We start from the raw sequence: 115343 nt of genomic DNA, 5'->3' as shown, positions 1-115343 counted from the left end.
AAAATCCGTTTCCGTTAACATAAACAATTGTATCACCTTCCCTGATTCCGGCGTTATATCCCGCTCCGCCTTCTTTTACATCAATGACAAGAGCTCCTTTTTCAAGCTTCTTGCCGTCATATTCAAATGTTTTTGTTATGTCATCAATAGTAAGACGGTCGGTAAATGTAGCTTTAATAAACACAATGCCGATAATAATCACGCAATAAAGTGTTATTGTGATTATAATGCCTCGTAAATAATTATCGGGTAGCTTATTGAGGAATCTCAATTAAAGTATTGATTTAATAACGTTATAATACGGGAAAAGTATTCATAAAGTTACTAAATTTACAAATCATAACCTATGGAATAATAAAATGTGTAGGGACCAAAAAGAAATGAATCCGATGCCAAACCGCGATTAATAAGGAAAGTTTTTCCGACTGAAAAGGATGCCTCACCTATCGGGGAATCAAATGCAATTGATAGACCGATTCCATGACGTAAATCTTTCAGGCGAATATCTTCTGCATTTTCCCAAACTTTGCCTATGTCATAACGGATTTTAGCATATGTATCGAAAAAGATTTTAACAGGGAATAAATATCTGAGTTCAAATGATGTTTCAAGAATTTGTCTCCCCCGCAGCTGATTTTCCACCATTCCAAAAAAAGATGATTCGCCGCCCATTGAAAATTGGTCCTGGTAGGGGGTTGTCTTATCGGCAAATCCGAAAATAAATCTTGGTTTTAAAGTAAAAGATTTTTTTAAAGAAAAATTCTGCTCATAATTTAAAAATAATCTTGAGTAACTATTGTTGCTTCCCAAATTACTCTGGCTTGTTTCATAAAATAAATTAAGTTTAGTACCTCGTGTAGGAAAAGGAATCTTATCCTGTGAGTCTATAAAACTTCCGACTCTTATTTTTAAAATGCGCAAATCATCTGAAATTACATTACTGCCCGATATTGTCTCCAGCTTATAAAAATCATAAAAAAACTGTCCATATAACATACCAAGCTTTTCCAGCTGCGTCCCCAGTAAAAAGCTTAAACCTCTCCTTAAGTCACGGTATGTTCCGGTTTTTTCACGCTGGAAACTATTCGCCTCGTTATCTGTTATCTCAATATAAGTATTCAGATCATTAGCTCCGTAATATGCAGATAAATTATATGTTAGATAAGTATCAAAAAACCTGTTTGACCTGAACTCACCTCTGAATTCATATCCAATGACACTTGCGCTGGCATTAAACCCGATTTCATTTCCCGTGCCGAGAAAATTTTCATCTCTTAAGTCAATTAGTCCCTGAACTTTCCTTTCATTATCCGATCTTATTGCAAGACGTATATTTCTTGTATTCTTTTCAACTAAATCAACTATCAAATTTTTGTAATAATTATTTATTGTATAATTTAAACTGACTTGCCTGAATAAGTTCATACTGCCAAGGTTCTTCATGCTTTGGGAGAGTTCTGAGCTTGTTACAGGCTTATTCGCGTTTAAAGTCAGTTCACGCATAATTAAAGAATTATTTGTTCTTGAATTTCCTGTTATAATCATTGTATCAATTTTCCCTTCATCTATAATTAAGTCCAAAATTCCGGTATCATACTCAAGATAAAACTTATCAATGTTTGCAAAGCTAAAATTGTTTTCACGAAATTTTGTGAGTATATCTTCATAAAGCCGGAATGCAGAATCAGAATTAATATTAGAACCACCAAAGTTCTGTTTGAAATTCGTTAACAAGGAATCTAAAAAACTATATTCTTGATTAATTTTAATTTCCTTTAAAACGGGATTCATATTTCCATAAAACCTTATATATGCGCCTGTCTCATCTCTTCCGGTAACTGCATATACATTTTTGTAATACCCTGTTTTATAAATAATCTTTAGTGCTTTTTCTATTTCGGTAAACCTGACAAAGTTTTTGTTTAGTAAATTAAATACTTCGTCATTTATATTCTGGGGAAAATAATTTAAATCGTATTCCAATCTCGGATTTGTAACAAAATTATTGAAGTATTTTGACGTGGTTGTTTCAAGCGAATCAATAATATGCAAAAGCTCATTAACTTTTAACTCTGCTGCCTGTTCTCCTTTATTTATTAAAAAATCTATTTTACTGAAATCATTTGATGAATAGTCTCCTAAATCGGGTGTGATAATGAAATCAGCTTTTGATAACTGTATATCGTTCAGTTTATCCATAGTTATCGAAAGTATCTGGTCTGCGGTATTAAGAGGGTTAATTAATTCTTTTGCATCTCTTAATGGACTTGTTGTATTGACGACTATTGTAAAATTACTGCCAAGCTCATCAGCAACATCTGTGGGAATGTTTGCAGTTAATCCTCCGTCAACAAGATTTTTATCGCCAACTTTGGTAGGAGAATAAATTATAGGAAATGTCAATGATGCCTTTATGCTTTCGCTCAAATTTCCCTTTGTTAAAACCTCTCTTTCTCCATTGTCTATATTTGTAGCAACTGTTGCAAAGGGAATTTTTAATTTAGTGAAGTCATTTTTATCATTATAAAGTGAATTAAGAACCTGGAGGTTAATAAGTTCTAAAATGTTTTGTCCATTTGAAAGAGAAGTTGGTATTACAGGTGAGAACCCCTCAAGAGAAATTGTCAAAAGGCTCTTATCCTGGATTCGTTTTTGTTCAAAATATAAGTTCTCACGAACGGAAGAATTTGAAAGGCGTAAAGTATTCTCCCAATCAATTTTAGCAAACATTTTTTCAAGTTCAACAGGTTTATAACCGCTTGAATATAAACCTCCGACTAAGCTTCCTATGCTGGTTCCTACAATTAAATCAACCGGAACGTCGTGTTTCTCCAAAATTTTTAGCACACCGATTTGTGATATTCCTCTTGCGCCGCCTCCGCTGAGCACAAGTGCATATTTGTTTTTGTTTATTTTTCCGGGAAATACATTAAAGAGAACAGAATCAAATTGATACTTTGGTTTTAATTCCAATTCAATTATTGAAGTTGTAGAATCTTGTGCTCTGAGAAAGCTGCACGAAAGAAACAAAAAACCAATTATAAATATTTTAGAAAAACTTTTAAGCATTATTAAGCTTAGACTTTCTTTGAATTAAATATCCTGTTAAATAAATAAGCAATCCTGCAAACAACCCCGGATACATCGGTTCCAGATTTAATGGATAAACCGGGTAACCTCCATTTATATTAATATTTCCGTATAAAAATGAAACAAGCGAAATAAAAAACGAGGCAAGCATTGCAAAGAAAATAAATTTCCCCTCCACTTGCAACTTATTCGAATAAGAAGTTACAACACCTATAAGCAAAGCGGGTATCACAAGACTGCCTATTGTGTACCACATTGCTACCACTGATGGAATAAGAAAAATAATTAATAATGAAATAATACTCGTGATTAAAATTCCTGCCTGAGTATATAAATTCTTGTCGCCTTTCATCTTAATGTTCCATTTAGAAATTTTTGAAAATACATCATTGCCCAACGTAGAAGCAGAAACGAATACATAAGAATGAAGCGTCGACATAATCGTTGCAATTAATCCCAGAAAAAATAATGCTTTTATTCCCTGAGGCAAAATCGCATCAGCAAGAACAGGATAAGCAAATGTCGGGTTTTCGAGATTTGAAAAATATGCCGCCGCATAAAGTCCTGTTAGTAATGTCAGCATGTCAAATATAAACCAAAAAATTAAGCTGATGAACACACCATTTCTTGCAACCTTTTCTGTCTTTGCTGCATAACATCTTTGATGAAAAGACGGGTCAACGATTGCCCATGCCCCTATAAAAAACCAAACCAAAATATATTGAAGTGAATTTCCCCCTGTTAAATCAAGATGCAAGTCTGACAAATTTTCACTCAAATAGTTTAAGCCGCCGATATTTGCGAAACAAAAAGGTATGATGACCGCAAACCCGACATACATTAGTATGAATTCAAATTTATTTACGTTCACATCTGCTTTCAGTCCACCCTTAAACAAAAATAATATTGATACCAGCAGCGACACAATTACCGAAAGCAATAAAGACCATCCAAAAATTAATTGCATCAAAATCCCCATCATGAAAATATACGGGGCAGGTGTTGTAAGTAAAAAAATAAAAAACGCTCCGAGCAAGCTCACGCTTTTCCCATATGTAGCTTCGAGCTTGTCAGGAATTGTGAACATATTTGTCTTTTTAATTTTGGATGCAAAGAACAAAGCAAATATTATTATAAAAAAATAATACGGGAATGCGTTCAGAAACCAGCTTGAAATCCCGAATGTGTAAACAAATTCACCAACTCCTAAAACACCTCCGTAAAAAGTCGAAACTAATGTCGCCACAAACGCAGGCAGAGTCAAAGTTCTTCCCGCAACTAAATAATCAACTTTGGAATTTTCAGTGTTCTTGGATTTTAAACCAATGTATATAGCGATTAAAAAATATACAACAATTATAATGTAATCTAATATCGTGAATTGAATCATCATTCCCAAAAATGTCTTTTAAACAACAATAAATCACCTTTCTTAAATTTAATCTTCACTTCATCTGAAACAGATTCATTTAAAGTTCCTTCACGAATTCCAAAATACAGAGTTTCATTTTTAAGAGGATACTTTAAGCCTTCTGTTGTTACATCCGTTGCATAAGGTATGCCCAAAAATGAAACTATCTTATTTTTTTTGTATTTAAAGGATAAGGATTTGCCACAGTAAAACGATTCGTATTTATTATCGTATAAAGTTATACTGCTATTTTTGTAATATCGTTTTAGAACGCTAAGATTGTTCAAAGTATGGTCATAACGTCGGCTCATTGCACCAAAAACCGAGATTTTTTTAATTTTTAGACTAATAATATAATTTAAAGCTTTTTCAAAATCGGTCGTTTCTTGTTCTTCAAGCTTAATAATTTTAACTTTTTTTTTGGAAAAATATTTTAAGTTTTTCGCAGTGATAGAATCAAGGTCACCTATGATAATATCGGGAATGATTTTTAGCTTCCTAAGATAGTTCGAAGCACCGTCGGCACTGACTTTTAATGACTTTTTACTTAAAAACTTATTGATAATTTTGATATTCGTTTTATTACCGTTGAGGAATAAAACAGCAGAATTTTTGCTCATCTGAATAATTTTGTGAAAAAAATAAACTAATAAAATTCAAATTAATGTCTTTCCTTAACGTTGCGGCTTTGTGGGGGTTAATTGCGGTCAGCATTCCCATATTAATTCATCTTTTTAATCTGCGCAAAGTTAAAAAAGTTGAGTTCTCGACATTAATGTTCCTCAAAGAACTGCAAAAATCCAAGCTCCGAAGAATAAAACTGAAACAGTTGCTGCTTCTTGCATGCCGCATTTTGATTATTACATTTGCCGTTCTTGCTTTTGCAAAACCTGTTGTTAATAACCTTTCTGCAGGAAATTCATCCGCAACTAAAACTGCTTTGATATTCATAGATGATTCGTTCAGCATGAACATAAAAAATGCAAATGGAACATATCTCGACCAGGCAAAAACATATGTTAGTAATATTCTTGCAAATTACAAAGAAACCGACAACGTTTATTTAATTCCTGCATCTAATATTTATCTCAAAGACAAAAATTTTATTTTTTCGAGCTTTAAAGAGTTTAATGATAATCTCGCAAATATAAATTATTCTTATGTGAAAACAGATTTTCCCGCAATGATGAATTTTGCAAATGAAATTTTAAGTAACTCCAATACTGTGAACAACGACGTTTTTGTTATCTCTGATTTTCAGGATGTTAATTTTTCAGCAAACGCAGAACAAACATTAAGCGATAAATTTAAAAATGCAAATTTGTATTTGCTGAGTTTTGACAGAAGACAGGCAAATAATCTCAGTATTGAAAACTTAAAATTTTCTTCGCCTGTAATCGAAAAGGGAAGCAGTGTAAAGCTCAAAATAGATTTTAAAAATAATTCTAATATTGATGTTAAGAACAAACAAATAAATTTGTTCCTAAATAATCAAAGAGTCGCAGAGCGTTATGCTGATGTTATATCGGGTTCAACTCAGTCCGTCGAGTTTTCTTTTCCGGTTAATCAATCGGGTATAAACTCAGGTTATCTTGAACTTGTGCAAAATGATTTTTCGGAAGATGAGTTAAAAGAAGATAATTATATTTATTTCACGCTCGATGTTCCTGAAAATTATAATTTTTTGATTTATGAACAGGAACCAGGAAGTAGTAAGTACGTTGAGTTAGTACTGAATTCAGTAAATCAATTGAGCGCTGATTCACTTAAAAATACTTATGCTATAAATTTTAATAAGACAAATAATCTTAGTCAGAACTTGAATAATTTTGATGCTGTTATTTTAACAGGCGTAAATAATATAAATGAAAGCGATGCAAATGCTTTATATGATTATGCAATTAAAGGAGGCGGTTTTTTTGTTTTTCCGGGAAATTCTCCTGATTTAAATAATCTCAACTCAAATTATTTTTCAAGATTCAATAACATAAAAATTAATCAGGAAATCAGCGGTAATCCTGAATTGAAATTTGAAAATCTAAATTACAGTCATCCCGCATTAACGGGAATTTTCAGAGATGAATCAAATCAGGTTGAGTCACCGTCAATCAGGAGCTTTTATGAAATTTTAAAATCGGAAAACTCAAATGCTCTCATAACTCTGAACAACCAGAAAGATTTTCTGATTGAGTCGATAACAGGAGAAGGAAAAATTATTGTGTCATCGGTTCCGGCAGATTTAGTTAAATCAAATTTTCCGATGAACTCAATTTTTGCCCCACTTATGATGAGAAGCTTATTATATCTAAGTTCAGAGTTCAATCCTAATACATATTATGAAGTCGGGAAGGTTAATATCATTCCTTTGCAATCTACATCGACACAATTAAATATTAAATCATCACAGCAAAATATTTTAAACATAAATAATTCTTCAGGCTCAGGTTATCTTATGGTTCCGTTCTCAAAAGAAACTGCGATGATAGGGAACTATGAAGTTCTTGACTCGGCAAACAATTTGGTAACTTCATTTGCTTTAAACAAAAATTCAGTTGAGAGTAATTTATCTTTTACGGAAGAAAGTTCTGTTGAGGATTATTTTAATAATGCGGGTATCAATAATGTAACTTCAATCAACGAGGGGGAAGCAATTTCATTTAAAATCCAGCAAGCCGGAACAGGAATGGAACTCTGGAGCTATTTCTTAATCCTTGCTTTGCTTTTAATAGGAGTGGAATATTTTTTATCAAAAAATATTGAGGAGAGTTGAAAATTAATTCCTAATAATAGGAAGTCATTCCCGCGCAGGCGGGAATCCCAGTCTATTAAATAAAAATCACACTTCACTATAATCACCCAGCGTCATAGTTCCTTTGTAATTTTTCACCTTACAGTTAAATCCAACCAGCGAATCGTTAATCTCGGAATTATCAATTTCGCATTTATCATTCACGATTGAATTTTTTATAATCGTATTTTCAATGATGCAATCTTTCGAAATCGAAACATTAGGGCCAATCGTGCAATTTTTTATTTTGCATCCGTCAGCTATATAAACCGGAGCCATAATAATTGTATTTTCAAACTCATAGTTCTTATTGGCATATAATTTATCAAGTAGGTAAGCATTTGTTTCTAAAATCGTCTCGATTTTTCCGCAGTCAAGCCACCCTTGAACATCATAAGTCGTCATCTTTTTACCATCAGCAATCATTTTTGCAAGTGCATCGGTGAGCTGGTATTCATCTTTAGTTTTTATTTCATTCTTAAAAATATATTCAAGCGCTCCGAAAAGATTATCTGAATTTTTTATGTAATACAATCCGACAATTGCATCGTTCGACGGTGAAACTTCCTTTGAAGCGGGTTTTTCAACGAGTCTTGTAATAATTTTATCATTATTAGTTTCAACAACACCGAATCTTCTCGGGTCATCGACTTTCTTTACACCGATTACGGATAAATCATTAGAAACTAACTTCTTCAAATCAACATCGAACAATGTATCGCCAAGAATGATAAAAGCTTCCTTATCATCATCCGTGAACGCGGGCTTTGCGCAATGAACAGCATGTCCGAGTCCTTTCGGTTCATCCTGGACTAAAAACTCAAACTTGATGTCTTTATTATGAACAAACTCTTTTAAAATATATTTTTCAATTCTATCACCGAGATATCCAACAACAAAAACTATGTGATTGGAAATTTTTTCTTTGATGATTTGCTCGACGATAAAATAAATCATCGGCTTGCCTGCAACAGTCATTAAAACTTTCGGATGAAGCAGCGTATGCGGTCGCAGCCGCGTCCCAAATCCCGCAACAGGTATGATTACTTTCATTTTAGTTTTTCTTTTAAAAACTCTTCAAAACCGTTCTTAACTTCTTCAACTTTTGAAGCATCTTTCAATCCCGCGGTCGCAACATTCGCTTTACCGCCGCCTCCTCCGCCGAATTTCTTTGCATATTCACCGACAAGCTTTCCCGCATTTAAACCATGATTTGAAGAAACAATATCACCGACATATAATAATAAATTAACCTTATCATCTTGATTTAAAATCATAAATGCAACACCGTCTTTGAAATTTGAATTCACAAAATCACTTATCTCTTTCAATTCATCTTTTGAATAAATCTTTTCTTCAGAAATAAGATATTTCACATCATTAATCGACTTCGCAGAATCAATTTCATTTTTAATTTTTTCGAATATTACTGATAGGTTCTTCTTTAAATTTTCTTTTTCTTCTTTTTTCTTTGACTCAAGGTATTCATCATTTACTTTATTGTAAATTTCAAGAGCTTCATCTAATGTTTTTGAAGCGTCTTTCAAAGCTTTGCCGTCATCGTATGAAGTTTTATTAATTTTGTCTGCAATTTTATCAACTGATAAATTCTCAGGAATATTTTTCTTAAAAGGCTCAGGCCAAGCAGTATAAATAGCTTTTACTTTTTCATTTTGCTCATTCAGCCATTTCTTTGTTCCTTCACCTGTCGCAGCAAAAATTCTGCGAACACCCGATGAAATACTTTCTTCTTTTGTAATCTTAAACAACCCAATTTCATCGGTCTTTTTTACATGTGTTCCTCCGCAGAACTCAACACTAAAATTCTCATCTATAATAACAACACGGACTTTCTCTCCGTATTTCTCACCAAAGAATTTTTTAACATTTGGAATTTCATTTGCTTCTTCAATCGGAATATCAACAAGCGTATTAACAAGAATATTCTGGAATATCTTATCATTCACTTCATCTTCAATTCTTCTCAGTTCATCATCAGTAACTTTTTGAAAGTGTGGAAAATCAAACCGCAGATATTCATCCGATACAAGAGAACCCATTTGTTTTATGTGGCTTCCCAAAACTCTTTTCAAAACTTCGTGCACAATATGTGTGGCAGAGTGATTGCGTTGAATCGCTAAGCGTCTTTCCAAATCAATTATTGCCTTTGGATTTTTATCTATAATTCTATTGCCATCATAATCTTTTACATAAATAAAATATTTATTCTTGCTGTCGATGACTTCAAGCTCACTGCCATTAAAAATTAATTTACCTGTATCGCTAATCTGCCCGCCCGACTCCGAATAAAAAGGATTTTCTTTAAGCACAATTAAATCAATATCCGAGCTCGGAATTCTCTTAACTGATAGAATCTCCGTTGCAATTCCTTTGGGACTTAAATCGTAAGGATTATAAATAATATTTTTACCTGCAATCAACTCATTCAAAGAATCATCACCGTCTTCTGCAAGAACAAGCTCACTTTTTCTTGCGCTTCTTGCACGTTCTTTCTGATTCTCCATTTCAGAATTGAAAATATTCGTATCAACTTTAAAACCTTTTTCCTCAGCTATTACCTCTGTCAAATCAAGAGGGAAGCCGTAAGTATCATAAAGCTTAAACGCATCTTCACCGGGAAAAATTTTATCTTTGTTATTCTTTATCTTCTCATAAACATTATTAAACAGCTCAATACCCTTATCGAGCGTTACGTTAAAGCTTTCTTCTTCTGCTTTTATGATTTTTGAAACATAATCTTTCTTATCGACAATCTCAGGAAAAACTTTGCCGTTTTTCTCGACAACTACATCGATAAGTTTATATAAAAACGGTTCTTTTAAATCAAGCTTTCTTGCAAGTCGCGAAGCGCGGCGCAAAATTCTGCGAAGAACATAGCCGCGTCCTTCGTTTGAAGGAATTGCTCCATCACTTATCGCAAACACAAGCGTTCTTATATGATCAGCTATAGCATTGATGGCAGAAATATTTTCGCCTTCATGCTTCTTCCCTGAAATTTCACATATCTTTTTTATAATCTCCTCGAAAACATCTGTATCATAATTCGATTTCTTGTTCTGCATCACGCGAACCATTCGCTCAAAGCCCATTCCTGTATCTATATGTTTTTTCGGAAGCGGCTCAAGCTCGCCTTTTTCGTTTCTGTTATATTGAATGAAAACCAAATTCCAAATTTCCATAACGTCATCGATTCCTGCGTTCACATCTTCCGGCTTGCATCCCATTTCGGTAAAGTCATAATGAATCTCCGAGCACGGACCGCACGGCCCCGTTTCACCCATTTCCCAGAAATTATCTTTTTCGTCAAATCTTAAAATATGGCTATGATCAATATCGGTTTCAGTTTTCCATAAATTATATGCTTCATCATCATCTCTGTAAACTGTAACCCATAAACGATTTTTGTCAAGCTTCCATTTTTTTGTCAGCAGTTCCCATGCCCATGTGATTGCTTCTTTTTTATAGTAATCTCCAAACGACCAGTTGCCAAGCATCTCAAAAAAAGTGTGATGCGTGCCATCACGACCGACGTCTTCCAAATCGTTATGCTTGCCGCCTGCGCGAATGCATTTCTGCGTGTCCGCGGCGCGTGTATAGTCACGTGTTCCTGTCCCTAGGAAAACATCCTTGAACTGGTTCATTCCCGCGTTGGTAAAAAGCAAAGTTGGGTCTTCAAACGGCACAGTCGGTGCCGAAGGCACGATTTTATGCTCGCGTTCCTTAAAAAAGTCTAAAAATGATTGTCTAATTTCTGATGAATTCATATTTACAAAAATACTCATTATAAAATTTAATTTATGTGTCGAAAATTGGACATAATTATCTGTTTAAAAATTTTTATAAATGTTATTTTAAGATAAATCTTACTTTTATATTAATGAAAATTTTATTTTTAATTCTTGGGTTCTCTTTTTTATTCTGCAAATCAAATCACAGCTCAAATACACCTGTTCAAGATTCAAAAACAAATACGTCAATTAAATCAGATGACACTCTTGAAGTAGTAAAAGAATGGGATATGTATTACCGCGGAAATGGCTTTGACGGATGTTTTGTATTGTATGATTTGAATAATAATAAATACAAAGTCTTCAATCCCGGTAGAGCAGAAATGCAGTTCACTCCTGCTTCAACTTTCAAAATTCCAAACTCGCTCATTGCATTGCAGGAAAAAGCTATTGCTGATGAAAATGAAATTATAAAATGGGATGGAGTTGACAGAAAAAATCCAAATTGGAATCAGGACCAGACTCTTAAATCAGCTTTTAAATATTCAACCGTTTGGTTTTATCAGGAACTTGCACGAAGAGTCGGGACAAAAGAAAAATATGAAGAATGGCTTGAGAAAATTCGATATGGAAATATGAAGACCGGTTCTAAGGTCGATGACTTCTGGCTTCAGGGCGATATTGCGATTTCTCCTTATGAGCAAATTGATTTCCTCAAGAGATTTCAAAGTAACAATTTACCTTTTGACCAAAGCGTTATGGATAAAGTAAAAGGCATTATGTTGTTCGAAGAAGGGGATGGTTATAAAATATATGCAAAGACCGGCTGGTCAATCAGGGTGCAGCCGTCAGTCGGCTGGTTTGTGGGTTTTGTCGAAACAAACGATAATGTCTATTTCTTTGTTAATAATATGGTCGTTGATAATGAAGAAAATATAAAATACCGCATTGAGATAACTAAAGATATTCTTAAAGCGGAAGGAATAATAAAATAAATTATAAAGCAAAATTATGAATAAAGTAAAAGAACATTATGATAACCATCTCGGAAGATTTTATTCCTGGATGATTGGTGATTTCCAAACATTGGTTGATTTTCATAAAGAATTTTATTTAAGAAAGGGAATTGTTCCCCAAAGCACAAAACTCGCAATTGATTTGGGTGCGGCTAATGGTGTGCACACAATTGCTTTATCAGACTTGGGTTTTGACGTATTTGCAATAGATTCCAACGACACTTTGCTTAACGAATTACACGAAAAAGCAGGAAACAGAAACATCAAAATTATTTACGATGACATTAAGACAATTAAAAATTATGAAAGCTATAAACCTGAATTAATTGTCTGCGTTGGAGATACGATTTCTCATCTGGAAACCTTAAATGAAATAGAAAAATTAATTGAAGATTCATACGAGATCCTTATTGAGAATGGGAAACTTGTTCTCTCGTTCAGGGATTATACGGATGAACCTTCCGCAGAGCAAAGGTTTATCCCTGTAAAAAGCGATAAAGATAGAATTCTCACTTGTTATCTGGACTACCAGCCGGACAAAATAATTACTTCGGATATGATTTATGAAAACATAAATGGTGAATGGAAATTCAGCCTAAGTTCATATTCCAAATACCGCGTTAAGAAACAATTAATGATTGACATTCTCAAAAACACAGACTTTGAGGTGTTAAATGAGGAAACAATTAACGGGATGTGCTATATAGTTTGTAAGAAAGTTTAGAATAGCCATCATAAATCCAATTGAAAAAAACCTAAATTTTAGGTATTTTTAATGTTCAATTTTAAACCATAATTTTATAATGAATATACCAGCCGATTTAAAATATACCAAAGAGCACGAATGGATCAGAGTTGACAGCGAAGGAATTGTAGAAATTGGAGTTACCGATTATGCGCAGGGAGAGCTTGGAGACGTAATATATGTTGAAATCAATTACTCTTTAGGCGGTCAGGTTGCAAAAGGCGAGGTTATAGGAACAATCGAGGCGGTGAAAACAGTTGCTGAAATTTTCAGTCCCGTATCAGGATCGATTTATGATATAAACATCGGATTGAATGACAATCCGTCTGATGCAAATGTTGACCCTTATGGCAAGGGATGGCTCATAAAAATTAAGCCTGATAATACTGCTGAACTTGATGAGCTTCTTGATGAAGCTGCTTATAAGCAATTAATCGGAGAGTAATACATTATTATAAGTTAATAAAGTTTTAAGTTTTTTTCGAAACGTTCTTTTACGAAAATGGAAATCAAAATATCAAATCTTGGTGAAGGTGAACGCATTTATGAATTCGATACTAATGTAGAAGAGCTTGAAATTCCTGATTTAAACTTTGACGGTAATATAAAAGTCAAAGTTGTTTTGAACAAAGTCGGAACACAGCTTAACCTCGATGTAAATCTCAAAGGAACATTTGTATTTGAATGTGAAAGATGCCTTGAAGAAATGAGACAGCCGTTCGATGTAAGCTTCGAGCTGATTTACAGATATGATTACTCGGGGGAATTAATAAACTCCGATGAAATCAATGAGGATAACATAAAATACATAGACCCTCATACACACAAGATTGACATAACAAATGATGTGCGGGATTATTTGATATTAAACGTGCCTATGAAACGGACACACGATGAAAATGATGAAAATTGCAAGCAGATAGGAAAGCCGGATTCCACAGATCCAAATGAAAACAAAGAAATAAATCCTGTCTGGGAAAAATTAACAAAGAATAAAAATAATTAAAACAATATGCCAAATCCAAAACGCAGACACTCTAAAACGCGCGGAAGAAAAAGAAGAACTCATTACAAAGCCGCTACACCGGGCATGATGGCTTGTCCTAATTGCGGTGAGCTTAAGCTTACTCACAGAGTATGTTCTTCATGCGGTTTTTATGACGGTAAGAGTGTAACTATCCCCAAAAAATAATTCCGGTTTTGTTTATATATTATGAGCGGAAAGATTAGAATATCTGTTGACGCTATGGGCGGTGATTTTGCACCGGGAAATGAAATTGACGGCTCGATTTTAGCAGTTACCGAAACCCCCTCGCTTGAAATAATTCTCGTCGGAAAAGAAGACGTAATAAAAAACGAGCTTTCCAAAAGAAAGAACGTTCCTTCAGGCATCAGTGTAGTTAATGCTGATGAAGTTATTACGATGGAAGACTCTCCGACAGATACTTATAAGACGAAGCCAAACTCCTCACTTGCAGTTGCGTTAACTCTTCAGAAAAACAAAGAAGCGGAAGGAACCATCAGCGCAGGAAATACAGGTGCTGTGCTTACCAATTCGCTTTTAAAGCTTGGAAGACTTAAGGGAGTAGGAAGACCGACCATCGGTTCGATATTTCCGACATCGGGTGAAACAACCATGGTGTTCGATGTCGGCGCATCGGTTGATTGCAAGCCGAAACATCTTTATGAGTTTGCAGTAATGGGAAGTGTTTATATGGAAATTATATATAACATTCAAAATCCCAAAGTCGCACTGCTGAGTGTCGGTGAAGAAAAAAGCAAAGGCAAGGAAGTAACATTTGAAGCTTATGAGTTTCTTGAAAAATCAAAGCTGAATTTTGTCGGCAATGTTGAAGGAAGTGATATTTTAAAAGGCAAAGTTAATTTAATTATCTGCGACGGTTTTGAAGGCAATGTGATTTTAAAATTCGCAGAAGGTGTTTTAACATTTTTAAAAAGTTCTTTTAAAGATTTTGCGGAAAAAAGTTTTATCAATAAGCTCAAAATGGGAGCTATGCAGGGAACTCTCAGAACAATTTTATCTGAGTTTGATTATCAGAAATACGGAGGTGTTCCGCTGCTTGGTGTCAACGGAGTATCGATTATCGGGCATGGCAAATCCACACCTCTTGCCATTAAAAATATGATTTTTAAGGCAGAGGAAATGATTAGAAAAGATGTAAACAAGAAAATTGAGCAGGAATTAGCAGATTTTAGCTAAAAATGCCGTCTTTCTGTCTTTATTTTTTATTACTAAATAATTAAATTTTATAAATTTAGAAATTATGGCTAAACAGCAATCATTTATAGACAAAGCCGCTAAGGGCTCGAAAAAGCAGGATCTAATTGTAATGTGTCCTGATACTAAAAAAGAAACAAAAATTATTACAGTTCGTCTCATTGATTCAGTAAAAACTGAAAAAGGAACTTACAAATTTCTTGACAGAAATATGAGAGTTTACGAGTCGACTTACAAACCTTACAGAGGATAAGAGGAGAATAAAATGTCAAAAGTTTGCGCATTAACAGGAAAAAAACCGTTAACAGGAAACAACGTTTCTCACGCCAATAACAGAACCAAGAGAAGACAATTACCTAATCTTAAAAAGAAAAGGATTTGGATGGAGAGTGAGAAAAAATGGGTAACAGTCCGCCTTTCAGCAAGAGCAATAAAAACAGTTAACAAAAAAGGCACTCAAATACTTCAAAATATTTAATTAAGTCTGATGAAGAGTGCTTCATCTTCTTTGAATAAAAGAAGAGTCAGTATTATTATTCCTACTTTAAACGAGGAAAAATTAATACAAAAAACACTCTCGCAGTTTGATAAGAAGTTAAAAGATAGTTTGAATTTCGATTTTGAAGTTATCGTAAGTGACGGCGGAAGCTGGGATAACACACTCGAGAAAATTGATGAGATAAAGGGAACAGAATACGTTCCCGACAAGATTACAGTTCACAAAGAAAAATACAGGCAGAACATTTCCATGGGACGCAATAGAGGCGCCCAAGAATCAGAAGGAGATGTTCTGATTTTTTTTAATGCAGATACTTATGTGAACGATATGGGTTCTTTCATAAATACTGCTTTGAGAGTTCTCGAAGATGAAAAAATTGCAGCAATTGCATGCCCGATATATGTTTTTCCCGAAGAAGAGATTTTTATGGATAAACTCTTTCACGGAACATATAACAGATATGTTGAACTGCTTGATAAGTTTTTCATGGGAATGGGAAGAGGCGAATGCCATATTGTGAAAAAAAAATTATTCGATAAAATTGGCGGATATGATGAGAAGTTATTTGCAGGCGAAGATTATGATTTATATAAACGACTGAAAAAATATGGCAAAATTCATTTTGCAAAAGAAATGGTAGTTTATGAGTCGCCCAGAAGATACAGAAAATTTGGGTATGCAAGGGTATTCTGGGATTGGTATTTAAATTCTGTTGCAGTTACGTTTTTACATAAATCAAGCTCCGATGAATGGGAGCCTGTTAGGTAACGGAATAAATTGATAATAAATGAGTTTCTTTAAAGTTCTTTGTAATAACAACGGTTCAAAAGCAAGAACGGGAATAGTCAAAACCGACAGTTCTGAAATTGAGACTCCGGTTTTTATGCCTGTCGGTACTCTCGGCACAGTAAAAGCAGTTGATAAGCAGTATCTGAATGACTTCGATTGCAGAATTTTATTGGGAAATACGTATCATTTATATCTGCGTCCCGGTACCGAAGTTCTCGAAAGTTTCGGAGGGCTGCATAAGTTTATGAACTGGGATAAGAGCATTTTAACCGATAGTGGCGGATTTCAGGTTTTCAGCTTGTCAGCATTGAAGAAAATATCAAACGAAGGAGTTGAGTTTTCTTCGCATTTAGACGGTTCAAAGCATTTGTTCACTCCCGAGAAAGTGATTGATATTCAGCGTTCAATTGGTTCAGACATAATGATGCCGCTTGATGAATGCATGCCTCATCCGATTGAGTATAATGATGCTGTTAAGTCGCTTGACATAACTCATAAGTGGGAAAAAAGATGCTTCGAACATTTTAAAAATACTTCTCCGAAGTATGGCAGAAAACAGTTTTTGTTTTCCATAAACCAGGGAAGTGTTTATCTTGACTTGCGGAAGCAAAGTATTTACAAGCTCGATGAAATTGATTTTGACGGCAATGCAATCGGCGGTCTGGCAGTAGGAGAGCCGAAAGAATTGATGTATAACACAGTTGACTTCTGCACTGATTTTATGAACGTTGCAAAGCCGAGATATTTAATGGGAGTTGGGACTCCTGAGGACTTGCTTGAGTGTGTTGACAGGGGAGTTGATATGTTTGATTGTGTTCTCCCGACTAGAAATGCAAGACACGGACGGCTTTACACAACGAACGGAGAGATTAACATAAGAAACACGAGATTTAAGTTTGATAATAACAGCCCCGATGAAGAATGTAAGACTTATACTTCAGAAAATTACTCCTTAGGATATTTAAGACATCTTGTTATTTCAGGAGAAATTTTAGGAAGTATTTTGTTATCGATACATAATATTGGATTTTATCTTGAGCTTATGAAGAAAATAAGAACAGCTATTAAAGAGGATAGATTCTTTCAGTTCAAAAAAGAATTTTTAGAAAAGTATAACAAAAACAAATAAAATGGAATTAATATTATTGTTACAGGGTGCGCCGGGCGGAGGAATGGAATCATTACTCTCGTCTATATTGCCGTTTGTGTTAATCATTGCGATTTTTTATTTTTTGATTTTAAGACCTCAGCAAAAGAAACAGAAGGAAAGACAAAAGCTTCTTGAATCTGTTAAGAAAGGTGATAAAGTTGTAACTGCAGGCGGAATTTACGGAACCGTTGACGGCATCGAAGATAATTTATTGCTTGTCAAAATTGCAGAAGGCGTTAAAGTTAAGATGGATAGAAGCGCAATTTCTACCATAATTGGTGTTACAGACGTTACCCCGGCAAAAAAATAATTTTAGTTTTTTTGATATGAAAACGAAAAGGGAAAATATTAAATTGGATTCAATTGAATCGGCAATAAAAGATTATAAAGCCGGAAAGGTTGTAATCGTTGTCGATGATGAAGACCGTGAGAATGAAGGGGACATGATTTTTTCAGCAGAAAAATGCACTCCCGAGCTTGTGAACTTTGTCCGCAAAAATGCAGGCGGTTTAATGTGCGTTCCGATGGAAGAAGAGCGCTTGAAAGAACTTGATCTTGATATGATGACGAGTGTAAATACAGCTCTTCACGAAACAGCATTTACCGTGAGTGTGGATTATAAATTCGGGACGACAACTGGTATTTCTGCTGCTGACAGGGATAAAACAATTAAAGCTTTAATTGATCCGGATACAAAACCTTCTGATTTGGGAAGACCTGGACATATATTCCCATTGAAGTCAACTCCGGGCGGAGTATTAAGACGCGCAGGTCATACCGAAGCAGTTGTTGACCTTGCAAAGTTTGCAGGACATTATCCTGCGGGAGTTCTTTGTGAAGTAATGAAAGATAATGGTGAAATGGCTCGCTTGCCGGAACTTTTGAAGCTCGCAAAGAAGTTAAAGATAAAATTAATAAGCATTAAAGATTTAATCGAGTACCGCTTACAAAGAGAAAATCTTGTTCATAAGATAGTTGAAACACGATTGCCGACCAGATTCGGTGATTTCAAAATTCATATGTACAAGAGCGAAGTTGATTCAAAGGAACATATTGCTCTTGTAAAAGGTAAGATAAATCCTAATGAGTCTGTACTTACACGCGTTCATTCTGAATGCTTAACAGGAGATATATTTGGTTCGCTCAAATGCGATTGCAGAGACCAGCTTGCGCAGTCAATGCGAATGATTGAAAAAGAAGGAACGGGCGTTGTGCTTTACATGAGACAGGAAGGCAGAGGAATAGGCTTGCTTAACAAGCTGAAAGCTTATGAGCTTCAGGAAAAAGGAAAAGACACCGTTGAGGCAAACCTTGAACTTGGCTTTAAGGCAGACTTGAGAGATTATGGAATTGGTGCGCAGATACTTAGAGACTTGGGTGTAAGAAAAATAAAATTATTAACAAATAATCCTAAAAAAGTTGTCGGCTTAAAAGGATACGGACTTGAAATAATCGAACGTGTTCCGATTGAAATGCCGTCAAATCCTGAAAACGAAAACTATCTCGCAACAAAGAGAGATAAGTTAGGTCATTTAATATTGGTAAATAAGTAAAAATTATGGAACAAAATACAGGTGCAGTTTATCTCACAAGACAGAGATTAACAGAAATTGAAAACGAACTTATTGATTTAAAAACAAACCACCGCAAATCAATTGCTGAACGTATTGCTGAAGCACGCGCACAGGGTGACCTCAGTGAAAATGCTGAATATGATGCAGCAAAAGAAGCGCAGGGACATCTTGAGTTGAAAATTGCAAAGCTTGAAAATCTTCTATCAAGAGTTACGATTTTAAATCCGGAGGATATAACGGCCGATGAAGTGAGAATATTATCTTGTGTTACCATAAAAGATATGAGTATAAAGGAAGAAATTACCTATACATTAGTCTCACCCGAGGAAGCTGATTTCGAAATGGATAAAATATCCGTCACTTCTCCTGTTGGAAAATCTTTATTGAATAAAAAAGTCGGCGATGTTGTTATTGTGGAAGTTCCTGCCGGAACAGTTAAATATGAGGTTCTTGAAATTACAAAATCGATATAATGACAAAAACTAAGTTCTCTGAATTTAAGGTTGGTATATTTGTTCTGGTAGCAATTATTCTTGTTTTGTTCGTTGTGTTCTGGACGAAGGGATTTATTGAAGAAAAAGACATGCGCCACATGAAAGTTTACTTTCAAAATGTTTCAGGTCTGAATAACGGCGACCCTGTTACCGTTAAAGGCGTAAAAATGGGAAAGGTTAATTCCATCGAAGTACGCGGAGATTCAGTTGAAATAAATTTCAGTGTTGCGGAAGATATAAAAATAACAAACGACTATAGCATAGAAATAGCGGTTCTTGAGCTAATGGGAGGAAAAGCCGTTAACATTGACCCCGGCAAAGGAACTGTTGAAATTGATTATAATCAGCCGTTAAAAGGCGGAAGAAATGCCGATGTCGGAATGATGTTCAGGCAGGTTAATGATTTAATGGATGAAGTTCGTGCGCTTGTGGCTAAGTTTGGGGAAAACTCGGATAAAATTAACCAGGTACTTACTAATGTCAACAGTCTTGTTTCTGATGAAAATGTAGAAGGAAGTTTAAAAACGACTTTACGTAATTTTGAAAAAACCTCGGTAGATTTAAATGTTCTTGTTAACGAAAACCGTGTTTCATTAAGCAATCTTCAGGGAAAAGTCGGCAATACAATTGACAACGTTAATACATTAATCGATGAGAGCAGTCCTGAATTCAAACAAACCTTCCAGAATATTGAAACGCTTACAGCAAAAGTTGACAGCTTAATAAATAATTTGAACGTTATCGTTACAGATGTAAAAGATCAAAAGAGCGGAATGGGAAAATTTATTTATGATGAAAAGTTTTATGATAACATAAATAAAACTCTTCTCGAAATTGAAAAGCTGACAAGAAAAATCAGAACTGACGGAGTTAAGATAAACTTATTTTAATTATAAATCGAAGTTAACGTTAATTCTGTGTGTTGAGCCGATATTACCCATCGAGTTAAATCCATAATCAAGACGGTATCTGTTAACTTTTATTCCTAAACCTGCTGAAAAACCTGCAAGACCTATACCGCTTCCGGTTTTTAAATCCTGCCGCTGCTGATTGCTGTAACCTACCCTTAAATTAACATAATCATTTAAAACAAATTCACCCCCAACAGCGAAGTTTTTGAACCTGTCAAAAAAATTATCCTGTTCTTCTGTAAGATTTACGAATGCAACACTTACTGTTAAAGGAAGGTAATCAAGAGCTTTTGACGCTCCGACTGTAAGATTCAAAGGCAAATCTTCTTTTGTAGATGCATATTTACTGAGCTGCGTTCCGAGATTCATTATGCTGATTCCTGCGCTTAATTTATCCAGCGGTGAGTTATAAAGCATTCCTAAATCTGTTGCAATTGCGGTTGAGCTAAACTCATCTATGTTCGAATAAATAAATTTTAGATTTACTCCATAACTTAATTTCTCGGTAAAGTTTTTTGCAAAACCTAAAGAGAGTGCAAGGTCATTTGCTCCAAATGTTCCTACTTCATTTGATTGCTCATCGAACTTTTTAAAGTTTCCGTAATTAACATATCGCACGCCAACACCGACGTATCCGATGTCTTTGTATTGTTGTCCGTATGCGGCATTGCCGGAATTTATGTCGAGCAGATATTTGAAAAATCCTACTGATGCCTGAGAAGTTGTAATGGTGCTTAGTCCTGCAGGATTATAAAAAATCGAATTTACGTCATCTTGCGCTGAGACAAAGCTGTTTGCAAGGGCGGATGACCGTGCATCAACACCAAGATTCAGGAAATTATAGATTTTATCTGATTGGGAAAAAGCGGGTGAAAAAAAACTGCATAAAACAAGCGTTAAAAATATTCTTTGGAGTCGCATAGATAATTTTTAGTTTAAAATCGTAACCTAAGTATTTTGTTCCGTCTCCTTTTAAAGTTTATGTAAAATAGCCGATGAACAGCATTTCAAAAAGGAAAAAATAATCCCTATTTGATTTCAAATTCTTCATATTTTCCGGTCAACTCAAGCTCCAGGACAACCAAATCCGCCACCTTTGAGCTTCTCGGACCTATTTTCAAATCTTTCATAAAATCGTTTATTAAACCTTCATCTCCCTCAACTTCGATTTCGACGTTTCCGTTGTGCAGATTCCTGACATAACCTTTCAATCCGTAACTTACGGCTTTTTTCAAAGTAAAATATCTGAAGCCAACTCCCTGCACTAATCCTTTAACCGTTATTGCGTATCGCTTCATTTTTGGGTTTTATTAATTCCGTCAGAATAAATCCTGTTAGCATAATGCATGCACCGATAATCTGTATAAAACTTAACGATTCGCTTAGTAAAATAAAAGAAAAAATTACAGCGAAAACCTGTTCCATGCTGTATATCAATCCCGCTCTCACAGGGGTTGTATATTTCTGATATTTGTTGATTAAAAATATTCCCATAAATGTTGAGAATATTGAATTAATCAGTAACGATATTGTTGATGAAAACGTCGGTTGAAATAAAAACTTATCAGGCGACCATTCAAATATAAATGTTGAAATCAAACATAATACTGCCGCTCCGGTAAACTGTCCGAATACAAGAGAGTGAAAATCAGCTTTTTTCTCGTTTGTATATAAATCAATAAAAACTATATGCATTGCAAAAGCTGCTGCGCAGATAATCGTGAGCAAATCGCCTATGTTACCTCTTAGTTCGTGCACACCTGTTAAAAGCGCCATGCCGGCAGTTACAATAAGTATCGCAAGAATATTAATCTTTGTTGGTAACTTTCTTACAATAAAATATTGAGCAAACGGAAGCAGAACAATATATGCACCGGTAATAAATGCAGAAGTAGAAGCTGATGTATAAACAAGTCCGACAGTCTGAGTTATAAATCCAATATATAAAAATGAAGATAAGATTAATCCGTAATAGTAATCACGCTTTTGAATTGTTTTAAGTTTATTAAAACAAAAAACCACAAATAAAACTATTGTGATTAGAAATCTTATGACTACGGAAAATTGAGGTGAATAACCTTCGAAAACGAATTTTGATAAAGGAAATGACAGCCCCCAGCTTATCGTAACGAACAATAAAATAAATTCATATTTATAAGTCGGATTTTTGATGACTTAAAAACCTATCCTCGATTTATAAATTATCAAAAACGATATTATAAGCCAGAGTATTGAGTTAATGATGATTGGAGGGTCTTTTGTTACAATTTGAGTAGGGCTTTCTCCCAGATTCTTTTTGTGAATCAGGTACATGTAACGGAAAATGCCGTAAATAACAAATGGTGTCGTATATATCAGCTTATCTGTATTGAAAGTATTAATAGTTGTCCCTGCAACAGTATATAAGGCATATGCAATTATGGTTCCGGTAGCAGCAATGGTATTAAGCTGGTCTGTGAATGCAATTGAATAATGGTGAAGTACTTTTCTCTGTTTGCCGATGCGTTCAATATCATGTGTCTGTGAAAGCTCTGCTCTTCGTTTTGAGATTGCAAGAAAAAGTGAAATGAAAATAGTAGTTAAAAGCATCCAGCTTGAGACTGAAACATCAATTGCAACTGCGCCCCCGACTACACGGAGTATAAATCCGAATGAAATAAAAAACACATCAAGTAATACTATGTTTTTTATCTTAAATGTATAAATCAAATTAGTAATAAGATAAAGAAGTATTACGATTTTAAAGCGGTCATTTAAAAATAAACAGATACCAACAGTTATAATAAATAAAACAACAGCGAGTATTATTGCCTCTTTTTTAGTAACGTCGCCGGCTGCGAGCGGACGGAATCTTTTTCGTTTATGAACTTTATCCGCTTCAATGTCTGCAATGTCATTTATTATGTAAACAATACTCGAAATGAAACAAAATGCAGCGAATGCGAGAATATTTAATGATAGGAGATATTTATTTGTAAGCTGAAGTGCAAAAAGAATAGCTGCAAAACAAAAAAGGTTTTTAACCCATTGCTTCGGTCTGCATAACTGAATCAGTTTTATTAATTTCATTAAATAGTTTTAATCAATTAATATGTAATCTTGTACACTTTCATTTCATCTCCTCCGCAAATCGTATTTCGCTCAAGTTTTGCCGAAGTTATAAATGTCAATTTATCTTTATACTTATTGATAAAATCAGGATACCATTCATCATAAATAACCAAATGAGAAACGTTATTTTTTTTAAGCAGGTTAATTGTTGAATCTAACCGCGTATTAATATCATACTTCCTGAATCTTAAAATATCCGAATTCACAAGTCCTTCCATATCGATAATTTTATTTCCGTTAAAATATTTTATTGCTCCTATGTCATTTATCGCAATTGCTTCGTTTTCCGGAACATTTTCCTTAACCCACATTGCAAGTTTTACCTGCTGGTCGTTAATGTTTTGTGTGTTAAGACCGATATAAGCCATATATACAAAATAGTAAGGCAGACTGAAAAATAATATAATATAATAAATCGTTTTTGATTTTAAGAATGAAGTGAATTTATTCTGCTTAATCGAGACGGCTAAAAAATTTAATGTTATTATTCCTATTAAAGTAAAAAAAGGTATAAGAGGAATTAAATATCTTAGATGATGTCTGTGATTTGGGATTGCAATAGAATAGACCAGAGGCAGCAAATATACCCAGATGAAAATTAAATTTAAATCTCCCAGCTTTTCCCTGAATTTTTTAAAGTTAATGATGTAAACAATAAGTCCGGCAAGCCATAAGACTCCAAGCACTGCATTATCCCGGAAGAAATAAACCCCAACAATCCTCAAATAATTTAAATTCGGTAAATAACTTCTTCCTCCTCCATGCCCTTCGAATGTATTCGGTAAAATATTTCCTCTGATTAAATAAGAAAATAAAAGATATGGTGCAGAAATTATTAAAAACAAAAATATACCGATGAGGAGATTAGCAGAAATCTTCCTTTCTTTAAATAATATGTAACTCAGCATTATCAAAGACAGCAAATAGCCTTCAGGTCTTGTTGCTGAAGCAAGTCCCAGCAAAACAAAAATTAAAATTTTGTTGTCGGGTTTTGTCAAGAAATAATAAACCGCCGTCAGGCAAAACAAACAGAATAAATTTGTTTCCATTCCCGATAGCGCTGCCCAGTTTAATCTTCCTGAAAAGACAACCAACAGCGAGGAAACAAAAATCAGGAACTTTGCATTTTCAAATTGAAGTGTATTAAATGAAAATTGGAATAGCTTATATGAGTAGACAACAACAAATAAAAATGAAATAAACGAAAGAAAGATTGCATTAAAGATTAAATTGGGAATGATAAAGAATAACCCGCTTATAAGCACAACCCATAACGGGGAAGTCGTGCCTGCGGTTGGATCGCCGATATTATATTGAAAGAAATACCCCTGATGGAAAGTTTTTACGAACTGTAAATGAATCCAAGAGTCATCGAGCGGAAATCCAAGCTGACCGTTTGTAAAATAAAACTCAGATGCTAAATATAAAACCTGACTTGCGCAGGTTAATATTATAAGTACTATAATATTTTTATCTCTGAACATTTGTTTAATGTCGACTATAAACAAAAAAGGACGATTGCCTCGTCCTTTTATTTTACATTTTACGTTTTACATTTTACGTTTAAAAAACTGCTTGTTCCTCATAAACTCCAAACGGAACTTTCAGTTCGTTGCACATTTCTCCAAGCGTTACATATTTCCTCGCGCATTCAAGAGCTCTCGGCATCAAATTCGTTCCGTCTTCTGCAGCTTTGCGTAATTCTTTAAGCGCATTTTTAACATCATCCTGATTTCTTGAAGCTTTCATTTCTTTCAATCTCTTTACTTGTTTCTCTTCAACTTCTTTTGAAATCAATAAAATCGGAATATCAATTTTTTCTTCTTCTTCAACAAAATCATTTACACCAACAACTATTTTTTCTTTTCTGTCAAGTTCCTGCTGATACTTATAAGCTGAATCTGCAATCTCTCTCTGGAAGAAACCGTTCTCGATACAAGCCACAACTCCGCCTTGTGAATCAATCATCTCAAAATATCTCTCTGCTTCGGCTTCCATGTCATCGGTAAGCTTCTCAACATAATAGCTTCCGCCAAGCGGGTCGGCTACGTTGATAACTCCGTGTTCATAAGCCAAAATCTGCTGAGTTCTTAAAGCAATTTTAACAGCTTTGTCCGATGGCAATGCAAGAGTTTCATCCATTGAGTTCGTATGCAAGCTTTGTGTTCCGCCAAGAACCGCTGCAAGTGCTTCGATGGCTGTTCTAACAATATTATTTTCCGGCTGTTGTGCTGTCAATGAGCATCCTGCGGTCTGTGTGTGGAATCTCAATGTCCAGCTCTTAGGGTTTTTCGCGCCGTATTTGTTCTTCATTCTCTTTGCATAAATTCTTCTTGCAGCTCTATACTTTGCAATCTCTTCAAAGAAATCTAAATGAGCATTAAAGAAGTGAGAAATTCTCGGAGCAAACGAATCGACGTCCATTCCTCGTTTAATACAATCTTCAACATAAGCAAAACCATCTGCAAGAGTGAATGCAAGCTCCTGCGCAGCAGTCGAACCTGCTTCACGAATATGATATCCGCTTACGCTGACAGGATTGAACTGCGGAACTTCGTTTGTGCAGAACTCAATCATGTCGGTTATAATTCTCATCGACTCCTTCGGAGGATAAATAAATTCTTTTTGCGCAATGTATTCTTTTAAAATATCATTCTGTAATGTTCCACGAAGCTTATTGAAAGGCACTCCCTGTTTTTCTGCAACTGCTAAGTAATATGCAAAAACTACAAAAGCAGGGGAGTTGATTGTCATCGAAGTAGAGACTTTATCGAGCGGAATTCCACTGAACAAAAGCTCCATATCTTGAAGAGATGAAATAGATACACCGCAGATTCCGACTTCACCTTCTGAAAGTGGTGCATCTGCATCCCAGCCCATTAGGGTTGGCATATCGAATGCAGTCGAGAGACCTGTCTGCCCGTGCTCTAATAAATATTTGAAACGCTGATTTGTATCCTCTGGAGTTCCAAATCCCGCGAACTGTCGCATTGTCCATATTTTCCCGCGGTACATATTGTGGTGAATGCCTCTTGTGTAAGGATATTCGCCCGGATATCCGACTTCCTTATAATAATTAAGCTCTTTTATATCTTCAGGTGTATAGCATATATCAAGTTCTTTACCGCTTAGAGAAGTGAACTTCATTCCTGAAGTTTTCACTTTCTCCGCATCCATCATCCACTCTTTTTTGGAAGTGCTTTTCTTTGGTTCCGTGCTCATAAAGGTATAATTAAATTATTGTTTAATTTAAGCTTTTATAACTATTTAATAATATATTACAATAAACCCGCAAAAAAAATTCAATAAAAAGGATATAATACCCTTAATTGAAATACTTTAAACATTGATTTTGGAAACTTTGTTTGAGAATTTTAGTTAGCGAAAGGATAATAAAATATATCCTGCCGAAAATGAAAAAATTTCTTTATAATTTATTTATTTTAATTGTTTGTTTATTCTCTTTCTATTCTTGCTCCGAAAGTCCAAACAATCCCAATAATGTGTTAGGCTTTGATTCGGCAAGGTATAATTGGAAGACTTACGAGATTAAAAATAGTGGGTTCTCAACAATAAATAAAATTTTCGCAGTAGATACAAACGTTATGTATCTTGTAAATATTGGAGAGGGTAATATTTTAAAAGTAAATTATGATGGATTTCAAGAAATAATAACTATAACCAACTTTATCCCTGTCACTATTTCAGGTAACAGTAATTCTGATATTTATTTTTCGGGTAATAAAGTGATAAATGGTAATTTTTATGTGTCTATATATAAATGGAATGGTTTTACTTATGAAGAATTAAATATCTCTGATTTTAAAAATTACCCTGGTGAGTTTACACAAAATTCAGTAATTGAAAATAACTACTTATGGGTTATTACTACAACAAAAATTTTAAAAATTAATTTGATAAATAAAAATTTAGAATCTTTTGATAGAAATGATCCAAATACATCTGCACTTAAATTTTATCTATATAATGGGCTTCCATATTACTTTTCTGAAGATTTTATTGTATTCACAGACGTTAAATATCGCCTATATAAATTTTTAGATAAAAATTGGAATAAAGAATTATTTTATACCTACACTTCATCCAATGAAAAATTAATTATACTAAATGGTCTATTAGTGGGTGCTCTACAAAATCAAATTTATAGATATGAAAACGGTTCTTTTGTTGAACTTTTTAAATCTAATAATTTTAATTTTTATCATACACCTGATGCAACTTCGTTAGATAATTTTACAACTTTTGGAACCTCATCTGAAAATAACTGTCTTTTGTATAACTGGAATAATATAAAATGGAGCAAAGAACTTCATCATCTTCACTTAGATATATCTTATGTAAAATATATAAACCCACAATTACTTTATGCTGTAGACCAATCTTTATTTGGACTTCAAACCTATATACATAGAGGTATTAAAAAGTAATAAACTTTTTAAGATTATAATTTTCTTAATTCAAAAGCCATCTTCGCAGTGGCTTTTTTTGTTTTTACCCCGAAATTGACTCTTGACATTTAAAATAAAATAATAAATATTGTCTTAGATTCAACCTAATACAATTTTGGAGATAAAGCCAAACGACATAATTCTTAAACTGAGGTTGTTAGGATTCACCGAATATGAATCTCGTGTATTTCTTGCCGTTCTCAAGGGTAATCTTTTAAGTGCTTCGGAAATTGCTGACGATGCCGGAATCAGAAGAACAGATGTTTACAATATTTTAAAGTCATTTGTTGATAAAGGTTATGTAAACGAAATCGAAACCAATTCCGTCACGAAGTATGAAATGATTGACCCTGACATAATTCTCGACAAAATAGAAAAAAACATTCTCTTATCCCGCCAGAAAGAGCTTGATAATCTAAAGGATACATTTAAATCCTTAAAACCCCTGCATAAGACTAAGGAATCCGAGAAAAGCAAGATTGTAAACGTGGAGCTAATCCGCGGTTACAATCAGCATCGGGAGGCAAAATTTATTGAGTTGCTAAAAAATGCCAAGAAGGAGATTTTATTTATGGTCAGGCTGGAGCATTATGTTTCCGATGAAATAGATGAAACAGCCAGAAAGTTTTTCAAAAACGGAGGAGTGATTAAATCCGTTTATGAAACAAGCTTAAACTTCAGAGTTAAGAAAGGAAATTCGTGGGGAAACGGAACTCTTGAAGATTTAATCAGCACCGTAGAAAAATTTGAGGGCTACGGTGAGCAGATTCGCCTGAGTGAGGAACAGGTGCCTAATGTTACTGTTTTCGATGATGAAATAGTTTTCATGAACATCAACGACAAAACAGTGCCGAAACATAACGAAGCCGACATTATAATCCGCAGTAAAGATTTTGCAAATAACATGAAGTTCGTATTCGAAAAATATTGGAATACTTCATCAACAATAAAAGATTTTAAGAAGAAGTCTCTTAAAAAAACATTAGAAAAAAGTTTATCGGTAAATTAAAACCCGCCATTTGTTAAACTATAAACAAATTGGAGAATGAAACCGAATAGAATATTATCGAGCGCAGTTTTACTTCTTATCTTTTCAAATTTTGCCTTTTCGCAATCCGGCTGGCAGTGGTTAAATCCCAAACCCGAGTCTAACGTTTATTGTAATCTAAATTTTTTCGATGGCATGAAAGGTGTCGCCGGAAGTTCCGGCGGAACTGTCCTTTTAACTACTGATGGAGGTTTAACCTGGAAAAAAAGCTTAGTGAAAATTGAGTCTGCAATTAAAGATGTTTCTTTTATAGACTCAAATTTGATAGTCGCAGTTACCTACAGTTCAAACAATATAGGTTCAATATTGCTTTCAGACAATCTCGGGCAAAACTGGAAAACATTTAGCAATAATTTAAAAAGCCAGAATTATTTAGGAATGAAGTTTATAAATAGCTGGACAGGATTTATTTTATCTTCTTCAGGTTCAATTTTAAAAACAAACGATAGATGCCAGTCATGGAATACTTACCCTGAGCGGTATGATTTCAATTACAACAGCGAGATAATTTTTGCAGATAATGCGACCGGCTTTATTAATACTCAATCAGGAGTCCTCAAGACAACTAATAGCGGTAACACATGGTCTAAGCTTAAAAATGCTCCGGGAGGATTAACAAGCATATATTATAACGGTGATAATTTATATGCGGTTAGCAATAATAATTGTTATGTATCCTCAAACTTCGGACATAACTGGGCAAGCAAAGAGCTCAGCTTTACTTCAAACATTTCATCGAAAATAAGAGCTTATGGTGATATGCTGTTTTTATTTTTCAATAATGTAATTTATAAGTCAATTGACAACGGTACAAGTTGGACTTCTGTCCTTGTGGAAAATGAGTATGAAGCAAGTTTTGTTGATGGTGAATTTATAAATGATAAGCTTATACTTGCAGGAAACAGTTTATATTCATTCATACCTCAATCGGGGGCATTCCAGCCATTGCTACCCGGAATCAGAAACAATATTAAAGCAGGCAAATCGGTGAATGTCAACACAAGCTTTGCGGTTGGCAATAAAGGTTTGTTGATGAAAACTATTGACGGCGGAACGACCTGGAACAAAATAAATCTGAACACTAAGGCAAATCTGTCTTCAATTGTTATCAAAGGAAATCATATTCATATCGCAGGTGATTCAGGAGTATATATTTACAGCAACGATCTCGGCAGCACATGGACAAAGTCCCGGTTGATATTCCAGTCGAGGAATAATAACATCCATAGTATTAATTTTCTAAATGAATTATCTGGTATAATTTGCGCAGAAGGAGGACAACTAAAAACCACTACCGACGGCGGACGCATATGGTTTGATAAAAGCGCGTCACAAGTGAATGGAATATTCAAATATATTAATAATAATCTTATTGCGGGTGTTTCGGATTTATTTTATAAATCCAGCAATAACGGTAATAATTGGGTTAGCTTTCCCATGGATAACGGACGAAATTTTTATGATATAAACTTTCTGAATGAAAATATCGGATTCATTGCATCGGATTCCGGAACTATATATAAAACAACAAATGGAGGTTTAAGCTGGAATAAAAAAATTGTAGATAATAACAACACTCCGAATATTAAGCTCAATAAAATAGTATTTGTAAATGCACAGACAGGGTATTGTGCGGGTAATAATGGAAGATTTTATTATACAAAAACAGGTGGTGAAAGCTGGGTTCAGCAGATGTTTTATTCTGCCAGTAATATCTCCGATATCGAGATTTTAAATTGGAGAGCTTGCATGATTTATGGCGATAATGGCTTAGTGATGAAAAATGAAAATGTAACAGATGCTGAAAGCATATCAATATCGGGAAAAGTTTTTTATAAAGATAACGGTAAACCTGTTACATCCGGACATGTTAAAGCACTCAATTTTGATTATAATTCAGGAATAACAACTTTATTCGATTCAAGTAATATCAGCAGTGACGGCTCATATTTTTTGGCAAATGTGCGGGCTGACAGTTCGTATATCGTAGCGTATCCGAATTCGGAATTGGTACATGATTTTATTCCGACTTACTATCCGTCATCTATAATGTGGATGCAAGCCGTTCTTTTATATCCGACAACAAATCTGGAGAACATAAACATAGATGCGCACCGTATTGTAGCAACTGAAGGTTCGGCGTCTATAACTGGAAATGTTTTTTATACATTTTTGTCTAACCCCGTTCCGGATGTTACGATTGCTGCAAAACTGAATAATAGTTTTTCCAAAATGGATTATTCAACTGTTCAGGGAACTTATACATTAAATCAGCTTTCATCAGGAAATTATAAAATATATTTTGACAAGCTCGGATATAAAAACGACAGCATTTATGTCTCTTTAACGCAGCACCAAAATGTTACGGTCAATATTAATTTGAATAATGCCATAACAAGTCTGACAGGAACTTTAGTGCCGACAGAGTATATGCTTTATCAGAATTATCCAAATCCCTTCAACCCGGTAACAAAAATTGAATTTGACCTTCCTGAACTTAGCTTTGTGAAACTTGCAGTATATGATATTCTCGGAAGAGAAGTTTCAGTATTAATAAATAAAGAGTTAACCCGCGGTAAGTACGCTTACTCATGGAATGCAATTAATACCCCGTCAGGTATATATTTTTGCAGAATGCAAACCGAAGGATACTCATCAGTAAAGAAAATGTTGCTGTTAAAATAAAAACCCCGCTATAGGATGAGAAAAATTTTTCTTTTTATATTAATTTTTTTCAGCAGCAGTCTGGGGGCACAGCCCTTGTCGCCTCAATATACCGTGACAAGTGGTTTTACAGATTTGAACCCTCGTTTCGGAAATAAAAGATTTTTTAATAATTTTCCATTAAGATATGAGTTGATTGTTTTTGAGAGACATATTCCGTCAGGTTCAAACATTTGTATGCTAAGAGCAGGAAGTGACACCATTAGCACACAAGTAACTTATGTAACAAACGATTCATACATGAACACGAACCCTGCAATTGCATACACAAGGGTTTCTTCTTTTGGGGACACAATAGCAAGAGCATTAATTGTTTGGGAATCATTTCGAAATGGAAAATCCTGGATATATGCAAAAGCTTTTAACTCTGCAGGGTGGAGTGAAGTCTTTGCTATCGATACTTCGGAAGGTAATAAGTATAAACCAGATGTTTATAATTATGGTGCTGATTTATTTGCGGTTGTATATGAAAATAACGGCGATATACAGTATAAGCATATAAATGTTCAGAATTTACAAACAACATATTCATTTAATCTTACACAAGCTGACACAGCTTATTGTTCTGCCCCGAGAATTGGTGGAAAAGCTGAGGGCAGCGGTTCAAAAATTCTTATCTCGTATAACCGCAGAAAGGCAAACAATCAGAATGATGTTTATTGTCATAGAATGCTCGCTTATTCTGTGTGGTTAGGTCCCGATACTGTTTCTGCAACTTATGATAATAAAACTTCAATTATTTTCGGAAATCATTGGGGAAATCTTGTAGCAGTATATGAAAGAATTGAAAATGGCAAATCACATATAAGAGGAACAATTATTAATATGTACAATAATTCTGCTTCGCAGAAAGAAACAGAGATTGTACCTCAATCTCCATATGCTACTCAAAATTTCGATAATTATTTTTATCCTATCATTACCGATAATATGGGTGAGGCAGCAATTTATAATCTTGGCTCCTATTCATATAAAACAAATGATAGCCTCAAACTAAAATTATTAAGAGGCAATTTTAATTCTGCATCTGATTCCGTTACTTTGGGCGATTCATCAAAGAATACAACTTTAACCATTAATAATGGAATTTATAATTCACCTTATTCTATGGCAATGTGGGTTGTTTATTCAAAGGATAGTCTGACATTTTCTAATATATGCGCTAAAAGAACCGTTATCTATACAAACAGAATCGAGCAACTCGGTTTAATCAATCCGAATAGATATAATTTATATCAAAACTTCCCGAACCCATTCAATCCATCAACTAATATTGAGTTTGACGTTCCCAAAACGGGATTTGTTAATATAACGGTTTTTGATTTACTCGGAAGGGAAATAGCAGTTCTGGTAAATCAGGAAATGAGAAACGGAAGGTTCAACGTTACATGGAATGCAAATCATACCCCGTCAGGTATATATTTTTGCAGAATGACTGCAGGTGATTATTTAAAAACAATGAGAATGCTGCTTATCAAATAATGTAAATAATTTGAGCAACGAAATTTCCATATTTCATTTCACAAAGCTAAGGGATTCTGATTTCGGATTATTTCTTGATAGAATCCCTTTGTCTGAAAGATTGACTGTTTGCGTGGATATAGAAGACAGTATTACGGATTTTTTTAACCCTCAAAATTCCTTCAATATAAAGAAAGAGTACAGGCGTTTGCTGTATTCTTTCTTTTCTTCTTTTAATTCAAAATTAAAGTTCGGTATTAGAGTAAACTCTATATTAAGTCCGGAATTTAATGAAGATTTGGAATTATTGACAAGTCTCAGAAATAAATTTAATTCGGTATTCGTTCCTAAATGTAAGAGCCATGATGAGGTATCCGCAACTATTTTTGAATTTGAAAAAAATAAAATAGGCGTGAATAATTTTATTCCGATAATCGAATGTTCGGAGGGATTGCAAAATCTTAATGACATAGTATCGAAAAAAAATCCCAAAGTTAAAATGATTGCGTTCGGACATTGTGATTATAATCTTAATCAAAATATTTTTCCTTTTAAACATCAGGAGGACGAACAATACTGGAAATGGGTTAATAATTTTTATGATACTTTGAAAAACACTGAATTAGGATTTATTAATTCCCCATACCTTAAACTTGAACATAACTATGGATTCATAAGAAATTTGAAAAGATTTACCGGATATAATTTTTCCCAGAAAGGACAAATCACGCTAACCACCGCACAGATTAATTTGTGTCTTAATTTAAACAATCATAAATCGGAAGATATATCCTTTACAAAATCTAAAAAACTTAACAGAGGTGTATTTGCTAAATCATTATTGAATAATTTCAAAAAAGATTTTAATATCCGGAAAGGTTTTTCTATCAAAAATAATTTTGGCGAGTTAATTTCCCCTCAGGAATACATTGCGGCAAAAAAATTTATGAATGTAAATTATTAGCTATGAATATATCTATTGCGGGTGGATGTTTTTTATTTCAGCAAAATGTTGATGAATTATATCATTCAATGTTAAAAACACGGCTTCAAAGTGAGCTTCAACAGGAAGTAAATATAGATTTGATAAGATATGAGAGACTTTCAAGCTGTTTTAACAAAATAATTATCTCAGCACTTGAAGCAAATCCTGATATTCTGATTTTTCATCTGCGAGCCGAACCCTTTATCCACTTGTGCAAATTATATTATAAGTTTGAATCGGAAAATAAGATAGAGAAAAGAATTAATCTTTTTATTGCAGGAATGTCTGATGCCGATGAAACGGAATTGAAAGTTGTTCATAAAATATCAAACAAACCCCGCCAGGTTAATAATTCATTGCTTAATTTGAGCAACCTCAATTATATTGTTGGGGTTGCTTTAGGCAATGCATATTTTTCGATGAAACGATATTTGAATCTTATAAAAAAAATTAATGAGTATTGTTTTCAGAAAAATATACGGCTTATAGTTGCCGGCGCTGTTCCGCGTCCTAATAATTTTTTTGAAGATATGCTTGCAAAAAAATTTAATGCATTTGTCATGAAAAAACTGCAGAAAGAAAATATTACCTTTGTTGATTTTATGTCACTCTTTAACGAAGATACTTTAAGTTATTATTGCGGTGATTTAACTCATGTAAATGAAAAAGGACATAAAATATTTGCAGATGTTTTAACTAATTATATTAAAAATACACATCGAATAAAAAGAATTTCCCTTCCAATTGCCATTTAACCACTCTTTTAATTTTCGTATCTTTAGTTCTACATCAATTTTGACTGAATTTATTTTGATTAATATTAATGAAAAAAGAAACTAAAGCTAAATCTACAAAGAAAAAAGTTTCGTTCGAAGATTATAAAAAGGAAGTTCTTGCCGATTTCAAGCTTGCAAATGAAAGCCGTCAGGCATCTTTGCTCGGAAGAAAAGAAGTGCTTACAGGTAAAGCAAAGTTCGGAATTTTCGGCGACGGAAAGGAAGTGCCTCAGATTGCAATGGCAAAGGCATTCAAGAACGGAGATTTCCGTTCCGGATATTACCGTGACCAGACATTTATGTTCGCAATCGGGCAGTCAAGCGTTAAAGATTTTTTTGCGCAGCTTTATGCAACTCCCGATGTTGAGCTTGAGCCGTCATCTGCAGGGCGTTCGATGAACGGGCATTTTTCAACACGCTTGCTTGATGAAAACGGTAACTGGAAGAATTTAATGCAGATGAAAAACTCATCGGCTGATATTTCACCTACCGGAAGCCAGATGCAGAGATTAGTCGGATTGGCATACGCTTCTAAATTATATAGAAACAATCCAGAGCTTCATCAATATAAACAATTTTCAAATAAAGGAAACGAAGTTGCATTCGGAACAATCGGAAATGCAAGCTGTGCCGAAGGAATGTTCTTCGAAGCAATAAACGCAGCGGGAGTTTTGATGATTCCGATGGCGATTTCTGTTTGGGATGACGGTTACGGAATTTCAGTTCCAAACTCATATCAGATTACGAAGCAAAATATTTCAGAAATTCTCAAGGGCTTTGAATATGATGATGTATCAAAGCAGGGATATTATATTTTTAAATGCAAAGGTTGGGATTATGAAGGTCTTGTAAAAATGTACACTGAAGGAATCGAGCTTGTTCGCAAAAATCACATACCTGCCTTGTTCCACATATATGAAGTGACACAACCACAGGGACATTCAACTTCCGGTTCACATGAGCGTTATAAAGATAAAGTGCGTCTCGATTGGGAAAATGAATATTGCTGTATTCGACAGATGCGGTTATGGATTCTTGCAAATGCAATTGCAACCGAAGAAGAGCTTGCTAAAATCGAAGATGATGCGAAAAAGTATGTTAAGAAAATGCAGGAGGAAGCATGGAAAGAATATATTACTCCTATTAATGATGAGAAAAAACAAGTATGTGCTTTGTTCGAGAGGATTGCTTCATCAAGTTCCGAATCTGAAAAGATTTTATCAATAAAAACTTCTTTGGAAAAAAGTCTCGATTTTAACAGAAAGCCGATTGTTCAGGCGATATATGATGTTCTGAGAATCACGAGAAATCAAGATACCGAATCACGAAATGAATTGATTGAATGGAATAAAAAATATGCTGAAGCAAATTTTGAAAAATATAGCTCATACTTATACAGCGAATCTTCTGAGAATGCTTTAAAAGTTAATGAGGTAAAGCCGGTATATAAAGATGATTCTCCTGTTTTAAACGGTTATGAAATTTTGAATAAATTTTTTGACGGAATGTTTGCAAAGTATCCGAATGTTTTTGCAATTGGCGAAGACATAGGAAACATCGGCGACGTTAATCAGGGTATGATGGGTATGCAAAAGAAATATGGTGATTTGCGGATTACAGATACGGGAATTCGTGAAGCTACAATCATAGGTCAGGGTATCGGAGCTGCTGAACGCGGTTTAAGACCGATTGCTGAAATTCAGTATCTTGATTATTTATTTTATGCTCTTCAAATATTAAGTGATGATGTTGCGTGTCTTCAATATAGAACCAAAGGAGGACAAAAAGCTCCGTTAATCGTGCGGACCCGCGGGCATCGTCTCGAAGGTATCTGGCACTCCGGCTCGCCAATGGGAACAGTGATTAACTGTCTGCGCGGAATGTATGTATGCGTTCCGAGAAACATGACGCAAGCAGCAGGATTTTATAATACACTTTTACAATCCGATGAACCCGGACTTATTGTAGAGAGATTAAACGCTTACCGTTTGAAAGAAAGGTTACCTGAAAACATTTCCGAGATGACAATTCCGCTCGGAATGCCTGAAGTTCTTGAGCAGGGAACGGATATTACTCTCGTTACTTACGGTGCATGTGTGGACATTGCTAAAGCTGCAATCGAAAAGCTAAAAGAAGTTGATATATCAGTCGAGCTAATCGACGTTCAGACCTTAATTCCGTTTGATAGATTCGGGGTTATCATAGAATCATTAAAGAAAACCAACAGAGTTTTATTCTTTGATGAAGACGTTCCCGGAGGTTCATCTGCTTTTATGATGCAGCAGATAATCGACGAGCAGGGAGGTTATCAATATCTGGATTCACCTCCGAAATGTCTTGCAGCTCAGGCGCATCGTCCGGCTTATGGAACAGACGGAGATTATTTCTCTAAGCCAAGCTCTGAAGATGTGTTCAAGGCAGTTTATGAAATCATGAACGAAACAGCCCCTCATTCATACCCTAAGTTTTATTAAAATAAAATTTTATGATAGCTGACTTAACATCCTTATTCGAAAAGCACTTAGAACAATTAGTTGAAGAAATAAATGCATACAAAAATGAGGAAAATTTATGGTTGGTAAAAGGCGATATCAAAAACTCTCCCGGTAATCTAACATTGCACATCTGCGGTAATCTCAACCATTATATCGGCGCTACTTTAATGCATACAGATTATGAAAGAAAGCGTGATAATGAATTTTCTGATAAGGGAGTTAGCAGGGAAGAGCTGATAAAGAAAATCAATGATACGAAATCTATGCTGAATGATTTTTTTACTAAGACTGATGTTGAGATTCTGTTTACGGTTTATCCCAAGGATTATTTTGGTGAGCATAAAGACATTGGTTATGTTACAAGCATACTAATTGCGCACCTTGCATATCACATCGGACAAATAAATTATCATCGAAGACTGCTCGATGCGTGACCGGGGATTCCCGCCTTCGCGGGAATGACTTCAGTTGTTCAAAAACTCACACAACAACCTATGAAAATGATGCACGCCTTTTTCGCGTTTTGGTGAGTATCTTCCTCTTGAATAAAAACTCGAATTCATTCCTTTCTGAACTGCCTCGACTATAGATTCATCCTCTCTTTCAACTCTATCCAATCCTGAACCGGCACCTTTCTCCAATTTCGACGGATCTGATACATAAGTAAGGAACGAAACCTTAGTCAAATCCACTGCCAGAGGCCGGATTATGTTAATAGAAAGTCCCCAAGGATAAAAATTAAACATCATATTAGGGAATACCCAGAAATAATAAGCGGAAACATTTTTATCTTTGTCTTCACTTGAATCCGGAAGCTTAAAATTCTCTCCGCTTGCTTTGCCGATGCCAAGCTGAAGATTGCTTAATGGATAAAGCTCGCTATAATATTCCCCGTAATTCAAAACATCATTCAAAGAGCTATGAACAAACGGAATATGAAATCCTTCTAAATAATTTTCCACATACAATGCCCAATTAGCACGAACAATATAATCTTTTGAGCGTGAAGGTTCGAAAATTAACCTGTCAAAATCAAACCAATGAACTTTCATTTGCATGTCATTAATAAAGCTTTTCATAGGCGCGCTTGGATTAAGCGAAACAAAAATAAAATTCTGCCAGATATCGAAGGGAATTTGATTGAGGTTATCCTTTTCGCTTGGAAAATTTTTGCATTCATCGAATTCAGGCATGAATCTGAATTTGCCGTCTAAGTCAAACCTGCGTCCATGATAACGGCATTTCAATGCTTTTAAATTCGATGGAGCTTCTATCAATAAATTACCTCTATGCGTGCAGACATTTGAAATGCAATGAAGCTTGTCGTCATAATCTCGAGTAAGCAAAATCGGTTCATTGAGGTATTCTTCAAGCAAACTCACAGGATGACATTGACCCGGGATTTTTATCATCTCGGTATCACCAACAAACTGCCAGGTTCGTGCAAAGATTTTTTCTTTTGACAAATCAAAAATCTCTTTGCTTCTGTAAAACTCAGCAGGCAAAGTCTCGGCAAGTGTTATGTCCGCATCAATTTTTAAATCAAGCATAGTTGTGAATTAAAAGGTTAAACACGAAATCACAAAAACACAAAATAAGTTTAAAAGATTTGTGGTTTAGTGCTTTTGTGTTAAAAGCAAATATTTACTTTTTGTAATAACTTTAAATTATGTGCGACTAAAACGTCTGTCTAATTCGTCCGTGGTGATTCTGATGACCGTGGGTCTTCCGTGGGGGCATACGTATGGCATTTTGCATGCAAAAAGATTATCTACAAGGGTTGTCATTTCGGGAACCGTGAGTCTATCTCCCGTTTTTATCGCGCTTCTGCAAGAAAATGATTTCGCAAGATTATCACGTTTCTCGAGATTTAATTTTAGTTCGTAGTCTTTATATTGGTCAAGCAATTCCTGAAAAATCTTTCTTTCGTCGCCAAGTCGAACGTCAGAAGGCAAACCGATTAATTCAATGACATCATTTTTAAGTGAATTAAAATTAAATCCAAGATTTTGTAACTCGTATTTCAATTCTTGCGCAATTTGATAATCAATTTTTGTCAGTTCAACTTTAATGGGAATCAGCAATTGCTGTGAAAACGACGACTGCGATTCCAGCCAAAGCAACGCTTTTTCATATAAGACTCTTTCATGTGCCGCGTGTTGGTCGATTATCATTAATCCCGTTTCAGTCTGGCACATAACATACTTTAACTGATACTGCCAGATATTAAATGCTTCTTCTTCAGGTTTTCTTTGATGAATTTTTGTGTTTTCATCAAGCGGCTGTTCGGTAAAAGTATCCGGTTTTTCTTCAAACTTCTTTGTTGCGTCAAAAATGGAATGAATATTTACACCTGATTTTTTATTTGAAAAATTTTCAGCAGGCTGCGACGATGTTTTTGCAAAAGTAAATCGCGATTCAGTAAAATCATTTGCAGGTTTAAAACCTGAATTTTGTTTCGATAAAACCTCATTCGAATTTTGTAAATTCAATGTATCATCGAACTTAACTTCAAAAACCAAATCCGCTTTTCGCAAAGCTTCTTTCACTGAGTTTCTTATGAAGCCAAATACCGCTCCTTCATTATCAAATTTTACTTCGAGCTTCGATGGATGGACATTTACATCAACCTTGGATGGAATTATATCAATAAACAAAAAGAAAGAAGGATAATCTCCTTTTTCAATCAAGTCATCGTATCCAGAATAAACTGCAAAATTCAAATTTTTGCTGTTTATAATTCTGTTATTGAGATAAAAATACTGGTCCTGCTTTGCTTTTTTTGTGAAGTTTGGTTTTGAAATAAACCCGTTTACTTTGATTATGGAATGATTATTCTCAACGGGAATTAACTCGTTTGTAAGATTCTTCGTGAAAATATTTTCGAGTCTTTCAATTAAAATCGATGGTTTTAAGTCAAATAAAACGTCGTCGTTATTTATAAACTGAAACGCCACCTGCGGTTTTGAAATCGCGAGCTTAATGAATGACTCATAAATATGTTTAAACTCAGTCTGGTTGGACTTTAAAAAATTTCTTCTGCCGGGTGTATTAAAAAATAAATTCTTAATCGAAATCGATGTTCCGTTTTCACATGAAACTTTTGTAGTTTCAACAATTTCATTACCATCGATTTTTATAATTGTTCCAAGTTCCTGCTCTGCAGTTTTTGTTTTTAGCTCAACCTGTGAAACAGAGCAAATCGATGCAAGCGCTTCGCCCCTGAAGCCGAACGATAAAAGATTTTCCAAATCTTCATAAGCAGAAATCTTTGAAGTAGAATGCCTTTGGAAAGCCATCAACGCATCTTCTTCACTCATTCCCGAGCCGTTGTCGATAATCTGAATTAAAGATTTACCCGCTTCTTTTATAACCAGAGTGATTTCAGTTGCGCCTGCATCAAGAGAGTTTTCAATAAGTTCTTTTACAACTGACTCAGGTCTGTTCACAACCTCTCCGGCAGCAATTTTATTTGATAAAGACTGGGATAATATTTTTATTTTGTTTTCCAAATATTTCTATCAAGCTTCTTGTTTTTCGAATAATGCATTCACGTAATTATCATGGTCAAATAACTGTAAATCGTCAATCTGTTCACCGACACCGATAAACCGAACTGGAATTTTCAAATCGTGATTTATTTTTATTACTATGCCGCCTTTTGCAGTGCCATCGAGTTTTGTAAGAATAATTCCTGTCAAACCGCCGAGTGCCTGTGAAAATTCTTTTGCCTGGTTCAAACCATTTTGTCCTGTCGTTGCATCGATAACCAAAAACGTCTCGTGCGGAGCATCGGGAATTAATTTTTGCATGACACGCTTAACTTTTTTCAACTCTTCCATTAAATGTGATTTGTTATGCAATCGTCCTGCAGTATCAATAATCGCAACATCAGTATTTTTATCGATTGCTTCTTTAACCGTATCAAATGCAACCGATGCAGGATCTTTTGTCTGCGGTTTCTGAACAATCTCAACTCCTGCGCGCTTAGCCCAAACATCAAGCTGGTCATTTGCTGCCGCACGGAATGTATCTGCAGAACCAATCACAACCGATTTTCCTGCATTCTTAAAATTATAAGCAAGCTTTCCTATTGAAGTTGTTTTGCCGACTCCGTTCACTCCTACAATCATTATTACATAAGGTTTTTTATCTGTATTAAAATCAAATGTTTTAAAGTCCGAAAGATTTTCTGCAAAAACATCTTTGATGGCATTATTAATCAATGCATTAAGCTCTTCATCAGAATCGTATCTTTCTTTCTTTGCGCGTTCTTTAATGTTTTCAATTAATTTTTCTGTTGTATCATACCCGATATCCGAAGAAATAAAAATCGCTTCAAGTTCCTGCAGAAACTCGTCATCAATAGTCCGTTTTGCATTAACTAAACGGTTAACTTTTCCGAATAAATCGTCCTTCGTTTTAGTTAGTGAATCTTTTAATTTTTTAAACTTATCAAAAAAAGCCATTATATATTTTCTGTGTTAATAATATAAATAAAAAAAGCCCGTGAAACATCTGACGGGCTTCTAAAAAATAAAATCTCTATTAAAACATCGTCAGAATTTTTCTTGCAATAACCATTTTCTGAACTTCCGAAGTCCCTTCTCCGATTGTCATAAGCTTAACATCACGGTAAAGTTTTTCAACCGGGAACTCTTTGATAAACCCATATCCGCCGTGAATCTGGATTGCTTCGTTAGTTGCTTTCGTAGCAATCTCACTTGCAAAATACTTTGCCATTGATGCGGCGAGTGAAATATCTTGTCCCTGCTCTCTAAGCCAGGCTGCCCGGTAAGTAAGCAATCTTGCTGCATCGATTTCAGTAGCCATGTCTGAAAGCTTGAATTGTATTCCCTGAAAATCCGAAAGCGGCTTGCCAAACTGTTTTCTTTCTTTTGCATATTTAATTGATGCATCAAAAGCACCTTGCGCAATACCGACTGATAAAGCTGCAATTGCAATTCTTCCGCCGTCAAGAATCTGCAATGCTTGTTTGTAACCTTGACCTTCTTCACCGATTAAATTTTCTGCAGGAACTTCCACGTTTTCAAAAATCAACTCCGCTGTATCAGATGAACGCATTCCAAGCTTGTTTTCTTTTTTCCCGACATTAAAACCTTTCCATCCTTTTTCTAAAATAAAAGCTGAAATACCATTGTTGCCTTTTGATTTATCGGTTACCGCAGTAACAACTGCAGTTTCGCCGACGCTTCCGTGAGTAATAAATAATTTGCTGCCGTTGATTACATAATGTCCGTCTTTCTTAGCCGCTGTTGTTGCCATTCCGCCTGCATCGCTGCCCGAAACGTTTTCAGTCAAACCCCATGCACCAAGTTTTTTACCAGAAGTTAAATCAGGTAAATATTTTTTCTTTAACTCATCATTTGCGAAACTGTAAATATGGTTTGTACATAAGCCGTTATGAGCGGCAATTGTTAATCCCATTGACGGGTCAATTCTTGAAATCTCTTCTATTATGATGCAATACTCGAGCGGTGAAAAATTTGCTCCGCCATATTCCTCGGGAAAAATAATTCCAAGAAATCCCATCTCACCGAGTTTATTTGCAATGTCCATGGGAAATTCCTGCGATTCATCATATTGCATTATTACGGGAGCAATCTCATTTTCCGCAAAATCACGCGCAAGCTTCTTTACTTCAAGCTCTCTTTCTGAAAGTTTAAAATCCATTATGCTGTTATGTTAACGATTATAGTAAGGATTATAAATTAATTAATTAAGACGTGATTAAAAACTCAAATTTTTGAGAAATATTTCCGTGTCATTCTGAGCTATGCGAAGAATCTCTTTTTTTAAAAAATAATGGGATCCTTCACTGCGTTCAGGATGACACGATGACGTTATTTCAGGCTTCTGCTGCCCGGTTTCGTTACAGGAATTTCTTTCAACCAGTCAGGTATTTCATCTTCTTTGTATTTTATCACATCTATTTTTGTAAGCGAAAACTGTTCAACACCGAAGTTTACTTTACCATTGCTTCTGTCAATAATGTAACCCACTCCTGTTAGTTTGCCTCCTGCTTCTTTAACGCAGTCGATTACTTCAAATACGCTTCCTCCGGTTGTTACAACATCTTCGCAGACAAGCACATTATCACCTTTGTTTATTTCAAATCCGCGGCGAAGCTTCATTTTTCCATTTTCTCGTTCGGCAAAAATACTTCTGCAATTTAGCTGTCTTCCGACTTCAGTTCCGAGAACAATTCCTCCAACCGCGGGTGTAACGACAACGTTAATTTTTTTGTCTTTGAAATTCTGAGCGATGTGAGATGCAAATAAAGAATTGTATTCAGGGTACTGAAGAACTTTCGCGCATTGAAAATAATGTGGACTGTGGTGTCCGGAAGTAAGAATGAAATGACCCTCAAGAAACGCTCCCGTTTGCCTGAAGATTTTTAATACTTCTTCCTCTTGCATTTTATTTAGTTTAGTTTGATTTTTTTAACGTCTCGAATATTTTTTCCTAAAAATCTTTCGGAAATTTCTTTGAATTTATTGGGGAAGTCAGTAACATAAAATTTATGATAGCCGATTTTTTTGCTTGGGTTCTGTATATTGGTTTTCTCAAGAATTTTTTTCACTTCTTTTGCCGCTTCGTTTCCTGAGTCAATCAATTTTATGTTTTTACCGAGAACTTTTGAAATTGTATTTTTAAGCACCGGATAATGCGTGCATCCGAGAATCACAGTATCGATTTTTGATTTTTTAAAATCCGCAAGATATTCGTTTGCTACCATCTCTGCAATTTTGTTATCGGTCCAGCCGTCTTCAGCTAGCTGCACAAACAAACTGCATGCCTGTGATTTTATATCCGCTTTTTTATTATACCGCTGAATAAATTTATCATATGCTTTGCTTTTGACCGTTCCTAAAGTTCCGATGACTCCTATTTTGTTATTGCGCGTGTTTTCGGATGCTGCTTTTGAGCCCGGCTCTATTACACCGATAACCGGAATCTTTGTTATCTTGCTAATAAAAGGCAGCGCAACGGAAGAAGCCGTATTGCAGGCAACAACTATCATCTTAACTTTTTTCTTAAGCAGAAATTTTACACACTCTATGGAGTAAAGTATTATTGTCTCGCGTGATTTTGTTCCATACGGAAGACGTGCTGTGTCGCCAAGATATATGATATTTTCAGACGGGAGTTGTTCAAAAACAGCTTTTGCAACGGTCAAACCGCCGATTCCTGAGTCGAATATTCCAATGGGATTTTTAGGAGAGATATTGTCTATCAAAACACTCTAAAATAAGCATTTGCATGCTTATTTTAAAGTGATATTTTACTAAAATGAGGGTTTAAAATTATGCTGTTTTTCTTCTTTCGACTAAAAGTTCGTTTGCCTTTTCCTTAAACCAGCTGCCATATAGCAAAGTCGGAGTCGCTTTTATATCCTCAATGAACCTGTTGATATAAATAAAGTTTCTGTAGCCGTTAAGTTTGTTCAGCCTGTCTAAGAAAGAATTGAATGTAAGGTAGAATTTCTTCCTGTCTTTTGAAAGAAGTGTATTGCGCTTGAAATATTTTTTGTGAGCCGGTAATAAATAATCAAGATTCTGAAAGTTTCCAAGTTCATAGTTGATTATGAGAGCCATATTCTTTTCATCGTTTCTTAAGTTAGCATCGTTTGTCTGCAGCTGATTAAAATAAGTCAATGCTTTTGCATAGTCTTTTTGTGCAAAATGCAATCTTCCGTAAGAATAATTAACAGCGTCTTCTTTTTGTTTTGGATTAAGCTTGTCCGAGTAAATCTTGATAAACTTCTGCGCCCATTTTATTTTTCCGGAATTTATTGCAATGATTAAAATATTTCTGAATATGTTCAATGATAAATAAGGTGAAGCACCTGTTGCATAGTACTTTTTCTTAAGAGTAAGCTCATATAAATATATCAGTTCATCATCAAACTGCTCTTTCATTTTAGGATTATCAGGATGGTTCCTCATTACGTCGCAATATGCGATTAAAGATTTGACTAAATATTGTCGTTCATAAATGATAAATTTATCGATGTTCTTATTAAGTAAGGATTTCAGCTCAAAATAATGTCCTTTTTCGTTCGGATATGCAAAAGCTTTGAATAAGTGCAAATATATAGTGTAAATGAAAGAATAATCATAATTTTTGATGATGAAGTATTTCTTAATTTCTTCCTCACCATATAGATTGAAAATTCTTTCTATTGTAGCTTTAATATCATCAGCATTTGTGCTTGTTGAATATAAAGATTGGTAGTTTTTTATGTTAATAAATAACTTTATATTTCTTATAAGAAAATAAATAAATAAATAATTTGCTGAATTGGAGAGGTTTTCAATTTCAGAGCGAACTTTACCTGTTTTTATAAGCTTTTTATTTATATATGAGAATACGGAATTATCGGCTTCAAAATTCGAACGATATAAGAAGTAAAGGTCTTCGAACATCCCATTTTGGTTAAACATATTCTCCATTTCGAACGTATTTGCAGCTTGGAGCTCTGATAATGCTCTTCCGGTTAACTCTTCCCTGTAAATTTCATTAACTCTGAAGGCATTTTTCTCGTAATTTACATATTTAAGGAATTCCTTAAGAACTTTATCGCAATCGGAAAATAACCTTCTCATCGTAGAATCATTATATTCTAAATGAGGAAAGACCCGTTTGTGAATTTCTTCGGAGGTTATGTTGTTATAATCAGGGTGGATTTTAACAAGCTCTCTGAAAAGTTTGATTAAACGTTCGCTTTTGTTGAAATATGGCGAATCGACGAATAAAAGCAGGTTTTTTACCTCGTCTTTGTTTAAAGTTCTGAGGATGTCAATAAATTGATTTTTCATAGTTTTGCTACAAGGAGCATTTTAATTAAAAACCTTTATGAAATTCAGCATAATTATTTAAAAAAGCAATAGAAAAATGCAGCTTTCAGAAACTTTTTTTGTTGGAAAACGAGGAGCATTTCAGGTTTTTTTTCCTTTGCTTTGATATTTCAGTATCTTTAACTTTGTATAAGTTTATTAAATGAAACAAAATTTTAAAAATAAAATCATTAAAAAAGCGGGGGCTATCAAAATGAAAAATTTAATATTAGGTTTAATCTTAACTGTAGTTTCAATCAGCGGTTTAACCGGATTCGTGAATACTGCTACTGCAGCAGAAACAACTACTTCAGTTGTTAATACTGTTTCTCAATACAGATATGAATACAAAAGACTTAACAGCCAATGGGTGTTAAGAATGACTTACAGAGAATCTGATAACAGATTAGTTGACATCGATATAATCCACGAGGATAACTAATTAACACACAATTTAAAATTAAATGAAAAGCATCACAAAAATGAAAAAAGTAATATTAGGAATAGTTTTAACAATTATCTCAGTAACCGGTTTCGGATTAAACACCGGCTATGCAGACCAATATATTTATGAATACAGAGATATAGGAAATGATATGGTATTGAAGACCACTTATGATTCAGAAGATGATATGAGAATAGTTGAAGTTGAAATTATCCATGAGGATAATTAAATCTTAAAAGTTTAAAGCCATGAAAAAAATAATATTAGGTTTAATCTTAACAATAATTTCAGTAACAGGCATTGGCTTAAATAACAGCTATGCTGAGGATTGTTACTATACATATCATCCGATTGGAAATGATAGAGTTTTGGTGAAAACATACAGATGTTCCGATGATAGATTAATCGCTGTTGACATAATCCACGAAGACAATTAATTCGTATATAAAACTAAAAAGTTTATAAATTAAGAAAGGGCAAAAATGAAAACTCTATTATTCTCATTACTCTTGACAATCATCTCATTAGTCGGCATTAAAAGTTCTTTTGCTACTCAATATATTTATGAGTACAGAGACCTCGGCAATGATACAACCATGATTCTTACTTATGAAGAACAAGATATGACATTGGTTGATGTTGAGATTGTTGAAAATCCGTAATTCAAATTAGTTAATTGAATAAGCTTTTCACAGTTATTTAATGTAACCGTGATAACCCCCAACCCCTCTTTTTTAGAGCAAAAAGAGGGGATATTTTTATTTTGAAAGGCAACATATTCAAAACGAAACAAAAATAAATAAAATATACTTCACCCTGCACTCTATAATATGATGTATAATGGAGACAGGGATTTTGTGTCTAATGCCGTTTTTTAAAGAATTATTGAATTGAGAGATTTAAAAAAATATATCGGTTATACATATTGCGGTCTGACAAATGATATTCAGTCCGAAAAACAATTGCATAATAATCCGTCTGATTTTACTGTATTTAAATTTAACTCTCAAAAAATCGCCAAATCCTGGATAAGAACAATGCTGAAGATGAATTACAGCATAGGTGAACAAAATCATATTGACTGGCAATATGGTTATCTCTACACTGTTTCAGAACGCACGAGCGAACTGAACCGCCGCACACAATTAGCAGATTAATCTTATTCACACCTCCATTTTATTACTTTATTTCCTCCACTCTTTCATAACAAAGATTTGTTTTTAAATTTTATTTAGGACTTCAAAACCCTAAATTGCATCATGATTGAAATTAAAAATCTCAAAAAAAGCTTCGGTAAAAATAAAGTTCTGGATGGAGTGAACCTTAAGATTACTGATGGGGAAACCCTGGTAATTATCGGAAGAAGCGGATGCGGAAAATCTGTTCTGTTAAAGCATATAATAGGGTTGTTAAAACCTGATGAAGGTGAAGTCCTCATAGAAGGAAAAAATATCGTTACGATGGGCGAAAAAGAATTATATGCCGTAAGAAAAAAATTCGGTTTTCTTTTTCAGGGAGCTGCTCTTTTTGACTCAATGTCAGTTGGTGAAAACGTAGGGTTATTTCTTAAAGAAAATACAAGCATGTCTCCTGATGAAATAGAAAAAGTAATCGAGGAAAAGCTTGATATTGTGGGCTTAAAAAAAATAGAACATATGATGCCTGCTGATTTATCAGGCGGTATGAAAAAAAGAGTTTCCTTGGCTCGCTCGCTTGCTTCTGACCCGGAATATATTCTTTATGATGAACCGACTACTGGACTCGATCCGGTCATGAGCGACCAGATTGACGACCTTATTAAAGACCTTGCTGAAAAACTTAAAGTAACTTCTATTGTAGTAACACATGATATCTTCAGCGTATATGACGTTGCGGATAGGGTAGCAATGATGCATGAAGGAAAGATTTATTTTGAGGGAACTCCGCAGGAACTTACGGATTCGAAAGATGAACTAATTAGAAATTTCCTCCATAGAACAAAGAAAACTCTTTAATCAGAACTTCGAAATTACATATGACATATTCACTATGTCGCTAACTTCACAACCTCTTGATAAGTCCATAACAGGTTTTGCAAGCCCCTGAACAATAGGTCCTGTTGCGATGGCTCCTCCGATTCTTTCTGTAATTTTATATGCGATATTACCTGCATTCAAATCAGGAAATATAAATACATTTGCGTCACCTTTAATTGATCCCTTTGGATTTTTTCTCTTCGCAACATTTGGAACAAACGCCGCATCGAACTGGAGCTCTGCATCTGCAATCAATTTCGGTTCACGCTTTTTAGTCAGTTCATAAGCTTGAAGGATTTTATCAAGACTTGCATCTTTTGCACTTCCTTTTGTTGAGAAAGAAAGAAATGCAATTTTTGGAGTTATCGATGTTAATTTCTTATAATTCTTTGCGGTTTGAATTGCAATATCTGACAACTGCTCAACCGTCGGATTTGGAATCACCCCGCTGTCAGCATAAGCAAGAATTTTATCTTTATGCGGACTAGTCTTCGGAAAATGAAAAAGAAAAAATGATGAAACTGTTTTGTTGTTTTCAGCAAGCCCGACAACCGAAATCGATGCCCTCAAAACATCAGTGGTAGAATAAATGCTTCCTGCAATCACTCCATCAGCATAGCCGTTTCTCAAAAGCATGCATGAAAAAATCAGCGGGTCGCTCAAATCTCGTTTGCATTGTTCAATAGTAATCTCAGGTCTTTTTGCTTTCTTTAAGGCAAAATAATCATCTAAAAACTGTTCATTAAAATTAATGTCTATTATATCTAATAACTCAGAATCATTGAAATGCTTTGATAAATCTTTCCCGGTATTTATTAAAATGACCTTTGCAGATTTCTCTTTTAATATAACTCTCGTAGCCCAGATAATTCTTTCATCATACGATTCGGGAAAGATTATCGTCTTAATTTTTCTACCGGATTTAAGATGAAGTATGTTTTTAAGAGTCATAAAAATTGAAGTCATTCCCGCGAAAGCGCGGGGGGAACCCTTTGGGTCATCCCAAGCGTTGACCCTGAATAAAGTTCAGGGTGACAAAATTTGAACTATTTCAAAATTCTATCAATTATCCCGCCACCAATAACATCATCGTCGTCATAAAAAACTGCCGATTGCCCGGGTGTAATTGACTTCTTCGGTTCGGAAAACGTTACTTTTATATGTGTATCATCAATTTGCTCTATAATAGCAGATGCACCGTCGTCTTTATAACGGATTTTTACACGAACTTCCATCGGTTTATCTAATTTATCGATTTTCATCAGGTTAATTTCTCGAACAATAAATGAAGAATTATATAAATTTTCTTCATCATCTATTACAACGATATTATGCTCAGGGTCGATTTTAGAAACATATACCGGCTTGCCAAGCGCAACATTAAGACCGCGTCTTTGACCAATTGTATAATTTGGAAATCCTTTGTGTGTTCCAATTTTTTTATCTTTATAAACTAAATCACCCTCTTTAAATTTTTCTGCAAAATCAGGAATGCGGATTTGCAGAAGCTCACGGTAGTTATCATTTGGTACAAAACATATTTCCTGTGAGTCGGGAGTATTCGCCGGCTTCAATCCAAGTTCCCCGGCAATTTTCCTTATTTCAGGTTTTGTGTATCCGCCGAGAGGGAAGAGTGTCTTGCTCAATGCTTCCTGTGAAACTCTCCACAATGCATAAGACTGGTCTTTTTGTTTATCGACTGCAACACTCACAAAATGTCTTTTTGTGTTTTCGTCGTAATCCAGTTTTGCATAATGTCCCGTTGCAATATATGAAGCGCCGAGTGATTCTGCTTTTCTCAAAAGCGCACCCCACTTGATTTCTTTGTTGCAAAGGACACAAGGGTTTGGAGTATTACCTTTCATATATTCATCGACAAAATTACTTATAACTATATCATTAAAAGTATCAGTAAAATCCAGAGTATAATGCGGAAAGCCAAGCTCAGTTGCAACGTTTCGCGCACTATAAATAGTTTCAAGCGAACAGCATCCTGAATCTTTTTCGGGAATGTCATCATATCCCCAGGTCTTCATAGTAATCCCGATAAGGTTATAACCCTGCTCCTTCAATAAATAAGCCGCAACGGAAGAATCAACCCCACCGCTCATCGCCACTACTACAGTAATCCCCTTTTGAGAAGGGTGTCCCGCAGGGACGGGGTGTGTAATATTTTTATTCTTTTCTGTCATTTACTGATTATACAAAAATACTCATAATTAAGTTTTATTTTGAGGCAGAAAAATGCGTTAATTCACAAATAAGGAAATTTGTCTTTTGAAGATAAGAATTAATGTATTATTTTTATAAAAAGCACTAATTGATGAGATTTTTAATCATATTATTATTTTGTTCATTATTACCCAAAGCAATATTTCCCCAATCTAACTGGAATGAAATTTTAAATTTAGAAACTACAGTTAATATTACTGGCATTCATTTTTTAAATAATGATACAGGCTGGGTATGCGCAGATGCAAATTCTCACATAAAAGTTTTAAAAACGTATGATAACGGTAAAAATTGGGACACAAGTTTAATACAATCTAGCTATACACCGGAAGATATTTACTTTATTAATATTAATACGGGATTTATTGCCTGTAATAGCGGTAAAATTTATAAAACAACTAATGGAGGAGATGATTGGTTTTTATCAAGCTGTATTGAATGCGGGACTGAAGATGATTTTCTTCAAGTTATTTTCATAAATGAAAACACAGGTTTTGCACCCGGAGGTTCTCTTTATAAAACAGTAGATGCTGGTAATAATTGGTATAAAATTCCTGAGGTGCCTAATGCTTTATTTGGATTTTTCCATCCGCTATATAATGATTGGTTATTCAGTTATAATAGTTATAAATCAACAGACAATGGAAGCAATTGGATTAATTCAGTAACAATTCCTCCACTAACGCAGGGTTGGTTTATAAATAATACATCAGGATGGGCTATTGGTGGCCATTCAAGCACACAACATATTTATAAAACCATAAATGGTGGAGAAAGCTGGACACTAATTAAAAGTCCTCAAATTCAATACGCAAAACTTCAGTCGATTTCATCTGATACAGTTTGGGTTGCATCTGAAAATAAAATTTTAAGAACATATAACTCTGGAGTTAACTGGACATTATTTGAATTTCCATACTTTGGATATTATCATTCAGATTTTCAATTTGTAAGTGGAAAAACCGGATGGGTTGCATCAAAAAATAAATTGTTTTATACAGATAACGGAGGTAGTGTCAGTATTAATTTGATTTCAAACGAAATTCCTTCTCAATACCATCTCTCTCAAAACTATCCAAATCCATTTAACCCTATTACTAAAATTCAATATCAAATTCCTAAATCCGGATTTGTGAGTATCAAAGTTTATGATATTAACGGTAAAGAAATAGTCACACTCGTTAATGAAAATCATCAGGCAGGGACTTTTGAAGCAATATTCGACGGCAGCAATTCTGCAAGCGGAATTTATTTTTACAGGATTCAGGCAGGGGATTTTGTCGAAACTAAGAAAATGATGCTAACAAAATAGCTTAAATTCCATTTATTCAATAAATTAGGATGAAAATTAACATTGTTTTTACTTCTTGAATACCTTAATTTTAAGCTAATTTTTTAAATAAAGCTACAGGGAGCTAAAAAATGATCAAAAAACTATTAGTAATTTTCTCTCTTGCGTTTGCTTTTTCGTTCGGCAGTGTGCTCGCAGATTTCTCAGAGGCGTTTGCTAAGAATGAGAATAAAACCGAGCAGACTAACAGAAGAAAGAAAAAGAAAAGCAGCAAGAAAAAAACCAAAAAATCTTCAGGAAAAAAGAAATCTACAGGAAAGAAAAAATATTCCTCAAAGAAGAAAACCGGAAAAAAATACACGGGTAAAAAGAAATATTCCGGAAAGAAGAAATACACTTCCAAAAAGAAAAAAGGAAAAAGATACGCTTCTAAGAAAAGAAAAAGTTCAAGAAAATACACTTCAAGAAGCTATACACCGAGATATTCAAACACAACTTCAGGACCAAACACATACACTCCTCCAAAAACTTACGGGTCAGATGACAATAGTAATGTAGGAAGAGAATATCAGAGAAGTTCTGATGAAAGCGGTTTCAAAAAAGAACCAAAGAAAGACGATTAATTAATTTGGTGTGATGATTTTACAGAAAAGGTTATCCTGAGAAATCGGGATAACCTTTTTTTATTTAAATTTAATCTGTCAAACCGATTAAGTATATTTGTTAAATAAATATTAAGATAATAGAAATAAGTGAAGATAAGTTTAAACTGGCTTAAAGATTACATACCGGATTTAAAGCTTGATAACCTCGATAAATTCGTTGATGACCTTGTCGAATTGGGTTTTGACATAGAATCAATTGAGAATGAAGGCGATATTTTCAAGAATTTCGTCGTTGGGGAAGTTATTGAAAAAGCTAAGCATCCTGATGCAGATAAATTGAGCTTATGCAAGGTAAATGTGGGCGGGAGCGAACTTTTGAACATCGTTTGCGGCGCTCCGAACGTTGAAGCCGGACAAAAGGTCTGTGTTGCTATGATTGGCGCAATTGTGCCGAACGGACAGTTTGAAATCAAAAAATCCAAAATCCGCGGAGCAGTTTCTGAAGGAATGATTTGCTCTGCAAAAGAGCTTAACTTAACCGACGACCATTCGGGAATAATGGTGCTTGATGCTAACGCAAAACCCGGGACTCCATTTTCAGATTTTTTAGATAAGAACGATTATATATTCGATATCTGGGTTCCCCCAAATCGCGGTGACCTTTCTTCTCATATCGGCATGGCTCGCGAAATTGCCGCATTGTATAATTTAAAGCTTAATATTCCTAAAACTGATAAAAATTATAAAGACGGTGTTGGTCAGACTCAAGACTTTATAAAAATCTCAATTGAGGACAAAGAAAATTGCAAAAGATTTACAGGCAGGTTAATCAAAGATATTAAAGTCGGTGAATCTCCCGACTGGCTCAAGAAAAAACTTATTGCAGTCGGACTTCGTCCTATAAATAATATTGTTGATATCACGAACTATGTAATGTTTGAAACAGGTCAGCCGCTTCATGCATTCGATTACGATAAAATTCGCGGTAAAGAAATAATCGTTAAACGCGCAAACAAAGGCGATAAATTCACGACTCTTGACTCAAAACAGCGTGAGTTAAATGAAAACTCGCTTATGATTTGCGATAAAAACGGTTATGTAGGCATTGCAGGAATAATGGGCGGGGAAAACTCTGAAATCACAAGTGACACAAAGAATTTCTTTCTTGAAGTAGCTTATTTCAATCCAATCAGCATCCGCAAGAATGCAAAACGCTTGGGAATGCTGACAGATGCTTCGACAAGATTCGAGAAAGGTGTTGACATAAACGGAGTTGAACAAGCTTCACTACGGGCAACACACTTAATAAAAGAACTTGCAAACGGGAAAGTATCGGATGACTTATATGATGTTTACCCTGAAAAATTTGCTTCTATTGAAATCGGCATAAGAGCGCAAATGGCATCAAAAGTTATTGGAGTTGATATAACCGAAGATGAAATTAAAAGCTTGCTTGAGAAAATCGAAATTAAGTTCATCAAGAAAGACGGTGACAACTTAATTTTTGCTATTCCTGAATTCCGAAGATATGATATTGAAAGAGAATATGACCTTATAGAAGAAGTTATGCGATTAAAAGGTTACAATACCGTTCGGGCAGAAGAACGGGTGACAATGAGTTTTTCTTCAGATGATAAATACACCGAAGAGTATTTAAAGACGTTGGACATTAAAGATTACCTCACAGGTCGTGGATTTAATGAGATAATTACACAGACAATCCAGAACAGCGAGTTGATAAAAATTTTTGGTATCAACCCTGTGCTTTTGGAAAATCCGCAATCAGCAGAGCTTAATGCACTTAGAGTAAATCTTGATATAGGATTGCTTAGAGTTGTTAAGAATAACATAAATCATTCAGGTAAAGAGATTTCACTTAAGCTTTATGAAGCCGGGAAGATATTCAGAAATGGAAATAAGTACATTGAGAATAATGAGTTAACAATGGCATTTTATGGACTTTATGACTTTAAAACACATAAGTTGCAGAAAAGACGGTATGATATATTCGATGTTAAAGGTGAAATCGAAATGTTCTTGCAAAGAATGAATATTGAAAATGTTAAATTATTTTATTATAATGACTTAGCTTATAGTTCTAATTTCATTGAAGTTAGGATTTCTGACAGGACGATAGGAAAAATTTACAAAGCTAACGCTGATTTACTGAATAAATTTGAGATTGAAGGTGATGTATTCATAGGTTCTTTGAATTTAGATTTGATAATTCCACCAAGCTTTAGGAAGAATTATTACCGGGAAATATCAAAATTCCCTGTTGTTAAGCGTGACCTGGCAATTGTGGTTGACAAAAAGACGAAGTATGAAGAACTGGTGAAGATTTTGAATAGCAAAAATGCTGAAAATCTGAAATCGGTTGAGTTATTTGACATATATGAAGATGATAAGCTTGGTAAAGATAAAAAAAGTCTGGCATTTTCATTGGAGTTTTTATCTAAAGACAAAACTTTAAGCGATGAAGAAGTTAATGCCCAGATAAAAAAGCTGGTTAAAAAACTTGAGAGTGAAACAGGAGCTGTTTTAAGAAACTAAAATATGAAAAATAACTTGTTCGATTCCAATCGTGATAATCTCAGCTACTTAAAGGAAGTTGAGTTAAGCGCATTGGATAATCTTTATAATAAAGTTAAGCTTTTGATTGGACGGCTTAACGAAAGCAAGCAGGAAAATTTCAATCTTGCAGATGCGAACAAGGAGTTGAACATAAAAATCAACGATTTGAAATTACAGCTGACGAAACTGAATTCATCGTTGGTATTAAAGGATAAAGAATTATCCGAATTAAAGAGTTTGTTATTGAAAACCAATACAAGTACGGGTTATTCACAAGACAAAGACGTAATTAAGTCAAGAATTAAAGAATTAATATCAAGAATTGATGTACATCTTGATAGTTATGGTAATAATCGTGAGTACGATGAGTAGTAGTTTGACCGTTTAAAAATCAAATTTAAACAACTTAATGCAAAATCAGGGAATCAAGGTCAGAATATTTAACAGCGAGTACAATCTCCAGGGGGAAAATGCCGCTGAGGTCGAAAGATTGGCAAATTATGTTGATAACATGATGCAGAAAATAAATTACGAATCACCCAATCAGTCAGTTGAAACAATTGCGGTGGTTTCTGCATTAAATGCAGCAGAGACTATGTTTAAGGAAAAGGATAATGCGAAAAAGATTGAACATGAACAGCTTTCACATATCGACAAATGTTCTGATAAAATTGATGAGATTTCCAGATTAATAGATGAGAATTTGTAATCGTTCTTTACATAAATAGCTCAGAGTCTAACCGCACGGACTCCCTACGGTCAAACATTATAAAAAACCAATTACTATAGTTATTGGGAGGCAAGCTTTCGCAGATGTCAATTACAGGCCTCGTCTCACTTCTTGAGAATGAGTCCCGGTGTATCACCGGGTAACGAACAGTGGAAGTAAACGACATTTTGGCACCACCCACCGTATTTCAAAAGAGGTTTTCTTATAACCTTTGAAGAGGGATGTTCCGTTGCGGTTTTTTTATTTGCATTTTTGAAATTTTTTAGGGAGTCATTCCCGTGAAAACGGGGGGTTACCCTTTGGGTCATCCCAAGATTTAAAATTAATAACTAAATAAATATTATATATATAAGCTCAATATAATCATCCGAATATGATTATGAGCTGAAGGAAGAATAAAATGGGAGCATTACAGGAAATCGAACTATTCATATTTATACCCGTCATTGTTGTGTTGTGTTTAGCGATGTTTTTCTTAGGATGGTATATACAATCCAAAATTAATAAATCGAAAATCTCAGATGCCGAATCAGTTGCCGGCAAACTTTTATCAGAAGCCGAAAAGAAATTAAAAGAAGCGGAAGCAAAATCCAAAGAAGTCATTCATGCAGCCGAAAAAAGAGCAAAAGACTATATATCGGATGCGGAAAAAGCTTCGCAGAATTTAAAGAAAGAAAAGCTTCTTGAAGTAAAGGACGAATTTTATAAAAGAAAACAGAAGTTCGATGAAGACGTTAAAGAACGTGAAAAAGATGTAGTTGAATCCGAGAAAAGATTAAAAGAAGCAAAAGAAATTTTATCGAAAGAAAAAGATGAATTTGTTAAGAAAGAAAAACAAATTCAAACATTAGAGAACCAGCTTAATAATAAAATTACAGAGCTTGAAAAAAAACAGGCTGAGATAGAAACACAAATAACCGAGGTCAGCAATCTTGTCAATGAACAAAAAGTTAAGCTTCAGAGAATTTCAGGATATACGGAAGAAGAAGCAAAAAAAGAATTGTTCAATAACTTAGTTGAGCAAGTTAAAATGGAATGCCAGCAAAAGCTTCAAGATATCCGTGATGAAATGAAGCAGGAAGGCAATCGCATTGCAAAGAATATAATCATTCAGGGCATTCAGCGTTCAGCAGCAGACCATTCGGTCGAAACAACTGTTTCTGTATTACAAATAAATTCAGATGAGTTAAAAGGACGTATCATTGGTAAAGAAGGAAGAAACATCCGAGCATTTGAAGCATGCACAGGTGTTGATATAATCGTAGATGATACTCCTGAAGCGATTATCATTTCGGGATTTGATCCGTTCAGACGTGAAGTTGCAAGAATAGCAATGGAACGCTTGATTGCAGACGGTAGAATTCACCCGTCAAGAATTGAAGAAATTGTCGAGAAAGTTCAGAAAGAACTTTATGAAGAAATTATAAAAGTCGGTGAACAGACTTTGATCGAAATGGGAGTAACCGGTGTTCATCGCGACATCATAACTCTTATCGGTAGAATGAAATATCGTTCGAGTTATGGACAGAATGTTCTTAATCACTCAATAGAAGTTGGACATATTGCAGGAATAATGGCGGCAGAGCTTGGACTCGATGCAAATATTGCAAAACGCGCAGGTCTCTTGCATGACATGGGTAAGACAATCGACAGAAACATCGAAGGACCTCATGCAATTCTCGGTTATGAAGTTGCAAAGCGCTGTAAAGAAAACTGGATTGTCTGCAACTCAATCGGCGCACACCATGATGAAATGCCTATGGAACACCCCATCGCAGTGCTTGTTCAGGCAGCAGATGCAATCAGCGGAGCAAGACCCGGAGCAAGACGTGAATCAGTGGAGGCATACTCAAAACGACTTGAAAAACTTGAATCAATCGGAAATAACTTTGACGGTGTATCAAAAACATTTGCAATTCAGGCGGGCAGGGAAGTCCGCGTTATAGTCGAACCGGATTCGATAACAGATATTCTTCAGGACCAACTAGCATCTGACATTGCACATAAAATACAGGAAGAAATGGAATATCCGGGTCAAATAAAGGTGAATGTCATCAGAGAACGAAGGTCTATTGCATATGCTAAATAATATTACTATCATTGTTAACACCTGTAACCTGAGAAGAATCTATAGATGAAAACCCTCAAAAATAAATTAATAATCGGAATAACCGGCGGAATGGGTTCGGGCAAAACCGAAGTATGCAGAAAACTTGCCGATGCGGGATTTAAAGTGTTATACTCCGACCTTATTGCCAAAGAATTATACCATAAGAATAAAAATCTTGCAGTAGAAATGGTAAAGGAATTCGGGAAAGGGATTCTTAACTATAAAGGACTTATTAATCTTGCAAAGCTTAGAGAAGAAATTTTTAAGAATGATGCTAACTATAATAAAATAAACAAAATCGTTCATCCTGTTGTTATTGATTATATCAAACGCCAGATTTCGAGAAGCAAAGAAAAAATGATTATAGTTGAGTCTGCAGTCTTATTTGAAAGCGGGCTTGATAAGGAAATGAGTTATGTTATTCTTGTTTATGCAAATAAAAAGAACCGTATTCAGAGAATTATGGAGCGTGACGGTGCAAAAAAAGCTGATGTAGAAAGAATAATGAAATATCAGGATGATGACAAAACCAAAATTGAGAAATGCGATTTTGTTCTTGTTAATAATAAAGATATAGAACATCTTGGTGAACAAGCAGATTTTTTAATAAAAGTTTTAAACGCTTTGAAATAAGGTTAGTTTTGACAAATTAATCTATCTAAACTTTTATTAATACAGGATATTAGCGATTTTATGGAACTATATAAGATAAATAATTGTCTAATATATTATAATGTAATGCAATTTGATTTTAAGACTTGATTATTAAATAAGTCTGTAGTATTATTAAATGCGTCTGGAACGAGTCGCTTAGCGCCTCAAAGAGAGGGTTTAACCCTCATCTCCAGTCGCATTTTTCTTATATAAGCCAATTATCCCATGTATTTTTGTTATTTAGATGAATCTGGAACTTCAGATATTCCAGGTAACTCTCAACATTTTATTTTAGCAGGTTTAGCAATTCCTAACCATTTTTGGAAGAATTGCGAAAAAGAAATTAACTTTATAAAGAAAAAATATTTATTGGAATCTGCTGAAATTCATACAGGATGGTTATTACGAAAATATTCTGAACAAAATAGAATACCTGACTTTGATAAAATGACCTATATTCAGAGAAAAGTTGAAGTTCAAAATATTAGAAATGCAGAATTATTAAGGCTTCAACGAACACATAGAACTAAAAATCAATACAGACAAACTAGAAAAAATTATAAACAAACTGCTTCGTATATTCATTTAACTTTTGATGAGAGAAAATCATTTGTAAAAGAAGTTGTCGTCAAAGTAGGAAGTTGGGGCTTTGCAAGACTCTTTGCTGAATGCATTGATAAAACATTTTTTAATCCGACTATTGCTCCCTCAACAATCGACGAACAAGCTTTCGAGCAGGTAGTATCTAGATTTGAGCAATTTCTTAATAATTCTGGAGGAGAGCATCTTGGTATTTTAATTCACGATAATAACGAAACTGTAGCAAGGAAGCATACAGAGTTAATGAAACAATTTTATTCAAAAGGAACTCTATGGACAAATATAGAAAAGATAATCGAAACTCCTCTATTTGTTAATTCTGAGTTAACAAGTATGATTCAGATTGCAGATGTCTGCGCGTATTCAATACGCAGATATTTAGAAAATGATGAAACTGAATTGTTTGATGAGATATATAAGCGTGCTGACAGAAAGAAAAATGGTGTTGTTGTAGGTATTAGACATTTCTCAAACTCTTCTTGTAAATGTCAAATCTGTGCAAGTCATAAAACCCCTACTACAAAAGTTTAAATTAAATTTAATCTCTTTTAAATTTAATCTCTTTTAAGCTATTGCTATTCACTTCTATTCTCTCTAATTTTAATGATAGTGGTAAAATACTAGAGAGGAGATTAGTTCCTTCGACAATGATAAAAAATTCCATAGCAACGGTAAACCCGTATCTTTAAACGGCAAGGTTTTGGTGCTTAACCAGAACTATGAGCCGCTTACTATCTGTAACGTCCGTCGTGCAATAATTCTCACATATTTAGGTAAAGCTGAAGTTGTAAGCAAGATTAATACAAAGTTCGTTAAATCTGTATTCCATACATTTGAATATCCCAGTATAGTCCGTCTTGTGTATTTCATCCGCATACCTTACAAGAAAATCATTCTTTCAAGGAAAAATATTCTTCGCCGTGACGGCCACAGATGCCAATACTGTCATACAACGCAAAATCTGACTGTTGACCACGTCGTGCCGAAATCAAAAGGCGGTGAGGATTCATGGGAAAATCTCACGACTGCCTGCATAAAGTGCAACAATAAAAAAGGCGACCGCTCGCCTGAAGATGCAAAAATGACTTTGCATACGATACCGAAACGTCCTTCTCATATCACTTTCATCAAGAACTTCGCTGGCAACGTTGACGAAGACTGGAAGCCGTATCTTTATATGTAATAAAGATATACCCATTTCCATTTATAAAATCCCCCAAAATCAGTAAATTTGTAATTACGCATTTCTAACATTCTAAAAATTCAAATTATTTCATGGAAAAATATTTATTGTATATAGACGGAAAATTCAGGGAATCTTCCGATAAAAAGACATTTATTTCTTATAATCCTGCCGATGGTTCGGAAGTTGCCGAGCTTGCGCTTGCAACTGTTCAGGATGCAAAAGATGCAATCGATGTAGCTCGTAAAACTTTTGACAGCGGCGTATGGAGCGATATGCCGAAAGAAGAACGAAGCAGAATTATAAAGCAAATTGTTGAAAAGATTAACGAGAACAAAGATAGGTTAACACAGCTTGAAATTGCTGACAGCGGTTCGACTTTCAAGAAAGCTTCAGAAGATATATTTCTTTCTGCAAAAAATCTGAATGGATTTGTTAAGCTTGCGCTTGTTGATTTGAATGAAGTTTCTGATATATCAAAAGAAGGCATCAGCAAAAACTTAATAGTTCGCGAACCGGTTGGTGTTGTATCGCAAATCGTTCCGTGGAATTTTCCGCTTAAAATGATAATATGGAAAATTGGTCCTGCACTTGCTGCAGGCTGCACGATTGTTATTAAACCTGCTTCGATGACTCCTGTTACTGCAATGGAGCTTGCAAAACTTATTGACCAAACTGATTTGCCAAAGGGTGTCATTAATTTTATTACCGGAAGCTCTGAGGTCGGAACTGAAATGGTTACGAATCCGAAAGTCGATAAAGTTGCTTTCACAGGTTCGACTGAAGTCGGAAGAACAATCATGAAAAATGCAGCGCCGACTTTAAAAAAACTTACACTTGAGTGCGGAGGAAAATCTGCTAACATCGTTCTCGATGATGCTGATTTGGAAATGGCAGTTGACGGAGCAATCTATGCAGGATTTTATCATCAGGGACAGTGCTGTGAAGGCGGAACAAGACTACTTGTTCAGGAGGGAATTTATGATGAGTTCATAAAACGAATGAAAGAAAAAATGGAAAAGATGACTGTCGGCGACCCGAAAGATAAAAAGACTGATGTTGGTCCTGTTGTTTCGCAGACGCAATTTGATTCGGTTATGGAATATATCAACATTGCAAAGAATGAAGGCGCAAAAATTTTAACAGGCGGTGAGAGAGTTGGTGATAAAGGATTTTTTATAAAGCCTACCGTATTCATCGATGCGAAAAATGACATGCGTCACGTTCAGGAAGAAATTTTTGGTCCGGTGATTTCTGTTATTAAATTCAAAACAGATGAGGAAGCAATCTCAATTGCAAATGATTCCATCTTCGGACTTGCAGGCGCAGTCTGGTCAAAGAATGACGAGCGTGCATTGAACATTGCAAAGAGACTAAGAACAGGAACGGTCTGGATTAACGAATATCATTTATTGAGCGAACGTGTTCCGTTCGGTGGATACAAACAAAGCGGGATCGGTCGCGAGTTTGGTTTAGAAGGCATAAAAGAATATACCGAAACGAAGCATATTCATATTGATGAAGTAAAAGACAGAAGTAAAAAGTTCTGGTACGGAACGGTCGTACCGAGTTAATTGCCACGAAGACGCAAAAGCGTAAAAAAGAAAGCCTTAACACAAAACCACCAAATCACAAAATTTAAAAGATAAATTTTGTTTGTGTTTTTGTGATTTCGTGTTGTAAATTTTTATGTTGCTTAAAATGAAAATTGCAAAAACCATAAAAGGAAAAAATTGTTCTTTAAAGCTGTTTGAGAAAGATGATAAAAATCTTTTAGAATGTATTAACAAGGTTTTTCACGATGAAAATATAACCGGGTTACTAAATCCTGCATATCCTTTGCAATCAAATAAAAGAAAAGTTTCTGCATGGATAAGAAAGTGTGTGGAGAACCCCGTCGAATACTGGTATGCAATTCTTTCAGGAAGAACCTATATTGGTTACGTTTGCTTCAAGTGGAAGAAGCATTATGATAAGGCGTGTGAAGTTTCAACTGCAATGCTAAGTGAATTCAGAGGGTTAAAATTAGGATTTGAGTCTTCGAAAATACTAGTTGATTATATCGGCACACTTGGCAAATTCGATTATGCAGTAGCTTTTTCAAGCAAAAACAATAAAAAAGCCCAGAACAATCTTAGAAAAATTGGTTTCAGAAAGTCAAAAAGATTATTTAAGGTTATAGAAAAAGAATTTTATAATGAAAATGAACCCAATCCACACGACAGTAAATACATTCTTCTTGCATATAATTTTAATCGTTAAGAAAAAAGTTTAATGGACATACGAAATAAAAAAGTTTTGATTTTAGGCGGGTGGGGACTTGTCGGTTCTGCAATTGCAAGAAAGATAGTTGAAGAAAAACCAAAGCAAATAATTCTCACTTCGCTCAAAGAAAACGAAGCAAAGGAAATTTGCGCAGAGCTGTCCAAAGAATTTAAAAAGCCAAAAAATTATTTTCTTCCGTGGTGGGGAAATATTTTTGTCCGCAATATTTTCAAAGATTTACCCCGAAATAAATATCTCGATGATGAAAACAAACGTAGTATTTTAATACAAGATATAATTGACGAGCTTGATGATAAAATTTATAAAAGTTCATCTCTTTATGCTTTAATAAAGCAATTCAAGCCGCATGTAATTATCGATTGCATCAACACCGCAACCGCAATAGCATATCAAAACACTTACAGCGCTTACAAGGATATTTTCAGACAGACCTCTGATAAGAAAAATACTGATTACGAACGATTAAAAAGCTCAGTTGAAAAATCAATTTCATCTTCTTATATACCACAGCTTATTCGTCACGTTCAGATTCTGAATAATGCAATGGCTGAGTTTAAAACGAAAATTTATGTCAAAGTCGGTACGAGCGGCACGGGCGGAATGGGGCTGAATATTCCTTACACTCACAGTGAAGAAAAACCCTCGCGTGTATTGCTCAGCAAAGCAGCAGTTGCTGGCGCGCATACGTTATTATTATTTTTAATGGCGCGAACACCTGACGGACCAATCGTGAAAGAAGTAAAACCAACCGCATCGATTGCATGGAAGAAAATTTCTTACGGCGACATAAAAAAACAGGGTAAATCTGTTCAGGTTTATGATATAAAGTTTAATGATACTGTTAATCTAAATGGAATATTCGAGAGAAAGCTTAAGAAGGATTTTAAACCCATAAGAAATCTTAAAACGGTTTTCATTGACACAGGAGAAAACGGAATTTTTTCGGCAGGAGAGTTTGAAACGATTTCGACTTTGGGACAGATGGAATTTGTGACTCCCGAAGAAATTGCAGAAAATGTTGTAACCGAAATTCTTGGTGGAAACACCGGACATGACGTTGTAACTGCCCTGGACCAGTCGGAGATGGGCCCGACATATCGCGCGGGTATTCTAAAACAGTATGCTGTTTCAAAAATCAAAGAGCTTGAAAAGAAAAACAAGACTAATTCGGTTGCTTTTGAGATGCTCGGACCTCCGAAACTCTCAAAATTACTTTACGAAATTCATTTAATTAGACTTATTTATAAAAATTTCAATGATTATATTTCAAAGCTAAATAGCAGTCGAACGAAAAAAATCTTGAATTTAGTAAAGCAGAATGATGCTTTAAGAAATGAGATTTTATCGCTTGGTCTGCCTGTTCTTTTACCCGACGGAAAAACATTGTTGAGAGGTCCTCAAGTCATAATTCCTTCCGCAAACGAAGGTGATTTAATCACCATCGATAAGAAAAAAATCAATAAATGGGCTGAAGAAGGATGGGTTGATTTGCGTGATGATAACTGGAAGAAGTGGGAAAAGAGATTTAAGGACATTATGAAAGATGCAGAAAAACACAATGAAGAATTTCTGAGCTCAAGACATTTGTTCAATAATGATTACTGGGATAATTTCGAATCAATCAACATAGGAAAAGTCGTCGGATGGCTTTTCATCAACGAAGAAAAAGGATTAAGAATAAAAAGATAAACTAATAACACATTTAACACATTGAATAACATACTTTCCATACTCATCTTTTTACCGATAATTTTATCACTTCCGATTTTATTTTTTAAAAAAGAAAATGCAACCTTAATTAAGACGTATGCTCTGGCAGTTACTATCATAACTTTCATTGCATCGCTTTTCTTGTATTTCTCTTTCAATCCCGCAAATGGTGACTTCCAATTTGTTGAAAAGACTTTATGGATTTCACTTTTCAATACATATTACTTCCTGGGAATCGATGGGATATCGCTTTTATTAATTGTTCTCTCGACCTTCATAATGCCGCTCTGCATTCTCGCATCGTGGAATACAGTTAATAAGAATTTAAAGAATTATTATTTCTTGCTTTTAATTCTGCTTGGGGGATTAATTGGAGTTTTTTGCGCGCTTGACTTGGTTTTGTTTTATGTTTTCTGGGAATTCATTCTCATTCCAATGTATTTCCTCATCGGTGTTTGGGGCGGTGAAAACAGAATTTATGCTACGGTTAAATTTTTCTTATATACGATGTTCGGTAGTGTTCTTCTGCTTATAGGAATTGTATGGTTAGGGTTTTTGTGTACGCCATTGTTAGGTTCATTTAGCACCGACCTTATTGCACTGAAATCAGTTTCCATGAATTTACCTGTAAACATTCAGACATATTTATTCATATTATTTACATTAAGCTTTCTCATTAAAGTCCCGCTTTTTCCGTTTCACACGTGGCTTCCCGATGCTCACGTTCAGGCACCGACTGCAGGCAGCGTAATTCTTGCTGCGTTGCTTTTAAAAATGGGAACTTATGGTTTAATAAGATTTTCACTCACGCTTTTCCCGGCAGGGTTTATTGTTCTTACTCCATATATAGTAGTTCTGGCAGTAATCGGAATTGTTTATGGTGCCCTACTTTCAATTGTCCAAAAAGACATGAAAAAGTTGGTTGCTTATTCATCCGTCAGCCACCTTGGGTTTATAGTTTTGGGAATTTTTGCTTTGACCACTGAGGCAGTTCAGGGAGGTGTAATCCAGATGATAAACCACGGTTTATCTACGGGTGCTCTGTTCTTAATTGTGGGAATGATCTATGAACGCAGACATACCAAAGAAATCGCACAATTCGGCGGATTAATGAAAGTTATGCCGATTTTTTCAATAATATTTCTTGTCGTTGTATTTTCCTCAATTGGTTTGCCCGGTTTAAACGGTTTCATAGGAGAATTTTTGGTTCTCATTGGCGCGTTCAATGCCCCTAACCTTGGAACCAATGTTTACGTAATTATATCTACAACCGCGGTAATTTTATCTGCCGTATATTTGTTATGGTTATACCAGCGTGTTATGTTGGGACCGGTTGATAAAGAAGAGAACAAGGGCTTAAAAGATATTTCAAAAATGGAGCTTGCATCGATTATCCCGATTATTGTTTTTATAGTATGGATTGGAGTTTCTCCGAATACTTTCTTAAAAATTACCGAAAACAGTGTTAAAAATATTTTAGTTAATTTTGAGCAGGCAAAGACAAGAATGGTATCTGAAAATACGAATTCAGGTAAATAATGAAACAAATAAGATATTTTTATGTTTAATAATAAGTTAAATAATATATGGAATTTTATGACAAATAAAAAAATTTTAATTCCCTTTATAATAATTCTTATCGGACTGAGCATTTTTGTTGGAATGAAAATTCAGGTTGCTCAATCTGATGATAAAATAGGCGGACAAGTAAGAAAATTTAATGAAGTTCTTAATATTACTTCAAGATATTATGTTGATGAAGTTGATTCTCAGAAGCTGACCGAGGAAGCAATAAAAGGAATGCTTCAGGATTTAGACCCGCACTCAGTTTATATTACTCCCGAGCAGTTAAAAAGAGTTAACGAAGATTTTCAGGGAAGTTTTGAAGGAATCGGAGTTGAGTTTGATATAATTAATGATACAATTACAATTGTTTCTCCAATCAGCGGAGGTCCTTCCGAAAAACTTGGCATCCAAGCAGGTGATAAAATCATAAAAATTGACGGCACAAATGCAATAAAAATGACTCGTGAGGATGTTCCTAAAAAGCTTCGCGGTCAAAAAGGCACAAAAGTTAATGTTACAATAAAAAGAGCAGGAACTGCGCAGCCGCTTGAGTTTGAAATTACAAGAGATAAAATTCCGCTTTACAGTGTTGATGCATCATTTATGTATGACAACGAAATCGGATATATAAAAGTATCGAAGTTTTCTGCAACCACTTACGATGAGTTTGTTCAGGCAATGAATAAGCTAAGTTCTCAGGGAATGAAAAAACTTCTTCTTGATTTGCGCGGTAATCCCGGCGGGTATCTCGACCAGTCATTTAAAATGGCAAGTTTGTTTATCCCAAAAGGAAAGAAAATTGTTTATACAAAGAGTAGAGTTCCTGAGTTTAATGAGCAGTATGATTCCCAAGGTGGACCTTATGCCGATATTCCGTTAATTGTTCTTGTAAACGGCGGTTCAGCATCAGCAAGCGAGATTGTTTCCGGTGCAATGCAGGATTGGGACAGGGGTTTGATAGTTGGTGAAAATACTTTCGGGAAAGGTTTGGTTCAGAGACAATTCGACCTATCGGATGGTTCTGCATTCAGAGTAACTACGGCAAGATATTACACTCCTGTCGGAAGATTGATTCAAAAGCCTTATGACGGCGGAACATATAAAAACCAATTGCTTGAAGAATTAACAGAAGGCGAAAATATTTTCCATAATAATGATAATGCTGATTCAACAAGACCTGTATTCAAAACTTTTGGCGGAAGAACAGTTTACGGCGGCGGTGGAATTACACCTGACTTTGTTGTCAGATTAGATACATTAGCCCTTTATACAGTTCAAATGAGGAGAGTAAATTTGATTTATGAATATGTCGAGAACTGGATGAAAGAAAACAGAAAGAAAGTTGAGACAGGTTATTCATCATACAATGATTTCAGAGACAGGTTTGTGGTTGATGAACAAATGCTTACTGCATTAACCGACCTTGCTGCTCAGAAGAACATTCCTTATGTAAGCGAAGATTTCCAGAGAGATGTTGAGTATCTGAAGACTGCAGTAAAATCTCAAATCGCAAGAGACATATGGGGCAATGAAGGAAGCTATGCAGTTTTCGTTCACACTGATGATCAATTCAGAAAAGCTATTACATTATTTGATGATGCAATTAAACTTGCAAACTTAAGTAAATAAGTTGTATATTTACATATTGAACATAAAGAAACCCCGATACGTCGGGGTTTCTTTTGCATACTGCACGGTTGTAAAATAGAATGAATAAATTTCCCTGCTTAAATATCGCAATACTTCTTGTTTTGCTAAACTCTGCCTCGCTTAATGCTCAGGAAAAAGTTCTTGAAGTTGGCGAGGAGCTGACTTATGAAGTTTACTTTGGGTTTATTAAGCTTGGAAAAGTTAATTTCAAAGTTACAAACACTTTTACCGAAAATAAAAAAGAATTTTACACCGCCAAAGCGGAAATGAAAAGCTATGAAGGCGTCCCTTTAGTAAATGTCAATTACATTTTTGAAACGACTATGCAAAATGATAAACAGGATGTTAAAAATGAGAAGAAGGAAGTATTCTCAACCTCATTTTATTCAACCGAGTTTAAGAATAAATCTATTTCAAGAATCGAGTATGATTTTGATTATGATAAACGCGAAATTAAAGTAATGAAAGAAACCGACAACGAGATAAGCGATTCGATGAAAGTAAAGTTTGATGAGAACATCCGCTACCAGGATGGACTTAGCATTTTTTATAACGCCCGTCTTCAGTCATTTTCGAATAAAAATTACAATATGCCCGTATTTGTTAACGACAAAGTGTCATCATTAAAATATTCATTTAATATAAACGAAGATATAGTCGATATAGATATGTTTGACTATGATGTTAAAGCAATAAAAATTGCAGGTGTAGCAGACTTTGTGGGAGTTATGGGGTTAACTGGGGAGTTTGCGGGATGGCTTTCGGCTGACGACTACAGAATACCGTTAAAAGCTTCATTTAACGTAATAATTGGCAGCATTACTCTCGAGCTAATCAATTATAAGCGCACTAACTGGACAGCCCCGAAATTCGAATAAATCCCTTTTTCCACCCTGCGGGAACTAAAATCACAATATTCCGATTAAATAAATTGAAAATTTAACTAAAATTATAGATTTTTACCATTATGAAACTATATCAAATTATTTTTGTGTTTTTTGCCTTAGCATTCACCGGCGTAACCTTAGCACAGGATGCACAGGAAATTATAAAAAAAACGCAGGATACTTACAGAGACATAAGTGATGCAAAAGCAACCTTCAGCCAATCAGTTAAGCCGGGAGGCAGTTCTTCAGGTACAATTTATATTCAAAAACAGGATAAATACAGAATTGAAACCAAAGGTCAGACAATTGTAACGGATGGTGTTACATCGTGGTCTTATTCACCTAAGAAAAATCAGGTTGTAATAGATAATTACAAAAATGATAAAAATACTTTCTCACCGAATAAATTTTTGTTCAATTATCCTGAAGAGTTCTATTCGGATTTGGAGGGTGAAGAGAAAGCCGGTGGTGTTGACTGCTTTGTTCTTAAATTAACTCCAAGAAGTAAAGGTTCGATTAAATCTGCTAAAATCTGGATTGATAAAAATGACTATATCATTAGAAAAATTACTATTTCAAGTTCTGAATCTACATCGACTTATACTTTAAACAATATTGATTTAAATCCGGGTTTGAGTTCATCGAAGTTTACTTTTAGCCCGCCATCGGGAGTTGAGGTAATTGATCTCAGATAAAAGTTTTTCATAATACTTAAAAATTTTTTAAAAGTTATTTCGACTTGTGCGGAATAACTATTTTTATTTTCATAATAAGATTCATTCTCAGATACCTTTGTGAGCCAAAATAAAAAAAAGATATTAAAGTTTTTATTCTTTTTCCTGTTGATTTTCTTTTTTATGTATCTCGCGTTCAAGGATATTTCATTTTCCGAACTACTTGAGGAATTAAAAAAGACAAATTATTTCTGGGCTATAATTGGTTCGCTAATTGGTGTCCTGATAGGAGGCGCAATCCGTGCTTATCGCTGGAGGTATTTTCTTAATCCAATTAAAAAAGATATTGGTTTTCAGAATCTTTTTTCATCGATGATGATTGGCTATATGATGAATAGCATCGTTCCTAAGTCAGGTGAAATATCACGTCCTGTCATTATTGCAAAGATGGAAGATATATCAAAAGCCGCATCGTTTGGAACAATTATTGTTGAAAGAGTTTTTGACATGCTTTCGCTTTTGATTTCGTTTGGGTTTTGTCTGTTCTTTTTTAAGGCGGAAATTTCTTTAGCATTTGAAGGATATAACCTGGAACAATACGCTTTGTATGCTTCGATAATTGTCCTTATAATTGTTTTGGTTATGATTCTGATGATATTTAATCTTGAAAAATCTGAACGCATAATAAATAAGCTGACGGTTAAATTTTTACCTGAGAGGTTTCAAGAAAAAATTCATAAAATTTTCATTTCACTTATAAACGGATTTTTGTTCATCAGAAATCCGCGAAGTTACTTTATGATTGGTGTGCTTACCGTTTTACTCTGGACTTCATATGTAGTGTCTGCTTATGTCAGCTTCTGGGCAGTTGGAATTAACCTCACGATTTTTGATGCAAATTTTCTTCTTACTATTATAACATTCACACTCGTCCTTCCTCTCCCCGGAAATTCTGCCGGGGCGTATCACTTCTTCTGCACAGCAGTTTTGGTAAGCTATGGTATAAACCGTGAGACTGCACTTACTTATGCTACCATAACCCACCTTCTAAACTTCATTTTTCTTGTCGGAATCGGCTTTTATTATTCTATTAAGGAAAATATTAAACTCAAGGATAAGCTATAAAATCCATAATTCGGCATTAAAGTATTGTATTTTATATGATGAAAATTTTATATAGATTTCACATATAAGTTCAGTAATACCAACAAAATACTTTATCATTATATAAAAAGAATTATAATGAAAATTAAATTACTGATTTTACTTTCCGCATTATTTGTTTTTTCAATTTTAAATTCGGTAAAAGTTTCCGCACAGGATTTAAATGTTACATCATCGGGTGATATTCCGCCGGGAATTTATGATGATGTGAACATATCGGGTTCCTCTGTTGCAACTTTAACGGGAAATATAACAATAAAAGGTTCGTTAACTTTTGCAGATGCATCTGTGATAAATACAGGTTCATTCAGAATTACATTTTCAAATACTTCATCAACCCCTGTTGAAAGCAGTGCCAAAGGATATATAATTGGCACGGCAGTTATGCAGGAAAGAGCAATTGGCACACAAAGTTTTGAATTTTTGGGAATAAGAATGGCTTCAGGCTCTGACTTAGGGAATGTTTCTGTTACAAGAATAACCGGAGCAAGCGGCAGAGTTATTTTAGGTTCATCATCCGGAATTAATTGCCGATGGAATATATCTTCATCTAAAGGCGACCGCACTGCAAGAGAAATAAGTTTCTTATGGCTCGAAAGCCTTGGTAATGGAAAAAATCATTCTCTATCAACAATATGGAAGTTTGATGGCAACAATTGGAATCAGGTAGGTAATCCTTCTTACTCTGCTATGGGTGACCCTTATGTAACCGGTCCGGTGGTTTCAAATCCTGTTTCTGAATGGACAATTTCCGATGTTTCCTCCCCGCTTCCGATTGAGCTTGATGAATTTATTGCGAGCACAATAAAAAATGAAGTTATACTTGACTGGGTTACAGGACATGAGCTTAATAATTCTCATTTTGTAATTGAAAGAGTAAGATTAAATTCAGGCGGTGAATACCAGGGTGACTTTGGTGAGGTTGCAATGATGCAGGGTGCAGGAACAACCAATAACATAACACGTTATAAATATATTGATAGAAACCTTGAAACAGGAAAATATTTATATAGATTGAATCAGGTTGACTATAACGGTAACAATCAATATTTCTGGTTAAGCACCGAAATAATTGTCGGCGTGCCTAATAAATTTGCTTTATCACAAAATTATCCAAATCCGTTCAATCCTGTAACAAAAATAAGTTATGAAATTCCTGAGGACTTAAATGTATCTATGAAAGTTTATGACTTAATAGGCAGGGAAGTTGCTGAACTCGTGAATGGTAATAAAACCGCAGGATATCATGTTGCAGAATTTAACGGGACAAATATATCATCAGGTATATATTTTGTAAGATTAATTGCGGGCAATTATACTTCGATTAAAAAAATAAGTTTAATAAAATAATCCACTTCGATTTCACCTAACAAGGTGATGCGGATGATTTGAGTAATCAGCCCTTTTAGTAATCTGAAAGGGCTTTTTTATTTTATCTATTTCAATAATATTTCTGTCATTCCAGCGAAAGCTGGAATCCAGACATTATGATTTGAGAAGCTATTATGTTTATATCTTGGCAAACAAAAGAAATGGAACTCTTTATATAGGGGTTACTAATAATTTACTCCAACGAGTTGAACAGCATAAGAAAAAATTAATTGATGGATTTTCTAAAAAATATGGAATTGATAAATTAGTTTATTATGAAGAAACTAACAGCGTACTAGCTGCAATAGAACGTGAAAAACAAATGAAAACATGGCAAAGAAAATGGAAAATAGAATTAATTGAGTCTATAAATCTTGGTTGGAAAGATTTATATTATGAATTAGGTGGCATTTAGCCTAGATTCCAGCTTTCGCTGGAATGACATATTAAATTTTAATTACACAATAATGTCAGATACACTTCTTGAAGTAAAAAACTTGCAGAAATTCTTTCCTATTAAAAAAGGTCTTTTCTCAAAAACAATTGGCTATGTAAAAGCCGTTGATGATGTTTCGTTCACTATAAAACGCGGGCAAACATTAGGGCTTGTTGGTGAATCCGGCTGCGGAAAAACTACTGTAGGAAGAAGTATTTTGCGATTAATCGAACCGACCGGGGGGGAAGTTTATTTTGACGGAAAGAATATAACCGCAATGTCTCAGGACGAGCTGAAAGATATGAGAAAGCAAATGCAGATTATTTTTCAGGACCCATATTCTTCACTGAACCCCAGAATAACAGTCGGGGGTATGTTGACAGAAATTTTAAAATTCCATCACATAGCTGAAGGAGCAGCCGCAGAAAAAAGAGTTGAAGAACTTCTTGAAAAAGTCGGATTAAGAAAAATTCATGCGAGAAGATATCCTCATGAGTTTTCAGGCGGACAAAGACAAAGAATCGGCATTGCACGTGCATTATCGGTTGAACCAAAGTTTATTGTTTGCGACGAACCGGTCTCGGCACTTGATGTTTCCATTCAATCTCAGATTTTAAATTTGTTAATTGAACTTCAAAAAGAAATGAACCTGACTTATCTTTTCATTTCGCATGACCTTTCAGTTGTTGAGCATATTTCCGATAACGTTTCGATTATGTATCTTGGAAAAATTGTGGAAAGTGCAGGAGTTCAAAATGTTTATGAACATCCAAAACATCCATATACGCAAGCTCTGCTTTCAGCCGCTCCTGTTCCCGACCCGGAACAGAAATCTTCCCGCATAATTCTTAAAGGGGACATTCCTTCTCCTGCAAACGTGCCTTCAGGATGCTATTTCCACCCGAGGTGCCCGAAAGCATTTGAAGATTGCCCGGTCATATCACCGGTTCTTGCAGGGGAGCATCAAGTAAGGTGTTTACTGTATCCTGAGTCTTACCCAAAAACTACTGCTGCTGCTTAATTTTAGTATTTTCAGCTGAAACTTCCGGATGCATTTAGACGTTGTATAGATATACCAATATCATTTGATACTTATTTTGAGATTTTTCATGCCGTTTTTCGTTTTACTTTCATTTGTTTGCACCCTCAATATTCAGGCACAAACAGACACTTCTAATTCCAAAGATTCCACAAAATTCACAACCGAAGAGATAAAAGTTGAAGCCAATAGGCAAGCGCAAAATGACTTGCGAACGAGTATGATGAACATAGACCCAAAAGGTGTCAAAATTTTGCCCGGTGCAATTGAAGATGTGCTGCGGTCTTTGCGTTCACTCCCTGGTGTTTCCTCGCCTCATGATTTTACCTCGCAGTTGATAATCCGCGGTTCAGGACCTGACCAAAATTTAATTATCATGGATGATGTTGAGATTTTTAACCCTTATAGATTATATGGCTTAGTCAGTATGTTCAATCCTGAAACTGTAAATGATATAACTCTTATAACCGGAGGATTTCCTTCTATGTATGGAGACAGGTTGTCTGCAGTGCTCGACGTGAAAAATAGGGAAGGCGATAAAAACTATTCTTTCGCGGGTATAACAAATGTGAATATAGCTAATGCAAATATTATTCTTGAGGGCAGAAACCCTTTTAAGATTCCGGGCTCGTGGCTGGTTTCAACAAGAAGAACATATTATGATTTAATTCTCGGACCATTTGCAAAGAATGCAGGACTTGTTGATGAAGATTCTTCTTTTCCGTCGTTTGAGGATTTGCAATTCAGACTAACCTTTGGAAATTTCGGAAAACATAAATTTTTTATTAACGGGATTTTCTCAAAAGACGGTGTTGCTATTATACCCGGAAAAGACAGAAATAATCCCGACAGCGTTCAGGTAAATGACGTCACAAAAAACGATGTGGTTTCGGCATCATGGCATTATCTTCCGAATGCGAATTTTTTATCTAAAACAACAGCATCTTGGTACAGAAACTCAGGCGAAAACGAGTTTGAAGGAGATATACTTGACCCGTTAATAGATGGAGAAAATTTATCACCCGCACAGCGCGACAGCTTAAAACAAATCGGCGCACTTCTCGGAATAGAATTTGATTCAAAATATTTCTTCAGAAAATATTCATTGTCAAATAAAAATGAATATCTAGACAGAAACAAAAACAAGTTTGAATTTGGCGCGGGTGTTGATATGGTGACTACGGATTTGACATATAGACTGCGAATGGATGACCGTTTCAGGGCAATTATTCAAAGCTTTCCAAACTCAAATGCTCTGCTTGATGATTTTTCTATTGACGGCAACAACAATTACAAAGCAAACGGCTATGCGCAGGTGCGCCTGAAAGCAGGTGATAATTTTTTCTATCAACCTTCAGTCAGAGTTGATTATTATTCATTGCTAAAGAAAATTTATGTTTCACCAAGAATAAATTTCGGATATATTATTGACCCGCTTACGACAATAAGAACATCGGCAGGACTATACTATCAATCTCCGGGTTATGAAAAACTTATCGATGGGCAGACTTTTTTTACTATTACTCCTGAAATAGGTGAGAACCTTAAAGCTGAAAGGTCCATGCATTTTGTTCTTGGAGTTGACAGGTGGATTGACAATGAATGGCACGCAAAGGTTGAAGGATATTATAAAAAATTTGATAATCTTATTGTTCAGGAAAGAATTCGTTCTGCAAGGTATGAATATTATCTTGCTGACCCCACGAGCACTGACCCTGTTTATATAAAAGACCCTAAAAACTGGATAAAAAGTTCAACTGAAATCCCTTACGATTCTTTAACGACCAATCCAGTAAATATCGGAAATGGGAATGCGTATGGCTTTGAGGTAAGTCTTGAGAAGAAATATGTTAATTCCAAAACCAAATTTTATGGATGGGTGAATTACTCTATGTCTTTTGCAAATCGTCAGAGTTATGGTTTGGAAAAACCTTTCAGGTTTGACCAGCGGCATATGGTGAATGTTGTTTTAAATTATCGTGTGAATTCATGGCTTGAATTCGGAGCGAGATGGTCTTACGCAAGCGGATTTCCGTTCACATATCCGGTCGGAATCACACCGCGTGTTTATAATGACAGTATAATAGTTAATCCGATTACTCAAGAAGTTATATTTAATCTTGATTTCGGAGGAGATGCCAACAAATACTCATCACATAAACCCGATTATCACCGTCTTGACCTGCGTTTTACTGCTTATACCAAATTCTGGAACGCCGATTGGTCGTTCTACCTTGATGTAATGAACGTTTATAACCGCACGAATATGCTGGGATATAATTTCGACTTAACAGACAACCTGATAATCACACGCAAAACCGTCGCAATGATTCCCATTCTCCCAACCATAGGTTTCAGCGCAAGGTTTTGATTTATTTTATCAACATCATTTTTTTTGAATCAATAAACTGTCCGTCTATATTCAAGCTATAAAAATAAATTCCGGACGGTAAATTGCTTCCATTAAATGTTACTTCATATTCTCCATCAGTTAAAGTTTCATTAACAATCTTAGCAACTTCTTTCCCCACAATATCATAAATTTTAATGTTCACCAATGCATTCTTGGAATTAACAGGAATTGCAAATCTTATCTTTGTCTGCGGATTGAAAGGATTGGGGTAGTTTTGGGAAAGGGAGAAGTTTTTAACAAAGGAATTTAATTTAATTATTATAGAAGGCATACTAGTATCACCATATAATATACCATCAATATAACATCCTTTTAGATTCAATCTTTCACTGTAGGAAGAGGTATTAGTCTCATCAAGAAATAATCCAAATTTTTGAGAATAAATTCTTTTATGTAATATCCCGCCTCCCGGAATCATAATATAAAAATTAAATGTTTTTATATTATTTTGTATTCCGAAAAGGATAGAATCACCATTAGTCCCATTTTGGGATAAATAATAACAAGAGTGCGCAATACCTTTCATAATTCTCAAACTATCCATTAAAATCTCATTTATATGATGTAAACAAGTGTCTCCATTTTTAAATGCATATAAATTCCCATCAATACTGTCTACTCGTAACCATAAATTAAAAATTCCTGAACAATAGAAATATTTTTTTGTGTTAATAATTGAGTCTTTTGTAACTAATGTATGTGTTACAATAGGAGGCGTCCCAGTTTGTTGGTAAGTGTACACAAATTTATTGCCCACAGAAAGAGGAAAATAATTGTTGTTTTGAGCACTTAAATCATTACAACTAAATGTTAGGTAAATAAAAAAAAATGATATTAAGATTTGTATTTCTCGTTTTTCCATGGCGGTTGAGGTTTGGTGCATAATTTTATTTTGCGCTGTTTAAATTTATGCTTTTTAAACTTATATAGAATAAATTATTATATCAAGCTTTATTTTTCAATTATTCCCCATTATTCCATTGAAAAAAGTTTGAAATTCGGTTATTTTTGTATTTCACACTTACCTCAAATAAATAATTGAATATCTGTGTTTTAGCGTCCGGCAAGGGCTCGAACTTTAATAACATTTTAAAAAAAATTTCGGAAGGTTTTCTTAAATCAAAAGTTGTGCTTTTGATTTCTGATAAACCCGATTCTTACGCAGTACAAATCGCTCGCGAAAACGGCATTCCTGTCGAAATAATTAATAAAGATTTATTTCCTGATTCAAAAAACTATGAAGATGTTTTTCTGAATTTTCTGAATGAACATAACATAGATTTAATCGTTATGGCGGGTTATATCAAAAAACTTCCTGATTCTGTCGTGGATAAATATGAACATAAAATAATAAACATCCATCCATCGCTTTTGCCTGCATACGGGGGAAAAGGAATGTATGGAATGAATGTTCATCGTGCTGTTATAAATGCCGGGGAGAAGCATTCCGGAATTACCATACATTATGTTACACGCGATTATGATTCAGGTGAAATTATTTTTCAGAAAACAATAGATGTAGAAAATGATGATGAAAACTCTTTGATGGAAAAGATTCAAGCATTGGAATATAAATATTATCCTGAGGTGATAAGATTATTTGAAGAAGGAAAAATTAAAACAACTTTAACACACCCCGTCTCCGGCTGAGCCGGAGCCACCCCTCTTGGTAGAGGGGATTTTTAAAAATATGAAAATACAAACTGCTCTTATAAGTGTTTATGATAAAACAGGAATAGTTGAGTTTGCTAAAAGCTTAACAGAGCTTGGCATTAGGATTATATCTACAGGCGGCACATATAATCTCCTAAAGAAAAATAACATCGATGTTGTTTCTGTTTCGGATATTACAAGATTTCCTGAAATCTTGAACGGCAGAGTTAAAACTTTGCATCCTGATATTTTCGGAGGCATACTTGCAGACAAGAATATTTCTCAGCATCTCGACGAGCTTAAACAAAATAATATCAATCCGATTGATTTGGTTGTCGTGAATTTATATCCATTTGCAGAAACCGTTGCAAAAGATAATGTAACGGAAAAAGAAATAATCGAAGAAATTGATATTGGCGGAGTTAGTCTCATAAGAGCAGCAGCAAAGAATTTTAATTCAGTCAATGTGCTTGTGAAAGTTGAGCAGTATGAAAGCTACTTGACCGAACTAAAAAATACAAGTAATAATATTTCGGAAACATACTCCAAAGAACTTGCATCTGAAGCATTCGCAAATATTGCTGAGTATGATTTTCAGATTTCGAATTATTTTCAGAAGAGTTCATCTAAAAATTTATCTCCCTCATTTATTGGTCTGAATAACAAATCATCTTTAAGGTATGGTGAGAATCCTCATCAGAGTGCTTTCCTTATCAAAGATAATTTTGATGAAATTTTTACCGTGAAAAGCGGGAAAGAGCTTTCATATAACAATCTTCTGGACATAGATGCTGCTTATGGTATCATAAATGAGTTTCAAAACGACAAGCCGACTTGTGCCATAATAAAACATGGCAACCCTTGCGGGGTAGCAACTGCAGAAACTCAGGTCGAGGCATACCAAAAGGCGTTCAGCACCGATACGGACTCCCCGTTTGGCGGAATTTTGGTATTTAATGACATTATTGACTTTAAAACTTCAATGGAAGTTAATACATTGTTTTTTGAGATTTTATTAGCTCCCGGTTTTGAAAAAGAGGCATACGATTTATTAAGCCAAAAGAAAAATCGCAGGTTAATAGAATTTAAATTTGTTCCTGAAAATTTTGAGTTGAGAAAAATTACAGGCGGATTTTTATATCAGGAAAAAGATAATATAAATTTTAATTCAGGTGAATTAAAATTTGTTACTACGTTGAAACCCGATGAGAAAGTTTTGGAAGACATGAGCTTTGCAAATAAAATTGTGAAGCATGTAAAATCAAACGCAATTGTTTTTGTGAAGGATAAAAAAACTTTAGGCATTGGCGGGGGACAGCCATCACGAATCGAATCGACAAAAATTGCAATCAACAAAGCAGAGTATTATAAAAATGATTTGCACGGCAGCGTTGCAGCATCCGATGCATTCTTTCCGTTTCCTGATGGAGTCGAGATGATTGCAAAGACCGGAGCGAAAGCAATTATTCAGCCGGGTGGTTCTGTGAAAGATAAGGAAGTTATCGAAGCTGCTGACAAAGCAAATTTAATTATGGCGTTTTCAGGAATAAGACATTTCAAACACTAAAATAAAAATTTTAAAATTTTAAAATATACTTTTTAAGAGGAATTAATAAATGCCGTTATTCGGAATGTTCTCAAGCGACTTAGCAATAGACTTAGGAACCGCTAACACACTCATATATATGAAGGGCAAAGGCATCATTTTGAACCAGCCTTCATACGTTACCTACCATATTGAAAATAAAAAAATCACAGCAATCGGTGAAGATGCCAAAAGACAGGAAGGGAAAACTCCGAAGGGGTATGAAACTATAAGACCTCTAAAAGACGGTGTAATTGCAGATTTTGAGATAGCCGAGGGAATGCTGAGAATGTTTATAAAACAAATCAGTAAGAATTTTATGCCTGCAAAAAGAATCGTTATTTGCGTTCCAAGCGGCATAACCGAGGTTGAAAAGCGCGCTGTCCGTGATACTGCGGAACATGCAGGTGCAAAAGAGGTTTATCTTATAACCGAGCCGATGGCAGCTGCAATAGGTATCGGTCTTGACGTTATGGCACCGACAGGGAATATGATTATCGACATTGGTGGCGGAACAACTGAAATTGCTGTTATTGCTCTTTCAGGAATAACGACAGGATATTCAATCAGAGTTGCAGGTGATGAATTGACGGAATCAATCATAAGATATTTCAGAGCATATCAGAATATTTTAATCGGGGCAAAGACTGCTGAAGACATTAAAAAGAAAGCCGGCTCTGCAATGCCTTTATCCGAAGAAGAAATTATTCAGGTAAGAGGTCGTGACTTGGTTGCAGGTGTTCCGAAAGAAACAGAAGTCAGCTCTGTTGAAATCAGAGAAGCAATGGACAGCTCTATTAAACAAATGGTTGAAGCAGTGAAAGTAGCACTTGAAAAAACTGCTCCTGAGCTATCATCAGACATTCTTGAGCGCGGAATATTTTTAACAGGAGGCGGTGCACTTATTCGGGGACTTGATGAAAGAATTAAAATGGAAACGGGTGTACCTGTGCACGTTGCAGAAGACCCCTTGACAGCAGTAGTAAGAGGAACAGGAAAGGTTCTTGAAGACCTTGACTATTACTCGAGAGTAACACTAAAAAGATAATATAAAAATTTTTACTTCTTCTATTAATTGAAGAAACTCGGTGAAATAGTTGTATCTATAAAAGAATATCTTCTTTTAACACTTCTCATAGTAATCTCATTGATACTTTTGTTTTCGAATGATAATACACAGATACGTTTTATCCGTGCTATTGCAATCGGCTCATTCGGAGCAGTGCAGAGCGGTTTTTCTGCTATCCCTAATATCTTCGAACTTGAACAAGAAAATAAATATCTCCGTGAGAGCAACATCAAGCTTTCAAACGAAGTAAGCAACTTGAAAGAATCTAAGCTTGAAAACATACGTTTAAATAAATTAATCTTATTAAAAGATAAAGTTGAGCTTGGTGTTATCAGCGGAAAAATTGTAAACAAAAGTTTAACGCAGACAAGAAACACTATTACCATCAATGTCGGGGATAAAGACAGCGTAAAATTGAATATGCCTGTTATCACTGATGACGGTCTTGTGGGTAAAATTGCCGCAACAAGCAAAAATTATTCAATTGTTCAGATTTTATATAATAAAGATTTAAAATTTAGCGTTAAGTCACAGCGTTCGAGAGTTGATGGTATTCTTAATTATGACGGAGCAGGGAATTTGTTAATGACAAATGTTCCAAAGAGTGCTGATGTGAAAGTTGGTGATATAATCATTACATCCGAATACAGCAACAATTTTCCTGCGGGTATTCCGGTCGGTAAAGTTGTTGAAGAAGGAACGGTCGATAATTTATTTAAAAGAATTGTAATATCTCCGAGTGTGAACTTCAAAACACTTGAAGAAGTTTTTGTTCTTAAATATATATCTGACGCAGAAAGATTGGAGCTTGAAAAAAAATTTATAAATACTAAATGAAAAAAGATTATTGATAGTTTCCTACCTGAAATATATTGCAATATTAATAATCTTAGTATTTATTCAGAAAACTTTTATATGGCTTCTGTCAGTTTCGGAATATAATATTTCACCGGATATAGTCATAATTTTTATTATTTATGTAGGCTTAAAAAACGGACAGATAGAAGGTGCGTTATATGGATTCTTTGGTGGTTTGCTTATAGATATTTTAAGCGGTTCATTTCTTGGCTTGAGCACTTTATGTTATACGATTGCGGGATTTACAGCAGGATATTTCTTCAGACCTGATGATGAAAAATTTTTATATAAATTTAATTTTTTATATGTAGTATTTCCGTGCACATTGTTAAGCAATTTTATATATTATTTAATATATCTGCAGGGTTTGCAGTTGGGATTTTTTGATATGATGTTTAAGTTTATTTTAACAAGCACGGTTTATACGACAATAATTAGTCTGATATTTATAATTATTCCTAAAAGAACCGGTAAGGAAAAATTAGCGTAATGGAGTTGTTAACAAGAAAATTAATTTTATTTGGTGTCTGCGTTGTTGCAGCAATTGTTTTGATTGTGCGTCTTGTGCAGCTTCAATTTTTCAATCAGGAAGAATACGGAAAAGAATCACAAAAAAATGCGGTTAAGACCATTACTCTTACGCCTGCACGCGGTTTAATGTTTGATAAAAATGGTCACGTTGTTGTCGATAACAGACCAACATATACAGTTACAATCACTCCGAATGAATTTGACACATTGAGATACAAAGAGGTTTCAATGTTGTTAGGCATTTCCGAAGAAGAGCTCCGCGCAAAACTAAAAGAAGTTAAAGGAACAAACCGCTTCAATCCTCAGCGAATAAAACGTGATGTTGATTTTAAAACCATTGCTTACATAAGTGAAAATGAAAAATATCTGAAAGGAGTAGACTTTCAGGTTGAAGCATTAAGATATTACCCGAATGATTTCAGAGCTGCGCATATATTCGGTTATGCAAAGGAAATTTCTGAAAAGCAGCTTGAAAATCAGGTCGGTGATTATTACAAGCAGGGTGATATGATTGGAATAAAGGGAATTGAAAAATCTTATGAAAATTATTTACGCGGCGAAAAAGGTTATCGTTTTGTTAATGTTGACGTGAATGGAAGAGAAATTGGAAGTGTTAATGACGGAAGGGATGATATAATCCCAATTAACGGTTCCGACTTATATTTAACAATTGACAGGGATTTACAAAGTTATGCTGAGCGCCTTATGAAGGATAAACGCGGTGCGGTTATTGCAGTGGATCCGAACAATGGCGACATATTATGCATGGTTTCAAATCCTGATTTTGATTTAAATATTTTTTCAGGACCGACAGACCCAAAAGTTTTAAATGATTTAATGAATGATAAAGATAAGCCGTTATTTAACCGCGTTACGATGACAAACTATCCTCCCGGCTCAACCTGGAAGATGATGATGGGAATGGCAGGATTTGCATCGGGAAAAATTACTCCGACTTCTTTAATAAACTGTCCCGGCGGATTTGTATTTGGCAACAGAGCGTTCGAAGACCATGGCGCATATGGCTCAATAAATCTTACACGCGCTTTAGAAGTTTCTGCAAACGTATTTTTTTATAAGCTTGTTCTTGATATAGGGCTCGATAATTATTATAAATACAGCAGCATGTTTGGCTTCGGACAAAAAACGGGGATTGATATTCCGGAAGAACTTCCGGGGAGACTGCCATCAACTGAATATTATAACAAAGTGTACGGTGTTGGAAAATGGACTGAAGGTTATCTTGTAAGCTTAGGCATCGGACAGGGTGAACTCGGGGTTACTCCCGTTCAGATGGTAGCATATACTGCCGCGATTGCTATGAATGGTTTATATAATACTCCGCATTTTGTGAATAAAATTGTTAACACAAATACTAAAGAAGAGATTTACCCTAAGTTTGATAGCCGCAAAATTGATTTTCCTCAAAAATGGTATGAAGCTGTTAAAAAAGGAATGTATCTTGCTGTAAATGGCGAGGGAACTGCACGCGGTATAAAAAATGAAGAGTTTATACTTGCTGGCAAAACAGGAACTGCACAAACACAGGGTAATAACCACTCCTGGTTCGTGGGGTTTGCTCCTTACGATAATCCCAAAATTGCAATTTGTGTTCTTGGTGAAAACCTCGGGTGGGGTGCGTCTTTTGGTGCTCCTACTGCAGGCGCAATTATGATTAAGTATTTAAGCGGAAGAGATGTATTTAATCCGGATGATCAGACAGTATTTAACGTAAGAGATTAAAAATTTATAATTTAAATTTATTGAAAGATTTTATAAAAAGATTTGATGCGTTGTTGATGCTTGTAGCATTCTCGATTGTATCGGTCGGGCTTGTCGCAATCTATAGTGCAACGTTCACGAGTGATTCAGGTTCTGATTATTTTTCACGTCAGCTTTTATTTGCCTGCATTGGTGCAGTAATTATGATTGTAATTTCTTATCTGCCTCCGAAGTACATCAGTAAAATAACATATTATCTTTACGGGCTTTCAATAGTTCTTCTTGCTCTTGTTCTGATAATGGGAAAGAAAATTTCGGGACAAAGGAGCTGGTTTAGCGTTGGTGGGTTTGGAATTCAACCGTCCGAGTTTGCAAAGCTCACAACCATAATGGCGCTTGCAACTTTTCTTTCTACTGAAGAAGGAGAATTGAAGTTAGGTAGTCTTAAAAATTTTCTTATTGCAATTGGTATAGTTTTACTTCCCGTTGGTCTGATAATGAAACAACCTGACATGGGAACTGCACTTGTATTTCTTTCATTTATAATCCCCGTTTTCTTTTGGGCGGGCTTATCTCCATACTGGATTTTGACATTTATAGCCCCGATAATAATTGCAATCGCCGCATTTTTCGGAAATATTTATTTCTTCATCTTGCTTGGCATTTTAGCGCTGGTGTTTTTCTCATTCAAAAAGAACATTATACTTACGTCTATTATAATTGTAATAAATCTTGCTGTCGGCTTTTCGACAAATTATGCTTATAGTAAGCTTCAGCCATATCAACAACGAAGAATAATGGCAGTATTTGACCCTACTACCGACCCGCTCGGCAGCGGTTATAACGTTATTCAATCAAAGGTGGCAATCGGCTCAGGCGGAATTTTCGGCAAAGGTTATTTGCAGGGAACACAGACGCAGCTTAAATTTATTCCCGAGCAATGGACAGATTTTATTTTCTGTATGATTGGAGAAGAGTTTGGTTTCATTGGAGCACTGCTTATAATTATACTTTATGTTATTCTTATAATACGGTTAATTAATAATGCATATCTCTGCCGGAATGGATTTCTTGGAATTTGCTGCATAGGTTTTGCGAGTATTTTTCTTTTTCATTTATTCATTAACATCGGAATGACGATTGGGTTGATGCCAGTTATCGGTATTCCTCTTCCTCTTGTGAGTTATGGGGTTTCATCCCTGCTATCATTTATGATTATGATAGGCATCGGGATGAATGCATACAGAAACAGAAACATTTACATATAAAATATAAATGATATTATCCGACAAACAGATTTTAGCCGAGATAAAGAAAAAAAATATCGTCATAAAGCCATATGACAGAAAAAATCTCGGAACCAACAGCTATGACGTTCATCTTGGTGAATGGCTTGCAACTTATGAAGATGAAATAATCGATGCAAAGAAACACAATAAGATAAAAAAATTTAAAATTCCAAAAGAAGGATATGTTCTTTTGCCGACTCATTTATATCTTGGAGTTACAAAAGAATATACAGAAACATTGACAACCGTTCCGTTTCTTGAGGGTAAGTCGAGCGTCGGACGTTTAGGAATAGACATTCACGCAACTGCAGGAAAAGGCGATGTTGGATTTAAAAATTACTGGACACTTGAAATATCCGTAAAAATGCCTGTAAAGGTTTATTACGGAATGCCGATTGGTCAATTGATTTACTTCGCAGTCGATGGAGATGTTCTGACTCCTTATGATAAAAAATCTTCTGCAAAGTATAACAAAAAAACTGTTCATCCCGTTGAATCAATGATGTGGAAAAATAAATTCTAAATTTCTTTTACTTGTGAAGTCATTCCCGCGCAGGCGGGAATCCCAGTACTTATCAATTATCAAATAGTGCCATATATAGCCAAACTTAGAAAAGTCATTAAAAACAACAACTCCAATGTTGTTATTGGTCTTGACACAGACGTCGAAAAAATCCCCGATTTCTTCAAAAAAGCTAAAGACCCCGTTTATGCGTTTAATAATTATATAGTTGCAATTACCTCAAGGATGGTTGCAGGATATAAAATAAACATAGCTTTTTATGAAACACCTAACGGTCTCAGGTCGTTAGAAAAGTTACTTGTGAATATTCCATCACATATGATAAAAATTGCAGATGCAAAACGCGGCGACATTGAAAATACATCTGAGCTTTACGCAAGAACATATTTCGATATGTATGATTTCGATGCAATAACTGCGGCTCCATATATGGGTGAAGATTCGATTAAACCTTTTCTTAAAAGAAAGGACAAATATGTATATCTTCTTGCTTTGACTTCAAATCCGGGAGGGAAAGATTTTCAATATCTGAAAGCAGGAACAAAATATTTATATCAATGGGTTATAGATAGAAGCAAGAAGTGGGGAAACAACCTTGGGTATGTGTTCGGCGCAAATTATGAAAAAGAAATAGATGAGTTCACAAAGAAAAACAAAAATACGTCTTTGCTTATACCGGGCGTTGGTACTCAGCATGGTGACGCAAGCAAGCTTCTGAAATCCCTGCACAATAAATTATTTCTTATAAACTCAAGCAGGGGAATAATTTACTCCGCTCCTAAGAATTGCAAGCAGAGAGAATTTGAAGACTGCGTTTATAATGCAGCAAAAGAGTTGAACAGTAAAATAAATTCGGTTAAAATAAAATAATTTTAAAATGATGAAAAAATCAATCATAGCGTCATTTCTCCTCTCATTCATTTTTTTATACGGGTGCGGAAAAGAAGAAACTACAACAACGACATCGCTTCAAGGAGGAATAAAAGGCGGAGGCATTTATAAAATAAATGAGCTTGAAGACATCAGAAGCTTAGACCCTGTTGGAATTACCGATGTAGTTTCTCATCATGTTGGTCACCAGATATATGATGCTTTGCTTGATTTGGATACTAATCTTCAAATCGTTCCCCAATTGGCTCAAAGCTATGATATTTCTCCCGATGGGACTTTATATACTTTTCATTTAAGAGATAATTCATTCTTTCAGGACAATGCCTGTTTCCCTGACGGCAAAGGTAGAAAAGTAACTGCAAAGGATGTAAAATATTCTCATGACAGGATTTGCGATGCAAGGACAAGCTCAAGAGGTTTCAATTATTTTGTAAATTACGTTGAAGGAGCGCAGGCATATTACGACGCTACAGTGGCAGCAGGTCAGACAGGAACTCCAAAAGTAAATGGTGTTTCAGGATTCATTTATGTGAATGATTCGACATATCAGATTAAGCTTATAAAACCTTTTGCTCCGTTTATTTATTATGTTACTCTCGCGGTTGCATATATTGTCCCGAAGGAAGCTATCGACAAATACGGAAAAGATTTTTTCCAGAACCCGGTTGGAAGCGGACCATTCAGTTTTGTGAACTGGATTCCTGACCAGGAATTAAATTTAAAGCGTAATCCTAATTACTGGGAAAAGGATGCTGCCGGAAATCAGATACCTTATATCGACGGTGCTAAATTCAAGTTTATAAAAGACCTTGACCAGCAGCTGCTCGAATTCAAAAACGGAAATTTAGATGAAAGCTATAGAATCCCGAATGCAATTTTCAAAACTATTGTCGATGACAATAAGCAACTGACTCCGGAGTATTCACAGTTTGTTCTGCAAAGAACACCATCGCTTGCACTTCAGTTTTACGGATTTCTTGTAATAAAAAGTCCTTTCAATAACGAAAAACTTCGTCAGGCAATAAACTATGCAGTCGACAGAGAAAAGATTATTAAATATGTTCTGAACGGTCAGGGATTTATGGGAGCAATTTACGGAATCGTTCCTCCTGCAATGCCTGATTATAATTATAAGCTTATAAAAGGTTATTCATATGACTTGGCAAAGGCAAAACAGCTTCTTGCTGAAGCGGGCTATCCTGATGGTAAAGGGCTGGATATAACATTAAATATTAATTCAGGTGGTGATAGAAATATTCAGATTGCCGAAGCAATCCAAAATATGTTAAAAGATGTTGGTATAAATATGAAATTGCAACAAACGCCATTTGCTCAGCATTTGAATAATATCGACGAAGGAAAAGCAGATTTTTACCGTTTAGGGTGGATTGCTGATTATCCAGACCCCGAAACTTTCCTGAATCTATATTATGGCAAAAATGTGCCTGCAAATCCGAATGATTTAAGCCCAGTTAACTCAACCAGGTATATAAATGCTGAGTTTGACCGTCTTTTTGAACAGGCAATTGTAACACAGGATAAGGCAGCCAGATACCGTTTATATGAACAGGCAGAGCAAATAGCGGTTTCTCAGGCACCAATGCTGTATATTTATTATGATGAAGATTACAGAATGCTCCAGCCGTTCGTGAGAGGGTATGTTTTAGACCCTATGCACCGTGTCAATTTCCGACATTTATGGCTTGATAAATAGATATTTTTGTCATATTTTTATTAACCAAAGTCGTAAAATGTTCTTTATTTTACATTTTCACTTAATTAAAAAAAGGAAATTAAATGCACTTAAAAAAATCTTTCCTATCAATATTATCAATCGTTTTTTTCTTGGTAATGATGACAGGAAGTTCCTCAGCTCAGGAATCGAGTGCTAACCTTAAAAAGGGTGTTACCGGTAACAAAAATTCTAAATTAGTCGCCAGCAACACCTTAGCAGATAAAGTTAAGATAGATAAGGTTAATCTCGAGTCCCTTTCAAGCTCTCTAAGCAGATTCGTTCCGAAATTGGAAAGCAACACTGCTGACAGAGACGAAGTAATGTACAAAGTTATTGAATATCTAAACACTCCATATCTCTGGGGTGGAACCTCCAAACGCGGTATCGATTGTTCTGCTTTTGTTCAATCTGTTATGTATCAGGCATTAGGCGTTTCTATTCCGAGAACCTCACTTGAGCAGTCAGGTGTAGGTGTCGATGTTTCAACCGAAGAGTTGAAATTCGGAGACTTGTTGTTTTTCGATACAATGAACAAAGGAAGAGTAACCCACGTAGGTATTTATCTACAGGATGGATATTTTGTGCACTCAGGTTCAAGAACCGGAGTTGCAGTAGCTGAGCTCGGCAGTGAATTCTATACAAGGACTTTTTTAAAAGCTAAAAGAGTTATCGAAGAACCGCAGCAAAATTGAGTAATACTTAAAATTTGAACTTAATAAAGTCTCACTAATTAGTATAATGGTGAGACTTTTTTTTTGTGTCATTCTGAGCGCAAGCGAAGAATCCCCTTATTGATGATATGTGGGTTTACATAACTAAGAATTTTCTCTATTCAATTTTAATAATAATCGGCGTAATTACGGTCACGTTTTGTCTTCTTTATGTAATTCCGGGCGACCCTGCAAGAATGCTTTTAGGGCAGAGGGCTGACGTGAAATCTGTTGAAGCAGTAAAAGAAGAGCTTGGCTTAAACAAACCGATTTATGTTCAGTATGTGGATTTTTTATATAAAGCTGTTCAGGGAAACCTCGGCAGGTCATATTCAACAAACAGGGAAGTAGTAAAGACAATTCTGGATAAATTTCCTGCAACTGCACTTCTTGCAACAAGCGCGTTATTTCTTTCAACAATTTTAGGTGTTTTAATAGGAATTATATCGTCAATTAAACGGTATTCCATTATAGATAACGCGTCGATGATTTTTGCACTTATTGGTATATCAATACCTCAATTTGTGTTTGCTCTTATAATGGTCTTGATTTTCGGTGCAGTTTTGAAATGGTTTCCAATATCTGGATATATAACTCAGGGCTGGGACCATTTAATTTTACCAATGGTAACTCTTGCGTTAAGACCGCTTGCGATTATCGCGCGAATGACGCGGTCTTCAATGATGGATGTGATGAGCTCTGATTATGTGCGAACGGCAAAGGCAAAAGGACTTAGCAGCGGAAAAGTTATTTTCAAGCATACATTGAGAAATGCACTTAATCCCGTTATAACGACTCTTAGCGCATCACTTGCGGCGACACTTGGCGGAGCATTTTTTATAGAATATATTTTCAACTGGCCCGGCATCGGACTGCTTGCGGTTGATGCAATTTTAAAACTTGATTTTCCGGTTATTCAGGGAACGGTTTTATTCAGCGCAGTAATATTCGTTGTAATAAATTTCTTTGTTGATATTATTTATGCGTGGTTAGATCCAAAGGTAAAATTGTCATGACGGATATAGGAACAGAGCTAAACCAGGAACTTAAGAACGAAGCGAAAGATGAAGCTAATGACAAGATGGTCGTTATTCCTGATGATGGCATAGGTCATAGTTTATGGTATTATTCATGGAAGCGGCTCAAACGTAATAAGCTTGCAATGTCAGGTTTGTGGGTTCTTGTGATGCTTGTAATCGTTGCAATCTTTGCGCCGTTTATCGCTCCATTTAACCCCAATGACCAAATTTTAGAGTTCTCGACAAAACCAATCGGTTTCAAAGGTGATGTGCTTGTAAAAAAAGAATTAGACCAGAACGGCGAGACACAGTATATAGCCATAAAAGGCATAATTAGCCAGACTGATAATTCAATAACATATACAGATTATAACAATCAGCAGCAGACGATTTCAAAAGCAGAGTTAAATCCAGAAAATCCATACAAGCAATTAACATTTTTGCTCGGTACGGATAGATTTGGCAGAGATGTATTAAGCAGGTTAATTTACGGAAGCAGAATCAGCTTAACTGTCGGATTGATTTCTGAAAGCATTGCAATCATATTAGGGTTACTGTTCGGTTCGATTGCGGGATTTTTCAGAGGACCTGCGGATAAATTTATTATGTGGTTAATAAACGTCGTATGGGCGTTTCCTTCTATTTTATTTGTAATTGCAATTTCAGTTGTTTTGGGAAAAGGTTTCTGGCAGGCATTTGTTGCAATTGGTTTAACGGCATGGGTTGATGTTGCGAGAATTGTAAGAGGACAAATTTTTTCAATAAGGGAAAGTGAGTATATTGAAGCAACTAAAGCAGTGGGTTTTAAATCACCAAGAATAATTATCAGACATATTTTGCCAAACTGCTTAGGTCCCGTTATTATTACCGGAACAGTAGGACTTGCAACAGCGATTATATTCGAAGCAAGCTTAAGCTTTTTAGGACTTGGTGTTCAGCCGCCGACTGCAAGCTGGGGAAATATGATTTATGACGGATATAAATATTTAATTGCCGGCTCTAACTGGGGACTTGCAGTATTTCCTTCGATAGCAATTATGATAACCGTATTTTCAGTCAATCTTTTTGGTGATGGTATCCGTGATGCGCTTGACCCGAAACTAAAAAGCTAACCTGTTGTGAAAAAATCCGAACAGTTTATATATTTATATTTTTTAAGCAAAATTAACAGGTTAGGCAATGTCAGAATTCTGAATATTTTGAGTTCTGCAGATACTTATGAGAAGCTTGCAGGTCTTTCAATAAGAGAACTTAGAAGAATCGAAAGAATCGATGAGAAAATTGCGAATGAGATTTTAAAAGCACAAAATCATTATAAAAAATTCAGGTCAGAAGCTGAAAATCTGATAGAAATTTGTGCTAAGAAAAATATAAATATTTTAACGATATTTGATGAGGAGTATCCTGCAAATTTGAGGAATATTTTCGACCCGCCAATTGTTCTTTACTATAGGGGGAAATTAACTCAAGAGGACAAATATTCAATAAGCATTGTCGGGACAAGAATTGCAACCGAGTATGGAAAATCTGTTTGCAGCAAGCTTGTCGATTCGCTTTCAAAATATGAAATTCCTGTAATCAGCGGTTTCGCAAAGGGAATTGATTCAATTGCTCACAAAAAATGCATTGATAACGGAAACCTGACTTATGCGGTTTTCGGAAGCGGTGTTGACGTTGTTTATCCTGCTGAAAATAGAAAGCTTTATAATGAAATAATTGAAACGGGTGCTGTGATTTCCGAATTTGAGCCCGGCACGGGTCCTGAAAAAGTTAATTTTCCGAAACGCAACAGGTTAATAAGTGGAATAAGTTTAGGGACAGTAATTATAGAAACAGGAATAAAAGGTGGTTCGTTGATAACTGCTGAGTTTGCATTAGACCAGAACAGAGAATTGTTTGCGGTTCCGGGAAATGTAAATTCAAAGCAATCGCAGGGCACGAATGATTTAATTAAGAAAGGCACGGCGAAGCTGATAAATAATGTTGATGATATTCTTGCTGAGCTTCAAAACAAGTTGAAACATAAACTTGAAAATAAATCTGAAAAGAAAGAAGCAATTCCTGCGCATGTGGATTTATCAAAAGATGAAAAAACAATTTTGAGTTTATTAAATTCCGAACCCGTTAATATTGACGTGATAAATGACAAAACAGGAATAAATATTTCTGAATGTCTTGTGCATTTATTGATGCTTGAGTTCAAAGGATTGGTAAGACAGCATCCGGGAAAATTTTTTACCAGGGTTTAATTAAACTGATATAAAAGTGATTGATATTTCGAAATATATAATTGATGACAGGATTTTTTCTGTAAAGTTCAAATGCAATCTCGGTGTATGCAAAGGAGCATGCTGCACAATGTACAGCGAGCTTGGGGCTCCGATTCTGGAAAAAGAGATTGATATAATAAGAAAGAATGTTGAAGCAGTGTCGAAATATCTTAAGAATAAAAATATGAATATTATTAATTCGGAAGGTTTTTATATTAAATATGAAGATAAATATTACCTTAATAATGTTAATGACAGAGATTGTGTATTTTCTTTGTATGAAAACGGAGTTGCAAAATGTTCATTTGAGAAAGCATTTTATAAAGGAGAGATACACTTTAGGAAACCAATATCGTGCAGTTTGTTTCCCATAAGAATTTCCGGAGATGAACGAAATATATTGCGATATGAAAAATTCAGTGAATGCAGTGATGCATTAACTGAAGGCGAAAAAGAAAATGTTACGATTTATGAATTTGTAAAAGACGGATTAATAAATGAATTAGGCGAAGATACTTATAATGAATTAAAATTAATTAATAAAAATTAGATGTTAAAACAAACACAATCACAAAAGTTAAGCCAGAAAATACTTCCGCAGATCATCCAGAGACAGAGTCTTCTTGCTGTTCCGACTATGGCTCTTGAACAATTAATGAAAGCTGAGATGGAACTTAATCCTTTTTTGGAAGACGGTGAAACTCTTGAGACAGAAGATACACAACAGACAGAAGAAAAAGAAACTACTGCGGATGAGCAGGAAGCTCCTGAAGAAGCCAGCAAGGATGACGAATATAATTGGGACGATTATTTTGAAAATGAATCGGATGGATATAAAACACAGAACGAACCGCAGTCGAATGATACCGTGAATTATGATAACATGATAAAGGAAGATTTTTCGCTAACTGATAGTCTTACCTCACAATTATACACGTCTAATCTTTCAGATAAGCAAACTTTTATAGGTGAACATATTATAGGTAATCTTGATGATGACGGCTATTTAAGAGAAACGGATGAAGAGCTTAAAGTTGAGCTTGAAGTTGCAAAGTCGGGAACGGAATTTGAGAATGAAAGCTTTACCGTTGAAGAAATTTGTGAAGTTCTAGAAGTCATAAAGAAATTTGAACCCATCGGAATTGCTTCAAGAAATCTTGTTGAGTGTTTACTGATTCAGCTTGATGAACTTGCACTTGATTCAAGGATCAAAAAATTGTGCGATAAAGTTTTGAATGAATATTTTGAGGAATTCAGATTAAAGAATTATGAAAAAATATGTAAGGAGCTTGATGTTGATCAAAACACCGTCAACAAGATTTTTGAAACCATATCAAAACTGAATCCAAAACCTGGAGCTGCGCAGACGGGATCAGAGCAGGGATATATTTATCCTGATTTGATTGTTACGAAACAAAATGATGAATATGTTGTTTCATTAAATGATAAGGGTGTTCCGAATTTAAGACTGAACAATGCTTACAAGAATATGATTCTCAATGATAAGCAGAACTTAAATAAGGAAACGAAAGATTTTGTTGCAAATAACTTTGAGCGGGCTAAATGGTTTATAGATGCGATAAAATCAAGACGTGAGACGATGATCAAAGTTATGAACAGCATCCTTATAAGACAGTATGATTTTTTTGAAAAAATGGGTGAGGGATTGAAGCCTATGTATGAAAAAGACGTCGCGGAAGATATTCAAATGGATATTTCTACAGTCAGCAGGACTGTTCGTGGAAAATATGTCCAGACTGATTTTGGAATTTATGAATTGAAATTCTTCTTCAGTAATTATCTTACAAACGAAGAAGGTGATGATGTCTCTACAAAAGAAATTAAAAATAAAATTAAAGCTATAATCGAGGGTGAAGACAGCGCAAAACCGTTCACTGATGATGAGCTTGCAAAAGAACTTTCGAAATCCGGATATAAAATTGCACGAAGAACGGTCGCTAAATACCGGGAAGCAATGAACATTCAGAAAGCGAGATTAAGAAGAAAGTTATAAGAAAATTATGAGTAAAAAAGAAAACAAAAAACAAAAATTGAGAATACGTTCTACAACTGTTATAGGTGTCATTAAAGACGGGAAGGCAGTAATCGGCAGTGACGGTCAGGTTACTATGGGCAATACCGTTATGAAACACACAACAAAAAAAGTTAGAAAGCTTTATAATGACAGGGTGCTTGCAGGATTTGCCGGTGCAACTTCTGATGCATTTACATTGTTTGAAAGGTTTGAAAGCAAATTAAACGAATATAAGGGAAATTTATCGAGAGCCGCAGTTGAACTTGCCAAGGAGTGGAGAACTGATAAGTATTTAAGAAAACTTGAAGCATTGCTTGCTGTTTTAGACAAAGAAAAAGCTTTGATAATCTCCGGAACAGGTGATATAATTGAACCGGATGATAAGATTGTTGCAATAGGTTCTGGCGGACAATTTGCACTTGTTGCTGCAAGAATGCTGATAAAATATTCGAAACTTTCCGCCAAGCAAGTAGTCGAAGAATCTTTAAATCAAGCTGCAGACATTTGCATATATACGAACAATAACATATCAATTGAAGAATTAAATTGAGGAATTGAATTATAAAAATGGAATTAGAAAAAACGACAGAAAAACCAAAAGACAAAACTAAAAAAATAAGTTTGAGTTCAGTTATAAAAAACGGTAATTCAAAAAATATATCCATAAACCAGCTGACACCTTCAGAAATCGTCGCTGAATTGGATAAATATATAATCGGTCAGAGAAATGCGAAAAAATCTGTTGCTATTGCTCTGCGAAACAGATGGCGAAGACAATCCGTAACGGATAAACTGCGTGATGAGATTATGCCGAATAATATTATTATGATTGGACCAACAGGAGTCGGAAAAACTGAAATAGCAAGGAGAATCTCTAAACTTGCTAACGCTCCGTTTTTGAAAGTAGAGGCATCAAAATTTACAGAAGTCGGTTATGTCGGACGTGACGTTGAGTCTATGGTTCGTGAAATCACCGACCAGTCGGTAAATATGGTGAAGACAGACAGGATGAAAGAAGTCCAGAAGAAAGCTGAAGAAAATGCAATTGAAAGAATCCTGGATATTTTACTTCCACCTGTCAGAAAAAAAGCAGGAGAAGCGGCAGTTGCAGCTTCGGACAATGCTGTCGAAACTCACAATGAAGAAGATTCATATCAAAATACAAGAGCTAAGCTGCGCGAACAGCTTCTTCAGGGAAAGCTTGAAAGCAGACAGATTGAGCTTGATATAACTGCTGAAAATTTTCCTATGCTTCAGGTATTGGGACCTGTCGGATTAGATGATATGGGATTAAATTTAGGAGAAATGTTCGGGAATATGATGCCGAAAAAACAAAAGAAAAGAAAACTCACTGTTTCTGAAGCTAAAAAAGTTCTTACTCAGGAAGAATCAGGTAAGCTTATTGATATGGACAGCGTTATAAAAGAAGCAATTGATAAAGTTCAAAATTCAGGAATTATCTTTATAGATGAAATTGACAAGATTGCAGGCAAGCAAAGCCAAAACTCTAATCCCGACGTTTCACGTGAAGGTGTGCAGAGAGATTTGCTTCCGATTGTAGAAGGTTCAACGGTAGTTACAAAATACGGCTCAGTCAAAACTGACCATGTATTATTCATTGCATCAGGTGCGTTTCACGTTTCAAAGCCAAGCGATTTAATTCCCGAACTTCAGGGAAGATTTCCGATAAGAGTCGAGCTTGATAGTCTTGGTTATGAAGAATTTTATCAGATACTTACACAACCTGAAAATGCTTTGATAAAACAATATACCGCGCTTCTGAAAACAGAGGGTGTTGATATTGTTTTCAAAGATGACAGTATTATGGAAGTAGCGAAAATTGCTGCCGAAGTTAATGAGAATGTAGAAAACATCGGGGCAAGAAGATTGCACACCATTTTGTCTAATCTATTGGAAGATTTATTGTTTGAAATACCTGATAAAAACAAAAAGAAAAAGATTGAAATCGACAGGGAATTAGTATTGAAAAAATTAGGAACAATTGTGAAAGATAGAGATTTAAGCAGATATATATTGTAATAATATGATAAAATTTTGCTTTAACATATTCCTCATAACCGGATTATTTTTCTGCAACTTACAGGCGCAAGTTAAAGAACGTTCGAGCAGCTCATATCCTTATGCCGGTATCGGATATTCATTTGTAATCTTTACAGATTCCAAAGTTTCTGATATTTATCCATTTTTGGATTTTAATAATAATAGCTTCTTAAGTGAAATAAACCCATTTTTTGGAGTAAGAATAAATGAAAAAGTTGCAGTTGAGTTATCGCCCTCATTTGTTTTTACGACTGCCCACAGCAATAAAGGTTTTGCATTTACTCAGAACAATCAAACATTATATTATCTTCCGAGCGAGACAAGTTTATTCTCCCTGCCGATTAATTTTAACGTAAAAGTATACCCGTTCACTGCTGATATGTTATTTTTTGTAAGCAATATTTATTTTACCGGTGGAGGCGGTCCGATATACATCAAAGAAAAATATACAAACTACAGATACACAAACAGTAATTTTACCGGTTTTGTTGATATTCAGACGGCTGAGAACTCAATGTGGAAAGCTCATTACTCGATGGGAGTCGGATATGGTTCGCTTTCAAGATTCGGATATAACTTTGAGGTATCGTATAGGTTGGTACCTCTTAGTCCTGATAATCAGAAACCCGTTGTGTCCTCTCTTGCGAATAATTTCAACTCCGTTAATTTATCCGCAAGGATAACATTTAATTTTTAATGGTTTCTTAAAAGCTCTCTTGCAATTACAATTCTCTGAATTTCGCTTGTGCCTTCATAAATTTCCGTAATCTTTGCATCTCGCAAATATCTTTCAACTAAATATTCTCTTACATAACCATAACCACCGTGAACCTGAATTGCCTCAAGCGTATTAGCGACCGCAACTTTACTTGTATAAAGCTTTGCCATTGCAGCCTCTTTTATGTATGCTTCACCTTCGTCTTTAGCAAGAGCAGCTTTATAAAGCAATAATCTTGCAGCTTGTGTGTTTACTGCCATATCGGCAAGCTTGAATTGGATTGCCTGCAGGTCAGCAATCGGTTTATCAAATGCTTTTCTCTGTTTTGAATATTTCACCGCAGCTTCGAGCGATGCTTGAGCAATACCAAGCGCCTGAGCCCCGATACCTATTCTTCCTCCGTTAAGGGTTTCCATCGCAAACTTAAATCCCTGACCTTCTTCACCGAGAAGATTTGCAACCGGAACACGGACATTATTCAAACCTATTGATGTAGTATCAGAACCTCTGATTCCGAGTTTATCTTCTTTAACACCAATTTCTACACCGGGAAAATTTTTCTCGACAAGAAAAGTAGAAATGCCCTTATGTCCTTTATCAGGTTGTGTCATTGCCTGCATAAAATAAACATCAGCTGTGCTGCCGTTTGTTATCCAGTTTTTCATTCCATTTAGAACGAAATAATCACCTTCACGTACACCTGTTGTTCGCTGAGCTGTCGCATCACTTCCTGCTTCGGGTTCTGACAAGCAAAATGCTCCGAGCATTTGTCCTGAGGCAAGAGGTTTCAGGTATCTTTCCTTTTGGTCATTGGTTCCCCATTTGTTAATACCGTAACAAACAAGAGAATTATTAACAGACATTATTACGCCCACAGAAGCGTCAACTTTAGAGATTTCTTCAAGTGCAAGAACATAGCACATAGTATCAAGACCTGCGCCACCCCACTCGGGAGGAACCATCATGCCCATGAACCCAAGTTCTCCCATTTTTTTGACGATGTCATATGGAAACTCGGCTTTAATGTCACGCTGTATTTGCGTTGGAGCAATTTCATTCTCGGCAAAATCTTTTGCCGCATCTCGTATTTGTATTTGCTCTTCAGTGAGTTCGAAATTCATTTGAGTAATAAGGATTTAATTTAATGAAGTTTTCCCGCAAAGCAGGAATATCAATTTAGTTTTTAATTATTTTTGAGAATAGTCATAAAATCCTCGTCCCGATTTTCTTCCGAGATATCCGGCTGCTACCATTTTTTTGAGCAGGGGACAAGGTCTGTATTTTGAATCTCCAAGACCGTTATGTAAAACTTCCATAATGGACAAGCAAACATCAAGCCCGATAAAATCAGCGAGCGTCAAAGGTCCCATAGGATGATTCATTCCAAGCTTCATTACGGTATCGATTGCTTCGGGTGTTGCAACACCTTCCATAACGCAATACATAGCTTCGTTCAGCATCGGAAGCAAAATTCTGTTTGAAATAAAGCCGGGATAATCCTGTACCTCGACCGGTACTTTTTCGATTTTCTCCGTCAAAGTTTTAATCGTGTCATAAGTTTCCTGTGAAGTTGCAAGCCCGCGTATTATTTCCACCAGCTTCATCAACGGAACAGGATTCATGAAGTGCATACCGATAACCTTATCGGCTCGTTTTGTAACCGCTGCAATCTCAGTTATAGATATTGAAGACGTATTTGATGCAAGAATTGTTTCAGGTTTGCATGCTGAATCTAAATCTTGAAATATTTTTTTCTTTATATCGAAATTTTCAGAAGCTGCCTCAATAACTAAATCAGAATCTTTTGCATCTTTTAAATCAAGCGATGTTTTGATATTTGCGAGAGTAGCATTCTTTTGTTCTTCGGTTACAGTTCCTTTTTTTATCTGCCTGTCAATGTTTCCTGAAATGGTTTTCAAAGCTCTATCAAGAAATTCCTGTTTGATGTCAATTAAATTTACTTTATATCCGAACTGCGCGAACACGTGAGCAATCCCATTGCCCATCGTTCCCGAACCTATGACTGTTATGTTTTTTATTTCCATTTATGTTAGTTTTGCCGTTGTTGGTGTTTTCACCAACAACAATTAATATTTAAACAGCTTCAACAATAATTGCGCTTGCTTCACCACCACCGATGCAGAGTGTCGCAAGACCACGTTTTGCTCCGCGATTTTTCATTGCATAAAGAAGCGTAGTCAAAATTCTCGCGCCGCTTCCGCCGATAGGATGCCCGAGTGCAACCGCTCCGCCATTAACGTTTACTTTTGCAGGGTCAAGTCCTGCGATTTTATTAACTGCATGTGCCTGAACGGCGAAAGCTTCGTTTGCTTCAATTAAATCCAAATCTTTTACTTCAAGTCCTGCTTTTTTAAGAACTTTTTGAATTGCATAAGCAGGCGCTGTGGTGAACAGTTCAGGTTTTTGAGCGAATGAATCCTGTGCAACAATTTTGGCGAGTGGTTTCAAGCCAAGCTCTTTTGCTTTATCAGCAGACATTATAACCAAAGCAGCAGCGCCGTCGTTAATCTTCGAAGAGTTAAAGGCAGTTACAGTTCCTTGCTTATCAAAAGCAGGTTTTAATCCTTTGCCTTTTTCAAAATCAACACGTTTAAGTTCATCATCTTCCGCAACAACTGTTGTTCCTTTTCTGTCTGTGATTTCAACAGGAACGATTTCTTCTTTAAACAAACCTTCCTTTTGTGCTTTCAAGGCGCGATTATAACTTTCGATTGCAAATTCATCCTGCTCAGCTCGTGAAATTTTCATGTCGGCTGCAGTTTTTTCTGCTGCTGTTCCCATGTGAAAATCATTATATACATCCCACAAACCGTCATGAACCATACCGTCGATGATTTTTGAGTTACCCATTCTGTAACCGGTTCGTGCTTTATCGAGATAATAGGGAACATTGCTCATAGATTCAAATCCGCCTGCAACAACAATTTCAGCATCACCGCATTTGATTGCCTGGTCAGCAAGCATTACAGCTTTTAAACCTGAACCGCAAACTTTGTTGATTGTCATGCACGGAACTGAATCGGGAATGCCCGAATAAATCGCTGCCTGTCTTGCAGGTGCCTGACCGAGTCCGGCAGGGAGAACGCATCCCATTATGACTTCTGAAACATCTTCAGGTTTTATTCCAGCTTTTTTGATTGCTTCTTTAATTGCAATTGCGCCAAGCTTTGGTGATGATAATGATGACAGTGACCCTTGAAAACTTCCAATCGGTGTTCTTGCTGCCGATACTATTACTACTTCTTTCATTTTATTATTATTTAATTTTAAATTCTTCTTTGTGTCATTCTGAGCGGAGCGAAGAATCCCCCTAACTTTGGGAATGGGATCCTTCGTTTCACTCAGGATGACAGTAAATTATGGCTGTGTTGCTTTAATTATCTCAATAAAGCTGTCTGCTTTTAAGCTTGCTCCGCCGATTAATCCGCCGTCGATGTCGGATTCCGATAAAAGCTCTTTACAGTTTTTATCGTTTAAGCTTCCGCCGTATAAAATCTTTATGTTGTCGGCATTATTTTGATTATACAACTTTGCAATGACCGAACGTATATGTTTGTGCATTTCGTTTGCCTGCTGGGGAGTTGCATTTTGTCCAGTGCCGATTGCCCAAACAGGTTCATAAGCTATCACAACATTGTTTAAGTCTGAAATATCTTTTAAACCTTTAATAAGCTGATTTTCAACAACTTCATTCTGCTTTCCGCTATTTCGTTCTTCAAGAGTTTCACCGACACATAAAATTGGTTTTAAGTCAAACTCTAATGCTTTAATTATTTTTTTATTAACGATTTCATCGTTCTCGCCGAAATATTTTCGGCGTTCGCTGTGTCCGATGATTGCATATTCACATCCGATTACTTTAAGCATTGAAGCAGAAATTTCTCCTGTGTATGCGCCATTATTTTCATAAGATAAATTCTGTGCGCCAAGCAAAATTTGAGAATCTTTAATTACATCCTCGACCGCATTCAAAGAAACAAAAGTAGGACAGAGAAGAACGTCGGTATATTCAAAATATTTTTTATCGGTTTTTTCTAAAATCGTCTTTGCAAGCTCACGCGATTCGGTTATGTCCAAATTCATTTTCCAGTTGCCTGCAATCAGTTTTTTTCTCATTCAGTATTTTTATGTTATGCTTCTTCTAAATTTTTTATTAACAGCTCATTAACTTTTTGGGGGTTAGCTTTGCCTTTGCTTTCTTTCATAATCTTACCGACAAAAACTCCTATTAATTTTTTCTCACCGGCTTTGTATCTGCTGACTTCTGATGAATTTTCACTTAAAATCTTTTTGATAATATCATTTATGAAACCATCATCGGAAACCTGAATTAAATTTTTTTCTTTTATAATCTCACTTGCACTTTTACCTGTCTCATACATTTCTGCTAAGACTTCTTTAGCGGTATTATTATTTATTTCTTTTCGATTCAAATAATTGATAAGCTCAGAAAGATTAGCAGGTTTCAATTTTAAGTCATGAAGCTCAAGTTTATTTTCATTTAATATTCTCAAAATTTCAGTCTGAACCCAGTTGCTTACAGTTTTGAATGAATTTTCATTTTTTGCTTCGAGTGAGTTCACGACATCTTCATAATATTTACTTAGCTCTTTGCTCTGAATCAGAATATCTGCATCATAATCTGAAAGCTTATATTCTTTCTTAAATCTTTCTTTCTTTGCTTCAGGGAATTCAGGTAGTCCTGATTTTATTTCACTCAGCCATTTTTCAGTTACTTCAACATAAACTAAATCCGGCTCGGGAAAATATCTGTAATCATGCGCTTCTTCCTTTGTCCGTGTAGATGAAGTTTTTTTATGAACAGAATCGAAAGTCATGGTATTGTAAAATACTTTTTGACCTGATTCGATTACTTCGATTTGTCGGGTTATCTCTGCTTCAAGCGCATCGGAAACATTCCTAAAAGAATTAAGATTTTTAATTTCTGTTCTTGTCCCAAATTTTTGCGTTCCATACTCGCGAATAGAAATATTTGCATCACATCGCAAAGAACCCTCTTCCATATTGCCGTCGTTTATGTCAAGATAAACCAATAGCTGTCTGATTTTTTGTAAATATGCAACAGCTTCTTCGGTCGAGCGGATATCGGGTTCGCTAACGATTTCAATAAGCGGAACTCCGCAACGATTAAAATCAATTAATGAGTCATCATCGGAAAAATCATGAATGGATTTTCCTGCATCTTCTTCCATGTGGATTCGGGTAATGTCGATTCTCTTTGCCTCACCATCTTTCAGATTAATATTCAAAAATCCATCATAGCAAATCGGAGTATCAAACTGAGTTATCTGATATCCTTTTGAAAGGTCGGGGTAAAAATAATTTTTACGAGCGAACATCGAACGTTCACGAATCTTGCAGTTTAATGCAAGCCCCATTTTTAAAATGAACGTAACCAAATCATGATTCAAAACGGGCAGAGTTCCGGGATGTCCGAGACAAACGGGACATATGTTTGAATTTGCGGGCGCGCTGAACTCAGTCGAGCATCTGCAAAACGCCTTCGAGTGCGTCTTCATCTGCGCGTGAACTTCAAGTCCGATTACAGGTTCATATTTATCTTTATATAACTTCAATATATAACTTCAATTTAGGTTAAATTTTTTGAAACTCTTTTATATTCTTTTATTGCAATTTCTCTTGCGATCAAATGCTCGACCACCGGCTTCGGATAATCTTTCCCGATTATCAATCCGCATTTTGCTTGTTCTTCTTTTGTCATTTCCCAGGGAGCATGAATAAACTTAGCATCGACATTTTTCAATTCGGGAATATATTTTTTAATATATTTTCCATCTGAATCAAATTTCTTGCTTTGTGAAACAGGGTTGAAAATTCTGAAATACGGCTGTGCGTCGCATCCTGTTGAAGCACTCCACTGCCAACCTCCGTTATTGTTCGCAAAATCCATGTCAATCAATTTGTCAGCAAAGTATTTTTCGCCTTTGCGCCAGTCAATCATCAAATCTTTTGTAAGGAACATTGCGGTAATCATCCGCACTCTATTGTGCATCCATCCTTCGTTATTCAACTGTCTCATTCCTGCATCGACTATCGGATATCCGGTTCTTCCGTTACACCACTTTTGAAAATCTTTCTCGTTCTTGTTCCAGTTTAACTTATCATATTGCCGTTTGAAAGATTCTTTTTCAATATGCGGAAAATGAAAGCCTATATTGTAATAAAATTCTCTCCACAATAATTCATCTAACCATTTGGAAGCATTTTTATTTACATTAATATTTCGGAAAACTTCTCTTATGCCGATAATTCCGAAATGAAGATAAGGAGAAAGCTTGCTTGTTCCGTTAACGGCAGGAAAGTCTCTATCTGGTTGATAGTTTTTAATTCCCGATTTCAAAAAACGATTTAATTTCTTTATTGCTTCTCTTCTACCGCCTGAAAACTCAGGTGATTTCTTAAACTTATCCTTTTCAGAAGCATAGTTTAAACTCCTAAATTTTTTAAGAATAAATTCGTTAGAACTCTCAAATTTTGAAAAATTTATCTTATATTTTTTAAGTTCTTTCTGATTTAAAATCTTTAAAGCTTTATTTCTGAACGGAGTATAAACCGTATAAGGTTTTCCGTCATCTTTCAATACTTCACTTAAATCAAAAATCGTGCTATCTGCAAATAAATGAAATCTTCCGTTATTCTTTTCTATAACATCTCTTATCTCATCATCGCGCTTTCTACAGTACGGTTCGCATTGCTCTGAGGCATATACATCAATACTTCCTGAGTTCTTACAAATTTTTTCAAAAACTTCTTTACTATTTCCTTCGATTATCTGAAGTTTAAATCCTTTATTATTTAACCCCTCTGATAATTCTTCAAGACATTCATATAAAAATCTTATTCTGGGCTCGCCAAAATAATTAAAAGAATTCTTATTCTTTATGTATAAGAAACAAAATTGGTCTGAAGGTGATATTGAATTTGCAAATTCAAATAAGCTTCTGTTGTCGTATAGTCTCAGGTCTTTCCTGAACCAGAAAACCTTGAGCATTAAACCTGCGGCTTTCTTTCGTTGAATGAATGACTTGTCAGACGAACGAATGTTGCGTTGTTTTTATATTCATCAAGAGTTCTTGAATTAATATAACTCATAGATGACTGCAAACCTTCTTTGTATTCCTGAATAATTTTTTTCACGTCACCGCGATAGGGAACAAGTGACTCTTCACCTTCAATATAATTTTTCTTTTCCTGCTTAACAGCAAACGAAGCGCTTCCGCAATATTTTTTGAAAAGCATGTTGTTGTATTTCAGAACTTCACCCGGTGCCTGTTCGCTCCCTGCAAGAATTCTTCCAAACATAACCGCATCGCAGCCGAGAGCAATAGATTTGCACATTGCTCCCGGAGTATTGATACCGCCGTCTGCAATGATTTTAACATTTGAGTTTAAATCTCTTTTTGCGCTCAATGCACGCAATATAGCATCAACCTGACCAATGCCTATGCCTGATTTAATCGAAGTAGAGCACATTGCCCCGTTGCCGATGCCGACACGAATTGCATCAACCTCAAGCTCGATTAAAAATTTTGTTGTCTCATAACTTGCAACGTTGCCTGCAATTATTTTCAAATCATATTCGGTTATCATTGGCTGAATGCTGTTCAAAAATCTTTCGAGCATTCTCGAACCGCCATTGGCAACATCTATACAGAAAATTTTTACTCCTGCATCTGCAAGCTTTCGCAAGCGTAAAGTATCAGTCTCGGAATTAATTCCGATTGCCGCACCTTTGAAAGGGGTATTGTCTAAATCATTATTTTTAAATTCAAAAACCTGTTCATCAATTGAATTGAATCTGTGGACAATGCCAAGAGTGTTCATATCCGCGAGTGCACGGCTCATTCTGCCTCCGCAAACTGTGTTCATAGGTGATGCGATAATCGGTATGTCGAGTGTTAATCCCAAAAAGTCAACCGACGTATCGCACTCAGCGCGGTGTTCGATGTCCGATATTTTATCAGGAAGCAAAGATATATCGTCATACGTTAATGAATAATCCTGAATAATGTTTTCGTGATTCATAATCTTATTTTATTGTAGCCGAACCCTTCAGGGTTCGAACGAAAGCTAAAGCTTTCGGCTACAAAGTTTAACTAAACATAATTTTGCTGTGAAGCACTAAGCGCTTCAGTAACTTTTTGCGCAGCATCCTGAAGAGTATCGGCTGAAATCAAGTTCAATCCTGATTCATCAAGTATTTTTCTTGCTTCTACTGCATTTGTTCCCTGCAATCTAACAACAACAGGAACACTGATGTTAATATTTTTTGCTGCCTGAATAACACCGTTTGCAACTCTGTCGCAACGAACAATACCGCCGAACACGTTAATCAAAATTGCTTTAACGTTTTTATCCGATAAAATAATTCTGAAACCATTTTCAACTGTTTCTGCAGAAGCAGTACCTCCAACGTCCAAAAAGTTTGCCGGCTCTCCACCCGCAAGCTTAATCAAATCCATTGTCGCCATTGCAAGTCCGGCTCCGTTCACCATACAGCCAACGTTACCGTCCAGTTTAATGTAATTCAGATTATATTTTGAAGCTTCAATCTCAAGCGGGTCTTCTTCGTTGAGGTCACGTAAGTCCATATAATCTTTATGTCTGTAAGACGCATTGTCATCAATCGTAACTTTTGCATCAAGCGCAACGATTTTGTCGTCATTTGTGATAATCATAGGGTTAATTTCCATTAAGGATGAGTCGGTTTGCTCATAAGCATTATACAGAGTTGTAATAAACTTTATGAAATTTTTGAAAGCATCACCTTCAAGTCCGAGACCGAATGCAAGCTCTCTTGCCTGAAACTGAGTTAAACCAAGTGCGGGTTCAATCCATACTTTAATAATTTTTTCGGGCGTTTCTTCAGCAACCTTTTCGATTTCAACACCGCCCTCGGTAGATGCCATGATGACATTTTTTGAAACGTTTCTATCGAGAAGTATTCCAAGATATAGTTCTTTCTTGTAATCCAGTCCTTCAGTGATGAAGAGAGTCTGGACTTCTTTTCCTTCAGGTCCTGTCTGGTGAGTTACAAGAATATTGCCTAAAATTTTTCCTGCATATTCTTTTGCACGGTCAACATCACCTCCGAAAAATTTCACACCGCCCTCTACGACTTTTTCATTTCTATTGTGCTTATGATAAACAGTTCCTTTTCCTCTTCCACCCGCGTGAATTTGCGACTTAACTACAAATTGTGAAATTCCTTTGTCCTGCAACTCCTGAATTGCGCGATCGAAATGCTCGCTTGATTGAATTGCAACACCATCCTGTACGGGAACGCCGTAAGATTTTAAAATCTGTTTTGCCTGATACTCGTGTAGTTTCATTATTTGTTTTTAAGTTCGTTAATTTTTTGTTCTTGCATCTTGATAAGCGCTTCAATTTCCTTGCTTGCAGAATCAAGTTTAACAGCTACTGAATCCATCTGGTTAAGGCTCTTCATCGAGTCAATCATTTTTTGAGAAGCCTTTAAAGATGAATCGACTCTTTGCAATTGCTCTTCAATCTGTTCGTTTGCTTTTTCATTAAGCTTATCTGCAATTTTGTTGCATCCGAAAAATTGCGCACAAAGAACACCGCTTATTATTAAAAATAAGATTTTAGATTTCATTATTTGGATTAAATTTTATTTTACTTTCTCAGAAACTACTTTTGCCTGTAGGAACAATCCGAGATAATCTCTTCCGCCTGCTTTTGAATCTGTTCCGCTCATATTAAATCCACCGAATGGGTGAACTCCAACCAATGCGCCTGTACATTTTCTATTAAGATACAAATTACCTACATGAAAATCTTTCGCAGCTCTTTCAAGCTTCTTTTTGCTCTTTGTATAAACAGCGCCTGTCAATCCGAACATGGTATTGTTTGCAATCTTCATGCTTTCATCGAAGCCTGGAGATTTTATTACAGCAAGCACAGGTCCGAAAATTTCTTCCTGAGCGATAGTATCTGTCGGACCAACGTTTTTAATTATCGTTGGTTCAATGAAATATCCTGATTTAGGTAGCTCGTTACCGCCGTAAATCACCTCACCGCCTTCGTCAACAGCTTTTTTTATGTAATCAAGAATTTTGTTTTTTGAACGCTGATTAATGACAGGACCCATATTAGGATTATCCTTTGCGTCATCAACTTTAATGAATCTTGTTTTATCTACAAGAGCCTCACAAAATTCATCATAAATACTTTCATCCACAATCACGCGTGAACACGCAGAACATTTTTGTCCCTGGAAGCCAAACGCTGCCTGAACGACTCCATTAACTGTATCGTCAAAATCTTTTAACTCTTTATCAACGACAATAGAATCCTTGCCACCCATTTCTGCAACTACACGTTTAATCCAGATTTGACCCGGCTGTGCTTTTGATGCAAGCTCGTTAATTCGCAAACCGATTTCCATCGAACCTGTGAAAGAAACGAACCTCGTTAAGTGATGCTGAACAAGTACATCACCGATTGAACCACCGCTTCCGGTTATGAAGTTTAAAACACCTGCAGGAAGTTTTATTTCTTCCATCAGCTCGACAAACATCTGCGCAATGGCAGGTGAGTCGCTTGACGGCTTTAATACAACAGTATTGCCTGAAACAATCGCAGCTGTTGTCATACCCACTAAAATCGCAAGAGGGAAATTCCACGGCGGAATTACAACGCCAACGCCAAGCGGGATATATTCGATTTCGTTTTTTTCGCCTTTGATTTTCGTAAGGTCATATCCTTTTGAATATCTTAAAATCTCCCGTGCATAATACTCCATAAAATCAATTGCCTCTGCAGTATCGCCATCGGCTTCAGCCCAGTTTTTACCTACGTCATAAACCATCATTGCAGAAAATTCATGTTTTCTTTTGCGCATTATTTTTGCCGCTTTAAAAAGGTATTCAGCTCTTTTCTTCGCTGAAACACTTTTCCATGCTTTAAAAGCTTCATTGGCAGTATCAATTGCTTTTATTGCAAGTTCTGTTGTTCCTTTTTGAAACGTTCCGATAACCTGGTCAGGATCAGACGGGTTTCTATCAGCTAATTTTTCATCAGTATAAATTTTTTCTCCGCCGATTACAATCGGATATTCCTGATTGAACCGCAAAGAAACTTTTTCTAATGCTTTTTGAAAATCTTTTCTGTTTTTCTTTTCCGAAAAATCCGTAAAAGGTTCATTCTTAAATTTTGGTATCGACATTTTTGTATTCTTAATTAGTTATATAATTCAATTATCTTATTATGCAAATCCGGACGAAAGTCCCTCATTGCAGTGTTATCTCTCGTCGGATAAACTCGATTAGTTAAAAAAATAATCAGAAGCTCTCTGTCTTTATCATACCATATGCTTGTGCCTGTATATCCGGTATGTCCGAAACAGTTCTCTGACATCATCTCACCGCATTGTGTGCGTGTCGAACCCTTAGGTTCAGGTTTTGTGTCCCAGCCAAGAGCGCGGGAATTATAATAGGAAAAATTTGAAAATCTTGTTGTGAATAAATCCACGGTTTCAGGCTTAAACATTTCTTCGATGACTAAACGATTACTGTGAGGGTTATAATATTCACCGCGCTTAATCAACATATTCATATATTTATACAAATCCTCTGCATTTGAAAACAAGCCTGCGTTGCCTGAAACTCCGCCCATTAAATAAGCGCATTCATCATGAACTTCACCCTGCAATTGTTTCTTTCTCCAATAAACATCATTCTCAGTTGGAGCAGCTAAACCTTTCTGGGTTGAGTTAAGATTAAATCCAGTGTTTTGCATATCAAGCTCTTTAAAAATATATTCTCTGCAGAATTCTTCCAGACTTTTCCCGGAAACTCTTTCAACTATTTCTCCAAGTAAAACTGCATTCAAGTCGCTATAAACAGTTTTGGTTTCGGGAGTATAATCCAACGAAATATTATAAATTGTATTTAAAACATCTTCTTTCCCTGAACAAGTTTGATAAAAAGGAATCCATGCTTTCAAACCAGAGTTATGCAAAAGCAAATTCTTTATCGTAATATCTTCCTTTCCGTTGTTCGCAAATTCGGGAATGTAACCTGCAACCTTATCATTTACATCAAGTTTTTTCATTTCATAAAGCTTCATAATTGCAGGGGTTGTAGCAACGACTTTTGTCAGAGAAGCCAAATCATATAAAGTTGATTTGGTTACATGCGGACTGTTTTCATCATATGTATAACTTCCAAAGACTTTATCGTAAATAACAATTCCGCTTTTCGCAATTAAAAGCTGTCCGCCGGGAAAGACACTGCTCATAACCCCGTTTGAAATAAAGTTATCTATTTGGGTTTCAGCAGTTGAGTCTGATGAAAATGATGTATTATGACTTGTTATAAAAAAGGTGAGTAAAAAAAACGATATTAAGGTATGTTTTTTCATCAATTATAAATATACCCAAATATCGTTTTATCTTCAATTTAGAAAGGTTTCCTAATCGAATTAAAACAAACAGAAAAATCCCCCCTCAGAAAGGGGGGATTTAAAGATTGTAAAAATTCTTATTTTTTAAATCTTCTATATGCTAAAACTGAACCTAATAAAATCACAATCGGAAGCTCGATTCCGAATAATCCGCATCCTTTTCCTCCGCCCTTTACTGTTGCGGTAAACACTAAATCATCTTTTAAATCAGCAACGGTTTTTTCCCATACAACTTTGTTAGAGCCGTCTTTTCTGCCGTTAGTTTCGAGAACATCACCGGGGAATTCAAATGCGTAGGTGAGCTTATATTCGCTCATTCCCATGTTGCCGGCGTTAGCAGTATCTTTTGCAATCGTGTAACTGAAAGTCATTCCATTGTCGCCTTTTGTCCACACAGGAGTAACTTTTGAGTAAGCTTTTGCTTCACTGAGCTTATTGAAATCTTTGAACTTAAGATTAACATTTACATGAGAAGTAGAGTCCACATCATTTTTCTCGATTTTAACATCTGTAACTTCCGTGTTTCCGGAAGAATAATTTTCGCGGACTTTGGAATCGGCAAAAGCAAATCCGCCGACTTCATCTCCCATGCTGAGATTTGAATTTTTTGTCCAGTAATGTAATGTAATGTTTCCGGTTCCATCGTTGTTTATTACTGTCTTTTGGTCAACGTTAACGCAGCCGGAAGCAAAAATCATTAAAACGGTGAGAACTAAGAGATAAGCAAAATTTTTAGATAAAAATTTCATTCTTTACTCCTTGGTTTGATTTGAGAGTGAAATTAGTTTTTTAAGACAGGAAATTCAATGAAGAACTTGCATTATAAAAATGTACCATTCTGAATTAAGTTAAGAATCCCATTAGCGGATTTTTAAATTTGTAGAAGCTTCAATCTCTTTAATTAAAGTAATCCCCCAATTCAGAAAGCCGGGATTTGAGCTTGATTTGGATTTGAGAAGGATAATTTGAGCTGTTGTAATTTTCATTGCATCTGTCAGTAATAAATTTTCTTTATTTGCATTTACAAAATTCATAAATAAATTATCATCTAAATTTTGAAAGCCGTTCAGCAATGCCTGTTGAACAAAAACTATATTCGTTGAATTGATTCCGGTTGATAAATCATTGTAATAATCACTCGCATATTTTTTCAATGCGTCGGCAGCGTTGAAACGTATTCCATAGTAATCATATGCTGCTAAATTCAAAAGTGTATTAAAGTTAGTTTGGGAATAATAATTATTAATAGCGAACGCGATATTTTTTAGCATGCCTTTGTTCAGGGTTCCGACATCGACAATTTCAGAAAATCTGATTGATACGTCTTCAATGAATTGAGTATCGTTTTTATCATAGTCGATTTTTCCTAAAGCATTTATTGCTTCGGATATAACCCTGTCGCTGTTATCAAATGTAAGTTGGAGCAACTCATTTTTTAACTCTGCATTTCGTGTGAAGCCGATTAATCCGCATATATAAGCGAGCTCAAATCTGTTTAAATTATTTTGTCCGTTCAGGTATTTATTTATTTCATCTTTGAAAACCATTGCCATTGAGTAGCCGATTTTCTGCACAAGATTTGTCAGCACAAGCAAATCACGATGGTCACTGCTTCCGAGATATTTCAAAATATATCTCGCAGTGTTTGTGCTATCCCGAATAAGCTTATTAAATCCGTATTTCTGATACTCTGCAAACATGGGTTCGATGGTTTTTGCCATTATGAATAATTCATCTTGTGAATAATCTTTGTTTAAATCAGGTGATAGGGAATTGCCGGAATTTTGAGTTTGACTATTCGTTGTTAGCGGTTCTTGTAAGTTCTGCAAAAAATAATCATCGCTTATTCCATAGGTCGAACCTGATATTACCGTGCTGTCCTGACCGGGCATTGAATAAAAATCCGTTCCCGAGGCATCGAGAAAAACTCCCAAGCTTCCGTAATCACGGCGGTAATTTCCGTAACCACGCGTATTCGACGGTGTGCGATTCAAATAACCATCCGACCCGTTTTCATCAATGAATACACCAATGCCGTTTGCGTTTCCTGCGCCTTGCGAGAGTCCTATTGCAGAATAATTATCATCGCCTGCAACATCATGAAGCATTCCAAATCCGACATCATGCCCGCAGCCCTGCGAGACTCCATTAGTAGAATAAAAATCCGTTCCGTTATAATCCTTCAGCAAGCCGACCGCAAAATGAATTCCTCCACCTTGCGAGTATTGATAGCCGTTATATTTATCATTGCCGTTTTTGTCCATTAAAATTCCAAGCGCATACCAGTAAGCACTTCCTTGTCCGAAAATATCGGAGTTATAAATATCATTGCCTTCATTATCGAGAAGCAGTCCGATACCACCCGCATAAAACGGTCGAAGACCGTATGAGAAACCCTGATTCATGGAAATATAATGATCGCTGTATCGCGTAACATCAAGCGAACGCGAGTCAATCAAATAAGAATCGTTACCTTTGTTGTCGATGAGCATTCCGATTCCCTGAGTCATAGAAAAACCCTGCGAGTAAGAAATGCCGTTGTAAATATCATTACCGTTATTATCAAGAATAAACCCAACACCAAACAATCCTGCGCCTTGTGTGAAAGTCTGTCCTGAGTAAAAATCATTTCCTTCTTCATCGATTATTCCAGCCATTCCGCAAATTGCCGCTCCTACAGAGAAATTCTTTCCGATATATTTATCATCACCCGATTTATCATATATAAATGAGTTATCAAAAAACGCCGAAGCAACGCATCCGTCTTTGTCGGACTCATAAGTATCATTCCCACCGAGGTCGAGGATATATTTGACGTTTTTATTTAATTCATAAGTATCGCTGCCACCAAAATCTATAACCATTATAATCTTTTCTGAAGCATCAAATTTGTGAGTTTCATTTTCAAAACTACCGATTACAATTTTGAAATAACTATTCTCAAGTTTGCATTCTTCAAGAAACTCTTTAAACTTTCCTAAATCATCTAAACCTTTAAAAAAATTTCTAATCTCTCGTATTGTAATTAAATTCTCAGCGGGCTGGGACAATGTTCTTTCTTTATCGAATATACTTAAGACATCATAAATTCTTTTGGTCAAAGACCAAGATGAATCTCTGTTACGATTAAACTCAAATATATCATTTGAATTTCCTCCTTCATCATCTGAAAGAATTTTTTGATAATTAGCGAGAAGAAAATTTGAAGAAGTTTCACCCAATTCTTTAAATCTATCATTTTTATAATGGTAATCAAAATTTAAAAGCTTGATTAAATAATTATAGATTTCAGAATAAGTTCTTAAAATACTTCCTGTTCTCACAACCAATCGATTATCATTAAAAGCAAATAAATTTATTAGTTCTGCAATATCATATTCTTGTTCATATTGCTGGTTAACTGAAATTTTGTTCAATACTTCCTCTGACTTCAAAGGATTTATCATCAAGTCTTTTACGAGCGGTAAAATTAATTTTGAGTTGTTGGTGGGAGAAGGTTCTTCGAAATTAATCGGGAAAGTGAAATCTTCTTTTATAAGTCCGCGGTAGGAGAGGGTTTTTTCGAAAACATCATTGATGTTTTGTTGAGCGAATGAAATGTTAGAGAAAAATAATGTAAGAACTATTATAAAAAAAACTGGGATTCCCGCCTGCGCGGGAATGACTTCCTTAATTTGGTTAATAGTAGCTACTTCAGAAGAATTTGTGTTAATTCGTGGCTTGTTTTTCAGTTCTTTTTCGTGCAAAAATCTCATTTTTAGGATTTTATTAAACATATAAAAAAAGTAGATTATCAGATTACTAATTTTATTTTTTAATTAAAAGTATTAAAACATTAGAATGAAAAAATTATTTTTACTTACTTTCCTCGCTATTTTTGGTTTGGGTCTGAACAAGGTTTATTCTCAAACTTTGGTAGCTTCTTATCCTTTTCCGGCGTCAACTCCTTATAATGCGATGTGGGGGCTGACTCTGAAAGACGATACTCTTTTTGTCGGAAGCGGGAACGCTCAAAAAATCTGGAAGATTTCAAAAACGGGGCAATTTCTCGACAGTTTCAGTGTTCCATTTACATATAATCAGGGGCTTGCATGGGACGGTACCGGCTTCTGGATAGCAAGCAATGTGTTTTCAAACGGAGCACGTTTATATAAAGTTAACAGATTCGGTGTGAGAATGGATAGTATTTATCTTCCTTCTCACTCACAGGGAATCGGCGGTCTTTATAAAGAAGGAAACGGTCTGTGGTACGCGTCTTATTATCCCGATTTCCCGACTTATCCTTTCACCAAGGCATATAAAGTTGACATTACAACAAAACAGATAGTTGACTCAATTCCTCTAAGAGGCAAACAGGTTCACAGCATTACAATGAAAGGTGACACAATAATTTATGTTACAGATAATTTTCAGGCAGATAACGAAAGAATTTACGGATACAGAAAAGCTGTAGGCGATACAGTATTTTCTTTCCCGGCTCCAGACCCTGATAATGATTGCGACCCGCGCGGAATGGCTTGGGACGGACAAAATTTATTTTTAATTGCTTATAGAGTTGGAAACAATGTAGGTCAATATAGAAGTCTTTATAAATACACTTTAACAGGAGCAGGTAATCCGACCATTCAGACTTCATCAAATACCATGAATCTGGGAAATGTGATAGTAAATCAAACAGGAAGCCAGACTCTGACAATTAATAATATCGGAACTGCAAAATTAATTATAAGTAATTTTGCAATTAACAACGCAAGATTTTCAATTCTCCCCTCCGCTACGCCTGATACAATAAATCCCGGAACGGGGAAAGATTATTCAGTCAGATTTTCACCGCTTGCATTCGGGAATGATTCTGCAACGTTGAACATTTCAAGCAATGACGGTGGAGTACCTGTTAAAACTGTTAAGCTTTACGGAAAGGGTGTTCAGAACGGAAGCTTCATTTCGCTTTCGACTTCAAGTTACGATTACGCGCAGCGCAGAGTTCATTGTTTAACAGGTTATACATTTGATATTACAAATCAGGGTTCGGCTCCGCTCTCAATAAGTTCTGTAAATTTAAGCTCATCATATTATATGTTTGACACTGTGGGATTAACTTTCCCGGTTGTAATAGATACGCAAAGAACGCGAAGCTTCAGAGTATGGTTTAGACCGAATAATTTTTCATTGGTTGGTCTACAGGTTAAAGATTCATTGAGAATAAATTCTAATGCAGTCAATTTGCCGCAGGCAAAACTGCAATTGAGCGGAACAGTTTCAGATACAAATTCGGCAGTTGGCTATCAATGGTGGGAGGGTGTCGTTCCGAACAATCCTTTCACAAGCATTCAGGATAAATCTGCAAACAGTATGAAGCAGATAAACGATGTGAACGGCGACGGTGTTAATGATTTTATTCTTTCAGCAGGAAATTATTTAACGCTATGTTATAATGGCAATGCATCGGTAACAGCAGATATTCTATGGTCGTTTAATTCGGGTATTGACGACAATAACACAGGGGCTGTTCCTTATGATGATGCAATGCAGATAAGAACCGATATTGACGGTGATGGCATTCAGGATGTTGTAATTGGCTGCGCCGGCGGAAATGAAATGGTTTATACATTATCCGGAAGAACAGGAAGACAAATATGGGCATATGGTGATTCACTCGGATTTTCTGACGGTGACATAAACGCAGTTGACGTATTAAAAGATTATAACAACGACGGAATAAATGACGTTGTCGTTTCAGCAAGCGGAACCGGCGCAAGTCCTCCGGGAAGACATTCAGTATTTTGCCTGAACGGATTAAACGGAAATGTATTGTTCCAGTATGTTCTTGGAACGAATTTCCAGTATGGTGTGATATCATCGCCTACGGGTGGCGCTGTTGCAAATAATAACAGCGGCGGTCCTTATTATATTAATGGTTTTAACAATTCCGGCTCTGCAACCTGGCAGACACCTGTAACAGGAAACATATACAGTTTAAAATTGCTGCCTGATGTTGACGGGGACGGAAATCCTGAGATTTTTGGTCTTGCAGATTCAACAATTAATCTGTTCGGAGTTTTGTTCTGCATAAATTCAAGCAACGGCGGAGTCCTGTGGAGAAAAAATTACGGACAAAAAGTTTATGGACAGGTAATTCCTTTCACAGGGGAGCCTAATCTTCTT

105 protein-coding genes (2 of these 105 running past the window's edge) are annotated in these 115343 nt (G+C 35.4%); 70 read left to right on the top strand and 35 right to left on the bottom strand.

Annotated elements, in window-relative coordinates; all coding sequences use genetic code 11:
- The 4 genes in view from VHP32_10420 to VHP32_10405 are tightly spaced (at most 59 nt apart) and all read right to left on the bottom strand, a layout consistent with a single transcriptional unit that may run on beyond the window.
- On the bottom strand, positions 1-271 hold the 5' end (the start) of the coding sequence (locus VHP32_10420; GenBank protein HEX2788312.1) for a SpoIIE family protein phosphatase. 2255 nt of this gene lie to the left of the window's left edge; 271 of the gene's 2526 nt are visible here — the first part of the coding sequence; the start codon lies at positions 269-271; its stop codon lies off the left edge, out of view.
- A 59-nt stretch (positions 272-330) separates the two neighbouring features.
- Entirely contained in the window at positions 331-3069 is a 2739-nt protein-coding gene (locus tag VHP32_10415; protein HEX2788311.1) for a patatin-like phospholipase family protein, read from the bottom strand.
- Entirely contained in the window at positions 3062-4483 is a 1422-nt protein-coding gene (locus VHP32_10410; protein ID HEX2788310.1) for a hypothetical protein, read from the bottom strand. The genes VHP32_10415 and VHP32_10410 overlap by 8 nt, the downstream gene beginning before the upstream one ends.
- Positions 4480-5121 (bottom strand): thiamine diphosphokinase, encoded by a 642-nt coding sequence (locus VHP32_10405; GenBank protein ID HEX2788309.1) that lies wholly within the window; start codon positions 5119-5121, stop codon positions 4480-4482. The genes VHP32_10410 and VHP32_10405 overlap by 4 nt, the downstream gene beginning before the upstream one ends.
- 44 nt (positions 5122-5165) lie before the next feature.
- Here VHP32_10405 and VHP32_10400 point away from each other — a divergent pair, with 44 nt between their 5' ends.
- On the top strand, positions 5166-7271 hold the full coding sequence (locus tag VHP32_10400) for a BatA domain-containing protein (GenBank protein ID HEX2788308.1): 2106 nt from the start codon (positions 5166-5168) through the stop codon (positions 7269-7271).
- 66 nt (positions 7272-7337) lie between these two features.
- Here the strand turns inward: VHP32_10400 and VHP32_10395 are convergent, their stop codons facing one another.
- Both VHP32_10395 and alaS read right to left on the bottom strand, forming a co-directional pair.
- Positions 7338-8342, bottom strand: coding sequence for a sugar phosphate nucleotidyltransferase (locus VHP32_10395; protein ID HEX2788307.1), 1005 nt, complete (start codon positions 8340-8342; stop codon positions 7338-7340).
- A complete protein-coding gene (gene alaS, locus VHP32_10390) occupies positions 8339-11074 on the bottom strand; it encodes an alanine--tRNA ligase (GenBank protein HEX2788306.1) in 2736 nt (911 codons plus the stop codon). Before alaS ends, VHP32_10395 begins: the two co-directional genes overlap by 4 nt.
- A gap of 113 nt (positions 11075-11187) precedes the next feature.
- Here alaS and blaOXA point away from each other — a divergent pair, with 113 nt between their 5' ends.
- From blaOXA to VHP32_10320, 14 genes are all read left to right on the top strand, one after another.
- A complete protein-coding gene (gene blaOXA / locus VHP32_10385; GenBank protein HEX2788305.1) occupies positions 11188-12033 on the top strand; it encodes a class D beta-lactamase in 846 nt (281 codons plus the stop codon).
- Positions 12034-12049: 16 nt separating this feature from the next.
- Positions 12050-12778 (top strand): methyltransferase domain-containing protein, encoded by a 729-nt coding sequence (locus tag VHP32_10380; GenBank protein ID HEX2788304.1) that lies wholly within the window; start codon positions 12050-12052, stop codon positions 12776-12778.
- Between the two features lie 79 nt (positions 12779-12857).
- The gene (gene gcvH / locus VHP32_10375; protein HEX2788303.1) at positions 12858-13244 is read left to right on the top strand and encodes a glycine cleavage system protein GcvH; all 387 of its coding nucleotides are present in this window, start codon (positions 12858-12860) and stop codon (positions 13242-13244) included.
- 57 nt (positions 13245-13301) lie between these two features.
- Positions 13302-13805 carry a DUF177 domain-containing protein gene (locus VHP32_10370; protein ID HEX2788302.1) on the top strand — a complete coding sequence of 168 codons (504 nt, stop codon included), beginning with the start codon at positions 13302-13304 and terminating at the stop codon, positions 13803-13805.
- Between the two features lie 6 nt (positions 13806-13811).
- Positions 13812-13991 (top strand): 50S ribosomal protein L32, encoded by a 180-nt coding sequence (gene rpmF / locus VHP32_10365; GenBank protein ID HEX2788301.1) that lies wholly within the window; start codon positions 13812-13814, stop codon positions 13989-13991.
- 21 nt (positions 13992-14012) lie between these two features.
- On the top strand, positions 14013-15020 hold the full coding sequence (gene plsX / locus VHP32_10360) for a phosphate acyltransferase PlsX (protein ID HEX2788300.1): 1008 nt from the start codon (positions 14013-14015) through the stop codon (positions 15018-15020).
- Positions 15021-15084: 64 nt separating this feature from the next.
- Positions 15085-15291, top strand: coding sequence for a hypothetical protein (locus VHP32_10355; protein ID HEX2788299.1), 207 nt, complete (start codon positions 15085-15087; stop codon positions 15289-15291).
- A gap of 12 nt (positions 15292-15303) precedes the next feature.
- Positions 15304-15516, top strand: coding sequence for a 50S ribosomal protein L28 (gene rpmB / locus VHP32_10350; protein HEX2788298.1), 213 nt, complete (start codon positions 15304-15306; stop codon positions 15514-15516).
- 9 nt (positions 15517-15525) lie between these two features.
- Positions 15526-16305, top strand: coding sequence for a glycosyltransferase (locus VHP32_10345; protein HEX2788297.1), 780 nt, complete (start codon positions 15526-15528; stop codon positions 16303-16305).
- A 19-nt stretch (positions 16306-16324) separates the two neighbouring features.
- Positions 16325-17455 carry a tRNA guanosine(34) transglycosylase Tgt gene (tgt, locus tag VHP32_10340; GenBank protein ID HEX2788296.1) on the top strand — a complete coding sequence of 377 codons (1131 nt, stop codon included), beginning with the start codon at positions 16325-16327 and terminating at the stop codon, positions 17453-17455.
- 1 nt (position 17456) lies between these two features.
- Positions 17457-17786: a preprotein translocase subunit YajC gene (yajC, locus tag VHP32_10335; protein HEX2788295.1), complete on the top strand. Its 330-nt coding sequence runs from the start codon at positions 17457-17459 to the stop codon at positions 17784-17786.
- 16 nt (positions 17787-17802) lie between these two features.
- Entirely contained in the window at positions 17803-19029 is a 1227-nt protein-coding gene (locus tag VHP32_10330; GenBank protein ID HEX2788294.1) for a bifunctional 3,4-dihydroxy-2-butanone-4-phosphate synthase/GTP cyclohydrolase II, read from the top strand.
- A 5-nt stretch (positions 19030-19034) separates the two neighbouring features.
- Complete coding sequence (gene greA / locus VHP32_10325; protein HEX2788293.1) at positions 19035-19523, top strand: transcription elongation factor GreA; 489 nt, start codon at positions 19035-19037, stop codon at positions 19521-19523.
- Positions 19523-20434 carry an MlaD family protein gene (locus VHP32_10320; protein ID HEX2788292.1) on the top strand — a complete coding sequence of 304 codons (912 nt, stop codon included), beginning with the start codon at positions 19523-19525 and terminating at the stop codon, positions 20432-20434. The genes greA and VHP32_10320 overlap by 1 nt, the downstream gene beginning before the upstream one ends.
- Here the strand turns inward: VHP32_10320 and porQ are convergent, their stop codons facing one another.
- From porQ to VHP32_10290, 6 genes are all read right to left on the bottom strand, one after another.
- Positions 20435-21376 carry a type IX secretion system protein PorQ gene (gene porQ / locus VHP32_10315; GenBank protein ID HEX2788291.1) on the bottom strand — a complete coding sequence of 314 codons (942 nt, stop codon included), beginning with the start codon at positions 21374-21376 and terminating at the stop codon, positions 20435-20437. It abuts the gene before it with no gap.
- Between the two features lie 107 nt (positions 21377-21483).
- Complete coding sequence (locus VHP32_10310; protein HEX2788290.1) at positions 21484-21753, bottom strand: acylphosphatase; 270 nt, start codon at positions 21751-21753, stop codon at positions 21484-21486.
- A complete protein-coding gene (locus VHP32_10305) occupies positions 21728-22591 on the bottom strand; it encodes a DMT family transporter (protein HEX2788289.1) in 864 nt (287 codons plus the stop codon). The genes VHP32_10310 and VHP32_10305 overlap by 26 nt, the downstream gene beginning before the upstream one ends.
- A 39-nt stretch (positions 22592-22630) precedes the next feature.
- A complete protein-coding gene (locus VHP32_10300; protein ID HEX2788288.1) occupies positions 22631-23524 on the bottom strand; it encodes a decaprenyl-phosphate phosphoribosyltransferase in 894 nt (297 codons plus the stop codon).
- Between the two features lie 17 nt (positions 23525-23541).
- On the bottom strand, positions 23542-25050 hold the full coding sequence (locus tag VHP32_10295; GenBank protein HEX2788287.1) for a hypothetical protein: 1509 nt from the start codon (positions 25048-25050) through the stop codon (positions 23542-23544).
- A gap of 79 nt (positions 25051-25129) precedes the next feature.
- Positions 25130-26788: a methylmalonyl-CoA mutase family protein gene (locus VHP32_10290; protein ID HEX2788286.1), complete on the bottom strand. Its 1659-nt coding sequence runs from the start codon at positions 26786-26788 to the stop codon at positions 25130-25132.
- Between the two features lie 191 nt (positions 26789-26979).
- Between VHP32_10290 and VHP32_10285 the strand changes: the two genes are divergently transcribed.
- The 8 genes from VHP32_10285 to VHP32_10250 all read left to right on the top strand — a co-directional run bounded on the left by VHP32_10285 (position 26980) and on the right by VHP32_10250 (position 37958).
- On the top strand, positions 26980-28014 hold the full coding sequence (locus VHP32_10285) for a hypothetical protein (protein ID HEX2788285.1): 1035 nt from the start codon (positions 26980-26982) through the stop codon (positions 28012-28014).
- A 136-nt stretch (positions 28015-28150) separates the two neighbouring features.
- Positions 28151-29044: a helix-turn-helix domain-containing protein gene (locus VHP32_10280; protein ID HEX2788284.1), complete on the top strand. Its 894-nt coding sequence runs from the start codon at positions 28151-28153 to the stop codon at positions 29042-29044.
- Between the two features lie 36 nt (positions 29045-29080).
- On the top strand, positions 29081-31768 hold the full coding sequence (locus VHP32_10275; GenBank protein HEX2788283.1) for a YCF48-related protein: 2688 nt from the start codon (positions 29081-29083) through the stop codon (positions 31766-31768).
- Between the two features lie 15 nt (positions 31769-31783).
- Positions 31784-33289 (top strand): T9SS type A sorting domain-containing protein, encoded by a 1506-nt coding sequence (locus tag VHP32_10270; GenBank protein ID HEX2788282.1) that lies wholly within the window; start codon positions 31784-31786, stop codon positions 33287-33289.
- A gap of 10 nt (positions 33290-33299) precedes the next feature.
- Positions 33300-34232 carry an aldolase/citrate lyase family protein gene (locus VHP32_10265; GenBank protein HEX2788281.1) on the top strand — a complete coding sequence of 311 codons (933 nt, stop codon included), beginning with the start codon at positions 33300-33302 and terminating at the stop codon, positions 34230-34232.
- Between the two features lie 2 nt (positions 34233-34234).
- Positions 34235-35008, top strand: coding sequence for an SGNH/GDSL hydrolase family protein (locus tag VHP32_10260; GenBank protein ID HEX2788280.1), 774 nt, complete (start codon positions 34235-34237; stop codon positions 35006-35008).
- A gap of 68 nt (positions 35009-35076) precedes the next feature.
- Entirely contained in the window at positions 35077-37503 is a 2427-nt protein-coding gene (locus tag VHP32_10255; GenBank protein HEX2788279.1) for a thiamine pyrophosphate-dependent enzyme, read from the top strand.
- Between the two features lie 11 nt (positions 37504-37514).
- A complete protein-coding gene (locus VHP32_10250; protein HEX2788278.1) occupies positions 37515-37958 on the top strand; it encodes a DUF1572 family protein in 444 nt (147 codons plus the stop codon).
- 30 nt (positions 37959-37988) lie between these two features.
- Here VHP32_10250 and VHP32_10245 read toward each other — a convergent pair whose 3' ends face one another.
- From VHP32_10245 to VHP32_10215, 7 genes are all read right to left on the bottom strand, one after another.
- A complete protein-coding gene (locus tag VHP32_10245; GenBank protein ID HEX2788277.1) occupies positions 37989-39074 on the bottom strand; it encodes an aromatic ring-hydroxylating dioxygenase subunit alpha in 1086 nt (361 codons plus the stop codon).
- Between the two features lie 117 nt (positions 39075-39191).
- A complete protein-coding gene (mutL, locus tag VHP32_10240) occupies positions 39192-41036 on the bottom strand; it encodes a DNA mismatch repair endonuclease MutL (protein HEX2788276.1) in 1845 nt (614 codons plus the stop codon).
- Positions 41037-41045: 9 nt separating this feature from the next.
- Positions 41046-41993 carry a signal recognition particle-docking protein FtsY gene (ftsY, locus tag VHP32_10235; protein HEX2788275.1) on the bottom strand — a complete coding sequence of 316 codons (948 nt, stop codon included), beginning with the start codon at positions 41991-41993 and terminating at the stop codon, positions 41046-41048.
- 79 nt (positions 41994-42072) lie between these two features.
- The gene (locus tag VHP32_10230; GenBank protein ID HEX2788274.1) at positions 42073-43218 is read right to left on the bottom strand and encodes an acyl-CoA dehydrogenase family protein; all 1146 of its coding nucleotides are present in this window, start codon (positions 43216-43218) and stop codon (positions 42073-42075) included.
- A 170-nt stretch (positions 43219-43388) separates the two neighbouring features.
- Positions 43389-43964, bottom strand: coding sequence for an orotate phosphoribosyltransferase (gene pyrE / locus VHP32_10225; protein HEX2788273.1), 576 nt, complete (start codon positions 43962-43964; stop codon positions 43389-43391).
- A gap of 5 nt (positions 43965-43969) precedes the next feature.
- The gene (gene murI / locus VHP32_10220; GenBank protein HEX2788272.1) at positions 43970-44785 is read right to left on the bottom strand and encodes a glutamate racemase; all 816 of its coding nucleotides are present in this window, start codon (positions 44783-44785) and stop codon (positions 43970-43972) included.
- Between the two features lie 67 nt (positions 44786-44852).
- Positions 44853-46367, bottom strand: coding sequence for a hypothetical protein (locus VHP32_10215; GenBank protein ID HEX2788271.1), 1515 nt, complete (start codon positions 46365-46367; stop codon positions 44853-44855).
- Positions 46368-46599: 232 nt separating this feature from the next.
- On the opposite strand from VHP32_10215, the gene VHP32_10210 reads away from it, so the two are divergent.
- From VHP32_10210 to VHP32_10185, 6 genes are all read left to right on the top strand, one after another.
- Positions 46600-46827, top strand: coding sequence for a hypothetical protein (locus VHP32_10210; protein HEX2788270.1), 228 nt, complete (start codon positions 46600-46602; stop codon positions 46825-46827).
- A 22-nt stretch (positions 46828-46849) separates the two neighbouring features.
- Entirely contained in the window at positions 46850-47059 is a 210-nt protein-coding gene (locus VHP32_10205; GenBank protein HEX2788269.1) for a hypothetical protein, read from the top strand.
- Between the two features lie 19 nt (positions 47060-47078).
- The gene (locus VHP32_10200) at positions 47079-47267 is read left to right on the top strand and encodes a hypothetical protein (protein ID HEX2788268.1); all 189 of its coding nucleotides are present in this window, start codon (positions 47079-47081) and stop codon (positions 47265-47267) included.
- 45 nt (positions 47268-47312) lie between these two features.
- Positions 47313-47492: a hypothetical protein gene (locus VHP32_10195; GenBank protein HEX2788267.1), complete on the top strand. Its 180-nt coding sequence runs from the start codon at positions 47313-47315 to the stop codon at positions 47490-47492.
- Positions 47493-47720: 228 nt separating this feature from the next.
- Positions 47721-47987: a hypothetical protein gene (locus tag VHP32_10190; protein HEX2788266.1), complete on the top strand. Its 267-nt coding sequence runs from the start codon at positions 47721-47723 to the stop codon at positions 47985-47987.
- A 102-nt stretch (positions 47988-48089) separates the two neighbouring features.
- Entirely contained in the window at positions 48090-48824 is a 735-nt protein-coding gene (locus tag VHP32_10185; protein ID HEX2788265.1) for an ABC transporter ATP-binding protein, read from the top strand.
- On the opposite strand, the gene VHP32_10180 is transcribed toward VHP32_10185, so the two are convergent.
- Positions 48825-49811: a phosphate acyltransferase gene (locus VHP32_10180; GenBank protein HEX2788264.1), complete on the bottom strand. Its 987-nt coding sequence runs from the start codon at positions 49809-49811 to the stop codon at positions 48825-48827. It abuts the gene before it with no gap.
- An 80-nt stretch (positions 49812-49891) separates the two neighbouring features.
- Positions 49892-51037 (bottom strand): tRNA 2-thiouridine(34) synthase MnmA, encoded by a 1146-nt coding sequence (mnmA, locus tag VHP32_10175; GenBank protein ID HEX2788263.1) that lies wholly within the window; start codon positions 51035-51037, stop codon positions 49892-49894.
- 131 nt (positions 51038-51168) lie between these two features.
- Here mnmA and VHP32_10170 point away from each other — a divergent pair, with 131 nt between their 5' ends.
- From VHP32_10170 to VHP32_10070, 21 genes are all read left to right on the top strand, one after another.
- Positions 51169-52389, top strand: a complete 1221-nt coding sequence (locus VHP32_10170) for a T9SS type A sorting domain-containing protein (GenBank protein HEX2788262.1) — start codon at positions 51169-51171, stop codon at positions 52387-52389.
- A 110-nt stretch (positions 52390-52499) separates the two neighbouring features.
- Positions 52500-52991 (top strand): hypothetical protein, encoded by a 492-nt coding sequence (locus tag VHP32_10165; GenBank protein HEX2788261.1) that lies wholly within the window; start codon positions 52500-52502, stop codon positions 52989-52991.
- Between the two features lie 129 nt (positions 52992-53120).
- The gene (pheT, locus tag VHP32_10160) at positions 53121-55526 is read left to right on the top strand and encodes a phenylalanine--tRNA ligase subunit beta (GenBank protein HEX2788260.1); all 2406 of its coding nucleotides are present in this window, start codon (positions 53121-53123) and stop codon (positions 55524-55526) included.
- A gap of 3 nt (positions 55527-55529) precedes the next feature.
- On the top strand, positions 55530-55919 hold the full coding sequence (locus tag VHP32_10155; GenBank protein ID HEX2788259.1) for a hypothetical protein: 390 nt from the start codon (positions 55530-55532) through the stop codon (positions 55917-55919).
- Between the two features lie 37 nt (positions 55920-55956).
- Positions 55957-56256 (top strand): cell division protein ZapA, encoded by a 300-nt coding sequence (locus VHP32_10150; GenBank protein ID HEX2788258.1) that lies wholly within the window; start codon positions 55957-55959, stop codon positions 56254-56256.
- A gap of 421 nt (positions 56257-56677) precedes the next feature.
- Positions 56678-58366 carry a ribonuclease Y gene (rny, locus tag VHP32_10145; protein ID HEX2788257.1) on the top strand — a complete coding sequence of 563 codons (1689 nt, stop codon included), beginning with the start codon at positions 56678-56680 and terminating at the stop codon, positions 58364-58366.
- 45 nt (positions 58367-58411) lie between these two features.
- Entirely contained in the window at positions 58412-59020 is a 609-nt protein-coding gene (gene coaE, locus VHP32_10140; protein HEX2788256.1) for a dephospho-CoA kinase, read from the top strand.
- Positions 59021-59266: 246 nt separating this feature from the next.
- Positions 59267-60172 carry a DUF3800 domain-containing protein gene (locus VHP32_10135; protein ID HEX2788255.1) on the top strand — a complete coding sequence of 302 codons (906 nt, stop codon included), beginning with the start codon at positions 59267-59269 and terminating at the stop codon, positions 60170-60172.
- Positions 60173-60344: 172 nt separating this feature from the next.
- On the top strand, positions 60345-60824 hold the full coding sequence (locus tag VHP32_10130) for an HNH endonuclease (GenBank protein ID HEX2788254.1): 480 nt from the start codon (positions 60345-60347) through the stop codon (positions 60822-60824).
- A 92-nt stretch (positions 60825-60916) separates the two neighbouring features.
- Complete coding sequence (locus VHP32_10125) at positions 60917-62398, top strand: aldehyde dehydrogenase family protein (protein ID HEX2788253.1); 1482 nt, start codon at positions 60917-60919, stop codon at positions 62396-62398.
- Positions 62399-62525: 127 nt separating this feature from the next.
- Positions 62526-63086, top strand: coding sequence for a GNAT family N-acetyltransferase (locus tag VHP32_10120; GenBank protein ID HEX2788252.1), 561 nt, complete (start codon positions 62526-62528; stop codon positions 63084-63086).
- A gap of 12 nt (positions 63087-63098) precedes the next feature.
- Entirely contained in the window at positions 63099-64799 is a 1701-nt protein-coding gene (locus VHP32_10115; GenBank protein HEX2788251.1) for a polysaccharide biosynthesis protein, read from the top strand.
- Between the two features lie 21 nt (positions 64800-64820).
- Positions 64821-66359, top strand: coding sequence for an NADH-quinone oxidoreductase subunit M (locus VHP32_10110; protein ID HEX2788250.1), 1539 nt, complete (start codon positions 64821-64823; stop codon positions 66357-66359).
- Positions 66360-66416: 57 nt separating this feature from the next.
- The gene (locus VHP32_10105; GenBank protein ID HEX2788249.1) at positions 66417-68015 is read left to right on the top strand and encodes a S41 family peptidase; all 1599 of its coding nucleotides are present in this window, start codon (positions 66417-66419) and stop codon (positions 68013-68015) included.
- A gap of 80 nt (positions 68016-68095) precedes the next feature.
- A complete protein-coding gene (locus VHP32_10100) occupies positions 68096-68914 on the top strand; it encodes a DUF3108 domain-containing protein (protein HEX2788248.1) in 819 nt (272 codons plus the stop codon).
- Positions 68915-69003: 89 nt separating this feature from the next.
- Complete coding sequence (gene lolA / locus VHP32_10095) at positions 69004-69618, top strand: outer membrane lipoprotein chaperone LolA (GenBank protein HEX2788247.1); 615 nt, start codon at positions 69004-69006, stop codon at positions 69616-69618.
- A 99-nt stretch (positions 69619-69717) separates the two neighbouring features.
- On the top strand, positions 69718-70722 hold the full coding sequence (locus tag VHP32_10090; protein ID HEX2788246.1) for a lysylphosphatidylglycerol synthase transmembrane domain-containing protein: 1005 nt from the start codon (positions 69718-69720) through the stop codon (positions 70720-70722).
- A gap of 117 nt (positions 70723-70839) precedes the next feature.
- Positions 70840-72111: a T9SS type A sorting domain-containing protein gene (locus VHP32_10085; GenBank protein ID HEX2788245.1), complete on the top strand. Its 1272-nt coding sequence runs from the start codon at positions 70840-70842 to the stop codon at positions 72109-72111.
- A gap of 142 nt (positions 72112-72253) precedes the next feature.
- Positions 72254-72547 carry a GIY-YIG nuclease family protein gene (locus VHP32_10080; GenBank protein ID HEX2788244.1) on the top strand — a complete coding sequence of 98 codons (294 nt, stop codon included), beginning with the start codon at positions 72254-72256 and terminating at the stop codon, positions 72545-72547.
- Positions 72548-72599: 52 nt separating this feature from the next.
- Positions 72600-73589 carry a dipeptide ABC transporter ATP-binding protein gene (locus VHP32_10075; GenBank protein HEX2788243.1) on the top strand — a complete coding sequence of 330 codons (990 nt, stop codon included), beginning with the start codon at positions 72600-72602 and terminating at the stop codon, positions 73587-73589.
- Positions 73590-73677: 88 nt separating this feature from the next.
- Positions 73678-75978 (top strand): TonB-dependent receptor plug domain-containing protein, encoded by a 2301-nt coding sequence (locus tag VHP32_10070; protein ID HEX2788242.1) that lies wholly within the window; start codon positions 73678-73680, stop codon positions 75976-75978.
- 1 nt (position 75979) lies between these two features.
- On the opposite strand, the gene VHP32_10065 is transcribed toward VHP32_10070, so the two are convergent.
- Positions 75980-76882, bottom strand: coding sequence for a T9SS type A sorting domain-containing protein (locus VHP32_10065; protein ID HEX2788241.1), 903 nt, complete (start codon positions 76880-76882; stop codon positions 75980-75982).
- Between the two features lie 176 nt (positions 76883-77058).
- Here VHP32_10065 and purN point away from each other — a divergent pair, with 176 nt between their 5' ends.
- From purN to VHP32_09970, 19 genes are all read left to right on the top strand, one after another.
- Positions 77059-77670, top strand: coding sequence for a phosphoribosylglycinamide formyltransferase (gene purN / locus VHP32_10060; GenBank protein HEX2788240.1), 612 nt, complete (start codon positions 77059-77061; stop codon positions 77668-77670).
- A 40-nt stretch (positions 77671-77710) separates the two neighbouring features.
- On the top strand, positions 77711-79240 hold the full coding sequence (gene purH / locus VHP32_10055; protein ID HEX2788239.1) for a bifunctional phosphoribosylaminoimidazolecarboxamide formyltransferase/IMP cyclohydrolase: 1530 nt from the start codon (positions 77711-77713) through the stop codon (positions 79238-79240).
- A gap of 49 nt (positions 79241-79289) precedes the next feature.
- A complete protein-coding gene (locus VHP32_10050) occupies positions 79290-80306 on the top strand; it encodes a rod shape-determining protein (protein ID HEX2788238.1) in 1017 nt (338 codons plus the stop codon).
- Positions 80307-80333: 27 nt separating this feature from the next.
- On the top strand, positions 80334-81164 hold the full coding sequence (gene mreC / locus VHP32_10045) for a rod shape-determining protein MreC (GenBank protein ID HEX2788237.1): 831 nt from the start codon (positions 80334-80336) through the stop codon (positions 81162-81164).
- Positions 81165-81174: 10 nt separating this feature from the next.
- Positions 81175-81675, top strand: coding sequence for a rod shape-determining protein MreD (gene mreD / locus VHP32_10040; GenBank protein ID HEX2788236.1), 501 nt, complete (start codon positions 81175-81177; stop codon positions 81673-81675).
- Positions 81675-83459 carry a penicillin-binding protein 2 gene (gene mrdA / locus VHP32_10035; GenBank protein HEX2788235.1) on the top strand — a complete coding sequence of 595 codons (1785 nt, stop codon included), beginning with the start codon at positions 81675-81677 and terminating at the stop codon, positions 83457-83459. The genes mreD and mrdA overlap by 1 nt, the downstream gene beginning before the upstream one ends.
- A gap of 20 nt (positions 83460-83479) precedes the next feature.
- Positions 83480-84706, top strand: a complete 1227-nt coding sequence (gene rodA, locus VHP32_10030) for a rod shape-determining protein RodA (protein HEX2788234.1) — start codon at positions 83480-83482, stop codon at positions 84704-84706.
- Positions 84707-84713: 7 nt separating this feature from the next.
- Complete coding sequence (gene dcd / locus VHP32_10025; protein HEX2788233.1) at positions 84714-85250, top strand: dCTP deaminase; 537 nt, start codon at positions 84714-84716, stop codon at positions 85248-85250.
- Positions 85251-85316: 66 nt separating this feature from the next.
- On the top strand, positions 85317-86120 hold the full coding sequence (gene pyrF, locus VHP32_10020) for an orotidine-5'-phosphate decarboxylase (GenBank protein ID HEX2788232.1): 804 nt from the start codon (positions 85317-85319) through the stop codon (positions 86118-86120).
- Positions 86121-86127: 7 nt separating this feature from the next.
- A complete protein-coding gene (locus tag VHP32_10015) occupies positions 86128-87855 on the top strand; it encodes an ABC transporter substrate-binding protein (GenBank protein HEX2788231.1) in 1728 nt (575 codons plus the stop codon).
- An 83-nt stretch (positions 87856-87938) separates the two neighbouring features.
- Positions 87939-88568 carry a C40 family peptidase gene (locus VHP32_10010; protein HEX2788230.1) on the top strand — a complete coding sequence of 210 codons (630 nt, stop codon included), beginning with the start codon at positions 87939-87941 and terminating at the stop codon, positions 88566-88568.
- 107 nt (positions 88569-88675) lie between these two features.
- A complete protein-coding gene (locus VHP32_10005; GenBank protein ID HEX2788229.1) occupies positions 88676-89602 on the top strand; it encodes an ABC transporter permease in 927 nt (308 codons plus the stop codon).
- Positions 89599-90717, top strand: coding sequence for an ABC transporter permease (locus VHP32_10000; GenBank protein ID HEX2788228.1), 1119 nt, complete (start codon positions 89599-89601; stop codon positions 90715-90717). The genes VHP32_10005 and VHP32_10000 overlap by 4 nt, the downstream gene beginning before the upstream one ends.
- 6 nt (positions 90718-90723) lie before the next feature.
- A complete protein-coding gene (gene dprA / locus VHP32_09995; protein ID HEX2788227.1) occupies positions 90724-91854 on the top strand; it encodes a DNA-processing protein DprA in 1131 nt (376 codons plus the stop codon).
- 16 nt (positions 91855-91870) lie between these two features.
- Positions 91871-92425, top strand: a complete 555-nt coding sequence (locus tag VHP32_09990; protein HEX2788226.1) for a DUF3109 family protein — start codon at positions 91871-91873, stop codon at positions 92423-92425.
- Positions 92426-93889 (top strand): RNA polymerase factor sigma-54, encoded by a 1464-nt coding sequence (rpoN, locus tag VHP32_09985; GenBank protein ID HEX2788225.1) that lies wholly within the window; start codon positions 92426-92428, stop codon positions 93887-93889.
- A 7-nt stretch (positions 93890-93896) separates the two neighbouring features.
- Positions 93897-94460 carry an ATP-dependent protease subunit HslV gene (gene hslV, locus VHP32_09980; GenBank protein ID HEX2788224.1) on the top strand — a complete coding sequence of 188 codons (564 nt, stop codon included), beginning with the start codon at positions 93897-93899 and terminating at the stop codon, positions 94458-94460.
- 17 nt (positions 94461-94477) lie between these two features.
- Positions 94478-95950 (top strand): ATP-dependent protease ATPase subunit HslU, encoded by a 1473-nt coding sequence (gene hslU / locus VHP32_09975; GenBank protein HEX2788223.1) that lies wholly within the window; start codon positions 94478-94480, stop codon positions 95948-95950.
- Positions 95951-95954: 4 nt separating this feature from the next.
- Entirely contained in the window at positions 95955-96668 is a 714-nt protein-coding gene (locus tag VHP32_09970) for a hypothetical protein (protein ID HEX2788222.1), read from the top strand.
- Here VHP32_09970 and VHP32_09965 read toward each other — a convergent pair.
- The 13 genes from VHP32_09965 to VHP32_09905 form a co-directional block, all read right to left on the bottom strand.
- Complete coding sequence (locus tag VHP32_09965; protein ID HEX2788221.1) at positions 96665-97810, bottom strand: acyl-CoA dehydrogenase; 1146 nt, start codon at positions 97808-97810, stop codon at positions 96665-96667. The genes VHP32_09970 and VHP32_09965 overlap by 4 nt on opposite strands.
- 66 nt (positions 97811-97876) lie before the next feature.
- The gene (locus VHP32_09960) at positions 97877-98734 is read right to left on the bottom strand and encodes a 3-hydroxybutyryl-CoA dehydrogenase (protein ID HEX2788220.1); all 858 of its coding nucleotides are present in this window, start codon (positions 98732-98734) and stop codon (positions 97877-97879) included.
- Between the two features lie 49 nt (positions 98735-98783).
- Positions 98784-99959 (bottom strand): acetyl-CoA C-acetyltransferase, encoded by a 1176-nt coding sequence (locus VHP32_09955; GenBank protein ID HEX2788219.1) that lies wholly within the window; start codon positions 99957-99959, stop codon positions 98784-98786.
- Between the two features lie 108 nt (positions 99960-100067).
- A complete protein-coding gene (tpiA, locus tag VHP32_09950) occupies positions 100068-100826 on the bottom strand; it encodes a triose-phosphate isomerase (protein HEX2788218.1) in 759 nt (252 codons plus the stop codon).
- Positions 100827-100840: 14 nt separating this feature from the next.
- Positions 100841-102307: an Asp-tRNA(Asn)/Glu-tRNA(Gln) amidotransferase subunit GatB gene (gene gatB / locus VHP32_09945; GenBank protein HEX2788217.1), complete on the bottom strand. Its 1467-nt coding sequence runs from the start codon at positions 102305-102307 to the stop codon at positions 100841-100843.
- Positions 102308-102321: 14 nt separating this feature from the next.
- The gene (locus tag VHP32_09940) at positions 102322-103743 is read right to left on the bottom strand and encodes a deoxyribodipyrimidine photo-lyase (protein HEX2788216.1); all 1422 of its coding nucleotides are present in this window, start codon (positions 103741-103743) and stop codon (positions 102322-102324) included.
- Positions 103743-104777 carry a guanosine monophosphate reductase gene (locus tag VHP32_09935; GenBank protein HEX2788215.1) on the bottom strand — a complete coding sequence of 345 codons (1035 nt, stop codon included), beginning with the start codon at positions 104775-104777 and terminating at the stop codon, positions 103743-103745. Before VHP32_09935 ends, VHP32_09940 begins: the two co-directional genes overlap by 1 nt.
- Before the next feature lie 71 nt (positions 104778-104848).
- Positions 104849-106084: an ADP-forming succinate--CoA ligase subunit beta gene (gene sucC / locus VHP32_09930; protein ID HEX2788214.1), complete on the bottom strand. Its 1236-nt coding sequence runs from the start codon at positions 106082-106084 to the stop codon at positions 104849-104851.
- Positions 106084-106368 (bottom strand): hypothetical protein, encoded by a 285-nt coding sequence (locus VHP32_09925; GenBank protein HEX2788213.1) that lies wholly within the window; start codon positions 106366-106368, stop codon positions 106084-106086. The genes sucC and VHP32_09925 overlap by 1 nt, the downstream gene beginning before the upstream one ends.
- Positions 106369-106383: 15 nt before the next feature.
- Positions 106384-107940, bottom strand: coding sequence for an L-glutamate gamma-semialdehyde dehydrogenase (pruA, locus tag VHP32_09920; GenBank protein ID HEX2788212.1), 1557 nt, complete (start codon positions 107938-107940; stop codon positions 106384-106386).
- A 14-nt stretch (positions 107941-107954) separates the two neighbouring features.
- The gene (locus VHP32_09915) at positions 107955-109136 is read right to left on the bottom strand and encodes a serine hydrolase (GenBank protein ID HEX2788211.1); all 1182 of its coding nucleotides are present in this window, start codon (positions 109134-109136) and stop codon (positions 107955-107957) included.
- A gap of 119 nt (positions 109137-109255) precedes the next feature.
- On the bottom strand, positions 109256-109927 hold the full coding sequence (locus tag VHP32_09910) for a hypothetical protein (protein ID HEX2788210.1): 672 nt from the start codon (positions 109925-109927) through the stop codon (positions 109256-109258).
- Between the two features lie 111 nt (positions 109928-110038).
- A complete protein-coding gene (locus VHP32_09905) occupies positions 110039-112933 on the bottom strand; it encodes a hypothetical protein (protein HEX2788209.1) in 2895 nt (964 codons plus the stop codon).
- Between the two features lie 85 nt (positions 112934-113018).
- Here VHP32_09905 and VHP32_09900 point away from each other — a divergent pair, with 85 nt between their 5' ends.
- Positions 113019-115343 carry the 5' portion of a choice-of-anchor D domain-containing protein gene (locus VHP32_09900; GenBank protein ID HEX2788208.1) on the top strand. It continues 654 nt past the right edge of the window, so the window shows 2325 of its 2979 coding nt (coding positions 1-2325); the start codon lies at positions 113019-113021; the stop codon falls past the right edge of the window.

This window comes from Ignavibacteria bacterium (genome assembly GCA_036262055.1).
Classification (GTDB): Bacteria; Bacteroidota; Ignavibacteria; order Tepidaquicellales; family Tepidaquicellaceae; genus DATAJP01.
Note: the sequence above shows the minus strand (reverse complement) of the source record. Positions and strands in the feature narration are given on the sequence as shown.

What these genes read in the sequence shown, in the direction of transcription:
- pruA (HEX2788212.1), bottom strand. Translation starts at nt 107,940, where the DNA reads ATGTCGATACCAAAATTTAAGAATGAACCTTTTACGGATTTTTCGGAA.
- VHP32_09940 (HEX2788216.1), bottom strand. Translation starts at nt 103,743, where the DNA reads ATGCTCAAGGTTTTCTGGTTCAGGAAAGACCTGAGACTATACGACAAC.
- VHP32_10155 (HEX2788259.1), top strand. Translation starts at nt 55,530, where the DNA reads ATGAAAAATAACTTGTTCGATTCCAATCGTGATAATCTCAGCTACTTA.
- VHP32_10400 (HEX2788308.1), top strand. Translation starts at nt 5,166, where the DNA reads ATGTCTTTCCTTAACGTTGCGGCTTTGTGGGGGTTAATTGCGGTCAGC.
- VHP32_10290 (HEX2788286.1), bottom strand. Translation starts at nt 26,788, where the DNA reads ATGAGCACGGAACCAAAGAAAAGCACTTCCAAAAAAGAGTGGATGATG.
- coaE (HEX2788256.1), top strand. Translation starts at nt 58,412, where the DNA reads ATGAAAACCCTCAAAAATAAATTAATAATCGGAATAACCGGCGGAATG.
- gcvH (HEX2788303.1), top strand. Translation starts at nt 12,858, where the DNA reads ATGAATATACCAGCCGATTTAAAATATACCAAAGAGCACGAATGGATC.
- blaOXA (HEX2788305.1), top strand. Translation starts at nt 11,188, where the DNA reads ATGAAAATTTTATTTTTAATTCTTGGGTTCTCTTTTTTATTCTGCAAA.
- pyrE (HEX2788273.1), bottom strand. Translation starts at nt 43,964, where the DNA reads ATGCAAGAGGAAGAAGTATTAAAAATCTTCAGGCAAACGGGAGCGTTT.
- VHP32_10410 (HEX2788310.1), bottom strand. Translation starts at nt 4,483, where the DNA reads ATGATGATTCAATTCACGATATTAGATTACATTATAATTGTTGTATAT.
- hslV (HEX2788224.1), top strand. Translation starts at nt 93,897, where the DNA reads ATGAGTAAAAAAGAAAACAAAAAACAAAAATTGAGAATACGTTCTACA.
- VHP32_09960 (HEX2788220.1), bottom strand. Translation starts at nt 98,734, where the DNA reads ATGGAAATAAAAAACATAACAGTCATAGGTTCGGGAACGATGGGCAAT.
- VHP32_10065 (HEX2788241.1), bottom strand. Translation starts at nt 76,882, where the DNA reads ATGGAAAAACGAGAAATACAAATCTTAATATCATTTTTTTTTATTTAC.
- VHP32_09965 (HEX2788221.1), bottom strand. Translation starts at nt 97,810, where the DNA reads ATGAATTTCGAACTCACTGAAGAGCAAATACAAATACGAGATGCGGCA.
- VHP32_10070 (HEX2788242.1), top strand. Translation starts at nt 73,678, where the DNA reads ATGCCGTTTTTCGTTTTACTTTCATTTGTTTGCACCCTCAATATTCAG.
- greA (HEX2788293.1), top strand. Translation starts at nt 19,035, where the DNA reads ATGGAACAAAATACAGGTGCAGTTTATCTCACAAGACAGAGATTAACA.
- VHP32_10000 (HEX2788228.1), top strand. Translation starts at nt 89,599, where the DNA reads ATGACGGATATAGGAACAGAGCTAAACCAGGAACTTAAGAACGAAGCG.
- VHP32_10120 (HEX2788252.1), top strand. Translation starts at nt 62,526, where the DNA reads ATGAAAATTGCAAAAACCATAAAAGGAAAAAATTGTTCTTTAAAGCTG.
- tpiA (HEX2788218.1), bottom strand. Translation starts at nt 100,826, where the DNA reads ATGAGAAAAAAACTGATTGCAGGCAACTGGAAAATGAATTTGGACATA.
- VHP32_10210 (HEX2788270.1), top strand. Translation starts at nt 46,600, where the DNA reads ATGAAAAATTTAATATTAGGTTTAATCTTAACTGTAGTTTCAATCAGC.
- VHP32_10295 (HEX2788287.1), bottom strand. Translation starts at nt 25,050, where the DNA reads ATGTTCAGAGATAAAAATATTATAGTACTTATAATATTAACCTGCGCA.
- rny (HEX2788257.1), top strand. Translation starts at nt 56,678, where the DNA reads ATGGGAGCATTACAGGAAATCGAACTATTCATATTTATACCCGTCATT.
- VHP32_10115 (HEX2788251.1), top strand. Translation starts at nt 63,099, where the DNA reads ATGGACATACGAAATAAAAAAGTTTTGATTTTAGGCGGGTGGGGACTT.
- VHP32_10165 (HEX2788261.1), top strand. Translation starts at nt 52,500, where the DNA reads ATGATCAAAAAACTATTAGTAATTTTCTCTCTTGCGTTTGCTTTTTCG.
- VHP32_10405 (HEX2788309.1), bottom strand. Translation starts at nt 5,121, where the DNA reads ATGAGCAAAAATTCTGCTGTTTTATTCCTCAACGGTAATAAAACGAAT.
- VHP32_10185 (HEX2788265.1), top strand. Translation starts at nt 48,090, where the DNA reads ATGATTGAAATTAAAAATCTCAAAAAAAGCTTCGGTAAAAATAAAGTT.
- VHP32_10195 (HEX2788267.1), top strand. Translation starts at nt 47,313, where the DNA reads ATGAAAACTCTATTATTCTCATTACTCTTGACAATCATCTCATTAGTC.
- VHP32_10150 (HEX2788258.1), top strand. Translation starts at nt 55,957, where the DNA reads ATGCAAAATCAGGGAATCAAGGTCAGAATATTTAACAGCGAGTACAAT.
- VHP32_10205 (HEX2788269.1), top strand. Translation starts at nt 46,850, where the DNA reads ATGAAAAGCATCACAAAAATGAAAAAAGTAATATTAGGAATAGTTTTA.
- VHP32_10255 (HEX2788279.1), top strand. Translation starts at nt 35,077, where the DNA reads ATGAAAAAAGAAACTAAAGCTAAATCTACAAAGAAAAAAGTTTCGTTC.
- VHP32_10005 (HEX2788229.1), top strand. Translation starts at nt 88,676, where the DNA reads ATGTGGGTTTACATAACTAAGAATTTTCTCTATTCAATTTTAATAATA.
- VHP32_10310 (HEX2788290.1), bottom strand. Translation starts at nt 21,753, where the DNA reads ATGAAGCGATACGCAATAACGGTTAAAGGATTAGTGCAGGGAGTTGGC.
- VHP32_10345 (HEX2788297.1), top strand. Translation starts at nt 15,526, where the DNA reads ATGAAGAGTGCTTCATCTTCTTTGAATAAAAGAAGAGTCAGTATTATT.
- VHP32_10215 (HEX2788271.1), bottom strand. Translation starts at nt 46,367, where the DNA reads ATGAAAAATCAATTTATTGACATCCTCAGAACTTTAAACAAAGACGAG.
- VHP32_10355 (HEX2788299.1), top strand. Translation starts at nt 15,085, where the DNA reads ATGGCTAAACAGCAATCATTTATAGACAAAGCCGCTAAGGGCTCGAAA.
- dcd (HEX2788233.1), top strand. Translation starts at nt 84,714, where the DNA reads ATGATATTATCCGACAAACAGATTTTAGCCGAGATAAAGAAAAAAAAT.
- VHP32_10200 (HEX2788268.1), top strand. Translation starts at nt 47,079, where the DNA reads ATGAAAAAAATAATATTAGGTTTAATCTTAACAATAATTTCAGTAACA.
- VHP32_10135 (HEX2788255.1), top strand. Translation starts at nt 59,267, where the DNA reads ATGTATTTTTGTTATTTAGATGAATCTGGAACTTCAGATATTCCAGGT.
- VHP32_10275 (HEX2788283.1), top strand. Translation starts at nt 29,081, where the DNA reads ATGAAACCGAATAGAATATTATCGAGCGCAGTTTTACTTCTTATCTTT.
- VHP32_10230 (HEX2788274.1), bottom strand. Translation starts at nt 43,218, where the DNA reads ATGGATTTTAAACTTTCAGAAAGAGAGCTTGAAGTAAAGAAGCTTGCG.
- VHP32_10180 (HEX2788264.1), bottom strand. Translation starts at nt 49,811, where the DNA reads ATGACTTCAATTTTTATGACTCTTAAAAACATACTTCATCTTAAATCC.
- VHP32_09925 (HEX2788213.1), bottom strand. Translation starts at nt 106,368, where the DNA reads ATGAAATCTAAAATCTTATTTTTAATAATAAGCGGTGTTCTTTGTGCG.
- rpoN (HEX2788225.1), top strand. Translation starts at nt 92,426, where the DNA reads ATGTTAAAACAAACACAATCACAAAAGTTAAGCCAGAAAATACTTCCG.
- VHP32_10395 (HEX2788307.1), bottom strand. Translation starts at nt 8,342, where the DNA reads ATGAAAGTAATCATACCTGTTGCGGGATTTGGGACGCGGCTGCGACCG.
- VHP32_10010 (HEX2788230.1), top strand. Translation starts at nt 87,939, where the DNA reads ATGCACTTAAAAAAATCTTTCCTATCAATATTATCAATCGTTTTTTTC.
- VHP32_09970 (HEX2788222.1), top strand. Translation starts at nt 95,955, where the DNA reads ATGATAAAATTTTGCTTTAACATATTCCTCATAACCGGATTATTTTTC.
- plsX (HEX2788300.1), top strand. Translation starts at nt 14,013, where the DNA reads ATGAGCGGAAAGATTAGAATATCTGTTGACGCTATGGGCGGTGATTTT.
- rpmB (HEX2788298.1), top strand. Translation starts at nt 15,304, where the DNA reads ATGTCAAAAGTTTGCGCATTAACAGGAAAAAAACCGTTAACAGGAAAC.
- VHP32_10125 (HEX2788253.1), top strand. Translation starts at nt 60,917, where the DNA reads ATGGAAAAATATTTATTGTATATAGACGGAAAATTCAGGGAATCTTCC.
- rpmF (HEX2788301.1), top strand. Translation starts at nt 13,812, where the DNA reads ATGCCAAATCCAAAACGCAGACACTCTAAAACGCGCGGAAGAAAAAGA.
- VHP32_10270 (HEX2788282.1), top strand. Translation starts at nt 31,784, where the DNA reads ATGAGAAAAATTTTTCTTTTTATATTAATTTTTTTCAGCAGCAGTCTG.
- VHP32_10285 (HEX2788285.1), top strand. Translation starts at nt 26,980, where the DNA reads ATGAAAAAATTTCTTTATAATTTATTTATTTTAATTGTTTGTTTATTC.
- VHP32_09935 (HEX2788215.1), bottom strand. Translation starts at nt 104,777, where the DNA reads ATGAATCACGAAAACATTATTCAGGATTATTCATTAACGTATGACGAT.
- VHP32_10105 (HEX2788249.1), top strand. Translation starts at nt 66,417, where the DNA reads ATGACAAATAAAAAAATTTTAATTCCCTTTATAATAATTCTTATCGGA.
- lolA (HEX2788247.1), top strand. Translation starts at nt 69,004, where the DNA reads ATGAAACTATATCAAATTATTTTTGTGTTTTTTGCCTTAGCATTCACC.
- VHP32_10320 (HEX2788292.1), top strand. Translation starts at nt 19,523, where the DNA reads ATGACAAAAACTAAGTTCTCTGAATTTAAGGTTGGTATATTTGTTCTG.
- mrdA (HEX2788235.1), top strand. Translation starts at nt 81,675, where the DNA reads ATGGAGTTGTTAACAAGAAAATTAATTTTATTTGGTGTCTGCGTTGTT.
- VHP32_10415 (HEX2788311.1), bottom strand. Translation starts at nt 3,069, where the DNA reads ATGCTTAAAAGTTTTTCTAAAATATTTATAATTGGTTTTTTGTTTCTT.
- alaS (HEX2788306.1), bottom strand. Translation starts at nt 11,074, where the DNA reads ATGAATTCATCAGAAATTAGACAATCATTTTTAGACTTTTTTAAGGAA.
- yajC (HEX2788295.1), top strand. Translation starts at nt 17,457, where the DNA reads ATGGAATTAATATTATTGTTACAGGGTGCGCCGGGCGGAGGAATGGAA.
- VHP32_10015 (HEX2788231.1), top strand. Translation starts at nt 86,128, where the DNA reads ATGATGAAAAAATCAATCATAGCGTCATTTCTCCTCTCATTCATTTTT.
- VHP32_10170 (HEX2788262.1), top strand. Translation starts at nt 51,169, where the DNA reads ATGAGATTTTTAATCATATTATTATTTTGTTCATTATTACCCAAAGCA.
- VHP32_10380 (HEX2788304.1), top strand. Translation starts at nt 12,050, where the DNA reads ATGAATAAAGTAAAAGAACATTATGATAACCATCTCGGAAGATTTTAT.
- VHP32_10300 (HEX2788288.1), bottom strand. Translation starts at nt 23,524, where the DNA reads ATGAAATTAATAAAACTGATTCAGTTATGCAGACCGAAGCAATGGGTT.
- mnmA (HEX2788263.1), bottom strand. Translation starts at nt 51,037, where the DNA reads ATGACAGAAAAGAATAAAAATATTACACACCCCGTCCCTGCGGGACAC.
- VHP32_09915 (HEX2788211.1), bottom strand. Translation starts at nt 109,136, where the DNA reads ATGAAAAAACATACCTTAATATCGTTTTTTTTACTCACCTTTTTTATA.
- VHP32_09955 (HEX2788219.1), bottom strand. Translation starts at nt 99,959, where the DNA reads ATGAAAGAAGTAGTAATAGTATCGGCAGCAAGAACACCGATTGGAAGT.
- porQ (HEX2788291.1), bottom strand. Translation starts at nt 21,376, where the DNA reads ATGCGACTCCAAAGAATATTTTTAACGCTTGTTTTATGCAGTTTTTTT.
- VHP32_09905 (HEX2788209.1), bottom strand. Translation starts at nt 112,933, where the DNA reads ATGAGATTTTTGCACGAAAAAGAACTGAAAAACAAGCCACGAATTAAC.
- purH (HEX2788239.1), top strand. Translation starts at nt 77,711, where the DNA reads ATGAAAATACAAACTGCTCTTATAAGTGTTTATGATAAAACAGGAATA.
- VHP32_10075 (HEX2788243.1), top strand. Translation starts at nt 72,600, where the DNA reads ATGTCAGATACACTTCTTGAAGTAAAAAACTTGCAGAAATTCTTTCCT.
- VHP32_10050 (HEX2788238.1), top strand. Translation starts at nt 79,290, where the DNA reads ATGCCGTTATTCGGAATGTTCTCAAGCGACTTAGCAATAGACTTAGGA.
- VHP32_09910 (HEX2788210.1), bottom strand. Translation starts at nt 109,927, where the DNA reads ATGAAATTTTTATCTAAAAATTTTGCTTATCTCTTAGTTCTCACCGTT.
- ftsY (HEX2788275.1), bottom strand. Translation starts at nt 41,993, where the DNA reads ATGGCTTTTTTTGATAAGTTTAAAAAATTAAAAGATTCACTAACTAAA.
- VHP32_10085 (HEX2788245.1), top strand. Translation starts at nt 70,840, where the DNA reads ATGAAAATTAAATTACTGATTTTACTTTCCGCATTATTTGTTTTTTCA.
- VHP32_10330 (HEX2788294.1), top strand. Translation starts at nt 17,803, where the DNA reads ATGAAAACGAAAAGGGAAAATATTAAATTGGATTCAATTGAATCGGCA.
- VHP32_10245 (HEX2788277.1), bottom strand. Translation starts at nt 39,074, where the DNA reads ATGCTTGATTTAAAAATTGATGCGGACATAACACTTGCCGAGACTTTG.
- sucC (HEX2788214.1), bottom strand. Translation starts at nt 106,084, where the DNA reads ATGAAACTACACGAGTATCAGGCAAAACAGATTTTAAAATCTTACGGC.
- VHP32_10370 (HEX2788302.1), top strand. Translation starts at nt 13,302, where the DNA reads ATGGAAATCAAAATATCAAATCTTGGTGAAGGTGAACGCATTTATGAA.
- hslU (HEX2788223.1), top strand. Translation starts at nt 94,478, where the DNA reads ATGGAATTAGAAAAAACGACAGAAAAACCAAAAGACAAAACTAAAAAA.
- VHP32_10260 (HEX2788280.1), top strand. Translation starts at nt 34,235, where the DNA reads ATGAATATATCTATTGCGGGTGGATGTTTTTTATTTCAGCAAAATGTT.
- VHP32_10100 (HEX2788248.1), top strand. Translation starts at nt 68,096, where the DNA reads ATGAATAAATTTCCCTGCTTAAATATCGCAATACTTCTTGTTTTGCTA.
- tgt (HEX2788296.1), top strand. Translation starts at nt 16,325, where the DNA reads ATGAGTTTCTTTAAAGTTCTTTGTAATAACAACGGTTCAAAAGCAAGA.
- VHP32_10250 (HEX2788278.1), top strand. Translation starts at nt 37,515, where the DNA reads ATGATAGCTGACTTAACATCCTTATTCGAAAAGCACTTAGAACAATTA.